Here is a 114,035-nt window from a genome sequence, read left to right on the forward strand (position 1 = left end):
GCCACGATCGCCGCCACGATCAGGGCGATCAACGCGGCCGGGACCTCGATCCTGCTCGTCGAGCAGAACGTCGCCACGGCCCTGTCGCTGGCCTCCCACGCGTACGTGCTGGAGGTCGGCGCGGTCGCGCTGGCCGGCCCCGCGGCCGAGCTGGCCGCCGGCGACGAGGTGCGCCGCCGCTACCTCGGCGTGGACGACGGGCCGCCGGTCCCGCGGGCCAGGGCCGGACTGTCGAGGTGGTCCGCGTGACCTCGACATACCAACCGGATGGTATGCCCGCCCTGGAGGTGCGCGACGTGACCGTCCGCTTCGCCGGCCTGACGGCGCTGGACAGCGTCGGCTTCACGGTCGCGCCCGGCACCGTGCACGCGCTCATCGGCCCCAACGGCGCGGGCAAGTCCACCTGCTTCAACGTGCTGTCCGGCGTCTGCCGGGCCGCCTCGGGCAGCGTCAGGTTCGGCGGGAGCGAGCTGACCGCGCTGCGCCCGCACCGGATCGCCGCGCTCGGCGTCGCCCGCACGTTCCAGAACATCGCGCTCTCCCCGCACCAGCCGGTGCGGGACAACCTGCTGCTGGGCCGCCACCGGCTCACCCGGGCCGGGTTCGTCGCCGCCGGGCTCGGCCTGCCGGGCGCGCGCCGCGAGCAGCGCGCCCACGCCGCCAGGGTCGCCGAGATCGCGGCCTTCGCCGGGCTCGCCGCGGTGCTGGACACGCCGGTCGGGCTGCTCCCGTACGGCGTGCAGAAGCGGGTCGAGCTGGCCAGGGCCCTGGCCATGGAACCGCGCCTGCTCCTGCTGGACGAGCCGGTCGCCGGGATGAACGGCGGCGAGCGGCTGGAGATGGCCGGGCTGATCAGGTCGGTACGGGAGAGCCTGGGCCTCTCCGTCCTGCTGGTCGAGCACGACATGGGCATGGTCATGCGGCTGGCCGACCGGGTGACCGTCCTGGACTTCGGCCGCCGCATCGCCGACGGGCCGCCCACCGAAGTGCAGAACGACCCGGCGGTCATCGGCGCGTACCTGGGCGTGGAGGAGAGCGAGTGATCACCTTTGTGGAGCTGCTCGTCAACGGGGTCTCGCTGGGGGCCGTCTACGCGTTGATCGCGCTGGGCTTCGTCGTCATCTTCAAGGCGAGCGAGGTGGTGAACTTCGCGCACGCCTCGCTGCTGCTGGCCGGCGGGTACGTGGTGGCGCGGCTGCACCCCCACCTCGGCTTCTGGCCCGCGCTGCTGGCCGGGGTCGTGGCGGCGGCGGTCATCGGGGCGCTGGTGGAGTTCCTGGTCATCCGCCGCTCGAAGGCCGGTTCGCACAGCGTGCTGGCCATCGTCACGATCGGCGTGGACATCGTGCTGACCACCGAGCTCACCCGGCGGATCGGCACCGAGGTGCTGGCCATGGGCGACCCGTGGGGCTCGCGGGTGCTGCGCCTCGGGCCGGTCACGGTCGCCGAGACCAGGGTCGTCGCGCTGGTCGTGGCCGGGGTGCTGATCGCGGCGTTCCTGCTGGCGTTCAAGCACACCGGGTGGGGGGTGGCGATGCGGGCCACCGCCGAAGACCCGGAGACGGCCGCGCTCATGGGCGTGCGGCTGGGCCGGGTCTCGGTCAGCGCGTGGGCCGTGGCCGGGGCGCTGGCCGCGGTGGCCGCGCTGTTCCTGTGCGTCTTCCCCACGCCCGGCCTGGACCGCGGCTCCTCGCTGGCCGCGCTGAAGGCCTTCCCCGCCGCGATACTCGGCGGTCTGGACTCCACCACGGGCGCGCTGGCCGGCGGCCTGATCGTCGGCGTCACCGAGGCACTGACCACCGGCTACCAGAACGACCTGGCCTTCCTCGGCCGCGGGATCGGCGACGTGGCGCCGTTCCTCGTCATGGTCGTCGTGCTGCTGCTGCGGCCCGCCGGGCTGTTCGGGACGCGGGAGCGGGCCCGTGTCTAGGGCCGTCGGGTCACTGGTGGCTCTGGCCGTATTCGCCGCCGTGCCCTTCTACCTGGAGGGGTTCTGGCTGCAGGCGGGCCTGTTCGCGATGGCGGCGGCGATCGGCGCGATCGGCGTCAACCTGCTGACCGGGGCGACCGGGCAGCTGTCCATGGGCCACGCGTTCTTCCTGGCCGTCGGCGCCTACGCCTACGTCTACCTGGCCGCCGAGCCCACCGCGTCGCTGGGCGGCCTGGACCTGCCGGCGCCGGTGGCCGCGGTGCTGGCGGTGGCGCTGGCCGGGGTCGCCGGCGGGCTGTTCAGCCCGATCGCGGGCCGGCTCAAGGGCGCCTACCTGGGCATCGCCACGCTGGCGCTGATCTTCGGCGGGCAGCATCTGCTGTTCAACGCCGGGCCGGTCACGGGCGGGTTCAACGGGCGTGCCGTGCCGGCGATGGAGATCTTCGGGTTCGCCTTCGCCGACGGGCCCGAGCTGGTCGTCATGGACGTGCCGTTCGGCGCGCTGGAGCGGCTGTGGTTCCTGGGCGGCCTGGCGCTGCTGGGAGCGGCGCTGTTCGCCCGCGGCGTGCTGCGCGGGCGGCCCGGCAGGGCGCTGAACACGATCCGCGACCACGAGATCGCGGCCGGGGTGATGGGCGTGCCCGTCACCCGCTACCGGGCCGGCGTCTTCGTGTTGTCGTCCATGTACGGCGGCCTGGCCGGCGTGCTGCTGGCCCTGGTCTTCCAGCGGACCGTGCCCGACTACTTCGGCATGCTGCTCTCCCTCGACTACCTCGCGATGATCGTCATCGGCGGCCTGGGCTCGGTGGGCGGCGCGGTGCTCGGCGCCGTCTTCGTCTCCCTGCTGCCGCAGCTGCTGACCCGTTACGGCGACGCCATCCCCCTGGTGTCGCCGTCCGGCTCCGGCGGCGGCCTGTCCCCCGCCGAGGCCGCCCGCATCCTGTACGGCGCCGCCGTCGTCGCCGTCGTCCTCTTCCTCCCGGGCGGCCTGCTCGGCCTGCCGCGCGCCCTGCGCGGCCGGTCACGGGGGCGCCGCCCGTCCGCTGCACCGTCACCGGAACCGTCCCCGAAGACCAGGAGCTCACATGTCCCGTAACCGCACGGCCGTCCTGGCCGCGCTGCTGGCGCTGGGGCTGGCGGCCACCGCCTGCGCCAGCGGCAAGGCCACCGGCGGCGGCCGGGCGACCGCCACCGCCGCCGGCGGCGACGGCGTCAAAACCGGCCCCGGCGTCACCGCCGACACGATCACGCTCAGCCTGCTCACCGACCTGACCGGCCCCTACGCCTCGCTGGGCAAGAGCCTCACCCAGGCGCAGCAGCTCTACTTCGAGCAGGTCAACCAGGGCGGCGGCGTCTGTGGGAGGAAGATCGAGACCATCGTCCGCGACCACGGTTACGACGCGCAGAAGGCGATGGCCGCCTACGCCGAGGTCGCGCCGAAGACGGCCGCGATCCCGCAGTTCATCGGCTCGCCGATGGTCACCGCGCTCAAGGACCGGATCACCGCGGACCAGATCCTCACCCTGCCCATGGCGTGGGCCACCGGCCTGCTCGGCAGCCAGGCCATCCAGGTCACCGGCACCACCTACGACGTGGACATGATCAACGCCGTCGACTTCCTGGTGAAGGAGAAGGGCGTCAAGGCCGGGGACCGGATCGGCCATCTGTACTTCGAGGGCGACTACGGCGAGAGCGCCCTCGCCGGGTCCAAGTACGCCGCCGGCGAGCTGGGGCTCACGCTGGTCGAGCAGAAGATCAAGGCGACCGACCAGGACATGACCGCGCAGGTGGCGGCGTTCAGGAAGGCGGGCGTGCGGGCCGTGCTGGTCTCGGTCGGCCCGCGGCAGGCGGCCTCGCTGGTCGGCGTGGCCGTGGCCGCCGGGATGGACGTGCCGTTCGTCGGCAGCAACTCGGCCTACAGCCCGCAGCTCCTGGCCACCCCGGCCGCGCCGGCGCTGCTGAAGGACTTCTTCTACGTGACCGCGGGCGCCCCGATCAGCGCGCCGCTGCCCGCCTACGCCAAGCTCATCGCCGACTACCGGGCCAAGTACGCCGGCCAGCCCCTGGACAGCGGCGTGGCGGCCGGGTGGACCGCGGCGGTCATCGTCGGCGACGCGCTGCGCAAGGCGTGCCAGGCCAAGGACCTCAGCCGGGCGGGCATCGTCGCGGCCCACCGGTCGCAGAAGTCGTGGGAGGCCGGGCTGGGCGGCACGCCGATGGACTTCAGCGTCTTCGACCGGCCCGCCTCGCGCGCCTCCTACGTCGTCAAGCCCGACAAGCAGGCGGTGGGCGGCGCCGTCGTCCTCAAGGAGGCGGCGGTGTCGGAGCTGGCCGCGAAGTACACCGTGCCGGCGGCCGGCTGACCGGCGGGGTCACCGCCCGGCGGGCTCCTCGGTGAGCCCCGCCGGTCGGGGGGCGGCCAGCATGCGGCGGTAGACCGCCTCGTAGGCCGCGGCCATCGCGCTCACGCCGAAATTCCGTTCGACGTGGGCGCGGCAGGCCCGCGGGTCGAGCCGCCCGGCCGCCTCGATCGCCGCGGGCAGCTCGGCCGCCTCCCGCCGGACGAACCCCGTCACGCCGTCCACCACGATCTCCGGCACCGCTCCCCGGCCGATGGCGACGACGGGCGTGCCGCAGGCCATGGCCTCGATCACCACCATGCCGAACGGCTCCTCCCACTGGATGGGGAAGACCATGCAGCGGGCGGCGGCCAGCAGCTCGCGCTTGCGCCCGGCGTCGGCCTCGCCGAGGTAGGTGACGCCAGGGCCGAGCCGCGGCCGTACGTGCTCGTCGAAGTAGACGTGCTCGCACGGCTCGGTGAGCTTGCCGGCCAGCACGATGCGGCGGCCCGCGGCGCGGGCGGCGTCGATGGCCAGGTGCGGGCCCTTGCTGTGGCTGAAGCGGCCCAGCCACAGCACCCAGTCCTCCTTGTGCTCCCGGAAGGGGAAGGAGGCGGTGTCGAGCGCGTTGTGCACGGTGGCGATCCAGTTGAGGTCGGGGGCGTCGGCGCGCTGGGCGTCGGAGACGGCGATCAGGTTGACGTGCTCGCCCAGCGCCCGGTACACCTCGCCCAGCTCGCCGCCGGCATCGCCGTGACAGGTGACCACGGTCGGGGTCGCCCGGCCGAGGGCGGTGAGCGGCCCGGCCAGCGAATGGTCGTGCACGATGTCGGCGGGCAGCCCTTCCAGCGCCCGCCAGGCCTGGGCGGCGTGCAGCACCTCGGGCAGCCCCTCGCCGATCCGCTCCGAGGGCGCCTCGGGGTAGGTGACCAGGAACTTGGCCGGGAGACCTGTGCTGCCCGCGCCGATCAGCGTCACCTCGTGGCCGCGGGCGGACAGGCCCGTGATCAGGTCGGCGAGCATCTGCTCGATCCCGCCGTAGGCCCGCGGCGGCACCTCCTCCCAGGGCGGAGCGACCATCACGATGCGCAGCGCGCCTTCCCAGTCGTCCTCGAACTCCGTCGTCATCCCAGCACCTCCCCCGTGTCGGTCCGGTCGTCACAACGCCGGCAGGCCGTGCGCCCTGCGGGCGGGGCCGGAGCGGCAGGCGCCGCTGATCGGGCAGCGCGGTTCGGTGACCAGCTCGACGCCGTCGGGCAGGCCGGACACCAGCGGCGTGCCGTCCTCGCCCCTGACGCGGATGCCGACCCTGGAGTCGCCCACCGGCATGCCCTTGATCGTCACCTCCCCGAACCCCTCGGGCAGCGCCGGGACCAGCCACAGCTTCCCGTACGGCACCCACGGGTCCAGCCGCAGCAGCGTGCGCAGGAGCTGGATGGGCGCGGCGGCGGCCCACGCCTGCGGCGAGCACGACGTCGGGTACGGCACCGGCCGCGCGTACTCGTCCTTGCCGAACCCGCAGAACAGCTCCGGCAGCCGCCCCCCGAAGGCGTGCGCGGCCTCCAGCAGCCCGACGGCGATGCGCTGGGCCTCCTCGACGTGGCCGTAGCGCATCAGCCCGGCGGCGATGATCGCGCTGTCGTGCGGCCACACCGAGCCGTTGTGGTAGCTCATCGGGTTGTAAGCCCCCATGGACGAGGCCAGCGTGCGCACCCCGAACCCGGTGAACATCTCCGGCGAGAGCAGGTGGCGGGCCACCTGCCGGGCCTTGTCCTCGTCGGCGATGCCGGCCCACAGGCAGTGGCCCATGTTGGAGCCGAGGCCGTCGATGGGCCGGCCGCGCCCGTCCAGGCCCATGGCGTAGTAGCCGGGGCCGGGCAGCCAGAACCGCTCGTTGAACGCCTCCCTGATCGCCCGCGCCCGCTGCACGTAGCGCCGCTCGGCGGCCTCGTCGCCCTGCTGGCAGGCGAAGTGGGCGCGGGCGAGGTAGGCGGCGTAGACGTAGCCCTGCACCTCGGCCAGGGCGATCGGCGGGCGGGCGATGGTGCCGTCGGCGAAGTTGACGCCGTCGAAGGAGTCCTTCCAGCCCTGGTTGACCAGGCCGCGGTCGGTCTTGCGCTGGTACCAGACGAAGCCGTCGCGGCTGGCGTACTCCTCGATCCAGGCCAGGGCGGCGTCGGCGTGCGGCAGCAGCTCCTCGACCGCCTCGCGGTGCACGCCCCAGCGGCGCACCTCGCCGAGCAGCATGACGAACAGCGGCGTGGCGTCCACCGAGCCGTAGTAGGCCCGGCCGCCGTACGGCGAGGAGCCGTCCTGGACGCCGAAGCGCAGCTCGTGCATGATCTTGCCGGGCTCCTCCTCCGACAGCGCGTCCACCTTGGCGCCCTGGAGCCGGGCCAGCCTGCGCAGGGTGCCGAGGGCGAGCGTCTGGTCCAGCGGCAGCGCCATCCAGGAGGTCAGCAGCGAGTCGCGGCCGAACAGCGTCATGAACCAGGGCGCGCCGGCGGCGATGGCGGGCGGCTCGTCGGGATGGTCGCGGTCGAACAGGCGCAGGCTGCCCAGGTCCTCGCGGGAGCGGGCCAGGGCCTCGACGAGAGCGGCGTTCGTGCTCTCCAGGACGGGGGTGCTGGCGGTCCACTCGGCCAGGCGGCGGGCCGGCTCGGCGTGGTGGGGGGGATGGGCGACCGGGAACCGGGCCGAGGACTCCTCGCCCTCGTGGACCGGCGTCACCAGCACGGTGACGTGCCATTCGCCGCGGGCGGGCACCACGACGTCGAAGGTGAGCAGGCCCGGCGCGGTGACGACCGGCGTGCCGGGCGGTTCGACGGCGATCCTGGCGCCGCGGGCGCGGCTGGGCGAGTAGACCTCGATGCCGCGCTCGCCGGGATTCATCTCGACGTCCTCGGCGGGCCAGCTGCGTTCGGACTTCACCTCGAACAGGTCGGCCAGGTCGGCGCCGGCCTGCACGCACACGACGCAGCCCGCGGCCTCCTCGGACATGTTGCGCAGCGTGAGGTCCTCGCGCAGCCCGCCGCCGACGTAGCGGTCGCGCACCACGAGCAGCGTGCTCTCCGCCCATCCGGGACGCGGCCGGGCCTTGCCGAGGAAGGTGGCGTGGTACGGCTCGCCCATGATGACCTGCAGCGGCTCGACGGGATGGTCGTCCACGCGCAGCATCCAGCGGGACAGCAGGCGGGTGTCGGCGTGGTAGACGCCCTGCGCGCCGCCGGGGACGATGTCGCCGCCGCACTGGCACACGCAGAACGAGCCGCCCTCCACGAGCGTGACCGTGTCGCCCAGCGCGCCGGGTTGTCCCTCGAAGGTCCATGCGTTCACCGACGAACCCCCAGTCCTTCCCCCGGTCCCGCGCCTCGCGGGGGCAGGTCCCCGCACGTCAGGAGTGCTATCCGGAGGAAGGAGGGGGAATCCCATGACTGCCTAGATTCTTAACCCTTCATCCCGATATTTCGGTATGTGGGAGGGTTTCGGCCGGAGAGGGCGTTTCCTCCCCGGCCGGGGGCCTCAGGCGGCGGCCTTGGCGGTGAGCGCCACGGTCGCCTGGCGGGTGACCCCGCTGACGGTGACCGCGACCGTCACCTGTCCCGCCCGCAGGGCGGTGATCGTGCCGGTGCCCGGGTCGAGCACCGCCACGTGCCAGGGCTTGGCCGTCTGGCGGGTGCCGACGTGCAGGTTGGGCGAGCCGGACCAGGTGACCGAGACCGGGTAGGCGGCCGGGACGGCCCGGTCGTCCTGCCGGATCGCCGCCGTGACCGGCGCGGGCGCGCCGACGGCGACGGTCGCGGGCGCGGTCAGCGTCAGCTCGTCCACGTGCGGCCGCACCTGCGTGCCGATCCAGTCGGGCGCGTCGGTGAACCAGTTGCGCCGCACGTGCTCGGCCTCGGCGGGCGTCACGGGGTCCACGCCCCACAGCGACCAGCCGGTGAAGCCGCCGTCCTCGGGGGCGGTGGCCGGGTTCTTGCCGGAGTTGCCGTTGATGAAGTACGGCACCGCGTCCACGCGCGAGGCGTTGAACGTGCCCACGTGCCCGCCGATGAAGGCCGCGCCCTTGCCGGTGTCGCGCTGGAAGGCGGCCAGCCAGCCCTCGACCAGCGCGGCCTCCTTCCGGTCGCCGAGCTGGCTGCCCTTGCCCGGCGTGGGGTCGCGCGGCGGCACGTGGAACAGCACGGCGACCGATCCGACGGAGGCGTCCTTGGCAGCCTTGTCGAGCTCGGAGCGGAGCATCGCGACCTGGTCGTAGCCGCCGCCGCGCAGGTTCAGGCGGGAGGTGTCCAGGGTGACGAAGCGGGTGCCCTTGTGGTCGAAGGTGCCGTAGGTGTCGCCGAAGACGGCCTTGAAGTTGTCGATCTTGCCGCCCATGACCTCATGGTTGCCGGGGATGTAGTGATATTTCAGCTCTCCGCCCAGCTCCTCGTCGAGGATCTTCTTCGCCAGCGCGAAGTCCTCCGGCGACGCCTCGTCCACCAGGTCGCCGTTGATCAGCAGGAAGTCGGGCTTGGCGGCCTTGATCTCCTTGAGCGTGCGGCGGGCGTTCCTGACGATGTCGCTGTCGGGGTTCCTGGCCACGAACTGGGCGTCCGACATGACCGCGAACCGCCAGGGCGCCTTGGCCACGTCCGCCTTGACCACCGGGTCGGCGACCTTGGGCACGGCCGGCGCGGTGATCGACGGCGGCACCTTGGCCACCAGGCCGTCGATCAGGATGTCGTTGGTGTACTTGGCGTCGGCCCTGGTCTCGGCCACGTAGAAGCGCCGGAGCTTGAGCGGGTAGTTGACCCCGGCGGGCACCGGGAACTCGACGTACTGCCAGCCGGTCCACGTCAGGTACGGCCCGCGCAGGATCTGCGACTGGCCGAGCGCGTCGTAGAACTCCAGGCTGGGCCACTCCCCCTTGCCGGTGGAGTTGATCCACAACCCGAACGCCTGCGGCTGCCCGTCCACCACGATCTGCTGCGGCGGGCTGGCGTAGGCGGCCCGGGTGGCGGTCGAGGTGGTGAAGTCGTAGGACAGCTTGAGCCCGCCGCCGCTCTGACCCGGCGCGGCCGACAGCGACCCGGTGGCGCGGGCGGCGGCGAAGGTCCACTTGGCGGCGTCCTCGAAGTCGGCGACCGGCTTGGACTCGAAGCCGACCGTCACCGGCACGGCCGTGGTGATCTTGCCGACCTTGGCGGTGATCAGCCCGGAGCCGGTGGCCTGCCGGGCCTTGACGGTGAAGTAGCCGTGCTCGGCCGGGGTGACCTCGAACAGGTTCCGGTCGTAGTCGAGCGTGAGGTCGTCCGGCTCGATGGGCGCGGAGTTGCCGTTGTGGTCGTAGCCGACGACGCCGAAGGCGGCGCTGCCGCCGGCGCCCGCGATGCCGAGCCGGTCGGCCGTCGCGCCGAGCCGCTGCAGCGGCTGGAGCACGGTCAGGTCGATCGTGCCCTTGGCGCCGCCGCGCGCGGCGGTGACCGTGGTCTGGCCGGGTACCAGGGCGTGGAACCGGCCGTTCCTGATCACGCCGTGCACGGCCGGGTTGGCCCGCCAGGACGGCGTGCCGGCCGCGGGGCCGTACGTCTCGTCGTAGCCGGCGGCGGTCAGCCGCCTGGTGAGGCCCGGGAAGACGCGGTCGGGACGGCCGCCCGCGACCGGGCCGACGCCGGGCGCCTTGGCCGGGTCGCTCGCCGTCTCCAGCCAGAAGCCCTTGAGCTTGCCGCTGCCCTCGGGCGCGTACAGCGCCAGGCCGTTGGGCACGTGGCGCTCGCCGCCGTCGGACGGGCTGTTCTCCACCTGGACCTGCGCCGAGCCGGGCTCGCGCGCCAGCAGGGTGGAGGAGCCGCCGCCGTCGAGGTTGAGCGCGTCGGCCGCGCCCAGGTCCACCATCATGGCGGCCAGCTCGTTGAGCGTGACGCCGCGGCTGTCGGCCTGGCGGCCGTCCACGGTCAGCAGGTACATCTTCCTGCCGTCGGCGGAGAAGCCCACGGCGGTGCGCGGGTGCGCGGCCGGGTCGCCGCTGTTCTGCACGACGCCGTCCTTGACCAGGACGTAGTTGCCGCCGACGGCCGCCTTGACGGCGGCGCCGTCCGACGCCTTGGGCTGGTACTTCACGTCCACGCGGTCGCCGGCCTTCAGGGCCGACAGCGCGGCGGCGCCGGCGTCCCGGCCGAGCAGGATCGTGGTGCCGGCGGGGATGGGCCCGGTGCCGGCGGCGTCGCGCACCTCGGTGACCACGCCGTCCACCAGCACGACCTCGGCGACCGTGGCGGCGCCCTCGACGGCGCGGGCCCGGCTGTAGGAGCCCCACAGCGGCGTGAACAGGCCGACGCCGCCGTTCTGCACCATCTGGTTGAACTGGGTGAGCGCGATCGGCGCGCCGCCGGAGGGCGTGGCGGTGCCCTCGAAGTACATCTTGAGCACCCGCCCGACGCCCTCGCCGGTGACGGCGACCGCGTTGTCGTGCCCGGCGGCCGGCGACTGGACCAGCGTGCCGTCCTGCACGCCGATGCCCTGGGCGGCGCCGGAGTTGTTGATGTCGAAGAAGTCGCCGTTGACCGCCGCCACGGCGCGGGAGCGACCGGCGGGGCCGGACAGCGGCTCGGTCTTGGTCACCTCGCCGGAGAAGACGTAGTCGGCCCTGGGCGCGCCCTTGCCGCCGCCGAGGTCGGCGGTCAGCGCGTCGGCGCGCAGCCAGCCCTGCGCGTCGTAGGTGTCGAACGAGGTCAGCGAGAGGCCCGGCGCGACCGGCCGGGTCCTCTTGGCCGTCTCCAGCCGGGGCTGCCCGGCGGTGGCCTGGCTGATCAGCGTGGAGGGCGGCGGGTAGGAGGACGCCTTCAGCGCGTCCTCGGCGGGCGGGGCGGGGTCGGCCTGCGCGGGCGCGCTCAGGGCCACCGGCCCTAACACGAGCGCGGCGGCGGCCAGGAAACGGAGGGTCTGCACGACCGAACTCAATCGCTCGTGGATATAAGTTTCAAGACTTCGGAGTGAACTAAAAGAAAATTTCAGATCTTGTGGCGTCCCGGGCCGCGCCGGACGATGGGACGCGTGGATCGACAGGCGCTCTACCGCGACCCGTACCCGCTCTACGCCCGTGCCCGCGCCGCCCCCGGGCTCACCTTCGTCGAGGAGCTGGACGCCTGGCTGGTGGCCCGGCACGACGACGTGCGCGAGGTGCTGTCCAGGCCGGACGACTTCTCCTCCCAGGGCGCCCTGCGGCCCGACGTGATCCCGAGCCCGCGGGCCTTCGCCGAGCTGGCCGGGGTGCCGGGCGGCGCGCCCGTGGTGCTGAGCACCGACGGCGAGGCGCACCGGCGCTACCGCAGGCCGCTCACCCGCGGCCTGTCGCCCGCCCGGGTGGCCGCCGCCCTGCCGTTCGTCACCGCCACTGCCGCCGGCCTGGTCACCGCGTTCGCCGAGGCGGGCGGGGGCGAGTGGATGTCCCGCTACGCCAGGCCGCTGCCCGCCGCCGTGATCGGCCACCTGCTGGGACTTCCCCCGGCCGACGTGCCCACCGCGATCAGGGGCGGCTCCCGGGCCGAGGACCTGCTGTTCACCCCGATGCCCGAGGACGAGCAGATCGCCGCCGCCCGCGACGTGGCCACGCTGCGGCGCCTGCTGGCCGCCCACGCCGCCCGTTCAGGCGGATCCGGCGACCTGACCGGCGAGGTGGTGCGCGGCCTGGCGCCCGGCCCCGGCGAGCCGACGGCCGTCCAGCGCGACGAGATCGCCTCCAACGTCGAGAACGTCATGCTCGCCGGGCATCTCACCACGACCGCGCTGCTCGGCTCGGTCGTGCACCGCCTGCTGCGCGACCGCCGCCAGTGGGAGCTGCTGTGTGCGAGCCCGGCCGAGCTGATCCCGGCCGCGATCGAGGAGGCCGCCCGGTACGAGGCGCCCGTCCAGGGCTTCCGCCGCCGCGTCACCAGGCCGCTCACGCTGGCCGGCACGCCCTTGGATGAGGGCTCGACGGTCTTCGTCTCCTTCGCCTCGGCCGGTCGCGACGAGGCGGTGCACGAGCGGCCCGACGTCTTCGACATCACCCGGCCGCGCGCCCGTCATCTGGCGTTCGGCCACGGCGTGCACGGCTGCCCCGGCGCGTACCTGGCCCGCGAGCAGCTCCGGGTGACGCTGGGGCTGCTGGTGGCCGAGCTGCCCGGCCTCCGGCTGGCCCGCGAGGACGTCGTGATGGCCGCCACGCTCATCCACCGCGCGCCCGAGGAACTCCATCTGACCTGGTGAGCCGGGCCAGGGTCTCCTCGTAGACCGGGTCGAGCCAGTAGTCGGAGTGCCAGCGCGCCTCGGGCAGCGGCTCGCCGGGCCCCGGCTGGAGCGGGTCCCAGCAGAACCGGTCGACGGTCTGCTCCCCCTCGCCCGCCGGACGCGGCCCGAACGGGTCGACCCGGCGGAAGACCGGCCCGCCGATGGGGTCGCTCAGCCGGTACAGGTTCGTCCAGCGGACGACGTCGCGCATCGCCGACAGGCCGGGGGTGCCGAAGTAGGCGGGGAAGAAGGCGGCGTACAGGCGGCGCAGCGGCGAGCCGTGGGTGAGCAGCCGGACGCGGGGCCGCAGCTCGGGCCGTACCTGGAGGACGAGCGCGGCGGTGAGCACGCTGCCCTGGCTGTGCCCGGACAGCACCACCTCGTCGCCGGCGGTCCTGGTCAGGGTCTTGACCCGGGCGAGCAGCTCGGGGATCACCCGCTCGGTGTAGCAGGGCGGCGCCAGCGGGTGGATGGCCCTGGGCCAGAAGGTCGAGACGTCCCACAGGATGCCGACCGTGCGGCGCAGCCGCGTGTCGCTGTAGGTGCGGCGGCCCAGCAGGACCAGACCCACGACGATCGCCGTCATGGCCCAGCTCCCGATCGAGGCCAGCAGCCCGGCCAGCCCGCCCACCGGGGCGAACAGGTGGAACCGGTAGATCACGGTCACCGCGCCGGAACCGGCCACGCCGATGCCGGTGAGCACGGCCAGCACGAGCCCGGCGCGGTCGGTGAGCGTGGCCAGCGCCCACTTGCCGGCCACGTCCCGGTCGTAGGCGCCGTAGTAGGGGGTCAGCTTCGGGGTGAGCGCGGCGGCGGCCGACCCGCGGGCCAGCCACAGCTCGGCCGCCACGGCGACGAAGCCGATCACCAGCAGCGGCACGAGCGCGGCCGTCCACCAGACCGGGTCGTCGAGGTAGAGCCTGCGGTCGACCGGACCGGGCTCGGCGACCGAGGCGGGCACGCCGAAGAACGTGGCGGTCCAGAACAGCAGGCCGAGGGCGAGCACGTTGGCGCTGCCGGCCGCCACCATCAGCGTGAACCAGGCCGCCATGCCGCACATCGCCCGCCGCTCGATCGGGTCGCCGGTCTCGGCCGGCCGGTCCATGCGGGCCAGGAGGAACGTCGCCACCAGGATGAACAGCCCGAGCCCGACCGTCAGCGCGAACTGGAACGCTCCAACGCCGATGCCGGGCAGCTGCCGCCCCGGCAGCGCGGGCGACATCCCGGCCAGGGCGGCGGCGATCGTGGCCACGAAAGCCAGCGGCCCGGCCACTCGCAGCGCCCGGCACGCGCGGGTGAGCCAGGGCGGGACCGCCTCGCCCGGCGCCAGCCGCCTGGCGATGCCGGGCAGCGCCGCCAGCACGGCGGCGGCGACCTGGACGGTGGCGTTGGCGGCCGTCAGCGCCAGCCCGCGCGGGTCGCCCACGAACGGCGCCGACACGGCCAGGCCGATCGACCCCAGCGCGAAGGCGACGTGCACGGCCCGCAACCGCCACACGGGCGCGCCACCGTGCCACAACCGCGGCCGGGCCAGCAACGGCCCGGGACGCGAGTCGCCGTCGGGCGGCAGACCGGTCTGCTCGTCGCGCTCCCAGGTGCGCCGCGCCAGCCACCACAGCAGCACGACCACCGCGAACGGCGCCAGCGCGGCGACGGCCAGCCGCCGCGACGGCTCGGCGCCCCACAACTCGCTCATCCAGTGGACCCAGCCGGGCGCGCTCTCGCGGGCGCAGGCCCGGCCGGCCGCGGTGCACTGCCAGCCGACGAGGTCGACGCTCGCCCGGGTGACCGCGCCCACGAGGGTGCCGGTGAGCAGCAGCGCGAACAGCCGCTGCGCCGCCTCGGCCACGTGCCGCAGGCGGGCGCCGGCCGGGGGCCTGGGAAGCATGAAGTAGGACAGGTTGGCCAGGGAGAAGGGCAGCAGGAGCAGCCAGAGGGCGATGGTCCTGCCGCCCGAGGTGAGGCCGCCCCAGGCGTAGGCCTCGCGGTGGCGGATGCCGGGCAGGTCGTCCTGCTCGCCGTCGGGCCGGCCGCCGGGCCACCAGCGGCGGTAGAAGCCGGTGGTGGCGTCACCGGCGATCTGGCGGGGGTGGGGATGGTTGAGGATGCTCGCCGGCGGGGTGCCGGAGACGCCGTGCACACGTAGTTCGGTCATGCCTCCGCAGGTGGGGTCCAGGAATCCGTCCATGAGCCCAGGATCACGCAAAGTCACTGATTACGCAAAGTAATGGCACGGTCACGCGAACGCGGGCGGGTTCTTCGGCCCTCTCCTGGCGGCTAGAGCCCGGTGGGGAAAGCCGCATTTCCGCACATCGGGGGCTAAGTGGGCGTACATCTGAAGCGAGGGCACCGAAGCGAGGCATCATGACGACGACGCTGCCGCAACAACATTCCTCGGGACCGGGCGACCAGATCCGCTCCGCGCGGATCAACGGCTGGTTCGCGGTGCTCGCGGCGGTGCTGGCGGCGGTGGTGACCTTCGCCGGCACGGTCGCCTACCAGGAGGCCGCCAAGGAACGCCAGGGCTGCGCCGCGACCCCGAGCCGCGAGAACTGCGACAAGAAGGACGCGAGCGTCACCGGCTGCGACAAGGACGCCGTCACCGTGCCGGGCGGCACCGCCGTGCGGACGGTCGCCGCCGGGCGGATGATCCTGGAGCTGCGCTGGAGCCGCACCTGCCAGACCCTGTGGGCACGCGTGCAGCCGCAGAACGACGTCTTCTATCTCCAGCCCTGGACGGAGCCCGACAGGAAGGACGCCACCCGTTTCTTCGCGGCAGGCGAGCGCACCCGGGGATGGCTGGAGTCGCCGATGGCCTTCAGCCCGGGCGGGAACGTCGCCGCCAAGGCGTGCTCCTTCGCCGGCCACGGCCGGGCGGACGTCGAATACGCCTGCACGGCCATGCTGATGCCCGACGGCACCGACGTCACCGAGAGCTAGGGCCGCCGCCCGGCGCGGCGTCCTCGCATGGGCCGCCGCCGGGCGGGCACCATGATCTACGTGACCGCGATCGGCGACGGCGAGGCGCGGGCCCACTGGATCGACAGGGAGACGGTCGTCTGGACGGTGGATCCGTCGCTGACGCACGCGCTGGCCTGCGCCCCGGCGGGCGGCATCGGCTGCCACGACGGCCGGCTGACCGGCCACGCCGTGACCGTCCCGCTCACGCCGGGCGCGCTGGACGACGTCCGGCGGCGGGCGTGGCCGCACCTGGCCGGCGGCACCGCGCTCAAGCTGCGCCCCGAGGACGCCGGGCGGGTGAAGGAGGCGCTGCGCGGTCAGGTGGTGGCCGTGGCCCACGACGGCTCCGGCGCGCTGGCCGCGGCGACCGGCGTGCAGATCCCGGGCGTGCTCGACGACGTCTACGCCGGGGCCGTGCGCGCCGGGCTCGGGCCGTCGGGACGGCTGCTGCCCCGGCTGGCCCTCTGGGCGCCCACCGCACGACGGGTGGAGCTGGCGCTCGGCGGCCGCCTGCACGCGATGCGGCTGGACGAGGAGACCGGCGTGTGGTCGATCCGCGGCCTGCCCACCTGGTACGGCAAGGACTACACCTACCGCGTCACCGTCTACTCCCCCGCCGCGGGCCGCGTCGTCACGAGGGAGGTCACCGACCCCTACAGCCTGGCCACCGCGCCCGACGGGGTCCGCAGCAGGCTGGTGAGCCTGGACGACCCCGCGCTCAAGCCGCCCGGCTGGGACCGCCTGGCCAAGCCCGCCCCGGTCCCGCTGGACCGGGCGGTCGTCTACGAGCTGCACGTACGCGACTTCTCCGCCTCCGACGCCACCGTGCCCGAGGAGCTGCGCGGCACGTACGCGGCCTTCGGCCACGACGGCGACGGCATGCGCGAGCTGCGCGCGCTGGCCGCGGACGGCCTCACCCACGTGCACCTGCTGCCGGTGTTCGACGTGGCCACGATCCCCGAGCGCCGGTCGGACCGGACCGAGCCCGGCTGCGACCTGGCCGCCCTGCCGCCCGACTCCGAACGGCAGCAGGAGATCGTGGCGCTCACCGCGGACCGCGACTCCTACAACTGGGGCTACGACCCGCTGCACTACACCGTCCCGGAGGGCTCGTACGCGACCGACCCGGACGAGCGGATCAGGGAGTTCCGCGCCATGGTCGCCGCGCTCAACGAGGCCGGGCTGCGCGTGGTCATGGACGTGGTCTACAACCACACCCACTCGGCGGACGTGCTGGACCCGATCGTGCCGGGCTATTACCACCGTCTGCTGGAGGACGGCTCCCTGGCCACCTCCACCTGCTGCGCCAACACCGCGCCCGAGCACGCCATGATGGGCCGGCTCGTGGTCGACTCGGTGCGCACCTGGGCCAGGCAGTACAAGGTGGACGGCTTCCGCTTCGACCTCATGGGCCACCACCCGAAGGCCAACATCCTGGCCGTGCGCGCCGCGCTCGACGCGCTCACCCCCGAGCGCGACGGCGTGGACGGCCGCTCGATCATCCTGTACGGCGAGGGCTGGAGCTTCGGCGAGGTGGCCGGCGACGCCAGGTTCGAGCAGGCCACGCAGGCCAACATGGCCGGCACCGGCATCGGCACGTTCGACGACCGGCTGCGGGACGCGGTGCGCGGCGGCGGCCCGTTCGACGCCGACCCGCGCGTGCAGGGGTACGGCTCCGGCCTGGCCGGCGCGCCCAACGGCGCGCCCGTCAACGGCTCGGAGGAGCAGCAGCGCGAGCGGCTGCGCCACTGCACCGAGCTGGTCATGCTGGGCCTGACCGGCGGCCTGCGCGACTACGTGCTGCCCTCGGGCCGCGCGGGCCGGGAGGTCGTGCACAACGGCGCCGCCGCCGGTTACGCCGCCCGGCCGGACGACGTCGTGTCGTACGTGGACGCGCACGACAACGAGACGCTGTTCGACGCGCTGGCCTACAAGCTGCCCGCGGGCACGCCGATGGCCGACCGGGTGCGCATGCAGGTGCTGTCGCTGGCCACGGTGCTGCTGGGGCAGGGGGCGGCGTTCGTGCACGCGGGCAGCGAGCGGCTGCGCTCGAAGTCGCTCGACCGCAACTCCTACGACTCCGGCGACTGGTTCAACCGGCTGCTGTGGGACTGCTCGGCGGGCAACGGGTTCGGCGCGGGCCTGCCGCCGCGGGCGGACAACGAGGCGGCCTGGCCGTACGCCCGGCCGCTGCTGGCGGACCCGGCGCTGCGTCCCGGCTGCGCGGCGATCGGGGCGGCGCGGGCGGCGTTCGGGGAGCTGCTGCGCATCAGGGCCTCGACGCCGGCGTTCGCGCTGGGCACGGCGGAGGAGGTGCGGCGGCGGCTGTCGTTCGCGGCCGGCGGCGAGGGCGTGATCGTGATGCGGGTGGACACCGCGGGGCTGGACCCGCGGTGGGACGCGGTGGTCGTGGTGCTCAACCCCACCCCGTCGCCCTGCACGCGGGCGCCGGGAGTGCCGCCGGGCCGGCGGGTGGCGCTGCACCCGGTGCAGGCGGCGTCGGCGGACGAGGTGGTCAGGCGGTCGTCCTACGACCCGGCGGCCGGCACGCTGACGGTTCCGGCCCGCACGGCCGCTGTTTTCGTCATAAATGCCGAAAATTCCTCATAAATTAAATTCTTTGGTGCCATAACCATGAATAGCGGTTGAGGAATGATCGCATCGCCTGAGGGAACCATTCCTGTGGAAGATGCCCGATCACTGGCTTTGACGCGCCCGACAGCGCAAACTGGCTGGACGGCGATCGCGTGGAGCATGGAGCACCCCGTGGACAATCACCTTGATCACATGCCGGTCCTGTCCCGCGGCAGGCATCGCAACCCGAAGCGCGGCGCCTGTTTCATGGAACTGGCGTCCTACCTGGCCGGCGAGCGGTGGAGCGACCACCCGGCCTGCACCCATCCGCTGCTGGCCGCACTCGCCCGCCTGGTCAACGACAACACCGGCGACGAGAGCCGCGCCCAACTGGTCGGGCTCGTGCCGTCCATCATCGGGCTGGCCGGCGACGACCTGCGGATCGACGCCCACATCGCGCTGCGCTGCGCGACCACGGCCCTGCCCGTCGCCGCCGCCGAGCGCCAGCTCGCGCTCGCGGTGTCGGTGCTGGCGGCCGAGGAGATGCTGGCCAGGCTCGACGGCGCGCCGTCCGGCCGGTTGAGCGAGCTGAGCCGCAGGGCGATGGAGCAGGTGCCGCACGCGGCCGAGCAGGCCAGGCGCTTCAGCCGGGCCGCCAAGATCACCGAGAAGGGCTTCCGCCGGTACGCGGCGCCCAACGCGGTGCAGCTCGCCGTGGTCGGCATCGTCCAGGCGTGCATCAAGGACCCCGACGCGCTGCTGCGCAGGCTGCTGGCGGACGCGATCGCCGACTGCGACGCGATCGTCAACGGCCCCAAGGCCGCCCGGTCCGCTCAGCCCGGTTCCGCTCACCCCGATCCCGCTGAGCCGGCTCCCGTCAGCCCGGCGCACGCCTGACCCCGTCCGCGTCCCTCCGGCTCCCGCGCGCCGCGGGTTCCGGGGGGACGTTCGCGTTCCCGTCCCCGAGCCTGTGGTCGCACGCGCACGCACAGTGACGCGGCGGGAAAACCGCAGATCAGGCTAGCCTCCCCTTCGTTGCGGATCATGCCGGAAGGGCCTAGATTCCGTGACGAACTGCCACTAAGGGGAGGATTGTCATGACGATCGAGCTTGCCCGGCCCTACTCTCCTGAGAAGCACCACAGCCACCGGGACGTCACCGGCGGCTGGTTGCGCCCGGCGGTGTTCGGGGCGATGGACGGGCTGGTCTCCAACGTGGCGCTCATCGCCGGCGTCGTGGGCGCCGCGGGCGCCGGGCGCGGCGCGGTGCTCGCCGGGTTCGCCGGCCTGGTCGCGGGGGCGTGCTCGATGGCGGCGGGCGAGTACACGTCGGTGCGGTCCCAGACCGAGCTGATGCGCGCCGAGATCGCCGTGGAGCGGCGCGAGCTGGCCCGCAACCCCGACGGCGAGCGGGCCGAGCTGGCCGCCCTGTACCGGTCGCGCGGCCTGGACGCCGACCTGGCCCGCCGGGTCGCCGAAGGGCTGTCGGCCGATCCTGAGCAGGCGTTGCGCGTGCACGTGCGCGAGGAGCTGGGCGTCGACCCCGACGACCTGCCCTCGCCCTACCTGGCGGCCGGCTCGTCGTTCCTCGCCTTCGCGGCGGGGGCGCTGGTGCCGCTGGCGCCGTTCCTGTTCGGGGCGTCGGGGTTGTTCCTGGCGCTGGCGCTGAGCATGGTGGCGCTGTTCGGGTTCGGCGCGGCGGTGGCCGTGATGACCGCGCGGCCGTGGTGGCTGGGCGGCCTGCGCCAGCTCGGGCTGGGCGCGGCCGCCGCCGCCGTCACCTTCGGCCTCGGCCACCTGCTCGGCGTCGCCGTCTCCTGACGCCGGCGCACCGCTCATGGCCGGACCGCCTCCTGACGCCGGCGCACCGCTCATGGCCGGGCCGTCTCCTGACGGGGCCGCGCACCGCTCGTGCCGGGCCGTCGAGGGGCCGCTCAGGGGCGGCTGGCGACGGCCAGGTTGACGCCGAGGCCGATGAGCGCGGCGCCGGTCAGCCCGTCCACGGCCTTGCGCACGCCGGGCCGGGCGAACACCCGGCGCAGCGTGCTCACCACGTTCGCCACCGTGAGGAACCAGACCATCGTGCCGGCCAGCGCGACCGCCGACAGCAGCAGCGTGTCGCCGAACGCGGCCCCCTCGCTCACGAAGTGCGGCACCAGGGCCACGAAGAACAGCGCGGCCTTGGGGTTGAGCACGTTGGTCAGCAGCCCTTCGGCGAAGGCCGCCCACGGGCCGCGGTCGGCGGGGGCGGGCAGGCCGAGGTCGAGCGGGCCGCCCTTGCGCAGGGCCGCGCGCAGCGCCTTGACCCCCAGGTAGAGCAGGTAGGCGGCGCCGACGACCTTGACCACGGTGAAGGCCGTGGCCGAGGCCGCCAGCAGCGCGGCCACGCCGGTGCCGGCGGCCATCACCCAGACGGCCACGCCCACGGCGATCCCGGCCGCCGCGGCCATGCCGTGCCACCGGCCGGACAGCGCCGAGCGGCGCACCACGACCGCGAAGTCGGGGCCGGGCGACATCGCCCCGACCATCACCAGGGCGCCGAACCCCACGGACTGCGTCAAAGAGGTCATCATGGCGTCCACCTTACGAGCACCCGGCCCTCGGGGATCAAGGTGGACCGCTCCCACGTCCAGCTCGGCACCGTGATCATCTCGGCCGGGTGGTCGAGCGGGACGGGCGTGTCCAGCAGGACGGAGTGCGACGTGAGCGGCAGCCCGCCTTCGGGGACGACGACGCTCGCCAGCGGGGTGCGCAGGCTGGGCCCGTCGGGCTCGTCCAGGTCGCTGGACACCCAGGTGGGCTCACCGGCGAAGAACGTGCACACCAGCGCCCCCGCCGGCGCCGCGCCGGAGTGGCGCAGGGCGCCGGCGGGCAGCCAGGCGTGCTCCCCCGGCAGGTACGCCACCCCCGACACCCGAAGCTCGCCCTCCAGCAGCACGAACTCCTCCCCCGCCAGGTAGTGGCCGCGGCCGGGACGGCTCCACCGGGGCGGGAAGCGGACCAGCGACGTGCCGCCGCCCAGCGGGGCGACCCGCACCGGCAGGTTGGAGCCGGGCAGCAGCGCCTCGTGGCCGGGCAGCCCCGCGTCGAGCAGATCGATGAGCACGTCAGATGATGTGCCCCGGTTACTTCCCGCGACGCCACTTCTTGAAGATGGTCCGGATCGTCAGCACCAGGGCGAGGCCGACGATCTGGCCGCCGAGCACGATCCGGTTGACGTCGACGGCCGGACGCCACTGCACGTCGCCGTCCTTGACGACGAACACCCCGGCGGGGGTGGCGCTGTAGCCGAAGCCGCCACCGCCGCCGCTGCCGATCTCCTCGCCCTTCTCGTCCCGGCCCTGCCCCTGACCGGCCCCGCCGCCCTGGGCGACCCGGGCGACGGGGATGACCAGGACGTCGCCGTGGTGGATCGGCTCACCGAAGACGCGCCTGACGGTGACGGCGTCCTTCGACTGCTCCAACAGCTCCTTGATGTCCATGGGCCCATCGTTCACCCGGATCGGCCGCTAGTCGAACGTGGTGGAGATCTCGTGCCAGCCGCCCGGCGGGATCCTCTCCGCCGGTTCCGGCCCCCAGGTGCCCTTCTGGTAAGGCAGCGGCTGGTCGGGCAGGTCGAGCAGCCTTCCCACGATCCGCCACGACTCCTCCACCAGGTCGAACCGGGCGAACCGCCGCGGATCGCCGCTGACGGCGTCGGTCAGGATGCGCTCGTAGGCGGCCTCCATCGGCCCGAGCACCTTGGTGAAGTCGACGCTCACCGGCACCGGGATCGTCCGCTGCCGGCCCGGCTCCTTGGCCAGCACGTCGAAGGTCACCCCGGCGTCGGGCTGCAGCCGGAACCTGATGAGGTTGGGCCCCGGCGGCACGTCGCCGCCGCGGAACATCGTCACCGGCGGCTTGCGCAGCTCGGCCACGATCTCCAGGTCGGTGGTGGGCAGCGCCTTGCCGGAACGGATGCACCAGGGCACGCCCGCCCACCGCCAGCTGTCGATGTAGAGCCGCATGGCGACGAACGTCTCGGTGGTGGAGCCGGGCCGGACGCCGGGGGTGTCGAGGTAGCCGTCGTACTGGCCGCGCACGACGTGGGCCGGGTCGACGGCCTGGACCGCGCGCAGCACCCGCCACTTCTCGTCGAGCTGGGCGCGGGCGTCCATGGACGGCGGCGGGTCCATGGCCAGGATGGCCAGCAGTTGCAGCAGGTGGTTCTGGACCACGTCGCGGACCGTGCCGTTGGCGTCGTAGAAGCCGCCGCGGTCGGCGACGTCGAAGTCCTCGGCCATGGTGATCTGCACGCTGCGCACGTAGTTCCGGTTCCACAGGGGTTCCAGCAGCATGTTGGCGAACCGGAACACCATGAGGTCCTCGACCGGCTCCTTGCCCAGGAAGTGGTCGACCCGCCGCAGGTGGTCCTCGTCGAAGTACTTCAGCAGCTCGTCGTTGAGCCTGCGCGCGGAGTCGAGGTCGTGCCCGAACGGCTTCTCCACCACGAGCCTGGCCTCGTGGTTGAGCCCGGCGCCGGCCAGCCCCTCGGCGACGACCGAGAACAGGGCGGGCGGCACCGCCAGGTAGTGGACGAGGAACCCCTTGCCCTCGACCTCCTGCCGCAACTTCGCGAACGTCCCGGGGTCGCGGTAGTCGCCCGCCACCAGCCGCAGGTTGCCGGCCAGCTTCTCGAACGCCGCGTCCTGGACGCCGCCGCACGCCTCGCGGGCGTGCTCGCGCAGCGCGTCGAGGTCCATGTCGGTCTTGGCGACGCCGATGATCGGCAGGTCGAGCCTGCCGTCGGCGGTCAGGTGGTAGAGCGCCGGGAGCAACATCTTGCGCGCGAGGTCGCCCGTGACGCCGAACAGGACCAGCGCGCCCGCCCGCCCCATCTCTAGGCCCGCCTTCCGCGCAGCTCGCGGTACCTGCGCACGAGTTGTTCGGTCGAGGAGTCGGGGAAGGTCTGCGGCGGCTCGTCTGAGGTGAGCGCGGGCGCCACGTCGAGCGCCATCTTCTTACCCAGCTCGACGCCCCACTGGTCGAAGGAGTCGACGCCCCAGATCGTGCCCTCGACGAACACGATGTGCTCGTAGAGCGCGACGAGCTGGCCCAGCGTGGACGGCGTGAGCTTGGTCGCCAGGATCGTCGAGGTGGGCCGGTTGCCCGGCATCACCTTGTGCGGCACGATCTCCGGCGGCGTGCCCTCGCCCGCGATCTCCTCGGCGGTCTTGCCGAAGGCCAGCGCGCTGGTCTGGGCCAGCAGGTTGGCGGTGAGCTGGTCGTGCATGCCCTCGCGGTCCTCGAACGGCTCGGCGAAGCCGATGAAGTCGGCCGGGACGAGCCGGGTGCCCTGGTGCAGGAGCTGGTAGAAGGCGTGCTGGCCGTTGGTGCCCGGCTCGCCCCAGAAGATCTCACCGGTCGGGACGGTCACCGGGCTGCCGTCGGCGCGCACCGACTTGCCGTTGGACTCCATGGTGAGCTGCTGGAGGTAGGCCGGGAAGCGGTGCAGCCGCTGGCTGTAGGGCAGCACGGCGCGGGTCTCGGCGCCGAAGAAGTCGGTGTACCAGATGCCGAGCAGGGCCATCAGGACCGGCATGTTGGCGTTGAAGGGCGCGGTGCGGAAGTGCTGGTCCATGCTGTGGAAGCCGGACAACATCTCACGGAACCGGTCCGGCCCGACGGCGATCATCAGCGACAGGCCGATGGCGCCGTCGAAGGAGTAGCGGCCGCCCACCCAGTCCCAGAAGCCGAACATGTTGTCGGTGTCGATGCCGAACTCGGCGACCTTCCCGGCGTTGGTGGAGACGGCCACGAAGTGCTTGGCGACCGCGTCCTCGCCGAGCGCCTCGACCAGCCAGGACCGGGCGACCCTGGCGTTGGTCAGCGTCTCCAGCGTGGTGAAGGTCTTGGAGGCGACCACGAACAGCGTGGTGGCCGGGTCGAGGTCGCGCAGGTTGCCCAGGATGTCGGCGGGGTCGATGTTGGAGACGAACCTGGCCTCGACGCCGGCGTCCACGTAGTCGCGCAGCGCCTCGTAGGCCATGGCCGGGCCGAGGTCGGAGCCGCCGATGCCGATGTTGACCACGGTCCTGATCGGCTGGCCGGTGGCGCCCTTCCACTCCTTGGACCTGACGCGGTCGGCGAAGGCGCTCATCTTGTCCAGCACCGCATGCACGTCGGCCACGACGTCCTGGCCGTCGACGACCAGCTTGGCGTTCTCCCGCATGCGCAGCGCGACGTGCAGGACGGCGCGGTCCTCGCTCACGTTGATGTGCTCGCCGCCGAACATCGCGGCGATGCGCTCGCGCAGGCCCACCCGCTCGGCCAGGGCCACCAGCAGGTCGATCGTCTCCTGGGTGGCGCGGTGCTTGGCGTAGTCGAGGTAGAGGTCCCCGGCGCTCACCGTCATCCGCCCGGCCCTGCCCGGGTCCTCCGCGAACAGCTCACGAAGCTGCTTTCCCGCCAGCTCCTCGTGATGCTTGCCCAGAGCCGCCCACTCCTGGCTCTGGCTGATGTCGCCGTTCACCGCTTCCTCCTCATACGTCGTCAAACCTGATCACATCGTCCCGCACTCGCGGGAGATCCGCTGAGCCGGGCTACCGTCAGGGAACCCCGTACCCCACGGGGAAGATTCCGCGCACGGCGCCGGGCACTCTTTGCTTTCAGTGGGACTCCCGGCCGGGCGCGTCGCCGGAGGAGCCCGTCAGGAAGTCGAGGTCGGCGCCGAGGTGTGCCTGGGTGACGTGGTCGACGTACAGGCGCTCCCAGCCGCGGGCCGGCCGGGCGTGGCCGGTCATGACCGGCTCCCTGGCGGCCAGCTCGGCCTCCGGGACGTCGACGTCGAGCCTCCTGGCGGCCACGTCCAGCACGATCGGGTCGCCGGTGCGCACCCGCGACAACGGGCCGCCGGCCGCCGCCTCGGGCGAGGCGTGCAGGACGACCGTGCCGTACGCGGTGCCGCTCATCCGGGCGTCGCTGACCCGCACCATGTCGCGCACGCCCCTGGCCAGCAGCTTGCGCGGCAGCGGCAGGTTGCCGACCTCCGGCATGCCCGGGTAGCCCCTGGGGCCGCAGCCGCGCAGCACCAGCACCGAGGTCTCGTCGACGTCGAGGCCGGGCGAGTCGAGCCGGGCCCTGGCGTCCTCGACGCCGTCGAAGACGATCGCCCTGCCGCGGTGGCGCAGCAGCTCCGGCGAGGCGGCCGCGGGCTTGATCACGGCGCCGTCGGGTGCGAGGTTGCCGCGCAGCACGGCGATGCCCGCGTCTGGCAGCAGCGGGTCGGAGCGCCGCCGGATCACGGTGTCGTCCCAGATCTCCGCGCCGGCCAGGTGCTCGGCCAGCGGCCTGCCGGTGACGGTGATCGCCGCGGGGTCGAGCAGGTCCTCGACCTCCCGCAGCAGGGCGGCCAGGCCGCCCGCCCGGAACAGGTCGTCCATCAGGTGACGGCCGGCGGGCTGGAGGTCGGCCAGCAGCGGCACGCCCGAGCCGGCCCGGTCGAAGTCGTCGAGGCTCAGCTCGACGCCGAGCCGCCCGGCGATGGCCAGCAGGTGCACGACCGCGTTGGTGGAGCCGCCGATCGCGGCCAGCGTCACGATGGCGTTGAGGAAGGAGGCCCTGGTCATGACGTGGCTGGGGCGGCGGCCCGCGCGTACCAGCTCGACGGCCAGCCGGCCGCTGTCGTGCGCGCGTTCCAGCAGGCGGCTGTCGGGGGCCGGAGTGCCGGCCGTGCCGGGCAGCGTCATGCCGAGCGCCTCGGCCATGCAGGCCATGGTGGAGGCGGTGCCCATCGTGTTGCAGTGGCCGCGGCTGCGGATCATGGACGACTCCGAGGCGAGGAACGCCTCGCGGGAGAGCGTGCCGGCCCGCACCTCCTCGCTGAGCCGCCACACGTCGGTGCCGCAGCCGAGCGGCACGCCGCGGAAGTGCCCGGTCAGCATGGGCCCGCCGGGCACGACGAGCGCCGGCAGGTCGACCGAGGCGGCGGCCATGAGCAGCGCCGGGACGGTCTTGTCGCAGCCGCCGAGCAGCACCACGCCGTCGATCGGGTTGGCCCGCAGCAGCTCCTCCGCGGCCATGGCGGCCAGGTTGCGCCAGAGCATGGCGGTCGGGCGCACGTTCGTCTCGCCCAGCGACAGGACGGGCAGGTCGAGCGGCACGCCGCCGGCCGCCCACACGCCGTCCATGACGCTGCGGGCGACCTCGTCGAGGTGGGAGTTGCAGGGCGCGAGGTCGGAGGCGCTGTTGGCGATCGCGATGTGCGGCCGCTCGCCCTCGAACGCCTCGCGCGGCAGGCCGCGGCGCATCCAGGCCCGGTGGATGTAGGAGTTCCTGTCGTCACCGGAGTACCAGCGGGAACTGCGCAGCGCCATGTGACGGCACATTATCGGCAGCCCGGGGATTCAGCACCGCCTGCGGAGGAATGGGCAGGGGCATGGACCACATAGACGCGTACTGGCGGGCGGCCAACTACCTGTCCGTCGGGCAGATCTACCTGCTGGACAACCCGCTGCTGACCGAGCCGCTGCGCCCCGAGCACATCAAGCCGCGCCTGCTCGGCCACTGGGGCACCACCCCGGGGCTCAACTTCTGCTTCGCCCACCTCAACCGGGTGATCTCCGAACGCGACCAGGACATGATCTACATCGCCGGTCCCGGCCACGGCGGGCCCGCCGCCGTCGCGCACGCCTGGCTTGAGGGCTCCTACACCGAGCGTTATCCGGACGTCTCGCAGGACGTCGAGGGCATGCGGCGGCTGTTCCGCCAGTTCTCCTTCCCCGGCGGCATCCCCAGCCACGTCGCGCCCGAGACGCCCGGCTCCATCCACGAGGGCGGCGAGCTGGGCTACTCCCTCGCCCACGCCTACGGCGCCGCGTTCGACAACCCCGGACTGGTGGTGGCCTGCGTCATCGGCGACGGCGAGGCCGAGACCGGCCCGCTGGCCGCGAGCTGGCATTCCAACAAGTTCCTCGACCCCCGGCGCGACGGCGTCGTGCTCCCCATCCTGCACCTGAACGGCTACAAGATCGCCAATCCCACCGTGCTGGCCCGCATCCCCGAGCAGGACCTGTTCAAGCTCATGGAGGGGTACGGCTACCGCCCCCACCTGGTCGGCCCCTCGCACGAGGAGATGGCCGCCACCCTCGACACCGTCTTCGACGAGCTGGCCGAGTACAAGGACGGCCAGGACCGGCGGCTGCCGATGATCGTCCTGCGCACGCCGAAGGGCTGGACCGGCCCGCGCGAGGTGGACGGCAAGCCGGTCGAGGGCACCTGGCGGGCCCACCAGGTGCCGCTGGCCGGGGTCCGGGAGAACCCGGCGCACCTGGCGATGCTGGAGGAGTGGATGCGCTCGTACCGGCCGCAGGAGCTGTTCGGCTCCGACGGCAGGCCGGTCGAGGAGGTGCTGGCGACGGTGCCGCGGGGGCCGCTGCGGATGAGCGCCAACCCGCACGCCAACGGCGGCGAGCTGCTGCAGCCGCTGCGGCTGCCGGACTTCCGCCGGCACGCCGTCGAGGTCAAGTCCCCGGCCGCGCAGCTGACCGAGCCGACGCGGGTGCTCGGCGGGTTCCTGCGCGACGTGATCGCCGGCAACCCGCGCAACTTCCGGCTGATGGGCCCCGACGAGACCGCCTCCAACCGGCTGCAGGACGTGTTCGAGGTCACCGACCGGGCGTGGGAGGCCGAGCTGCTGCCCACGGACGAGAACCTGGCCCCCGGCGGCCGGGTGATGGAGGTGCTGAGCGAGCACCTGTGCCAGGGCTGGCTGGAGGGCTACCTGCTGACCGGCCGGCACGGCCTGTTCAACTGCTACGAGGCGTTCATCCACATCATCGACGCCATGTTCAACCAGCACGCCAAGTGGCTGGAGTCGTCGCAGAAGATCTCGTGGCGGCGGCCGGTGGCGTCGCTGACGTACCTGCTGTCGTCGCACGTGTGGCGGCAGGACCACAACGGCTTCAGCCACCAGGACCCCGGCTTCCTGGACGTGGTCGTCAACAAGAAGGCGTCGGTGGTGCGGGTCTACCTGCCGCCGGACGCCAACACCCTGCTGTCGGTGGCCGACCACTGCCTGCGCTCGCGCGACTACGTCAACGTGATCGTGGCGGGCAAGCAGCCGGTGCTGGACCTGTTCACGATGGAGGAGGCGATCGCGCACAACACGCGCGGCCTGGGCATCCTGCCGTGGGCCTCCACCGACCAGGGCAGCGAGCCGGACGTGGTGCTGGCCTGCGCGGGCGACGTGCCGACCCAGGAGACGCTGGCCGCCGCGGCGCTGCTGCGCGAGCACCTGCCGGAGCTGAAGGTGCGCGTCGTCAACGTGGTGGACCTGATGCGGCTGCAGCCGCGGTCGGAGCATCCGCACGGCATGCCGGACGCCGAGTTCGACACGCTGTTCACCGTGGACCGGCCGATCATCTTCAACTTCCACGGCTACCCCTCGCTCATCCACCAGCTCGCCTACCGCCGCACCGGGCACGCCAACATGCACGTGCGCGGCTACAAGGAGGAGGGCACCACGACCACGCCGTTCGACATGGCCATGCTCAACGACATCGACCGCTACCACCTGGTCATCGACGTCATCGACCGGGTGCCGGGGCTCGGCTCCAAGGCCGCGCACCTGCGCCAGCGGATGAGCGACGCGCGGCTGCGGGCCCGCGCCCACACCAGGGAGCACGGCGAGGACCCGGCGGAGATCAGGTCGTGGACATGGCCGGCCGAATTCTCGTCCTGAACACCGGCTCCTCCTCCATCAAGTACGAGCTGGTGGACGTGCGCACCCGCGAGCGTCCGGCGCGCGGGCTGGTGGAGCGCATCGGCGAGGAGCGCGGGCGGCTGACGCACCACGCCGGCAGCGGGCCGCCGTACGTGCGGGAGGAGCGGTTCCCCGGGCACGCCGAGGGGCTGGCGGCGATGCTGGAGGCGTTCCAGCGGGCCGGGCCGGGGCTGGAGCCGGTCGCCGTCGGGCACCGGGTCGTGCACGGCGGCACCCGCTTCACCGGCCCGGCGCTCGTGGACGACGAGGTGATCGCCGCGATCGAGGAGCTGGCGCCCCTCGCGCCGCTGCACAACCCGGTGAACCTGGCGGGGATCCGGGTGGCGCGGGCGGCGTTCCCCGGGGTGCCGCAGGTGGCGGTGTTCGACACGGCGTTCCAGCTCACGCTGCCGCCGCAGGCGTACACGTACGCGGTGCCGCGGGCCTGGCGGGAGCTCGGCGTGCGGCGCTACGGCTTCCACGGCACCTCCTGCGCCTACGTCTCCCGCCGCGCCGCCGCCCTCCTCGGCCGCGACCTGGCCGGGCTCGACCTCGTCGTGCTGCACCTGGGCAACGGCGCCAGCGCGACGGCGATGTCCGGCGGGCGCAGCGTGGACACCTCCATGGGGCTGACCCCGCTGGAGGGGCTGGTGATGGGCACCCGTTCCGGCGACGTGGACCCCGCGATCGCCGGCTACCTGGCGCGGGTGCGCGGCATGGGCGGCGAGGAGGTGGAGCGCGCGCTCAGCCGCGAGGGCGGCCTGCGCGCCCTGGCCGGGACGCTCGACATGCGCGAGGTGCGGGCCCGCGGCGACGAGGAGGCCCGGCTGGCCCTGGAGGTCTACACCCGGCGCATCCGCAAGTACGTCGGCGCGTACTACGCCCTGCTCGGCCGCCTGGACGCGATCGTGTTCACCGGCGGCGTCGGCGAGCACGACGCGGCCACCCGCGCGGAGTCCCTGGCCGGGCTCGACCGGCTCGGCATCACCGTGGACCCCGCGCTGAACGCGGCCGGCCCGGCCGGGGAGCGGGCGGTCTCGCCGCCGGGCGCGGAGGTGGCGGTGCTGGTCGTGCCCACGGACGAGGAGTGGGAGATCGCCCGCCAGGCCGTGGAGGTGCTCCCCCGCCGGTGAGCGGCGGTCAGGCGTGCGGGACGGCCGGCACCCAGAAGTCCACGGTGGTCCCGGCCCCCGGCCGGTCGGTCAGGCTCCACCAGCCGCCCGCGATCTCGGCCCGTTCGCGCATCTCGATCAGCCCGAAGTGGCGCAGCGGCCCCTCGGCGCCCGGCGGCAGCCCGGTGCCGTCGTCGGCGACGCGGACGTGCACGCCGCGGTCGAGCGAGACCAGCGAGAGCCTGATCGAGGTGGCGCGGGCGTGCTTGCGCACGTTCGTGATCGCCTCCTGGCAGATCCGGAAGATGGTGACGGCGGCCTCGGGCGGCGGGTCGGCGTCGAGGCGGTGGTCGATCTCGAACGACAGCCCGGTGCCGGCCGTCACCTGCCGCAGGTAGCCGGCCAGGCCCTCGACCAGGCCCTCCTCGTCGAGAGCCGGTGGGCGCAGCTCGAAGGTCAGGTCGCGCAGGCGGGCGACGGCCGCCTCGACGGCCTCGCCGATGCCGCGCACCTCGGCGGCCTGCTCACCGCCGAGGCCGCTCTCCATCGCGCGCAGGCGCATGCCGACGGCGACCATGGACTGGATCGTGTCGTCGTGCACGTCGTAGGCGATGCGCCGGCGTTCGACCTCCTGGGCGCGGACCAGGTGGGCCAGCAGCATGCCGCGTTCGTCGAGGGCGCGGGCCACGTTGCGGCGCTCGGTCAGGTCGCGGGTGACCTTGCCGAACCCGCGCAGCTCGCCGCGCTCGTCGTGCAGGGCGGTGATGACCACGCTGGCCCAGAACCTGGTGCCGTCCTTGCGGACGCGCCAGCCCTCCTCCTCCCACCGGCCGTCGGCGACGGCGACCTCCAGCTCCATGGCGGGCTTGCCGGCCGCGACGTCCTCGGGCGGGTAGAAGACCGAGAAGTGGCGGCCGATGATCTCCTCGGCCCGGTAGCCCTTGATGCGCTCGGCGCCGGCGTTCCAGCTGACGATCCGGCCCTGGGCGTCGAGCATGAAGATGGCGTAGTCGACGACGTTCTGGACCAGCAGGCGGAAGCGCTCCTCGCTGTCGCGCATCGCCTGCTCGGCCAGGCGGCGCTCGGTCAGGTCGCCGGTGACCTTGCCGAACCCGCGCAGCAGGCCCCGCTCGTCGCGCAGGGCGGTGATGACCACGCGCGCCCAGAACCGGGCGCCGTCCTTGCGGACGCGCCAGCCCTCGTCGGCCACCCGGCCGGCCGCCGCCGCACGGCCCAGCAGTTGTTCCGGACGACCGGCCGCGACGGCCTCGGGCGGGTAGAAGACCGAGAAGTGGCGGCCGATGATCTCCTCGGCCCGGTAGCCCTTGATGCGCTCGGCGCCGGCGTTCCAGCTGGTCACATGGCCCGCGGGGTCGAGGAGACAGATCGAGTAGTCGACGACGCTGCGGACGAGCAGCTGGATGTCCTCTGACTGCCTGTCTTGACCGGGCATACTGCAGCTTCGCACGGCCCGGCGGAAGACCGAAACTCGATCATGCCCTGGAGCGCTCCTGGGCGAGCGCGACGACGTGGGGCGCCAGCTCGCACCACACCACCTTGCCGCCCTCTCCGTCGCCCTCGGCTCCGTCCCCCTCGGGGCGGGAGACGCCCCAGCCGGTGGACAGCAGCTCGACGACGCGCAGGCCCCAGCCGTTGTCCGGCCCGGGCTCGCGCGGCACGGGCAGGCGGGGGCCGCGGTCGCGCACCTCGATCCGCACGTGGGAGGGGGTGCAGCGGATGCGTAAGGCGGGCGGGCCGTCGCCGTGGACGAGCGCGTTGGTCACCAGCTCGGAGACCACGAGCAGGACGTCCTCGCGGCGTCCGCGATAGCCGCACTCGGCCAGCACCTCACGTGCTCTCTGACGGGCCGCGGTGATGCTGCCCATCTCTTCCGGGAGCTGGGTGTCCACCTGGTACGGCGCAGCGAAACTGCCCATCCTCCTACTGTCGGGCAGTACAGGACTGATCACGAGACGCAGCGGAACCACCTCTTCCGGTACGGATGAGGGACGCCGTCTGGTGCATCTGCGTCAGTCGAGCAGCCCTTCCCGGCGCGCGACGGCCACGGCCTCCAGCTTGGACCGGGCCCCGAGCTTTTCCAGGACGTGCTGGACGTGGTTGCGCGCGGTGTTGCGGGCCACGCCGAGCCGCGTGCCGATCTCATCCGTGCTCGCCCCTTCGGCCAGCAGCCGCAGCGTCTCGCGCTCGCGCGCGGTCAGCGCCGCACTCAGGCTGCGCACCCGGCCGGTCAGCCGGTCGAGCACGCCGGGCAGCAGGCCGGGCGCGAACACCACGCCGCCGGCGGCCACCTCGCGCACCGCCGACTCCAGCTCCTCCAGCCTGGACGACTTCACCAGCAGGCCCGCCCCGCCCGCCTCCACCACCCGCGCGGCGACGGAGGCGGTGGCCTCCCCGGTCAGCACCAGCACCCGGGCCGCGGGCGCGACCGCCGCGAACCGGCCGATCGCCTCGACGCCGTCGCCGTCGGGCAGCCGCCGGTCGAGCACCACGACGTCGGGCCGGCGGTGGGCGGCCTCGGCGAGGGCGGCGGCGACCGTGCCCGCCTGCGCCACCACCTCGATGCCCGGCGCCCGGCCGAGCGCCTGGCCGATGGCCTCGGCCACCATCGCGTGGTCCTCCACGAGCAGCAGCCGGATGGGGGAAGTGGTCGGCATCGCTTCGTCTCGCCCTCCCGCGGCAACATCCCCGGCATTTTCCCACCCGCGTCCCGCCCGCGCCGCCCGTTCCCGCGCGGGCCGTTCCCGCGCGGGCCGTTCCCGCGCGGGCCGGGCGGGGGACGCGGCGGGCAGCCGGCGGGCACCGGACGGCGTGCAACGGCGGGATACGAGGAGGTCAAGCGGGCGGAGACCGTTGGTAGTGTTGTCCAGAAATATGCGTATTTTTTGGGATGGGTGGGATAGGTGGAGGTAGAGCAGACAGCGTTGCCGGGGATCGGGCTTCGGCACGACTTCACCACCCGCGCCGGCCAGCGGGTAGGCATCGTCTCGCACCGCACCGGCCGTCGCGACCTGGTGATCTACGACAAGGACGACCCCGACCGCGCCTGTCAGACGGTCAAGCTGAACGACGAGGAGGCCGACGCCCTGGCCGAGCTCCTCGGCGCCCCCCGCATCGTGCAGCGGCTCAACCAGCTGCACCAGCAGGTCGAGGGCCTGGTCAGCGTCCAGCTCCCCATCCCGTCCGGCTCCCCCTACGCCGGGCGCACCATGGGCGAGGCCCGGGTCAGGACCCGTACCAGCGCCTCGATCGTCGCCGTGGTCCGCGGCGGCCAGGTGTTCGCCAGCCCCGGCCCCGACTTCGTCTTCCGCGAGGGCGACGTCGTGGTCGTGGTGGGCAGCGCGGACAGCACCGCGGAAGTCGCCGGCATCCTGGCTGACGGGTAACCGCGGGTGCACGAAACCGCAGTCATCTTTCTCGAGTTCGGTGCTGTTCTACTGGGTCTGGGGGTTCTGGGCGCGCTCGCGCTGCGCGGCGGCATCTCCCCCATCCCGCTCTACCTGATCGCCGGTCTGGCGTTCGGCACGGGCGGCGTGCTGCCGCTGGCGACCAGCGAGGAGTTCATCTCGGTCGGCGCGGAGCTGGGCGTCGTCCTGCTGCTGCTGACGCTCGGCCTGGAGTACAACGCCGACGAACTGGTCACCAGCCTCACGAGCAACGCGCGGGCCGGCATCGTCGACCTCGTGCTGAACGCCGCCCCCGGCGCGATCTGCGCCTTGCTGCTGGGCTGGGGGCCGGTCGCGGCGGTGGCCATGGCGGGCGTCACCTACGCCACCTCCTCCGGCATCACCGCCAAGGTGCTGTCCGATCTGGGCTGGATCGGTAACAGGGAGACGCCGACGGTGTTGTCCCTGCTGGTGTTCGAGGACCTGACCATGGCGGTCTACCTGCCGGTCCTCACCACGTTGCTGGCCGGCCTGAGCCTGGTCAGCGGGGCGATCTCGGTCGGCATCGCGCTCGGCACGGTGAGCGTCGTGCTCGTCGTGGCGCTGCGCTTCGGGCGCTTCATCGAGGCGTTCGTGTCGAGCCCCAACTCCGAGGTGCTGCTGCTGAAGGTGGTCGGGCTGGCGCTGCTGGTGGCCGGGCTGGCCCAGCAGCTGCAGGTCTCGGCGGCGGTCGGCGCGTTCCTGGTCGGGATCGCGCTGTCGGGGCAGCTCGCGCACGACGCGCAGGCGCTGCTCGCGCCGCTGCGCGACCTTTTCGCGGCGGTGTTCTTCGTCTTCTTCGGGTTCCAGACCGACCCGGCGAAGATCCTGCCGGTGGCGGGGCTGGCCGCGCTGCTGGCGCTGGTGAGCATGGTGACCAAGCTCCTGACGGGCGCGTACGCGGCCAGACGGGCGGGCATCGGCAAGGCCGGTCAGGCACGGGCGGGCATCGCCCTCATCCCGCGCGGCGAGTTCAACATCGTCATCGCGGGCCTGGCGGTGGGCGCCGGGGCCCATCCCGACCTCGGGGCCCTGGCGGCGGCGTACGTGCTGATCCTGGCGGCGTTCGGGCCGCTGGCGGCCAAGCTCGTCCAGCCGCTCATCACGGCCATCGCGAACAAGGCGTGATCCGCTAGTTTGTTCGCATGGCCGACCGTAAGCACGGGGTGCCCGCGCCCCCGATCGAGACGACGATCCACGCCGACGACTGGGACAGGACGGAGATCGCCGGTGAGACCTTCCACCGGGTCCTGTTCCAGGGCGTCGACCTGACCGAGCTGGTCGACCAGGGGGCCTCGTTCGAGGAGTGCACGTTCAGGAACGTGCGGCTCAACGTCTCCACCCACGAGGACGCGCGCTTCCTCAACTGCCTGTTCAGCCGGTGCTCCCTGTTCGACGCCACGTTCAGGGGGTGCAAGCTGACCGGCAGCATGTTCGACGGCTGCACCTTCGGGCTGCTGAAGGTCGACGGCGGCGACTGGTCCTACACCGGGCTGCCCGGCGCCGACCTGCGCGGCAGCGCCTTCCACGGCGTCCGGCTGCGCGAGGCCGACCTGACCGGGGCCCGGCTCGCCGGGGCCGAGCTGCGCCGGGCCGACCTGTCGGGGGCCTGGCTGCACGGCGCCGACCTCACCGGCTGCGACCTGCGCGGCAGCGACCTGAGCACGCTCGACCCGCACACGGTCACGCTCAAGAAGGCGGTCATCGACCCCTTCCAGGCCACGGTCATCGCCGAGGCGCTGGGCCTGGAGGTCCGCTCCTGAGGCCCCGGGTCATGGAGCTCCGTTCCTGAGGCTCTGGGCCTGGAGGTCCGCTCCTGAGGCGCCGGGCCTTGAGGTCCGCGCGTGAGGCGGGGTCGGCGATGATGGCGGTGTGCCGATCGCCGCTCTCAACGACGCCGAGCGGGCCGTGGCCGCCGCGCTCGCCCACGGCCGCGCCGTCGACCTGCGCACTGGCGACCCCGCCGGCGACGACCCCGCCGTGGCCGCGTCCTGGGACGCCGGCCGCACGGTCCGGGGCGAGGTGCTGGCCGGGCTGCTGCTCGGCGGGTTCGACGAGCCCGCCGACCAGCCGCGGCTGATCCTGGCTGGGGCGCGCATCACCGGCGCGCTCAACCTGGCGTTCGCCGAGCTCCCCTTCCCCGTCACCTTCCAGGGCTGCGCCTTCGACGCCGCCCCCGACCTCTACCACGCCCGCACCCGCTTCCTCAGCTTCAGCGGCTCGCTGCTGCCCGGCCTGACCGCCTCGAACGTCCAGGTCGAGGGCAATCTGTGGCTGGCGGGCAGCCACGTCACCGGCGAGCTGCGGCTGCCCGGCGGCCGGATCAGGCTGACCAGCGCCCAGGTCGGCAGCCGCCTGTGCCTCGACGGCGCCACCCTGGCCGCGCCCGGCGAGGTGGCGCTGAAGTGCTGGCGGCTGGAGGCCCGCGAGCTGGCGCTGCGCACGGCCGCGCCGGTCGATGGGGTGGTGGAGTTACGGTACGCGCGGATCGGCGTCCTGCGTGACGACCCCGCCGGGCGGCCGCGGGCGATGCGCATGGACGGGCTGTCGTACGAGGTGCTCGACCCCATGCTGCCGGCCGCGCGGCGGCTGCGCTGGCTGCGTGCCGACCCCGACGGCTACCTGCCGGGCGCCTACGAGCAGCTGGCCGCGATGTACCGGCGGCTCGGCGGCGACGCCGACGCCCGCGAGACGCTGCTGGCCGGCCAGCGTCAACGCCGCGCCACGCTCCCCTGGTACGCCCGTTTCTGGGGCCACCTCCAGGACGCCACCGTCGGCTACGGCTTCCGCCCCCTGCGCGCGGCGGCCTGGCTGGCCGCGCTGCTGGCCGCGGGCACGGTCGTGTTCGGGCTCGACGTGCCGCCGCCGCTGAAGCCGGGTGAGGCGCCGCCGTTCCACGCGCTGGTCTACACCCTCGACCTGCTGCTGCCGATCATCGACCTCGGGCAGGAGAAGGCCTACAACCCGCAGGGCGGCGCGCAGTGGCTGGCCTGGGGGCTCATCATGGCCGGCTGGGTGCTGGCCACGACGATCGCCGCCGGTCTGACCCGCTCGCTGCGCCGGACCTGAGGCGGGCGGCCCGGGGGCCCGTCAGCACAGTGCCATGGCCGTCTGCCACAGGCTGGGCAGGGCGGCCAGCACGTGGTCGCCGCGGCGGCGCCGGTCGGCGAACGTCTCGGCGCCGAGGTCGGCCAGCAGCTCCTGGAAGCCCGCCTCGTACCCGGCCGGCGCCCCTGCGGCGGCGCGTTTGTCCAGGCAGCGCGCGTACGTGGCGACCAGCCAGAACACCGCCTCCCGGTGCAGCCCGGCGGCGACGAGCTCGCGGCTGCCGTCGATGGCGACCGGACGCGCCTGCGGCGTGATGTCGGAGGTGAAGCGGTAGGAGGGCGCCTCCAGCCCGGCCGTCGCGTCGAAGACCGCCTCCAGGGCCGCCAGGTGCCGCTCCACCCGCTGCCGGGTCATCCGCGCGCAGCCCAGCAGTTCGAGCAGGTGCTCGTGCCAGTCGAGCCGGCCGTGCCCGGCCAGCAGCTCGCGCACGGCGGCGTACCGGCGGCGCACGGTCGGGTTGCGCAGCCCGGCGACCAGCAGGACGTGCGTGGTCACGCCGGTGCCGAACAGCCAGGACGCCACCTGCTCGGGGACGGGCGCGTTCTCGTCCATGGAGTTGATCCAGCCGCGCACCCGGTCCATCGCCTGCGTGCAGCGGGCGATGATCCAGGGCCGCTCGGCGAAGTCGCGGGCCACCAGGCGCTGGATCTTGCCGAGCCGCCCGGTCGGGTCGGCCAGCACGCTGGGCAGGTGGAAGCTGCCGGCCAGGTGGTAGTCGCTCAGCACCTCGTGGGTGGAGCCGATGCGGGCGATGCCGGAGACCTCCAGCAGGACGCCCTCGTAGCGGAACTTGCCGATCGCGGGCGGCGGGTCGGCGAGCACCATCACGTCCACGTCGGACGTGGGGCCCAGCTCCGTGCCCGGGGCCGCCCACAGCGCGGACCCGGTCAGGAACGCCCCCTCGAACCCGGGCAGGCGGGCGCCCTCGTCGAGCACCCACTGCCGCGCGAGCTCCCTGGCCCGCTCAACCAGCATCCACGTCCTCCTGGTCAGGGCCGCGGCGCGCGCCCCTGATCAGGAGGACCGCGCCCAGCACGACGAGCACCGCCAGCCCGCCCCAGATCCAGCCGGGGACGCCCGTCGCGGCGGGCCGTTCCTCGACGGGCGAGGGCGCCGCTGCCGGTTGAGAAATAGATCCTTTCATGACGAACGGGATTTCGCCCTCGATCGGATGTCCGTCCGAGGAGACGACACGCCAGGCGATCACGTACGAACCGGGCGCGGGCTGCCGGGGCACGTCGGCGACCACCTTGGGCCCGTCGACGCGGGGCTTGCCGACCTCGACGGCCTTGCCCGCCGCGTCGTGCAGCACGACGAAGGGGAACTGGACGTGGGCGTTGAACTCCAGCTCGATCCGCTCGATCGCGGACAACTGCGCGTTCTTTGCCGGTGAGCTGCTCTTGAGCGTGTCGTGGGCGAGCGCCGCGGTGGACGGCAGCAGCGCCAGGAGGGCCGCGCAGGCGAGCGCGGCCAGGCGGAAGGGCCAGGAGGGCTTCATGGGAACTCCGGATGCGGACGGCCGGACCGGCGCCGGGGCGCCGTCCGGGCACAGAAGGGCACAGAAGGGCACGGAAGAGCGAGGACGGGGACGCGTCCTGGACCGGACGCGGCACTTCAGCGGCGGCGCAGCCGCCGGGGTGGCCCTCGCCGGGTGACCGTGCGGCAGGCGGTCCTGCCCATCGGAGTGGGGACGTCGGCGTACGCCGGAGCGCGCCCGCCGGGGCGGCGCAGCTCGATCGGCACCTCGACCGGCCCGAGCGGCAGCGGGCCGAGGATCGGGGGCGGCGCGGCGGACAGGCGGATCATGAGCCACAGCGCGCGCTCGCCGCGGTGCAGCCACCACGCCGTCAGCGCGGCCACGGTGAGGTGGACCAGCGCCATGGCGGGCGCGGGGTGGCCGTGCGCGGCGGCGGTGCCCGTGGCGGGCGCGAGGTGTTCGAAGAGCTGGTGCAGCACGAGCTGGGTGAGCGTGGTGGCGGCCAGGATCGCCGCGGGGCCGCGCTCGCGGCCGTTGATCGTGAGCGCGGCGGCGAGGGCGGCCAGCACCCCGAGCGCGCCGCCCCAGAGCGGGACGGCCCCGCCACCGGCCAGCAGGTGCCCCGCCGCGGACACGAAGCCGCAGACCGTCGCGAACACGACGGCCCGCGACAGACGCAGCCAGACTGACGCGGCGGTCACAGCCGCCATCCTTACACAACCGCCACACTTAACAGGCGGCGCGTTCGGCGTGTCCGTGCCAGGGCAGCGGATTCGGATGGACTTCGCCCGAGGCGACGGGCCGGATCTGGAACTGGTGGTCCGGCAGGAGTTGACTGACGCGGGTTTCGACGTCGAACCGTCTCTGCCGCCGGTCGACGGGGGGCTCACCGTCTGGCTCGATCCGTCCCGCGGGGTGGTGGTCGTCTGGGGTCCGGCCGGCACGGACACCGCGGCCCGCCTGGTGAAGTACGCGACCATCCGCACCGCGGTGCTGCTCGCGCTGCGGATGGTCCTGGCCGCGGCCGGCCATGAGATCCGGGAGGATCAGGAGGGCCTGGAGCTGGTGGTCACGTCCTGAGGGGCGCGCAGCGGCGCCCCGACCTCGTGCAGGTGCCGCATGGCCTGAGCCCACGACTCGACGAGCCCGCACTCGGCGTACTCGACGCCGAGCTCGCGGCAGTACTCGCGGACGAGGGGCCGGGCGCGGCGCAGGTTGGCCGAGGGCATGCCGGGGAACAGGTGGTGCTCGATCTGGTAGTTGAGCCCGCCGAGCGCGACGTTCATCAGCCGGCCGCCGCGCACGTTCCTGGAGGTCAGCACCTGGCGGCGGAGGAAGTCCAGGGAGTTTTCGGCGGTGAGCACCGGCATGCCCTTGTGGTTGGGCGCGAACGTGCAGCCCAGGTACACGCCGTAGCAGGCCTGGTGCACGGCGAGGAAGGCGAGCGCCTTGCCGGGCGGCAGCACCGCGAACACCCCCGCCAGGTAGGCCAGGTTGTGCGCGACGAGCAGCAGCCCCTCGGTGCGTCCGCCCTTCACCCTGCGCAGGGCGCGGAAGCCGGCCACCTTCAGGTTCAGGCCCTCGAGGGTGAGCAGGGGGAAGAACAGGAACGCCTGCCACCTGCCGATGAAGCGGGGCAGGCCGCGGCTGGCCTCGGCCTGCCGCCGCGACCAGATGAGGATGTCGGGCGCGACGTCGGGGTCGTGATCCTCGTGGTTGGGGTTGGCGTGGTGGCGGGTGTGCTTGTCCATCCACCAGCCGTAGCTGAGCCCGACGGTCAGGTTGCCGACCACCAGCCCGGCGATCCTGCTGCGCCGCCGCGACCGGAACACCTGGCCGTGGGCCAGGTCGTGGGCCAGCAGCGTGACCTGGGCGAAGGCGACGGCCAGCAGCGCCGCGACGCCGAGCTGCCACCAGGAGTCGCCGACCGCGGCGAACAGCGTCCACCCTCCGGCGAACAGGGCGGCCACCAGGCCGATCCTGATCGCGTAGTAGGCGGGCCGCCGCTCCATCAGCCCCGCCTGGGCGATGCGGCGCGACAGGTGCGCGAAGTCGCTCCCCCGGGGCGCTGCGCGAGGGGTTTCCACCACGGTCAAGGTTCTCTCCGATGCTGGTGAGGCGGGCGTGATCACTCCTCAGCATCGCGGCGGCGGCCTCGCGGCGGACCCCCGCTGTCACCCGTCCTGATGGTGGTGCAGGCCCTACCATCGGCGGCCGCCGGCCGGGGGACGGGCGGGTCAGCGGTAGTAGCCCTCCAGCGGCGCGCTGGCCTCGGCGTACAGGGCCGGGCCCTCCTGCGGGACGTGCGGCCAGCCGGGGCCGGTTCTGAGGCCGGCCAGCTGCTCGTTCGACAGGGCGTACACCACACGGCCGAGGCCGGAGCGTTCGATGGCGCCGGCGCACATGCCGCACGGCTGGCAGCTGGTGTACATGGTGGTGGCCGCCGCGACCTCCGGGGTCAGCTCGCGGGCGGCCCAGCGGGCCAGCTTCAGCTCCGGGTGGGCGGAGATGTCGCGGTCGCCGAGGACCGTGTTGTGCTCCTCGGCCAGCACCTCGCCGCCGGGGCCGGCCAGCAGCGAGCCGAAGGGGGCCTCGCCGTTCGCGCGGGCGCGGGCGGCCAGCTCGATGGCGCGGCGCAGCAGGGTCTCGTCATCGGGGGTCATCGTCGTCCTCCTTGGACGGGTCGCGGGATTCGAGGTCCCAGTGGCCGGCCACGGCGGCGAGCGCGTGCCAGGCCGTCTGGGGGTGCAGCGTCTCGGCGGGGTCGCCGGCGAACGGGTCGAGCACGACGGTGTCGGCGCCCAGCTGGCGCAGCGCGTCGAGGTCGGCCAGGACCTGGTCGAGGGTGCCCTCCCCGGCGTGGCGGCCGGGGCCGGTGACCGGCTCGGCGGTCAGCCGCAGCAGGATGCGGGGCGCGAACGCGGGCACGGGGCGGCCGAGCTCGCCGGCGACGTCCGCCAGCCGCCCGGCGGCCTCGCGCAGCCAGGGCAGGGTGTTGCGCAGGGGGTGCCACGCCTGGCCGAGCCGTACGGCGCGGCGCAGCCCGGCCTCGCCGTTGCCGCCGACCCAGAACGGGATGGGCCCGGCGCGGTAGTCGTCGGCGGCGGACCAGGCGGCGCGCATGGCCAGCAGGTGGTCGTCGGTCAGCCGGCCGCGCCGCTCGAACGGCACCCCGAGCGCGTCGAACTCCTGCCGCGCCCAGCCGATGCCCACGCCGAGCACCAGCCGGCCGCCGCTGAACCGGTCGAGGTTGGCCGCCATCCGGGCCATCACCAGCGGATGCCGGTACGGCACGATGAGCACCGAGGTGCCGAGCCTGACCCGCGTGGTGATCCCGGCCAGCCAGGAGAGCGTGGTGAACGGCTCGTAGAAGGGCCCCGGGTACTGCGCGGCGACGTCGGGCGTGATCGCGACGTGGTCGGAGATCATCAGCAGGTCGTAGCCGAGGCCCTCGACGGTCTGCGCCCACCGCCGCAGTGTGGCCGGGTCGGTGCCGGGCCCGAAGTTCGGTACGTTCACGCCGATTCTCATGACACCGAAGGTTATCCAGGCCGTCCCGCCGGGCTGAAGGCCCCGCTCACGGTGTACGGCGGGAATCGCCGTGGATCTGCCGGTATATTCGCCGGATGGCCGAGGATCTCGACGACACCGACTGGGCGATCCTGGCGGAGCTGCAACGGGAGGGCCGCCTGCCGCTGACCGAGCTGGGCCGCCGGGTCAACCTCAGCGCCTCGGCGACGACCGAGCGGGTCAGGCGGCTGGAGGCGCTGGGCGTCATCGCCGGCTACCGGGCGGAGGTCGATCTGGGCAAGGTCGGGTTCGGCGTGCTGGCCGTGGTGCGCCTGAAGTATCCCGGCAGCCGGCACGAGCCGCTGCGCCGCCTGCTCGGCGAGCGCCCGGAGATCCTGGAATGCCTGCGCACCACCGGCGAGGACTGTTACACGCTGAAGGTGGCGGCCGGCTCGATGCCTCACCTCGAACGCGTCATCGACGAGCTGGCCCGGTTCGGCAGCACGACGACCAACATCGTCTACAGCCAGACCCTGCCCTACCGGGGCCCGGCGGCCCCGCCCGTACGTCTCTGAGGCGGGGCGCCGGGGGCCTTCCGGAGGGCGGCGGGGTCAGATCGGCTGCAGCGCGGGAGCGGTGCGGGGGGCCGCCTCGTCGCCGTAGATGTGCAGGTCGGCGCGGAAGGCCCGCAGGTACGCCCGCCGGTCGTGGAACGTGGCGGCCAGGGCGTCGCCGTAGTCGATGAGCTGCCGGTGCGCCTGCCGGCGCGGCTCGTAGCGGGCCTGGAGCAGCTTGTCGAGCAGCGGCAGGTCGCCGCCGGCCGCGGAGATGACGTCGGCCAGGATCTCGGCGTCGTACAGGGTGTAGCTCATGCCCATGCCGGTCATGGGGTGGCAGGCGAAGGCGGCCGAGCCGAGCAGCGCGGCGTTGCCCCGGTGGTAGGCCCCCACCCGCAGCGACGAGACCCTGATCGGCTGCCAGGCGGCCGCCTGCAGGGAGGCGAAGGCGTCGGTGCTGTCGGTGACGAAGCCCTTCAGCATGTCGGGCAGGCCGGCGGCGCCCCGGCCGAAGACCTCGTCGTCCTGCTCGGGGGGCAGGCCGACGAACACCCTGGCCTGGTCCCTGTCGAGCGGGTAGAGGTAGGCGAGCCAGCCGCCGGAGCTGAAGTAGAGCCGGTTGAGCCGGGCGACGCTGGCGCTCAGCGGCACGGTGGCCACCCGCATCAGCAGCCGGTCGTAGGGCATGGTGACCTGGTCGATGTCGAGCGCCCGGCGCACGGCCGACTTCGTGCCGTCGGCGCCCACGACCACGTCGGCGCGCAGCCGGCTGCCGTCGGACAGCGTCAGCAGCTCGACGCGGTCGCCGTCGCGCTCGACGTGCTCGATGGCGGCGTCGAAGCAGAACTCGACGCCCTCCATCGCGCAGCAGGCGTAGATGAGCTCGACCAGCTCGCGGTAGGGGCGGATGAGGAAGCCCCCGTCGGGGAAGCGGCACTCCCTGATCGGCTCGCCGTCGTGGTAGTAGCGGATGAGGTCGCGCCGCAGGCCGTGGCGCTCGACGAGCTCGGCCAGCCCGTGGCGGGCCAGCACCCGCAGGCCGGGGGGCTTGAGGAAGTCGGCGCCCGCGCTGGGGATCGAAGGTCCCTGCTCGATGACGACGACGCGCTGCCCGCGGCGGCGCAGCAGCAGTGCGAGGAAACAGCCGCCGAGCCCGGCGCCGACGATGGCCACGTCGCACGAGGTGGTTGCCATGACGAGAGCCCTTCTTGAGGTTGAACTAGACGTGCGTGGTTCCGTAGGTCTCCGAGCTCTCTGCCGCCCGGGGCCTCGGGATGTGATCCCTGGGGGTCGTGCGGGTCTCGACAGGCAGCAGCGCGTCGGCCTCCGCCGCGACGGTGGCGAGGGTCATGCGCAGCTCCAGCAGCAGCCGGCGCGGCACCTTGATCATGTCGTCGCCCGGGTCGGTCCGCAGCCGGGTGATCTTCGTGAGTGCGATGGCCCCGATGAACACCGAGATGGCCACGCACATGGCGAGCGCGCCGGCCAGCCCGGCCAGCGGGCCGGTCAGGATGAACGGGTGGTCGATGACGAGGGACACCACGGCGATGCCGACGGCCCCGCCGACCATGCGCGCCATGGTGGCCGCGCCGACGGCGGAGGCGTACTGGCTGGGGCGGGCGGCCAGGGTGGTGGCCACGGAGGTGCCGGGCGCCAGCGCGCCGACGCCCATGCCGACCACGACGCTGGCGATCAGGCCCCACACCGTCGGCCCGGACTGGGTCAGCACGAGCACGCACGCGCCGCCGCAGAGCAGGGAGCCGGCGTAGATCAGGCCGTACGCGCCGATGTGCTTGAGCAGCTTGCCGGCCAGGTAGCTGGTGACGACGACGGCCACCGAGGTGGGCGTCAGCCACATCGCCACCTCCAGCATGGGGTAGCCGAGGTGCAGCAGGTACAGCGGCTGCACGGTGAGCAGCCCGTAGGACAGGGCGCCGAAGAACCAGGTGGCCAGCCAGCCCCAGACGAACTTGCGCTGCCGCCACAACGCCAGGTCGATGGCGGGCAGGCGGTGGTGCCTGGCCTGGGCCAGCGCGCCGCCGAGCAGCGCCAGGGCCGCGACGGCCAGCCACACGACGTCCAGGCCCCAGGCCATGGCCTTGGAGATGGCCAGCACGATCACCGCGATCCCGGCGGCCAGCAGCCAGGCGCCGAGCACGTCCGGCACGCCCTTGGCCGCGGCACGCCTGCCGGACGGGAGCGCGGCGCAGGCGATCAGCAGCGCGACGCCGATGACGACGTCGGGCACGAACAGGGCGCGCCAGTCGACGGTGGCGGCCAGCCAGCCGCCGCCGGCCTGCATGAGCAGGCAGCCGAGCCCGGAGGCCGAGCTCCACAGCGCGATCGCGCCCCGGCGTTGCGACTCGGGCAGCTCGCCGAGCAGCAGCCCGAGGCTGGCCGGGATCATCGCCGCCGCGCCCGCGCCCTGCACCGCCCGCGCGGCCAGCACGAACGACCAGGACGACGCGGCGACGGTGGCGACCCCGCCGGCCACGAAGACCACCAGCCCGAACGCCAGCACCCGGCGGCGGCCGAACAGGTCGGCCCAGCGGCCGGCCGTGGCCAGCAGCGCCGCGATCGGGATGAAGGCGGCGCTGGTCAGCCAGACCAGGTCGCCCAGCGGCATGCCGGCGCCCGCGGGGGTGTAACGCAGCACGCCGACGGCCAGGGTGGTGGCCGTGGTGTCGGCCATCACGGTCAGCATCACGCCCGCGCCGACCAGCCGCAGCATCACGGCGTGACGGCGGGTCACGCCGGTTGCTCTGACGGCCACTGGTGTCTCACGCACTCGGTCCTCCTCGCAAGAAAGCCTCAGGTTCCCCGCCGGCCGGCACACTGCGGTGGGTGCGACCGGCGCGGGGTGGTTCGGGGGTCAGGCGCCGTAACGGCCGGGAGAGAGCAGGCCGTCCGGGTCGAGAGCGGTCTTGAGCCGGTGGAGCATGCCGAGGCTGGCGGTGCTGGTCTCGGACCAGACGTCGGCGGCGGCGTGGTCGATGTCGGAGCGGTAGATGGCGCAGCCGTGGCCGCGCAACAGGCAGCTCGCGTCGTTGCGCAGCTGGTGGGCGCGGTGGGCGGCGTCGGCGTCGGCCCGGTCGAAGAAGATCTGGATGACGGCGTTGGCCATGTGCGGGCTGACCAGGTTCCACTCCACCATCAGGGCGATGCCGTGGTTGTCGACGGCGGTCTGCAGGGCGTCGAGGATGCGCTCGGTCTTCCTGGCGTGCAGCGGCATCAGCGGCAGCAGCACGAGGAAGCCCATGCCGCCGGCGTCGATCTGGTCGCAGGAGGTGACGCCGAGCGCGTTGCGCACGCCCTGGCAGGTCGGGATGCCCTGGGCGGTGAGCGCCCTGGTGTAGAGCGGGTCGTCGGGGCCGACGGCGGCGGCGTCGAGCACGCGCAGCGTCTCGCCGCCCTCGACCTCGATGAGCGCCTTGCGCAGCATCTCCTCGGCCAGCTCGACGGTGGCGCCGGTGCCGAGCAGCGGCCCGAGCACGGTGAACCTGCCGGTGTCCACGCCGGCCGGCAGCAGCCAGCCGTCGTCGCGGTTGGGCGCGAGGGCCAGCTCGCGCAGCCGCATGAGCCCGCCCGCGGGGTTGCCGCGGCGCAGGAACCCGGCCATCGCGCCGACGGCGGCGCCGACCTGGTCGCGGCGGATGCGCGCGTGCACGAGCCCGATCGTCTCCGGGCGCGGCACCAGCGAGACGGCCATGGCGGTGACGACGCCCAGGTTGTGCTGGACGAACGCGGCGGTCAGGTCGGGCCCGGCGACCCGGCCGTGGTAGACGCCGGTGGGGTCGAGCCCGCCGGTGGTGATCACGCTGCCGTCGGCGAGCACGGCCTCGATGCCGGCCACGTCCTGGACCCGGGAGCGGAAGCAGCCGTCGCCGCGTTCGAGCGCGTTGCCGATGACCGAGGTGTCGGCGCAGGAGGCGGTGACGTTGAGCATCCACGGCGTGTCCCGCAGCGCCTCGGCGAGCTGGGCCTGGGTCACGCCGGGCTCGATGACGGCGTAGCCGGCCTCCAGGTCGAGGCCGCGGATGCGGTTCATCTGACTGAGGTCGACGACGACGTTGTCCTCGGTGACCGGCAGCGCGGAGCCCATGCCCCAGTTCCTGCCGGTGCTGACCGGGTACAGGCGGCTCTTGCTCACCATGGCCCGGCGGACGAGGGCGCGTACCTCGTCCAGGGTGTGCGGGGTCTCGGTGCCCGCCAGCGAACGCGGTCGGTGGGCGCCCACGTCACGCGGCCGCAGATCCACTCGCGATAGTCCCTGCATGGCTCTCCTCGGGGGATGCGATATCACGTCAGGCGGTGTGCTGGAGGAGGTCGTCGATGGAGCCGATGGCCTGGGTGGACATCTCCCTGATCTCACGCAGCCGCTGCTCGGTGAACGCCTCGTAGGGCGCGGGCGGGACGGCGGCGGGGGCGGGGGCGGGGAAGTCGAGTGAGCCGCGCGGCGCGGCCTGCATGGGCACGTCGTGCGGGCCGTAGGGGTGGCGGCGGGCGCGGGTGCGTTCGGTGTCGGACGACTCGTGCCGGACGAGCGCGGGCAGATGCGGTGGGGTTCGCATGACGGGAGCTCTCCTACAGGGTTCGTACGGGTTGTGCGTGCTGCCGTCCGGGGAGCGGCACGCGGGTCGTCACGTGCCCTCCTGGTGGCCGGAGCGGGGGATGACGGCCGTGGGGGTCGCCCTCGGCACGCCGTGGTTGATGACGCTGGCGGCGATCCGGCGCTCGGTCAGCCCCATGTGCGGACGGGGCGTCCCGGCCGGGCGTACGGCGGCGGCGCCGCGGATGATCGAGCTGGCGTGCACCCACCGGCGGGTCTCGGCCAGCACCTCGCGCTGCGCCCTGGGCAGGTCGCCGTGGGCGGCGTAGTGCTCGCACACGGACCACGCCAGGGCGCGGGCCATGATCAGGTGCTCTTCGCAGGCCGCGGCCACCTTCGACTCCAGCCCGACCACCTGGGCCAGGAGCAGTTGCAGGTGGGCCAGGCCGGAGCTGCGGTCGAACCCGTCGAGCTCGGCCAGCCGGGCCGGCCAGCGCAGCCGCCGCTCGACGGCGGCGCGGGTCGCGGCGGCGACGTCGGCCGCGGTGCGGCCGCGCGGGTCCTCGCCCTCCAGTTGCACGGCCCGCTGCGCGGTGTGCTCGAAGTCGGACAGGCGCTTCAGCCCGCTCTGCAGCAGCCTGATGCGGTTGTGCAGGCAGGCGGCGCTCCAGCCGAGCACCAGCAGCCGGTCGCTGTCGGCCTCGCAGTGCCAGCCGACGAGGCTGACCTCGCGGGCCATGCGGTGGTGGAGCACCCAGGCCTCGCGGGGGTCGACGTGGACGGGGGCGTCGATCCACACCTGCAGGCCGCCGGGAGGCAGCTCGCCGACGCCGACCTCGACCCCTTCGGGGGCCACCCTGGCGCAGATGCGCTGGACGACCTTCTGCTGCGCCGCCGTCTCCGGCGCCACCGGCGCCGGGTCCGCCGCCCAGACCGGCGGCACGCGCTCGGGGGCGACTCGCGCCCTGGGCTCGATGCTCATCTGAGGCCACCTCCAGACCCGAAGGTCCCTCCTGCGTAAATTGACACTTAATCCTGCAGCTCTGATCCTCGGGTCGCGGCCCGTCGCTGTCAACTGACACTTAACGAATACCTATCGGATCCACGGTTGGCAACCCTGGGACGCAGGTGAAACAAGGGGCCGGAGGGGGCAGAGACAAGGCATGGCCTCGCCCGTCGCGAGGCGGCCGCCCGCGAGCGGCCACGAGAGGAAGGAGTCCCCGGTGGCGATGCCCAGAGCCGCGCTGGCGGCGGTGTTCCTGGCCGCCGGGCTGCCCGCGGCCCATGGGGTCACGCACGCCGGCGAGACGTTCTGCCGTCTGCCGGAGTTCACCGGCAAGTCGGTTCCGGAGGGGCCTTACCTGATCGACACTGATGTCTCACCGCGGTGGATTTACCCGTACCCGACGCCGGCCGAGCGCGAGCCGTCGTCGGAGCAGCGGCTCGACTTCGCCGGGTTCCCGAGCGTGGCGGCGCTGGACACGGTGGGCCGCGACGGCGCTCCGGTCAGGAAGCTGCTGGTCACCTACGCCACCAACGTGGACAAGGTCGTCACCCTCTCCAGCGAGTCGGCGACCTCCGACGACGGCGGCGTCACGTTCGGCCCGAGCAACCCCACGCCGCTGCGGGAGGCGCCGATCGAGCTGCGCGACGGCCGGCTGCTGGCCCTGGAGTACTACCTGCGGCGCTCCGGGCCGGGCGCCGCCAAGCTGGGCGTGCTGTCCGCCGCCTCGGCCTCCGCCTCGGCCCGTGACGAGAGCTGGGTGCGCTGGGACGCCACGGTCTCCTCCCCCGACGCCGCCGCCTCCGGGGGGGCCGCGCACGGCCTGCCGATCCAGCTCGCCGACGGCACGATCCTGTTCACGGCCTACATCCGCCAGGGCGACACCGAGTCCTACCAGCCGGAGGTGTTCGCCAGCGACGACGGCGGCCGCACGTTCGCCAGGCGCGGCGTGATCGCGCCGCCCCAGGGCCCGTTCGTCTACAACGAGGCCGCCCTGGCCCAGACGCTCGACGGCTCCCTGCTGGCGGTGCTGCGCCGGGACGGCGAGCCGCCCTCCACGCTGCACCAGAGCCGCTCCTCCGACGGCGGCCGCACCTGGTCGCCGGTCCGGCCGCTGCGCATCGACGGCCAGGATTGCCTGGTGCGCGGCGTGGCGCCGCGGCTGCTGCTGATGCCGGACGGCGTGCTCGTGCTCAGCGCCGGGCGTCCGCACAACTGGCTGGCCATCGCCCCCGACGGGATCGGCGAGGAGTGGCGGCAGCAGACGGTGACGTACCGCAACAGCGACGGCGTGCGGGACGTGCACGGCTCCTCGGGTTACACCGCCGTGGCCGCGGTGGGCCCGCACCGGCTGATCCAGGTGTTCGACAACTGCAAGCTGCCCGGGGTGCGCCCCGACGGGCTGCTCAACGAGACGGCCTGCCCGGCCCACGGCAAGTTCGAGAACGGCGGCTGGTACGCGATCAAGCGCCGGCTGTTCACCGTCACGCCCCCCGGCCCCGACCTGCTCGACCTGGCCGCCCTGTACCGCCGCGGCGCGCTCAAGGTCGAGACCGACCTGCGGTGGACCCGCCCCGGCCGGCCGCGCACCGGCCCGGCGGCCGCCTTCGACGGCAGCACCGACTACTGGTCCAGCGCCGTCGCCGCCGGCCCCGGCCGGTACGTCCTGCACCTCGACCGCCCGTACGCGATCAACCGGATCGGCCTCAGCCTGCGCCCCGGGTACCCGGCCGGCGCCCGCGTGTACGTCTCCGCCGACGGCCGCTCCTGGGGCGAGCCCGTCGTCACGGTCGAGGACCGGACCGACTACGCCATGCGCTACCACACCGTGGCCCGCACCGGCGCGCACGTCATGATCGTCACCGAGCCGGCGGACGACTGCGACGCCGAGATCGGCGACTCCTGCAGCATGCTCAACGAACTCGAACTCTACGGACGCTGAACCCGGCCGGAAAATGCGCATTATCCGGCGGGCCGAAATGGCGGGAGTTCACGGAAAGTGACGCCGGAACCGGCGGACTTCTCGTGACCGGAGTTTTCCCGGCCGGGCAGAAAGGCGCGGCTCGGTTACTGTGACTTCCGTTCCGCTCTGCCCGCCTTCCGGCCTGCCGCGGTGACGAATGGCCGGACCGATGTTCCGGAGAGCCGATAAATTGCCGCCCCATTCCCCCGGCGCCGAGGCGTCGCCGTGCGCCTGATCCCCTCCCGCCCCTTCGACAACGCCGTCGTGTGCGGCGTGACGGGCACCGTCGCGCTGCTGTGCGCCGCCGAGGCGGCCGGCCGCCTCGGGCTCGTCTCCCAGCTGGAGCTGCCGCTCGCCTCGACGGTCCTGGCCACCGCCGCCGGGCTCGCCGCCGACCGCGCGTTCCTGGCCGACGTGCTGGCCACCTGCGGCGCGTGGGCGCTCGGGCTGCTGACCGCCGTGGCGGTGGCCGTGCCCGCCGGGCTGCTGCTGGGCAGCCTGCCGCCGGTCGAGCGGGCCCTGCGTCCCGTGCTGGAGTTCCTGCGGCCCATCCCCTCGGTGGCGCTCATCCCGCTGGCCGCGTTCGTCTTCACCGGCCGGCTGGAGACCGAGGTCGCGATGATCGTGTACGCCGCCACCTGGCCCGTCCTGCTCAACACCATGTACGGGCTGCGCGAGGTCGACCCGCTGGCCAAGGAGACGATGCGGGCCTTCGGCTTCGGCCCGCGGGCCGTCCTGTGGCGGGTCAGCCTGCCGAGCGCGGCCCCCTTCGTGGCGACCGGCGTGCGGGTGGCCGCGGCGATCGCCCTGATCCTGGCCGTCAGCACCGAGCTGCTGGCCGGCGCCGGCGGCATCGGCCACTTCATCATCGTGGCCGAGAGCAGCCCGGACGGCCTGCGGCTGACCATCGCCGCCACCCTGTGGGCCGGCGCGCTCGGCCTGCTCACCAACGCGCTGCTCGCCCACGCCTTCCGCCGGCTGCTGCGCTGGCACACGACGCTGACGGGAGCGGCACGATGATCAGGTCCGTGGCCCGGCTGTGGGCCGTGCCCGTCGTCGTGGCCCTCTGGGAGCTGGCCACCAGGGCGGCGGGCAACCCCTACTTCCCGCCGCCGTCCACGATCGCGCTGCGCCTGCGCGAGCTGTGGATCAGCCGGACGGCCCTGGACGACCTCTCCCACAGCCTGGGCCGGCTGCTGACCGGCTGGGTGCTGGCCGGCGTCGCGGGCGTGGCGGCCGGGGTCGCCATGGGCCGTTCGCCGCTGCTGTCCAGGTTCGTGGACCCGGCGGTGCAGTTCTGCCGGGCGCTGCCGCCGCCCGCGCTGCTGCCGGTGTTCCTGGCGCTGTTCTCGACCGGCACGCTCATGCAGGTCGCGGCCATCGCGTGCGGCATCGTCTGGCCGGTGCTGGTCAACGCCGCCGACGGCGCCCGCAACGTGGACCGGCTCCACCTCGACACCGCGCGGGTCTTCAGGCTGTCGGCCGGGCAGTGCCTGCTGCGGGTCGTGCTGCCCGCAGCGGCCCCGAAGATCCTGGCCGGGCTGCGGCTCAGCCTGTCGCTCGCGCTCATCCTCATGGTGATCGCCGAGTTCTTCGCCACCGACGGCGTCGGTTTCCGGTTGCGCGCCGCGCAGCGTTCCTTCGACCTGCCGGGCATGTGGGCGGCCGTCACCGTGCTCGGCGTTCTGGGTTATCTGCTCAATCAGGTTTTCCTGGTTCTGGAACGCCGGTTGGTGGCGCATTATGGCGCGACCGAATGAAGCCGCCCGGGAATGCGGAAGATTGCCGGACGGCTGTTCCTTTTCCCCGGCACGCTTTTGTTCGCGAACTCGACTCTCTGGGAGCGTTTTCATGCGTCTGTTACTCGCGGCGGTCGCCCTCGCCCTGGCGATGACCGGATGCGGCGGGTCGGATCCCCGGCCGTCGCCCGGCGGGCCGGAGAAGGCCGTGCTGAACCTCGGCATGCTGGCCCTTCCCGAGGTCGCGCCCGTGCAGATCGCCATCGACAAGGGGTTCTTCGCGGCGGAGGGGCTGACCGTCAAGCCCGTCGTGATCCAGGGCGGGGCCGCCGCGATGCCCGACCTGATCAGCGGCAAGCTCGACGTCCTGCACAGCAACTATGTCTCGGCGATCCTGGCCGCCGCGCGCGGCGTGGGCCGGTTGAAGGTCGTCGGCGACGCCTACGCGGCCAAGCCCGGCAACTTCGTCCTCATGACGCGCAAGGACTCGCCCGTCACAAGGCTGGCCGACCTCAAGGGCAGGAAGGTCGGCGTCAACACCCTCGGCAACGTCGCCACCCTGGCCGTGAGCGCGCTGCTCAAGCCCGCCGGCGTGGCGCCCGCCGACATCACCTTCGTCGAACGGCCCTTCCCGCAGATGGCCGGCGCCCTGGCCAACGGCGACGTGGACGCCGCCGTGCTGCCCGAGCCGTTCTGGCAGACCGCGGCCGCCACCAGCGGGGCGCGCAGCCTGTCGGACCTGTTCACCGGCGCGACCGCCGACTTCCCGATGGCCGGCTACCTGACCACCGAGGGCTTCGCCGCCGACAATCCGCGCACGGTGGCCGCCTTCCAGCGCGGCCTGCGCAAGGCGGTGGACCTGGCGATCGCCGACCCGGCCCAGGCCAAGGCCGCGCTGCTCAAGTACACGAAGATCGACAAGGCGACGGCCGACCTGATGACGCTGGGCGGCTACTCCACCACCGTCGAGAAGGCCCGGTTGCAGCGGGTGGCCGACGTCATGCTGGAGTTCAAGGGCAACGGGTACCTGGAGGCGCCGTTCGACGTCTCGGCCCTGCTCCTTCCCGGCGGCTCCTCATGACGGGCCTCGCGGGACGGCGTCCGCGGCGGGTGGTCATCGCCGGGGCGGGCATCGCCGGGCTCACCGCCGCCCTCAGCCTGCACGCGGCCGGCATCACGGACGTGACCGTGCACGAGGCCGTCAAGGAGATCCGGCCGCTCGGCGTGGGCATCAACCTGCTGCCGCACGCCGTGCGCGAGCTCATCGAGCTCGGCCTGGGCGACCGGCTGGCCCGCGTCGGCGTCGAGACTGCCGACCTGACCTTCGTCACCCGGCGCGGGCAGCGCATCTGGACCGAGCCGCGCGGCCGGGCCGCGGGCCACGCCTGGCCCCAGTACTCGATCCACCGCGGCCGGCTGCAACTCCTGCTCCTCGACGCCGTACGCGAGCGGCTCGGCCCGGACGCCGTGGTGACCGGCTCCCCCGTCACCGGCCTCGACCACGACGCCGACCTGCTCGTCGGCGCCGACGGCATCCGCTCCGGCGTCCGGGCCGCGCTGTTCCCCGGCGAGGGCGAGCCGTTGTGGGGCGGTCACGTGTTGTGGCGCGGCACGTCGCGCGCCCGGCCGTTCCTGACCGGCCGATCCATGATCATGGCAGGCGACGGCACCCAGAAGATCGTCATCTACCCGATCGCGCCGCCGGACCCGGACGGCACGCAGCTCGTCAACTGGGCCATCCAGCACCGGGCCCCCGAGACCGTCCCGAGGGGCGACTGGAACCGGGAGGTGGAGATCGGCAAGTTCCTGCACCACGTGGCCGACGTGCGCTCCGACGCCCTCGACATCCCCGGTCTCATCGCCTCGGCCGACAAGGCGTACGAGTACCCGCTGGTGGACCGCGACCCGTTGCCGTACTGGTCGTCGGGCACGGTGACGCTGATGGGCGACGCCGCGCACCCGATGTACCCGACCGGGTCCAACGGCGGCACGCAGGCCGTCATCGACGCCCGCGTGCTGGCCCACGCGCTGGCCACCGGCCAGGGCCTTGAGTTCTACGAGAGCCGGCGGCGGCCGGTCACGAACCGGATCGTGCTGGCCAACCGCGAGGACGGGCCCGAGGTCGTCCTGAGGCTGGTGCACGAACGCGCCCCCGACGGGTTCGCCGACATCGAGGAGGTCATCCCCAGGGACACGCTGGAGAAGATCGCGCTGCACTACAAGCAGCTCGCGGGCTTCGAGCCGGCCACCCTGAACGCCCGCCCCAGCTGGTCGGTCCCCCCGGACACCGGCCAGGGGCCTGTTTCCCCGAACGCCGGCCAGGAGTCGGTTCCCCTGAACGCCGGTCAACCCGAGAGCTCGCGCTGACCGCGGGACGGGTTCTGGAGGTGGATGTGGTGAGGCGGGGGCGCGTGGGCGCCCCCGCGCGGGACCGGGCGTGGCCTCCTACCGCTTGGGCGGGAGGTCGTCGCCGCGGTTGCGGGTGTGCTCGCGCGCCTCGCTGTCCTCGTCGACCTCCAGGTGTTCTCTCCTGACCTGGCCCTCGACGGTCTCCTCACGCTCGACGCGCTCCTTGTGCACGCGGATGTGCTCGACCGGCCTGGTCTCCTTGCCGATCACCGGCCGCTCCTCGTGCAGGGTGATCTGCTGCTCGTCCTCGCCGATCTCGTACGTGCCGGGCTCGCCGTCCCTGATGGGCTCGCGCTCGATCACGACCTCCTCGTGCGCGAGCGGCACCCGTTCCTGGACGTTCTCGGTCTCGACGTACTTGCGCAGCCGGACGTGCCCGCTCTCGCGGCTCTCCTTGCCGATGTGGAGCTGCTCCTCCGACGCGGTCATGTCCATGTCGCGGTCGCCCACGTCCCGGCCGCGCATCGGGCCCGGCCGACCCGTCGCGCCGGTCTGGCCGGTCGGCGGCTGGCCGGTCATGCCCGGACGCATGCCGCGTTCCCCGGCCGCCCGGGGCTCTCCGGTGGCCCGCTCGGCCTGCCGCTCCCCCGCGGCGGGCGAGCGCTGGGACGGGATGGTGGACGGCTGCATGCCGTAGTACCGGTAGAGCTCGGCCTCCTCCTCCAGCGACAGGCGGCCGTCCACGTCGATGTTGGGCGCGCCCTTGATCATCTCCTTGTCGAAGGGGACCCTGATCTCGTCCCCGGAACGGCGGGCGTTGGCCAGCGGCACGAAGGTCTGCTTCATGCCGAAGAACCCCGTGCGCACGGTCACCCACTCCGGCTCGCCGGTGCGGTCACTGAGGTAGACCTGGCCCACCTTGCCGATCGACTGTCCGTCCGACCCGATCACATGGCACTCGAGCAGGCTCCGGATCTCTGTTTGCATAGCCACGACGATCCCCCCGATTGTTCGTCCTGGTTCAAAAAGGACAAATACCCCAGAGAGTCGCATTTGCACACATGGGTCGGCCAGTCTTTGCCATGGACAGGCCTACGGCGGAGGCACGCCGCGGCCCTCCCGGGAGCCCGCGTAGGCGGCCCGCCGCAGCCTGGCCGTCCATCCGGCCGGACGCAGGCAGGGGGCGCTGTTGAGCACGGGGTCGAAGGTCAGGTCCTCGCCGGGCAGCGCGGTGTGCAGGCGCAGGCGGGCCAGGTAGCGACCGCCCGCCCACAGGTGGAACAGCAGCGGGCCGCGGGCCAGCGCGCCGGACAGCAGCGCGGGATCGGCGGGCACGCGCTCCCCCTCCGGCCGGGCGACCAGCCGGTACAGGCCGGTTCCGTACACGTACGCCGTGAGGCTGGAGTACGGCCCCGACGTGAAGGTGCGGCGCGGCACCGGCACAGGACCCGCGCCGGTGGACAGCAGCAGGTCCACCCCGTTCGGCAGGCGCACGGCCAGCCCCAGCACGTCGGGCAGCCGGCCCGGCAGGGACAGCCCCTTGGACAGCCGGGCCCGCACCTCGTGCTCACCCGGCTCCCCCAGCGGCGCCGCCTCGACCGTCAGCGTGCCCGCCAGGAGCAGCCCGCGCCGGTGCAGCGCGCGGCCGTGCCGGAGCCCGGCCAGCACGCGCGCCGCGACGCGGGCGAAAGAGTCGAGCGCGGGCGGAGCGCCCGCGCCGTCGGGCATCGCCGACGCCCCCGTCAGTAGTCTTCCTGCGCCTTCTTCAGCGCCTTGAGGTGCTCCTGCAGCGTCGGGGACGCGGACTTGGCCAGCGCCACCACCGCCGGCGAGGAGCCCTTGGAGATCTCCTCCTTGGTGGCCTCGATCGCCGTCTTGTGGGCCTTGACCATGCCGACGACGAACTCCTTGTCGAACTCCTTGCCCTTGGCGTCCTGCAGGCGCTTGGCCAGGGCGGCCTGGGCGGAGTTCGGCGCGGCGGGCAGCTGGATGGCGAGCTGGCTCGCGGTCTCGGTCACCTTCTTGTCGAACTGGGTGTGGTCGTCGACGAGCATCCGGCCGATCGACTTGACCTGGTCGGTGGCGCCCTTCTTCTCGGCCAGGCGGCCCGCCTCGATCTCGGCCAGGTTCCCCTGGTGGATGGCCGCCATCCAGGTCCTGTCCTGCTCGGACGGCTGAGCGTCGGTCCGCGGCGCCAGCCCCGCGGTGTTGGTGGTGGCGCTTTCGCCGCACCCGGACAGGGCGACGACGGCCGCGGCGGCCAGCAGCATGGTCAGACGAGTACGCATGAGGTTTCCTATGACATGGTGACACTTCTCCGACACAGAGAGTAACCACGCGCTCACGACTTCCCCCTCAGGCGCGCCGCGTCGCACCCCTGGACCGGAGTCGCGGGCCGCCGCCGGGAGCCGTCATCATGTTGACGGACGTGCCGCGGCCGACCCGGCCGCCGAGAAGTGCGAGGAGAAGGATGACGCCACCGGCCCGATCACCGGAGCAGCGCAAGCGGGACACGCTCGACCGGCTCGAACACGACGTCGACGTCTGGGTGGCCACGGCGGGCGACGGCGGCCCGTACATGACGCCGCTGTCGTTCCTGTGGGACGGGCACCGGCTCCTGCTCTCCACCGCCGACGCCACACCCACGGCCCGCAACCTGCTCGACGGCGGCACCGTGCGCCTCGGCCTGGGCCTGACCAGGGACGTCGTCCTCGTCCACGGCACCGTGACCGCGCAGCCGGCCGCCACGATCCCCGGCGACGTCGGCGACGCGTTCGCGGTGAAGACCGGGTTCGACCCGCGGGTGTCGCGTGGCCCGTACACGTACTTCTGGGTCACGCCGGTGCTGGTGCAGGCGTGGCGCGAGGTCAACGAGCTCGCCGGGCGCGACCTCATGCTCGACGGGAAGTGGGGCGTCTAACCGAGCCCCAGCACCAGCGTGGTGTGCCGCTTCACGATGACGAACTCCCGTCCCCGGCCCCGGACGGCCCGGCCCCCGGCCACGGGCCCGTCGAAGGCGAGGCTTTCCGGGGCGGGGCTGTCCGGGGCGGGGTTGCGGTAGGCGGTGAGGCGTAGGTCGGTGGTGCGGGGGCGGCCCGCGGCGGCCCATGCCGTGACGTGCGCCGCCAGCTCCTCGGCCAGCGCCGTGCCGCCCGGCCCGTACCCTTCGGCCACCAGTTCGGCGCGCCCAGGACCACCCGCCGCGGCCGCCGGATCGGCGGCGCCGGGGTTCCGCCCGGACGGGCCGGGGGCGTGGGAGGCGCTGGAGGCGAGTACGGCGATGGCGGAGCCGTCGGTGAGGCCGAAGGTGCCGCCGTAGCCGCCGTGCCGGTTGCCGCCGAGCATGCACCAGCGCGGCTCGTGCAGCGCCAGCCACAACGCCACGTCAGCGCCCGCCTCCGCGAGCGGATCCCGTCCCGCTGGCGTGCCCGCCTCCGCGAGCGGGTCCCGTCCCGCTGGCGGGCTTGTCGTCGTGAGCGGGTCCCGTCCTGCCGTCGGGTCCGCCGTCGTGGGCGGTTGCGGGAGTGGGTCGGGCAAGGTGACGGCGACGTTCGTCGGGGCGGTTTCCAGGGCGGTCACGAGGTCTCCCAGCTCGCGCGCCACCGGGAGCGCCAGCCACAGGTCGGGGTCGCGGCGCAGCACGACCACCGACTCCGGCCCGGCGGACGGCCCCCGCAGGCGCATGAACCCGCAGGGCGCCACCGTACGTCCGGCCCAATGGCCGCCCGTACGTTCCAGCGCCACCGAGACCTGCACCCCGCCCAGGTCGAGCGGCACCACCAGCCGCCCGCCCGGCGCGAGCTGGTCGAGCCAGGCGGGAGCCAGGTCCCACACGCCGACGGTGGCGATCACCCGGTCGAACGGCGCCGCCCCGGCGAACCCCTCGACCCCGTCCGCGCACACCACCTCGACCTGCGTGAACCCGGCGACCGCCAGGTTGCGCCGGGCGTCCCGCACGACGCCGGCGTCGAGGTCGAGGCTCACCACCCGCCCCTCGGGCCCGGCCAGGCGCGCCAGCAGCGCCGCGTTGTAGCCGGTGCCCGCGCCGATCTCCAGCACCCGATGGCCGGGCTCGACACCGAGCTGCCCGAGCATGGTCGCCATGACGGACGGCTGCGACGACGAGCTGACCGGCAGCCCGTGCTCGTCCCGCCGGGTGACGATCGGCACGTCGCGGTAGGCGGTGCGGGGGTCGACGCCGGGCAGGAACAGGTGGCGCGGCACCGCGAGCAGCACGTCCGCCACGTCGTCGGCGATCTCCTGGCGCTCGCGCAGGCCCGCGACCATGGCCTGCCTCAGCCGGACGGCGTCCATGCCGCGATTGTCCACCGGCCGGGGATTCGCGGTAAAGAAAACGCCAAGGAGGGTTGGGCTCCGGGATGAGGGGAATGGCAGGCAACTTCTGTACGTCGACCGTTTGGAGGAGCCGTAGTGCTCACCCTGACAGCCAACGCAGCCCAGGCGATCCGCGACCTGACCGCGTCCGCGCCGGAACCCGCCCAGGGCGGGATCCGCATCTCGTCCCAGGGCGAGGGCGCGAACTCGCTCACCCTCTCCCTGGCCACGGCCCCTGAGCCGGCCGACGAGGTGGTGGAGACCGAGGGTGCGCGGGTCTACCTCGATCCCGTGGCCGCGACCGTGCTGGACGACAAGTCCCTCGACGCCGGGGCCGACGCGCAGGGGAGCGTGTCGTTCATGGTGACCCCGCAGGCGGTGTGACGGGCAGCCGCCGTACCGGTGATCACGCCGGTACGGCGGCCCCGCACCCGGGTCAGCCGGCCAGGAGCTTGTGCAGGTAGCGGACCTGCTCCTCGGCCTGGTAGCCGGACCCGCCCTCGTGCCCGTTCCAGGGCCAGACGGTGATCTCCTTCGGCCCCTGCCAGTGGTTGTAGGCGGCGAAGACCGTGGAGGGCGGGCAGACGTAGTCCATGAGCGCGACCGAGTACAGCGCGGGCACCCGGCCGCGGGCGGCGAAGTTGACGCCGTCGAAGTACGACAGCGTGCGGAACACCTGGTCGGCGCCTTCCCGGCGGGAGGCCAGGAAGCGCACCAGCTCCTGGTACGGATCCCGGTCGGTGATCTCCACAGCCCGCCGGAAGTGCGTCAGGAACGGCACGTCCACCAGCGCGGCCCGCACCGACGGGCGCAGGGCGGCCGTGGCCTGCGCGATCGCGCCGCCCTGGCTGCCGCCGGAGACCACGATGCGCCCGGCGTCCACCGCCGGATGGGCCGCGGCCACGTCGACCGCCCTGGCCGCGTCGGTGAACACGCGCCGGTAGTAGTAGTCCTCGGGGTCGAGGATGCCGCGCGTCATCATGCCCGGCGCCTGGACATTGGCGCTGCCGTGCGGGTCGCCGGTCGTGCCGGGGCTGGTGGGGCTCGCGCCGCCGTGTCCCCGGGTCTCCATCACGAACACCGCGTAGCCGGCCGCGGGCCACAGCAGGTGGTCCTTCGGGAACCCGCGCCCGCCGCCGTAACCGATGTAGTGCATCACGCACGGCACCGGCTCCCGCACGCCGCGCGGCAGGATGAACCAGCCGCCGATCCGGTGACCGCCCCACCCGGCGAACGACACGTCGTAGACGTCGACGCCGCTCAGCGGCAGGTCGTAGGGCACGAACTCGGCGGCCGGGTCGAACGCCTCGGCCTCGGCCAGCGTACGGGACCAGAAGTCGTCGAAGTCGGCGGGTTCGTCGCGGTCGGGGAGGTAGGCGCGCAACTGCTCGATCGGGAGGTCGAACAAGGACACGGGGGACTCCAAGCTGTAGGCAACCCTGATATTTCACCTCATCAGCCCAGGTAAGCGCTATCCTCCGCCGGCGGAAGCTGAAAGGCCGCGTACGGGGTAGGGGAGGTCGCGTGATCGAATACGTGATCGAGGTTCCCTCCTCCCATCTCTACCCCGGCCTGGTGCTGGAGGCCCCCGCGGACGCCGAGGACTTCCTCGTGCTGTTCACCGACGACTCCGAGTCGCGCGCCCAGCTCCTCGGCGACGCCTCGGGACGTCCGGTGCTCAGGGTCGGCGGATACATGACCACGAACGGCACCGTCATCGACGAGCGGGTGTGGACCGTGCGGGAGACGCTGCGCACCGGCGACCGGGTGCGCATCCGCCTGGGCCGCTCGCTCCCCTCCCCCGTCGGGGGCTAACGTCCCCTTTGTGAGGTCTTTCGCCGGGATGGTGGCGGGCGCCGCGGTGCTCGCGCTGTCGCCCGTCGCCGGGCTGGCCGCGCTGGCCGGGACGGCGATGGTGGGCGCGCGGCCCGCGATGTTCGCGGTGACCGGCCTGGCGGTGTTCGCCGCGGTGTTCTACCTCGGGCTGCTGCTGTGCGTGCCCCGGCCGCGGGCGACCTGGGGGCGGTGGTCACGGGCCGCGCTGATCCTGGCCGTGGAGGTGGCGGTGGTCTGGCGGGTCGCGGACGCGACGCTGACCCCGCCGCCGGCGCCGGCCGCGGCCCTGTCGCCGGTGGCCGGGCAGCGCGAGTGGCGGCTGCCGACGGGGTCGCGGCTGGCGTACGCACGGGTCGCGCCGAAGCGGGTCACCCGCCCGGAGCCGGTGGTCTTCCTGTCCGGCGCGGCCGGCCTGGCGGACCTGGCCGCCGATCCGGCGTTCTACCGGCGGCTGGCCGCCGACGGCCACGAGGTGTACGTCTACGACCGGGTGGGCTCCGGACGTTCGGCGCGGCTGGCGGACCCGGCCGCGTACGGGGTGGGGCGCGACGTGGCGGACCTGGAGCAGGTGCGGCAGGCGATCGGCGCCCGACGCCTGAACCTGGTCGCGCGCGGCGAGGGCGCCCGGCTCGCGGCGGCCTACCTGTCCGCCCATCCGGACGCGGTGTCCAGGGCGGTGCTCGCCTCCCCCGCCGGCCTCGACCGGGCCCGCGCCGCGACGCTGCTGGACGACGGCCCGCCCAGCCCCAGGATGCTGGCGGTCCACACGCTGCTGCGGGTCGAACCGGCGGCGGCGCACGCGTTCGCCGGCGACGCCGAGCTCGACGCCCGCGCAGAGGCCTCCGCCGTCTGCCCGCAGGACCGGCCCGCCGAGCAGCCGCCCCTGCCCCGGTCGGACGGCTCGGGCGGGTACGCGCGCCTGGTGGACCGGCCGTCACCGCCCGGGATGCGGGACGGGCTGGCCCGGGTGACGGCTCCCGTCCTGGTGGTCAAGGGGCCGTGCGACGGGGAGAGCTGGTCGGCGGCCACCGACGTCCGGCGGGCGATCCCCGGCGCCGGGCTCGCCTACGCCGAGGGGCGGGGGGCGTACCTGGCGACGCTGCGGGCGTTCCTGGCGGGCCGGGCGGTGCCGGCGTACGAGGGCGTCACGCCCCCGCCCGGCTACCGGGGCCCGTGGTGACCTCGGCTCAGCGGTCGTGGGCCCGGGGCTCCGGGCGGGCGGGGCGGGCGCAGGAGCCGGCCGTGGCCGCCGTCACCTTCCAGCCGGCGTCCGGGAACGGCGACATGAAGTGGGTCAGCAGGTCCACCGCGTAGTCGGGGGCCTGCCCGCCCGGGTCGAGGAAGGACACCATCTGCGGGCCGTCCGAGCCGCGCAGGGTGATCGAGCCGCCCCTGCCGCCGGAGGCGAAGCCGGGTTTGGCGTCCACGGTGAGGCAGGCGAGCCCGATCCCCGCGGCGGCGATCTCCTGGCGGGCGCCGATGCGGCGCATGCGCTGGTCGTAGCGGCGCAGGGCGAGCGAGGTGGCCCGGGTGAGCCGCAGGGAGCCGGTGAAGGCGTCCGGACCGATCCTCCTGCTCAGCCTGACCCGCAGGGAGACGTCCGGCCGCAGGTCCACGCCCTTGGCGGCCAGGCGGAGGCGGTCGTAGGCGCCCTCGAAGCCGGGCGCGAGGAACCCGGCCGCGGCCGGCGCCTTGAGCCCGAACGGGATGCGCCCCGGCCGTACCCGCAACCAGGACACCCGCCGGACCGCCAGCGACACCTCCCGCACCGCGCTCGCGCCGAGCGCGAAGTCCCCGCCGACCTGGTAGGTGAGGAACCCCGAGGTGTACGGGACCTCCTTGGACACGGCGATCGGCTGCCGCTGGACCGGGCCCACGCGCAACCCGGCGCCCACGGCGATGCGGGCCGTCGGCCCGGGTTTCGAGACCAGGTCGAGCGACTGGTCGGGATTGAGGCGGATCGTCGTGTCAGCGGCCAGGTCCTCGACCGCGAGCGAGACGCCGCCGAGCCGCCCGGACGGGTCCACCAGACGGCCGTCCACGGCCAGCCGGCCGTCCAGGGTGCTCGTGCCGCCCCGGTAGGTGAGGGCGGGGACGCTGAGCCCGGCGGCGGAGGCGTCGGCGTCCAGGCCGAGCACCGCCGGGACGTCGCTCAGCCGCAGCCCGCCGCTGCCCCGGCCGGGCAGGGTGACCTCGGCGGTCAGGCGGTCGACCGGCGCGGAGTTCCGTACCCGGATCCGGGTCCTGGCCCCGTACGTGCCCCGCACGTCCACGGCGGCCGGCACCGGGCCGAGGGCGACGTGGCCGCGCAGCCCGCCCGCCTCGGCCCGCACGTCGAGCGCGCCGAGCGTGGCCGGCGGCTCGACGCGGTAGGCGACGTGCCCGGCGTCCAGCGGGCCCAGGGACAACCGGGTGATCCTCGGCGGCAGCCGGGTCAGCGTGGCCCGCGCCCTGATCGGGACCGGCGCGAGCACGCTGCTGTCCAGGTGGAGGGCGAGGGTCCGGCGCCTGGGCGCGAACCCGGAGAAGGCGAACGTGCCGCCCGCCGGGTCGATCGTCACCTCGCCGGGCAGGCCGGTGACGTCGAGGTAGCCCTGCAGGCCGTAGCAGCCGCGTCCCGCCGTGCAGAATGCGCCCGGCCCGCAGCCCCCGGCCGGGCAGCCGCCGTCCACCAGCGACAGGCCGCCCTCGACGGCGGGCGCGGGACGCATGCGGGCCAGCGCGGCGGTCCTGCCGAGCCAGGCGCGGGCGGTCACGCCGAGCCGGGAGCCGGAGTAGGTGAGCCTGCCCTCGGGCGTGGCGGCGACGGTCAGGTCGCCCGGCACCGGCCCCACCCTGCCGAGGACGCCGAAGCGCACGTCCCCCAGGACGATGTCGGCGTCCATGGCAAGGCGCTGCCGGGCGGCGCGGAACCGGGCCAGGAACCCCTGGCCGGACGGGCTGAGCTCGACCCGCGACAGGCCCTTGACCAGCACGCTCGCGTCCAGGTCGCCGCCGGCCCGGTCGTAGTGGGCGGCCAGGTGCGGGCCGTACGGGGACGTGGCGCCGTCGTGGTTGGCGACGGCCAGGGCCGCCGCCCCCACCGGGCCGGACAGCCCGTGGAAACGGTAGACGCCGCCCTTCCAGGCGGCCTCGAAGCGGGCCGGGACGCCGGTCACGTCGGCGGCGGCCCTGAGCACCCGGCCGTCCGTCCTGATCCTGGCCAGCGCCGACACCCCGGTGGCGTCGCCGTTCCTGACCAGGGTGACGTGGCCGCCGGCGGGGCTGGAGATCGCGCCGCCGCCGCGTTGCAGGACCGCGGCGATGCGGCCGATCGGCGAGCTGGCCGTCTGCGTGACGCGGTGCGCGGCCGGGTCGGCGTCCAACCGGATTCGGGCCGGCAGACCGCTCAGCTCGGCGCGCAGCACCGTCCTGGACGCGGCGCGGTCGTAGTGGAGCACCTTGGCCGAGCCCGCCCGTGCGGGCCCGGACGACTCGACGGTCAGGGTCTGCCTGCCGCCGGACGACAGGTGTGCGGCGGTGAAGGAGCGGGGCACCTCGCGCAGCTCGGCGCTGGCCGCCGTGGCCAGGCGGCCGTCGCGGTAGAGGTGGTCGTGCAGTTCGGCGCGGGCGATCGGGGCGCGGGCGGTGAAGCGCATCCGTCCGCCGGACAGGCGCACGTGGGCGCGGGTGGGCATGCGGTCCAGTACGGCCTGCGTGTAGCGGCCCGGGGAGACGGCGACCGTGTCCAGCCTGGCCGGACGGGAGGCGGTGACGTTCAGTTCGACCGCCGGGGAGGTGGTGGCGTCCGGTTCGGCGGGCTTCGAGGTGGTGGCGGCCGGCTTGGAGGGCTTGGTGGTGGCGGACGGGGTTGGTGGGTTGAGGGTGGCCTCGGCGGTGAGCCGTTCGGTGGCGGGGGTCTGGCGCAGGCTCACCGCCGCGCGTCCGGTCAGCCCCGCCAGGGTGACGGCGGACGGTCCCGGGTCCTCGCGGGTGACGTTCGCCCTCACCGTCCGGCCGTCCGGGTCCATGGTGAACGTCCCTCGGTCGAGCACCGACAGCGAGGCGCCGCCGCGCAGGCCGTCGAACCCGACGGTCACCTTGCCGTCGTACTCGGCCCAGACCAGCGCCCTGACCCTCTTGCCGGACAGGCTCCTGACGGCGAACCCGAGCCCGATGCCCCCGTTCACGGGGTTCGCGGCGGGCACCAGATCGGCCGCCAGGTCCGGGAGGCCGTCGCCGGTGACGTCCACGGCGACCGGCACGGCGACGGGCCGGCGCGCCGAACACGCCACCGCCCGTTCCACCCCCACCACACACAACCGATACGTCATCCCTTGCCTCCTCGGCAGAGCCCCACCGGCCGCGCGGCCTCCCTGGGGGCGGATTGCGCGGCCTCCCTGGGGGCGGAGCGGGGGGCGGGTGGCCAGGCGCAGGGCGTCCAGGGCTCTGGTGACGGACGGGGGCGGGCGCAGGAGGGTCAGCGGGGCGGCGCCGGTCGTGTCGGGCAGGAGGGCGGCGGGGTCGGGGGCCCGCCGGCCGAGCCCCTGCCGTTCCTGCCGCCGAGCGGCCTGGGCAGCGACGGCGTCGGCGAGACCCGTCCCGGCGGGCGTGGTGATCTCCAGCCGTTCCGGCCCCACCGGCCCCTTCCCCATGGGCCGTACGGCGGGCGACGGCCCCGACGGGACCCGCACCACGGCAGGCGGCGGCTCCGGAACCGCGGGCACCTCCCGCGCCATCACCCGACCACCCGTCGACGCCTGGACGACGCGCGCAGCCGAGGCATGACCGGAGGCTGCGGCGGGCGGGCCGGCCAGTGCGGTGGCCGCGATGGACGTCGAAGCGAGCACGCGCAGAAGGGCGTGCGGCATGAAGCGTTCCCCCGAACCCGTCTAACTCATCCCATCGGAAACAATGGTCACGAGATGACCATATTTCCCCACTCATCGTCAAATGTGGCGCAACATGGAACTCCAGTTTCCGCCGACGCCCCCGGCTATTACGCCGTCCGGCGCGCCCCCGTCCGGCTCACCGCCGTGACCACGGTGGCCGCCACGGCCAGCACCAGCAGGACGCCCACCGCCAGCCGGTAACCGTCCTGCAGCACACCCGCCACGGCGGACAGCCGGGCGGGGTCGGCGGCGTACACCAGGTGCCGCTCGGCGGCCGGCACGGACGCGGCGACGATGGCCAGCGACATGGCGGTGCTGATCACGGTCGAGACGTTGACCAGCATGAGCCGTACACCGTTGACCACACCGAGCCGGTCCTGCGGCGCGTCCATCATGATCGCGGTGGTGTTGGCGGTGATGAACAGCCCGCTGCCCGCGCCCACGAGCCCGAGCGCCGTCCCGAGCCAGACGTAGGGCACGGACGGGTCCAGCGCGGCCAGCATGACCGCCATGCCCGCCGCGCTCACCGCCGAGCCGGCCACCGCCACCGTGCGCGGGTGGAAGCGTCCGGTCAACCCCCCGGCGACCAGCGAGGTCAGGGCCGAGGCGGCCGAGACGGGCAGCACGGCGAGCCCGGCCTGCGCAGGCTCGAACTGCCGGGTGGACTGCAGGAACAGCGAGATGACCAGCACGATCGAGAACTGCCCGAGCGAGTTGAGCACGGCGGCCAGGTTCGCCAGCGCGAAGCCGCGGTCGCCGAACAGCCGCAGGTCGAGCAGCGGCGTCCGGCTGCGCCACTGGACCAGCGCGAACACCGGGGCCGCCGCCGCGAACGCCACCCCGCCCGCCACCACCCACGGGCTCAGCCAGCCGAGCGAGCTGCCCTGCGACAGAGCCAGCAGCAGGCCGCTCAGCCAGGTGAACAACAGGACGATCCCCGGCACGTCCAGCCGCTCGCGCGGGCCTCTCGGCACCGGGCGGAGAGTGACCGCGCCCCAGACGATGGCCGCGACCCCGACGGGCACGTTGAACCAGAAGATCCACCGCCAGCCCGCCGCGCCGGCCAGGAACCCGCCGAACGACGGCCCCACGAGCCCCGCCACGGAGATGATGGCCATGTAGACGGCCATGCCACGGCCCAGCCGGGCCGGCGGGAAGGCGCCGGCCAGGATGGCCGAGCTGTTGGCAAGGATCATGGCCGAGCCGCACGCCTGGGCGACCCGGGCCGCCAGCAGCACCTCGATCGAGGGCGCGAACCCGGCCGCCAGGCTCGCGACGGTGAACACCACGAACCCCAGCAAGTACGTGCCGCGCCTGCCGAACAGGTCGGCCACCCGCCCGAACACCACCAGCCCGACCGAGCTGACCAGCATGTAGGCGAGCAGCACCCAACTGGCCAGGAAGGCGCCGACGTGGAAGTGCGCGACGACGGCGGGCAGGGCGACGTTGAGCGAGCTGGAGTTGAGCCCGGTCAGGAACATGCCGAGGCTGGTGACCGAGACGGCCCGCCAGGCGTACCGCAACTGCGCGGCTTCGTCCTCCGTCGCCGCCCCGGCGGCGGGCACCACTGCGACGGCCTCGGACTCAGTCACACCGGACCGACTGAACGTTCATGCGCCCACTCTTTCTAGAATCCCCCTCTAGGAAAGAGTCCGCCCGACCGATTGTCAAGATCCAGGCCGAGAAACGTACGGCCACAGGCGAAAGCGCGGGTGGGGGTGCGGGCGCGAGGCGCAGGTAGGCGCGACGGCGAGCAGCCGCCCCACCGGCCCCCCACTCAGCCCGCACCCTCTGCCGGTTCTGGCGGCCGTTCCCGCAGCCGTTCGCCGGTCCGTTCGCAGGTCCGTTCGCACATCCGTGCGTCGGCATGCGAGGGCGGAAGGGCCGGAAGCGGAGGGGGCGGGGTCGGAGGGGGCGGGGTCGGAGGGGGCGGGGTCGGCGCCTCCGGTGGGGAAGGGTCAGCCTAGGGTGCGGAGGGCCTGTTCGACGGTGTCACCGGTGCCGACGGCCACTTCGCCGCCGTCGCCGTCACGTGCGACGGCGATCACGCCGGACCCGGTCGGATGACGGCTCAGGGTGACCGTGCAGCCGTCGCGCAGCAGCGCCTCCACGTCGGCCGCCCGCTGCGGCGCCGCCCACTCGGCGGAGCCGGGGCCGAGCAGGCGGGTGGCCGCGATCAGCGCGGCGACCGGCGTCCGGTGCCGGGCAAGGAGGACGGGGCTGTCGTCGTACGGCTCCGAGACCTGCCGGACGAGCTCCCCCAGCTTGGCCTTGGCCGTGGACAACGACACCACGGGCAAACCGGTCAGCATTCCGGGGACCTTGGACAGCGGCACCAGCGCGGCCCACTCCCAGCGCTCCCGCGTGATCAGCGTGATCTGCCCCTCACCCGCCGCGCCCACCAGTGCCCCCCAGCGGGACCGCGCCTCCTCGACCCCGATGGGCACGCCCAGCCTGTCCTCCATCTCGCTGTAATTGATCATGAGGGAAACCGTAAGGCACCTTACGATATTCGCGCAAGGATGCTCGCCCGCCGCCGCGCGGCGTCCGGCGCGCTCACCTCCCGCGACGCACCCTCCGGACGAGGTCCTCGGCGGCCGGCCGCCACCGCGGGTACTCGAAGGCGAAACCCGCCTCCAGCAACCGCCCCGGGACGACCCGGCGGCTCTTGAGCAGCAGCTCGGTGTCGGACCGCAGCGCGTACGCGCCGAGCTCGGCCATCCACCGCGTCGCGGGCAGGCCCACCGGCACGCCCCGGACGGACCGCAGCGTCCGCATGAACGCGGCCTGCGGCAGCGGCTCGGGCGCGGCCAGGTTGACCGGTCCGCTCAGGTCGTCCCGCCCGGCCAGGAACTCGACCGCGCGGACGAGGTCGCGGTCGTGGATCCAGGACACGTACTGGGCGCCGCCCGCCAGCGGCCCCCCGAGGCCGAGCCGGGTCATGCGCAGCAGCACGTCGAAGACGCCGCCGCGGTCGGGGCTCATCACCATGGCGGTGCGCAGGGCGACCTTGCGCGTGTGCGGGGTCTCGGCCCGCTCCTGCTCCCGCTCCCATGCCTTGGCGATCTCGACGCTGTAGCGCCAGTAACCCGGGACGCCGGGCTCCTCGCCGCCGATCAGGCCGGTCGCCTCGTCGTTGGGGGCGTCGAAGCGGTGTGCGTAGACGGTGGCGGTGCTCATCTGCAGCCAGACCCGGGGCGGACGTGCGGCGGCGGCGATCGCCCGTCCGACGGCTTGGGTGGAGCGCACCCGCGAGTCCATCATGGCCCGCAGGTTGGCGGGGGTGTAACGGCAGTTCACGCTCCGCCCGGCCAGGTTGACCACGAGGTCGCTGCCGTCGATCTCGCGCGCCCACGCGCCCAGGGTCTCGCCGTCCCAGGCGACCTCGCCCTTCCGGGACGGCCTGCGGGTCAGCACCACGACCTCGTGGCCGGCGGAGGTCAGTGCCCGGCGGAGAATCTCGCCGACCTGCCCGGTTCCTCCGGGAATCACGGTCTTCACTCTGCCGACCCTACTCCTGTCTTTTGAACGCGTTCAGGGCGGGCCCCGAGCGCCGCCGGGTCCTGCACTCGTAGCGGCGGAGGGCGGCCGATGGCAGCGGAGGGCGGCCGATGGCGGCGGAGGGCGGAGGAGCAGGAAGGAGCGGAGGGGCCTGGTCGAGGCTTGGCGAGCGGGCGGGAGTTCGTCGGCGCGGCGGATCAGGGCGTGAGGGCGTCCAGGGTGCGCGTGTCCTCGTCGGTCAGGGTGAGGTCGGCGGCGGCCAGGTTCTCCTCAAGGTGGGCGGCCGAGCCGGTGCCGGGCGTGGGCAGGAGGACCGGGGAGCGATGCAGCAGCCACGCCAGCGCCACCTGCCCGCACGTCGCGCCGTGCCGGGCGGCCACCCGTTCGATCACCGTCCCCGTACCGGCCCCCGCGGCGAGGGAGCCGTTCCCGAGGGGGAACCACGGCAGGAACGCGATGCCCAGTCCCTCGCACCGCGCCAGCACCGGCTCCGACTCCCGGTCCAGCACGTTGAACCGGTTCTGCACCGACGCCGGCCGCAGGACGGTCAGCGCCTCGTCGAGCTGCTCCAGGGTGACGGTGTCGAGTCCGATGTGCCGGATCTTGCCCTCTTCGCGCAGTTCGGCCAGCGTGCCGAACTGGTCGGCGAGCGGCACAGCCGGGTCGATGCGGTGGAGCTGGTACAGGTCGACGGTGTCGGTGCGCAGACGGCGCAGGCTCGCCTCGCACATGGCGCGCAGATCCTCGGGGCGTCCGGCGGCGTGCCACCTGTCCGGCCCGGTGCGGATCACGCCGCCCTTGGTGGCCAGCACGAGGTCGCCGGGGTACGGATGGAGGGCCTGGGCGATCAGCTCCTCGGCGATGTCCGGGCCGTAGTTGTCGGCGGTGTCGATGAGCGTGACGCCGCGGTCGACGGCCAGGCGCAGCAGCGCGACCGCGTCGCCGGGCGTCAGGCGCGGGCCCCAGTAGCCGGGGCCGGTGAGCTGGGCGGTGCCGTAGCCGAGGCGTCGTACTCGCAGCTCACCGGCGATCTCGAACGTCCTGCCCACCACCGCGCCCGCCCTTTCCCCCGATGAAAGGGCCCATCGTACGGCCGCCGCACCGGCCCTGTGCTCAGAGATGCCGGGGGCCTGTGTTCTCAGAGCGTGGCCACCACCGCGTAGCGCTCGTCGGTGATCTCCTTGCCCCACAGGGCCGGGTCGGGCAGGGGATGCACCCGGAGGTCGCCGACCAGGGGGCGGAGGGCCGTGGTCAGGTTGTCGGCGGTGACGCCGCCCATCCACGGGAAGTGCTCACCCGGCACGTAGTCGGACTGCTCGCCGGAGGTCTGCCAGCGGCCCTCCACCAGCACCAGCCGGCCGCCGGGGCGCAGCAGCGACACCCAGCGGGCCAGCGCCGCCGCCGGATCGGGGATGGTCCACAGCAGGTGGCGGGCCAGCACGACGTCGAAGCGGCGGTCGCCGACGGGCGGGTCGGCCGCGTCTCCCGTCAGCACCGTGGCGCCGGTGGCGGCCAGCTTGGCCCGGGCGCGTTCGACCATGCGCGGAGCCAGGTCGACGGCGGTCAGGCGATGGCCCTGGACGGTCAGCAGCAACGACAACGAGCCCGTGCCGCAGCCCAGGTCGAGCACGTCGAGCGGCCCGGCGGGCACCCATTCGGCCAGTCGTGCCGCCCAGGCGGCCCTGACCTCGGGGTCGCGGAGCCCGTGGTCGGCCTCGTCGTCGAAGGAGTCGGCTGCGGCGTCCCAGAAGCCGGCGATGGTCGTCATGGGTCGCATCCTGGCAGGCGCCGCCGACAGTTTCGGGCCTGCTGCCGTACGCCTCCACACGCCGGGATCCCGGGCGGCCGGCTCGGGGCGGCTGGCCCGGGCGGCCCGGCGCGGGGCGGGCGGTCGGGAGCGGGAGAACCTGGTGTACTGGTCTGACCAGTCGCTAGTGTTTCTCAGCATGACGGGATATGACGCGCTGTTCCGCCTCGACGGGCGGCGGGCCGTGGTGATCGGGGCCGGCAGCGGGATCGGCAGGGAGTCGGCGTTCGCCCTGGCCGCGCATGGGGCGTCCGTGGTGTGCGCGGACCGGGACCTGGCCGCCGCGCAGGAGACCGCCGCCGGATGCGGGGGCACGGCCCGGCTGCTCGACGTGCTGGACGCCGACGCCGTCCGGGCGGCCGCCGCGGAGGAGCCGGCCGACGTGCTGGTGTTCACGGCGGCGACGAACGTGCGCAAGCGGCTGCTCGACTACTCCGGCGAGGAGTTCGACCGGGTGGTGGGGCTGAACCTGCGGGCCTCGTTCGACGTGGTGCGGGCGTTCGGCGCCGGGATGGTGCGGCGCGGGCGCGGGTCGATCATCGGGTTCGCGTCGATCCGGGCGTCGGTGACCGAGCCGGGGCAGGGCGTCTACGCGGCCACGAAGGCGGGGCTGGTGCAGTTGCTGCGGACGGCGGCGGCCGAGTTCGGCCCGCACGGCGTGCGCGTCAACGCGGTCGCGCCCGGCGTGGTCGAGACCCCGCTGACCAGGCAGATCAAGGACAACCCCGACTGGTACGCCGCGTACGCCGCCAAGAGCGCCCTCGGCCGGTGGGCCACCGCGCCCGAGATGGCGGGCGCGGTGGTCTACCTGGCCGGCGACGCGGCGAGCTTCGTGACGGGCTCGGTGTTGTACGTGGACGGCGGCTGGACCGCCGTGGACGGCCGTTTCGATCCGCCCAATTGACACGAATACTCCCGACCGGATGGGGCAGCGGGCACGGGTCCCATTGAAGGGAGGGACCCATGAGAACAGCACGGAGCCACTTAGCACCCGCGGGAATCGCGGCCGTGCTGGCGTTGACCGTGTCCGCCACGGCACCCGCCGCGGCCCAGGCCGCCACCACCGTCCGGCCGGTGGCCGCGCCCGGCGCCGCAGCCGCCCCGTCCGTCCAGGCGTTCCACGCCTCGGCTCGGGACCGGGCGTACCTGCGGCAGGCGCACCGCGGCAATCTCGCCGAGATCGCGGCCGGGAAGGCCGCGCTCCGCAGGTCGCACGACAAGGACGTGCGGGAGATCGCCTGGCGGCTGATCCGTGACCATCGTGAGCTCGACGCCCGGCTGCGCGAGGTCGCGCACCGGCTGCGCGTCAGCCTTCCTGACGCGCCGAGCGCCGCCCAGCGCGACGGCCTGGACGCGGTGCTCGCCCGCCGTTCCGGTCACCGGTTCGACCGGGCGTGGCTGCGCCTGGAGGCCGGGGCGCACGAGCAGACGCTCACGCTGATCAGGCGCGAGCTGCGGGACGGTCACTCCGGCTGGGTGCGGGACCTGGCGCGCGACGGCGCCCCCGCGGTCCGGCACCACCTGCGCGAGATCCGCGCGGAAATCGAGCGGCACACCCGCTGATCGGGCGTGCACCATCCCACCCCGTGACCGGGACGCGAACCGGCTGACCGGGACGCGAACCGTGCGACTGGAGAAGCCGAACCGACTGACCAGGACGCGAACCGTGCGACTGGAGAAGCCGAACCGGCTGACCGGGAGGTGAACGGTCCGATCGGGACGGCGGTCGTCGCGGTCACGGGCGTGATCTCCGGGCGGGGGCGCCCCCGCCCCCGCCCGGGTCAGGTCGCGGGGCTCAGCCGCACCTGCACCGGCCGTCCGTGCACGGTCTCGAACTCCAGGACCGTGCGCGGCCCGGTGATCCTGGCCCGGCACGGCTGGCCGGCGTCCGCCCGCCACCGCCCGTCCAGGGTCACCCTCATGCGGTGCGGGTGGCTCGGGGCGGCCAGCCAGGGCCGCGACCACGGACTGTAGTGGCCGACGTAGCGGCCCTTGTCGTACTGGTCGTGGTCGATCCCGCCGTACAGGCGCAGGTCCGGATCGCATACCGCGATCACCAGCGTCTCCCCCTCCGTACGGACGAGCAGCATCGAAGGCGTGTCGACCTCGCGGACCAGACCTTCCAGACTGGTGCGCTCGAACACCGCGTACCCGGTGATGCCGGTGTCGCGATCCCGCACGACGTGGGCCGCCGTGTCGGCGCGCAGCACCCGGTAGGGGGCGCTCGCCGCGTCCCCCATCGCGGCGGCGAAGCCGGCCATGCGCTCGGCCGTGGTGTTCACCACCATCGCGTACTCGTACGTCCCGTTGCGAGGTGCGGTGCCGTGCCTGATCCAGGCTGTGGCGAAGTCTCCGCTGGTGGGCTCTTCCGTGGCGTTGTTGCGGGAGGTCTGGGCCGAGCGGGTCAGGGCCACTCTCTGCCCGGACGCCAGGTAGTAGCCGATGCCCTTGTCGTCGAGCAGCCAGCGCGGGCCGCCGTCGAGCGCCTGGTGGGGGAAGGCCGTGACCGCGGCGCCGTCCACCACAGTGGGCGCGTTCCTGGCCGGCAGCCGGGTCTGGAAGAGGGTGGTCTCCGTCTCGTCCGCGGTGTCGTCGTTGGTGATGCCGGTGCCCAGGGCCACGACGCGGTCGTCGAACAGGAACACCGACTTGCGGGCCCGGTGGGTGCCGTCGTACTTGGGGTGTCCGTGCAGGTCCATGGCGAACAGGGCGTTGCGTCCGTCGATGGTGCAGGCTCCGGCGAAACGGGAGTCGGTGAGGAGCATCTCCTCGATCGCCCCGGTCAGGTCGCCCTTGAGCTGGTCGAGCGGTTTGTGGATGACCGTGGTGCCGGGACGGCGGCTCCAGTCCCAGCCGGGCTGGGCGTAGCCGCTGTCCTGGTTGGTGACGGGGTCGCCGCGGTGCAGGACCTGGATCTGGCCGTAGGTGTTGTAGCGGCCGTACCAGTTGGCGCCGACGTAGATCTCGGTGCTCCACAGGTAGCGGTTGTGCCCGCGTACGGTGATCTGCCATTCGTCGCGGCGGTGCACGGCGAGCGCCGCGTAGTTGAGCGCCCAGGCGCCGGTAGGGGCCGGTTCCGGGGTGATGCCGCGCGCGGCGAGCCGGGCCGCGAGCTCCTTCTGCCGCGGCGTCGGGCTGCCGGGCAGCAGGCGCAGGAAGGCGGCGGCGATCTCGTCGTCGATCGGGGCCAGCCACTCGAACGGGACGATCGACAGCGCGGTGGCGCCGCTGGGGTTGCGGCCGCTGATCGAGATCGGCCAGTGGTTCTTGTTGGCGTAGACGCGCTGTGTGAGCAGCGCCTTGCGCAGCCAGCCGAACGCCTCGGGCGAGATCGCGAACGAGCCGCCGTGCAGGACGTATACGAGCGGCGCGAGCCCGGCGAAGCCGTCGCGGACGTAGTCGGGGAAGAAGCCGACGTGGTGGAAGGCGGTGCCGTCCACCTTGATGCCGTCCTGGATGCCGTCGGTGGGCAGCAGGGTGGCGTTCAGCCAGTCGCGCAGCGCCCGCAGGTACGCCACCTGCTGCGCCTCGCCGTCGCGCAGCAGCACGGCCGCCAGCATGCCGCGGACGGTGGTGTTGTACAGGTCCATCATGCTGCCCCGGGCCATCCGGAAGCCGAAACCGCGGAAGATCCGGCCCAGTCCGCTCAGCCATTCCAGGTCCGCTCGTACCCGCTCCAACTCCCCCGCCTCGCGCAGGGCCTCCCGCATGAGGTAGACGGAGTCGTACAGGCCGCGGACGTCGTAGCCGAGGTGGTGGATCGTGCCCTGGCAGCTGCCCTTCGTCCAGCCCTGTTCCCGCAGGTGGGCGACCATGCGCAGGTAGAGGGCGGCCAGCGCCGGGCGTTCGGCGGGGGCGGCCTGGTGGGCCTGGGCGATCGTCTTCATCAGGTCGGTGCAGGCGCGCAGCGTGACCGGGTTCACGAACGCCTTGAACTCGGCGGCGATCGCGGCCGGGTAGATCTGCGACTGGTAGGCGTGCGTGGGGCGGCCCTCCAGGGCGGCGACCTGGGCCGTCAGCCCCGGCACGCCCGGCTTGACCTGGGCGGTCAGGTACTCGTCGTGGTAGCGGGCGTGCAGGGCGCGCAGCGAGGCCAGCTCGGCGGCGGACGGCGGCGACAGGTCGGGCTCGACGGTGGCCAGCAGCCGGTCGAAGCGGTGGAGGGCCTGCCAGTGCTGGTTGTCGTACTCATCGCCCTCGGGGGCGATGTCGGGGAGCTGGTGGTCGCGGCAGGGGGCGTCGGGACGCAGCGGCACGTTGAGCATGAGCTGGTCCAGGTGCAGGGTCCCGGCCCTGCGCGGGGCGACGATCCGCAGGGTGTCCATGTCGGGGTGGGGCCTGCCGTGCATGTCGTAGGCGTACCGCACCCACGCCGTACGCCACCCGCTGAACCCGAGCCGGAACTGGAACCACAGGTCGGTGCGCTCGCCCCGCCCGAACTCGAACCGCAGCACGTCGTCCACCGGCTCGGCGTTGTGCACCCACACGCAGAACGCGTCCACCAGCCCCTGCCACGCCTGGTCGTCGCCGAGCCGGTAGGCGTCAGGCGCCCACCGCAGCGGGGCCCGCACGCTGATCACGTCGCGGGCCGCGTGCTCCCAGCGCAGCGACCGCGTCCCGCACACGGCGACCCGGTCGCTGATCGACAACGTGGAGCCGGGCCCGGCGGCGAAGTGCGGCGGGACCGCGCTCTCCAGCAGGAACACCGGCGGGTCCATCGCCATGGCCCGCTGCTCCAGCCCCTCCGTGGCCGATCCCTCCGTGGCCGATCCCTCCATGGCCGGTCCGGACGCCGCCAGGGCCGCCGTCCCCGGGACGCCGCCCGCGAGGAAAGCGCTTGCCGCACCCGCCTTGAACACCGTTCTGCGCGTGATCTCCACCATGCGCGCCATCCAACGCGACCGTTGCGGCAAGGTAAAGACATCTGGTCAAACCGTTACCCTCATCGGAGGGAGCAGAGGCTCACATCGCCGCCGCCGGCGCTGCCGCCGTAGTCCGAAGGGTCCGCGCCGTCGGTGTAGCGGTCCCAGTCCGTCCTGCTCAAGGTCTGCGAGCCGTGGGCGCACAGGTCCCGCTCGGGGCCGGTGGCCACCTGCCGCAGGTCGTGCAGGTCCCAGAGAGAGAAGGTGGTGCTCTCGGGGGCGGCCAGCAGGGCGCTGCGGGCGCCGTCGCTCAACGCCACCCCCCGCACCTCCGACGGGTACCCGCGCAGCCCGGCCAGCCGGACCGGCCGGGAAGGCACGGACAGGTCCCAGAGCGATCCGTTGCCGTTGGAGCCCGCCAGGAGAGCGGTCCCGCCGTCCGGCGTGAGGGCCACGTCGAGCATGTCCGCCGGAGGCATCCCGATGACGGCGGTCAGGGCCGGACGGGCCGGGTCGCCGAGCGTCCAGACCTCCGCCTGGCTCCGCCAGTCGGCCCCCGGGTCGCGCCGCGCGACGACGAGGACGCGTCCGTCGCCGCTCAGGGCGGCGGCCGTGCCGGTGTAGATCGCCGGGGTCAGCTCGGCGGCCTTCACCGGGTGCGCCGGATCCGCCAGGTTCCAGATCGTCACCGGGCCGTCCTCGGACGTGGTGACCGCCGTCCTGCCGTCGCCGCTGAGGTCGAGGTCCTCCGTCCGGGAGTCGTGGACGGCCGTGACCGAGCGCCGGACCGGGTGGTCGCGTACGGTCAGGTCCCACACCAGCAGGTTCCCAGCGAAGTCGGCGACCGCGGCGACCCGGCCGTCCCGGCTCACGGCCACCGCCTGGACGTCGTCGAGCGACCCCTTCCCCGCCACGCCCCGCAACGTCGCCCGCCGGGCCGGGTGGGCGGGGTCGGTGAGGTCCCACACGGTCGTGGCGCCGTCGTCGACGGCGGTCAGAGCGGTGCGGCCGTCGTGGGAGAGCGCCAGCGCCGCCATCGCGCCCTCGGGGCCGTCCAGCACGACCGCTCTCCCGGAGCCGAGCCGCCAGACCTCGGCCTTCCCGTCCCCGGCGACCAGGCCGACGCGCCCGTCGCCGCTCAGCTCGGCGTGCCGGGCGCCGCCGAAGTCGCGGAGCCAGAGGTCCTCCCTGCGCCCCAGCAGGAGGGTGTCGGTCAGCCCCGCGCGGGTCCGGTCGTCGGTGTGCAGGCCCACAGCGGCCAGGCCGAGGTCGCGAGCCTTGGCCGGATCGTCCCCGCGAAGCTCGGCGGCGTGCAGCGCGAGCCGGTGGGCCAGCGCGACGCGCTCCCGGTCCCGCGCCTGCCCGTGCTCGCGCCACCAGGCCGTGCCCGCGCACGCCAGGGCGACGGCCAGGAGGGCGGCGAGCACCGCGAGGGCCCTGCTGCCGCGCGCCCGCGGGACAACCACCGGCTCGTCCGCTCGTTCAGCCAAGGCAGGCGCCCCCTCGCAGTCTGGCGCCACCCTACAGCGGCCGTCAGGGGCGGATGATCGCCATTCTGGTCACCGTCATTTCCTCCATGGCGAAGCGCGGGCCCTCGCGACCGCTGCCCGAGTCCTTGACGCCGCCGTACGGCATGTTGTCGGCGCGGAAGCCGGGCACCTCGTTCACCACCACGCCGCCGGTCTGGATACGTTCGATCGCGGCGAAGGCGGTGGCCAGCGAGCGGGTGTAGACGGCGGCGTGCAGGCCGTACCGGGAGCGGTTGACGGCCTCGAAGGCCGTGTCGAGGTCCGGCACCCCACGGACGCACACCACCGGGCCGAAGATCTCCTCGTCCCACGCGGCGGCGCCGTCGGGCACGCCGGACAGCACGGTCGGCGCGATCGCCCGTCCCTCGCGCACGCCACCGGCGACCACCTCGGCGCCCGAGTCGCCGATCCACGCGAGGACGCGGTCGGTGGCGGCGGGGTCGATCAGCGGGGCCACGCGGGTCCCGGGCAGGCGCGGGTCGCCGACGGCAACGTCCTTGACGCGGGCGGCCAGCAGCGCCAGGAACTCCTCCCGTACGGGCTCCTCCACCAGCACCCGCTGCACGGCGATGCACGCCTGCCCGGAGGCGTAGTAACCGCCGCGCACGACGGCGTCGGCGGCGGCCGCCAGGTCGGCGTCGGCGGCGACCACGAGGGCGGCGTTCGAGCCGAGTTCGAGCAGCACCTTGGTGGGGGCGGCGGCGCGGGCGATGGCGTGCCCGGCGGCGGCCGAGCCGGTGAAGGACACCGCGCCGATCCGCCGGTCCTCGACCAGCGTGCGGCCGACCTCGACGTCCCCGGTGACGAGCTGGACGCCGGCGGGCGGCAGGCCGCCCTCGCGCAGCAGGTGCACCAGCCGGAGCGTGGCCAGGGGCGTCGCCGGGGCGGGCTTGACGATCACCGGGCAGCCGGCCGCGACCGCCGGGGCGATCTTGTGAGCGGCCAGGAGCAGCGGGTAGTTGTAGCCGGTGATCCCGACGACGACGCCGATCGGCCGCCGCGTCCAGAACCCGATCAGCCCCTCCCCCGACGGCAGCAGGTCCAGCGGGACGGTCTCGCCGTGCAGCCGGGCGACCTCCTCGGCGGCCGTGGCGAGGGTGAGCAGCGTCCTGGCCACCTCCACCCGGCAGTCGACCAGCGGCTTGCCGGTCTCCAGGACCAGCAGGCGCTCGAACTCCTCGCGGCGGGCGGCGAGCGCGTCGTGCGCGGCCATGAGCGCCGCGCGGCGGGCGTGCGAGGGCAGCGCGGCCATGGCGGGCGCGAGGGCCAGCGCCGCCTCCAGGGCGCGGGCGGCGTGGGCGGGGGTGCCCAGCGGGGCGCGGGCCACCACCGAGCCGTCGTAGGGGAAGATCACCTCGGTGGTGTCCTCGGTGGCGGCCCATCCGTCTCCGATGGGCAGGCCGTCCGGCCAGGTCATCTGTCTCCCCCTAGGACGCTCGGGAACACGTCGAGGTACGCGGGCGCGCCCTCGCGGCCGGTGGCGGCGAGCATGGCGTGGGCCACCGCCCGGCTGAACACGTCGGCTGCGGCGGCCAGGACGTCCTGGAGCCCGTCGGGGCCGGGGGCCGGGCGGGCGCAGGCGGCCAGGCCGAAGACGGTGTCGCCGTCGACCATGGTGTGGGCCGGCCGGATGGCTCTGGCCAGGCCGTCGTGGGCCACCCCGGCCAGCTTGCCGCACTGGGCCTTGGTGAGGGTGAGGTCGGTGGCCACCACGCCGATGGTGGTGTTGAAGGAGGTGACCTTGTCCGGCTGCCACGCCCCGGCCTCGGCGGGGTCCGGGCGGCGCAGGTGGCCGAACTCGCCCGGCAGGCCGTAGCGGACGCCGGCGAGGGTGGCGCCCGCGGGGTCGAGCACGGATCCGGCGGCGTTGACGACGGCCAGGGCGGCCACGGTGACGCCGCCGGGCAGGACGGCGCTGGCCGTCCCGACGCCGCCGGCCAGGCCGCCCGCCATCGCCCCGGCCCCGGCCCCGATGGACCCGCTGGCCGTGGGGGGTGCGGTGGTGTGCTGGGCCGCGGTGACGTACCGGCCCGCGCCGCCGTGCCGGGAGGCGCTGCCGCCGCGGCGGGGCGGGGGCGCGGGGAAGGGCGGTTCGTGCGCCGGAGCGCGGGCGGCGGCGTAGGCGGCGGCGCCGAGGGCGGCGTCAGGGGTGGCGCGGAAGTCGCCGCCGCGCCCGAGGTCGTAGATGACGGCCGCCGGGACGATGGGCACCACGCCACCCGCCACCGGGAAGCCGACGCCCGCGTCGGCCAGCCCGTCCATCACCCCGCACGCCGCGCTCAGCCCGTACGCGCTGCCGCCCGACAACACGACGGCGTGCACGCGCTCGACGAGGTTGCGCGGATCCAGCAACTCGGTCTCGCGGGTGCCGGGAGCGGCGCCGCGCACGTCGACGCCGGCCACCACGCCCTCCGGCGGCGCCAGCACCACGGTCGTGCCCGTGCGGTAGCCGCCGCCCACGCGGTGCGCGTGCCCGACGCGCAGCCCGGCGACGTCCACCAGCGAGTTCGTCGGCCCGGGACGCATCCCGGGGGCGGGTTCGGCGAGCATCAGAAGTCCCGGTGCAGGAAGCGCCGCGCCGCCTCGGCGAACACCCGGGTGCACCGGACGATCTCGGCGACCTCGACGTACTCGTCCGCCTGGTGGGCGATCCACTTGCCGCCGGGGCCGTACACCACGGAGGGGACGCCGCCCCAGTGGGTGAGCACGGTCCCGTCCGTCGAGCCCGGCACGCCGCCGTAGACGGGCTCCTCGCCCGTCACCGTACGGTGGGCCGCCGCCAGCGCGGCCACCACCGGGTCGGTCACCGGGACGTCCACCGGCGGCCGGTCCACCAGGACCGACACCGACGCCTCGATCCCGTCCTCGGCCGCGGCGAGGGCGGCCACCCGGTCGGCCACGACCTTGTGCTCCAGCCCGGGGATCGTGCGCACGTCCACGAAGACGGACGCGGTGGCGGGGATGACGTTGACCTGCTCCTCGCTGCCGGCCCGGACCACGGTCGGGGTGACGTACACCTCGCCGAGGTGTTCGTGGGCCGGATGCCGTTCCTGGAGCTCCCGCTGGAGGGAGCGCAGGGCGACCAGCAGCGTGCCGACCCCCTGGACGGGGTTGCGGCCGTGCTGCGGCATCGCGCCGTGGGCCATCTTGCCGGTCAGGTCGACGCGCAGCCGCAGCGCGCCCTTGGCCACCGCGCAGATCTCCCCGGCCTCGGGCTCGGCGACGATCGCGCCGTCCACGCCGTCGGCCAGCCCGGAGGCGACGAAGTGGTGGGCGCCGATCATCAGGCCCTCCTCGTCGGCCAGCGCGCACACCTTGATCCGGCCGGGGAACGGGCCGGCGAGCTGGAGCGCGCGGGTGGCGTAGAGGGTGGCGGCCAGGCCGGACTTCATGTCGGCGCTGCCCCGGCCCCACAACCGCCCGTCGCGGATCTCGCCGCCGAACGGGTCGACGGTCCAGGTGGACAGGTCGCCCTCGGTCACGACGTCGGTGTGGCCCTCGAACATCAGCGTCGGCCCGTCGCCGCCGCCGCCCTCGACCACCGCGACGACGTTGGGCCGCCCGGCGGCGGCCTCGCTCACGACCGGCTCCCAGCCCCACTCGCGCATCCTGGCCTCGACCAGCTCTGCGGCGGGCCGCTCGGTGCGCCCGCGCGCGGGGTCGTTGGTGCTGGGGATGCGCACCAGGGCCTGCGTGAACTCCACGACTCCCCGCTCGTCGACCTCGATCACAACAATCCCTCCAGGGTCGGTACGGCCTGCAGCAGGTCACGCGTGTACGGGTGGCGCGGCGCGGCCCAGACGTCGTCCACCGGGCCGGTCTCGACGATCTCACCGCCGCTCATGACGGCCACCGTCTCGCACACGTGCCGGACCACCGACAGGTCGTGCGAGACGAACACGAGCGTGAGGCCCAGCTCGTCCACCAGGTCGGCGAGCAGGTTGAGGATCTGGCCGCGGACGGACACGTCGAGGGCGCTGACGGGCTCGTCGGCGACCAGCACCTTCGGCCGGGGCGCGAGCGCGCGGGCGATGGCGATGCGCTGCCGCTGACCGCCGGAGAACTGGTGGGGGTAGCGGTCGGCGGCCGAGGCGGGCAGGCCGACCTCCTCCAGCAGCTCGGGCACCCGCCCGCCGACCGGCAGGCCGAGCGCGACCAGCGGCTCGGCCACCAGGTCGCGCACGCGCATGCGCGGGTCGAGCGAGCTCATCGGGTCCTGGAAGACGATCTGCAGGTTCTCCCGCAGGAAGCGCAGCCGCCGCTCCGGCAGGCCGGTGATCTCCCGCCCGTCGAAGACGACGGACCCGGCGGTGGGCCGGTCGAGACCGCACAGCAGGCGCAGCAGCGTCGACTTGCCGGAGCCGGACTCGCCGACGATGCCGAACCGCTCGCCCCGGCGGACGGTCAGCGACACCTCCCGCAGGGCGTGGACGGGGGCGCCCGGCCTGGTGAGCGAGGTGCGCGGGCGGTGGTAGACGCGGCTGAGCCGGCGCGCCTCGATCAGCACGTCGCCCGCGGGCTCAAGCCGCGGCTCGTTCTGCGGCTCGTTCTGCGGCTCATGCTGTGGCTCATTCTGTGGGGTGCCAGCATGCGTGGGCATGGCCGTCTCCTGTCAGCGCCGGCGGGGTCTCGCACCGCGGGGTGGCGTGCGGGCAGCGGTTGCGGAACACGCAGCCCTCGGGGAAGGCGCCCGCGGGCGGCACGCTGCCCTTGATCGTCGGAAGCCTGGTGCCGCGCGGCGTGAGCCGGGAGGCGGCCAGCAGGCCCTCGGTGTAGCGGTGGCGGGGGTGGGTGAAGACCTCGCGGATGGGCCCGGTCTCGACGACGCGGCCGCCGTACATGACGATCACCCGCTCGCAGACGGAGGCCACCACCGCCAGGTCGTGGGTGATGAACAGCAGCGCGGGGGCGACCTCGGCGATCAGCTCCAGCATCTGTTTCTGCACGGTGACGTCGAGCGCGGTGGTCGGCTCGTCGCAGACGAGCAGCCCCGGCTCGTTGGCCAGGGCGATGGCGAGCATGACGCGCTGCCGCTGGCCGCCGGAGAGCTGGTGGGGGTAGGCACGGGCGATCTGCCCGGGTTCGGGCAGCCGGACGCGCTCCAGCAGGGCGAGCGCGCGCCGCCCGGCCTCGGCGCGGGCGACGCCGTGCAGGGTCATGGCCTCGGCGACCTGCGCGCCGACGCGCATGAGCGGGTTGAGCGCGGTCATCGGCTCCTGGAAGACCATCGACAGCTCGCGCCCGCGCAGGTCCTTCAGCCGCTTCTCGGGCACGCCGACCAGGTCGCGCTCCCCGAGCCTGGCCGTGCCGGCGGCGGTGACGCCCTCGGGCAGCAGCCCCATGAGCGACAGCGCGGTCAGCGACTTGCCGGACCCGGACTCGCCGATCAGCCCGACCCGCTCGCCGGGCCCGATCGAGAACGACACGTCGTGCACGAGCCCCACCTCGCCGGCCCGTACGGAAAGCCCCTCAACCGTCAGCACGGACCCTCCTGAGCTTCGGATCGAGGTGGTCGCGCAGCCCGTCGCCGAGCAGGTTGAACCCGAGGACGGCGAGCGCGATCGCCAGGCCCGGCCACAGCGCCAGGCGCGGGGTGGAGAAGAGCAGCTCCTGCGACTCCTGCAACATCCGCCCCCAGGACGGGGTCGGCGGCCGGGTGCCGAACCCGAGGAACGACAGCGCCGCCTCGGCCAGGATCGCGATGGCGAACGACACCGACGCCTGCACGATCAGCACGGACCCGATGTTCGGCAGCACGTGCCGCACGGCGATCGCGCCCCGGCGGCGGCCCGCGGCCCGCGCGGCCAGGACGTAGTCGGTCACCATGACCTGGAGCGTCGCGGCGCGGGCCACCCGCGCGAACGCGGGCACGGTGGCCACCCCGATCGCGATCATCGCGGTGAGCGTGCCGGCGCCGTAGACCGCGCCCAGCATGACGGCCAGCAGCAGCGCGGGGAAGGCGAACACCAGGTCGTTGACCCGCATGATCAGCTCCGACAACCAGCCGCGCGGCGTCATCCCGGCGACCACGCCGAGCGGCACGCCGAGGACGGCGGCGATCCCGACGGCCACCACGCCGACGTAGAGGGTGGTGCGCGCGCCGACCATGAGCTGGCTGAGGGTGTCGCGGCCGAACTTGTCGGCGCCCAGCAGGTAGCCGCCGCCGGGGTCGCGCAGCTTGCGGGCGGCGTCGACGAGGGTCGGGTCGTGCGGCGTCCAGACGAACGAGACCAGCGCGGCCAGCGTCACCAGCCCGACCAGCGCGCCGCCGATCAGCAGCGCGGCGTTCGCGCGGCCCCTCATCGCAGCCTCGGGTCGAGCAGTCGGTAGGCGACGTCCACCACGAAGTTGATCAGCAGGACGGCGGCCACCAGCACCATCACCACACCCTGGACGAGCAGCAGGTCGCGCCCGGCGACGCCGTTCAGCAGCAGGTCGCCGAGCCCGGGCAGGACGAAGACGCGCTCGACGACGACCGCGCCGACCAGCAGGGTGGCCAGTTGCAGGCCGAGCACGGTGACCACGGGGATCGAGGCGTTGCGCAGGCCGTGCCGCCACAGGGCGCCGGTGCTGCCGCGGCCCTTGGCGCGGGCGGTGCGCAGGTAGTCCTCGCGCATGACGTCGAGGACGGCGCTGCGCACGTAACGGGTGAGCACGGCGCCCTGGACGAGCCCGAGCGACAACCACGGCAGCAGCAGCGAGCGCAGCCACTCCTGCGGGCTGTCGGCGATCGGGACGTACCCGCCGGAGGGCAGCGCCTGCGCCTTCACCGCGAACACGAACACCAGCAGGATGCCGGCGAGGAAGGCGGGGACGGCGATGCCGAGCTGGCTGGCCGCGCTGATCGCCGCGCCGAGCGGGTTGCGGTGATGGACGGCGGCGAACGTGCCGAGCGGCACCGCGACGGCCAGCGCCAGCACCATGCCGCCCAGCACCAGCACGGCCGTCACGCCGAGCCGCTCGCCGATCTGCGGGCCGATGGGCGAGCTGGTGACGTAGGAGACGCCGAAGTCGCCGTGGGCCAGCCCGCCGGCCCAGTCGAGGAACTGCACGGCCGGCGGGCGGTCGGTGCCGAACTGCCGGCGCAGCGCGGCGACCGCGTCGGGGGTGGCGTTGACGCCGAGCGCGATCTCGGCCGGGTCGCCGGGCAGCAGCGCCATGAAGGCGAACACCGCGACGGCGGCGACGGCGGCGCTCACGATCAGCACCGCCAGCCGTTTGAGCAGGTAGAGCGTCACTGCTTGGCGAGACCGGTGAAGTCGAAGGACTCCGCGATGGCGTTCTTCGGCAGCCCGGTGACGCCCTTCTTCGCCACGATCAGGTTGGGGAACAGGAAGAGCCAGTCGGCGGCGGCGTCGTCGGAGAGCAGCTTGGCGGCCTTCTTCAGGTCGTCGGTCTGCTGCTGCTCGGTGCCGGCGTCGGCGGAGGCGAGGAGTTTGCCGAACTCGGGATTGTCGTAGTGGAAGTAATACGATTTATCGGCAAAAATCCCCATGTCCCGGGGCTCGACGTGGTTGATGATGGAGAGGTCGTAGTCGCCCTGCTTGAACACCACGTCCAGCCAGCGGGCCGGGAACTCCAGCGGCTCGATGTCGGCCGTGATGCCCACCTGGGCCAGCTGCGACTTCACGACCTGCGCGCTGGCCACCGCGTACGGCAGGTTGGGGATGCGCATCTTGACGGTCAGCGTCTTGCCGCCCAGCAGTTCCTTGGCCTTGGCCGGGTCGTGGGGGTAGTCGCCGGTGCGGTCCTCGTACCAGGGGTCGGTGGGCGGCACCATCGAGCCGATGAGCTGGCCGCGCCCGGCCCACGCGGTGTCCAGCAGCGCCTTGTGGTCGATCGCGTACCGGACGGCCTGGCGGGCCTTGACGTCGTCGAACGGCGGCCGGGCGTTGTTCATCGACAGCACGACCTCGCCGTTGGTGGTGCCCTCGACCGTCTGGAACCGGTTCGGATCGGCGAACTGCTGCAGCGACTCGGGGGCCTGCACGGCGGAGATGACGTCGATGCCGCCGGTCAGCAGCGCGTTGTTCATCGCCGTGGCGTCCTTGAAGTACTTCAGCGTGATCGCCGACAGCGCCGGCTTGGCGCCCCAGTAGGAGGGGTTGGCGGCGAGCTGGATCGACTCGCCGCGCTTCCACGCCCCCAGCGTGTACGGCCCGGTGCCGACGGGCTTGTTGGCCAGGTCGGCCACGCCGGTGCGGCTGAACATGGCGCCGAGGCGGGTGGCCATGGCGTAGAGGAAGCCGTTGCTCGGCCGCTTGAGGGTGACGACGGCGGTGGCGTCGTCGGTCTTGGCCACCTTGTCGATGACGTCGAGCTGGGCCTTGATCTTGAGCTTCCAGTCGCTCCTGACCCGGTCGAGCGAGAACACCACGTCGTCGGCCGTGAACGGCGCCCCGCTGCTGAACGTGACGCCCTTGCGCAGGGTGAAGGTGTAGGTCTTCCGGTCGTCGGAGACCGACCACTTCTCGGCCAGCAGCGGCTTGATCGAACCGTCCTGGTCGAGCTTGACCAGGCCCTCGTAGACGTTGACCAGCAACGCCTGCGGGATGGCCGCGCCCTCGGTGGCGGTGAAGTCGAGGTTGGCCGGCTCGGCCACGAACCCGACGGACAGGGACCGGGCCTTGGGGGTGCCTCCGGTGCCGGAACCGCCCGAGCCGGAACCGCCGCCACAGGCGGCTGTGACCAGCAGGAGACCGCCCACGGCGATCCAGATTCCGATTCGCCTCATGTCTTACAGCCTCCTGGCTAGTGCACTGGTCTGACCAGTAGGCTACGCACATTGCCAGTCCGTGACGGCTCGGGTCAAGGGGGCTTCCCATGGGTGCACGGTTCGAGCCGGTGCGGGCCGTACGCGCTTACGAGCGGGTCGTGGAACAGGTCGAGGAGGCCATCGAGAGCGGGGCTCTCGGCCCGGGGGCGCGGCTGCCGAGCGAGCGTGAGCTGATGGTGCAGTTCTCGGTCGGGCGCTCCACGGTGCGGGAGGCGCTGCGCGTGCTGCAGGCGCGCGGCCTGGTGCGGTCCCGGCCGGGCGATCCCAACGGCGCGGAGGTGCTGCCGTTCTCCCCCGCCGCCTTACACAAGTCGATGACCACGCTGGCGCGGGTGGCCGAGCTGTCGCTGGCCGAGCTGGTGCAGTTCAGGATGGTGCTCGACTCCTCGGCCGTGCTGCTGGCCGCGCGGCTGCGCACCGAGGAGCAGCTCGCCGAGATGGAGGCGGCCATCGCGGGCATGCGCGCCGCCGCCGCCTCAGCCGCCGCCTCCGACCACGACGCCGCCGACCACGACGCCTTCAGCGCGGCCGACGTGGCCTTCCACGACGTCATCGTGGCGGCCAGCGGCAACACGCTGATCCAGGTCTGCACCGACGTGGTCCGCTCGGTCGTGCTGGGGCTGATCGCCGGGAAGATCGCCGACGCGCCCGACCGCGAGTCGCTGATGCGGCGCAGCATCCGGCACCACGAGGAGGTGCTGGCCGCCGTGCGGGCCGGCGACGGGGCCTCGGCCGCGCGCCTGCTGCGCCGGTCCATGTACGACTACTACGCCGTCCACCTGCCCGACGCCGAGCGGCCCGCCCTGCGCGCCCTCCTGGAGTGACGCCCGCCACAGGGGTGTTATGTTGCACGCGTGTCACGCGAGGACGGGGACGGGGTGGCGGAGGCGTTCCTGCGCGCGCCGCGCCGCTACACCAGCCACCAGGTGGCCCACATGGCCGGGGTCCCGGTCTACCGGGCGCGCCGGTTGTGGCGGGCGCTGGGGTTCGCCAACGTGGCCGACGACGCGGTCGAGTTCACCGACTCCGACGTCGAGGCGCTGCGCACCATGCTCTCGATGGTCAGCTCCGGCGCCTACGACGAGGAGCACATGCTGCTGATGGCCCGCTCGATCGGGCGGGCGACGGCCCGGCTCGCCGAGTCGCAGGCCGAGCTGGGCGCCGAGGCGCTCGACCAGGCGGGCGTGCCGCTGGCCGAACGCCCGCGGGCCTGGCGGCGGCGGGCCGAGCGGGTGGTGCCCGACCTGGCCCGGCTGCTGGTCTACGCCTGGCAGCGGCAGCTCGCCGCCGCCGCCGGCCGGCTGGCCGACCAGGACATGAGCGCCGTGCGCATGGCGGTGGGGTTCGCCGATCTGGTGGCCTTCACCCGGCTCAGCCGGCAGATCACGGCGACCGAGCTGGCCCGGCTGGTCGACAGGTTCGAGGGTCGCTCGGCCGACGTCGTGACGTCCTCGGGCGGGCGGGTGGTCAAGACGCTCGGCGACTCGGTGCTGTTCGTGGCCGACAAGTCGCACGTGGCGGCCGAGATCGCGCTGCGCCTGGTGGAGACCCATCGCGGCCGCGACATGCCCGAGCTGCGGGTGGGCCTGGCCGCCGGGCCGGTGATCTGGCGCATGGGCGACGTGTTCGGCACCACCGTCAACCTGGCCAGCCGGCTCACCGCGCTCTCCCTGCCGGGAACGATCCTGGCCGACCCCGAGATGGCCGAGGAGCTGGAGGGCGACCGGGCGTTCCTGCTGCGCGCGGTCGACCGGCTGTCGGTGCGCGGGCTCGGCGAGCTGGCGCCCTTCACGATCATGCGCGCGGGGGCCGGTGGACAGGACATGCTGGACACATGATCGTACGAGCGGTGGTCGAGGGCAGGCCGGTGGACGCCGACGCGCGCTTCGCGCTGGAGGCCCGCTACGGGCACTTCACCGCCATGCAGGTCAGAGACCGGCGCACCCGCGGCCTGGCCCTGCACCTGGAGCGGCTGGCGGCGGCCAACCTGGAGCTGTTCGGCGCCCGGCTCGACCCGGCGGCGGTGCTCGGCTCGATCAGGGCGGTGCTCGGCGACGACCTGCGCGACGCGGGCGTGCGGGTCTACGTCGTCGAGCACGACGGCCGCCCGCGCGTCGTGGCCACCGCCGCCCCGCCCACCGAGGTCTCCGCCCGCCCGCAGCGTGTCACGGCGGTCGTCTACCAGCGTTACCTGCCGCACATCAAGAAGGCGGCCGGGTTCGCCCAGGCGCACCTGCGGCGGACCGTCGCGCCCCTGGGCTTCGACGAGGCGCTGCTGACCACCGCCGACGGCCTGATCAGCGAGGGCGCGATCACGAACGTCGGCTGCTGGTCCGGCGGCCGCCTGGTGTGGCCGGACGCGCCGATGCTGCGCGGCACCGCCATGGGCCTGCTGGAGGGCATCGACGTGCCCCAGGAGCGCCGTCCGCTGCGGGTCGCCGACCTGCCGGGCTTCGACCTGGTGTTCCTGTGCAACTCCCACGGCGTGGTGCCGGTCGGCGAGGTCGACGGCGTCCCGCTGCGCCAGGACGGCCCGACGCTGGACCGGCTGCTCTCCTGCTACGACGCCGTCCCGTGGGACCCGCTGGATTGATCCCGGGGCGTGTGGTGTTGCACGCAGGCGTGACCCTGTACTCGATTCTCGACCGTTCGCTCCTGCGCCGGGGCTCCGACGCGGCCACCGCGCTGCGGGACACCGTCGCGTTCGCCCGGCAGGCCGAGGAGCTGGGCTACCACCGGTTCTGGGTGGCCGAGCACCACAGCGTGCCCGGCGTGGCGGGGGCGGCGCCGACCGTGCTGGCCGCGGCCGTCGCGGCGGCGACCGGGCGGATCCGGGTGGGCACCGGCGGCGTGATGCTGCCCAACCACCGGCCGCTGGTGGTGGCCGAGCAGTTCGGGGTGCTGGAGTCGCTCCATCCCGGGCGGATCGACATGGGGCTCGGGCGGTCGGTGGGGTTCACCGGCGGCGTCCGGCGGGCGCTCGGGCAGGGCAAGGAGGCCGCGGACGGGTTCGGCGACCAGGTCGGCGAGTTGCTGGGGTACTTCACCGGGGGGCAGCGGGCGTATCCGGGCGTGCACGCCGTGCCGGCCGAGGGGCTGCGCCCGCAGGTGTTCGTGCTGGCCATGGGGGCGGGGGCGGAGCTCGCGGCGGAGCTCGGGCTGCCCATGGTGATCGGGGCCGGGCCGCGGGCGGTGGAGGCGGCGGCGCGCTACCGGGCGGGGTTCCGGCCCTCGGAGTGGGCGGCGCGGCCGTACGTGATGGCGGCGGTCAGCGTCGCGGTCGGGGCGACGCGCGAGGAGGCGGCGCAGCTCCAGCTGCCCGAGGCGTGGTCCACGGCGCGCTCGCGCACCAGCGGCGCGTTCCCGCCGCTGGTGCCGGCCGAGGAGATCGCCCGGCTGGAGCTGACCGGGCGGGAGCGGGCGCTGCTGGCCGAGGCGCTGAAGGGCCAGATCCACGGCACCGCGCCGGAGGTGGCGGTCGCGCTGGGCTCACTGGTGGAGGCCACCGGCGCCGACGAGGTGCTGGTCACGATGAACACCTACGACCTGGAACGGCGGCTGGAGTCCTATCGGCGGCTGGCCGTTCTGGTTTGATCGCCAATTCCACCGCATTTTGTTGGCAAATGCCCCCATTGCGCGCGCTAATTCGGTTCCGGTAATTACCGGATGTCACCCCTGTTCCATCCGGGCAACACCCATACCTAGGGGGTTCAATGGCGCGCACCCGAATCATCGGAATCGCTGCCGCACTTCTCTTACTGCCCACGCTGACCGCGATACCCGCGTCGGCCGAGTCCCCGCAGGCGGCCGCCACGGCTGCGCCGCCGAGCGACGTCAAGGAGCTCACCCGCAAGGACTTCACCCTCGACGGCAAGCCCGTCAAGGTCCCCGCGAAATACGAGGCCCGCAAGGCCACGGCCAAGGCCGCCGCCGAGACGCCGCCGGTCGGCACCGTACGGCAGTGGCTGGCCACGGACGACTACAACGGCCGCCTGTACCGCAAGGACTACACGCTGCGCGGCGTCGGCGACAAGATCGAGGTCTGGGTCGCCAACGACCTGGCCTTCCCGGCCGGCGACTGCCGGATGCAGGTGCCCGGGACGACGGAGATCACCGACGCCCAGGTCACGAACCTGGTGCAGCAGTTCGACACGAACATGTTCCCGAAGGAGACCGCGACCTTCAGCACGCCGCCGGACCGGGACGGCACGAACGCCGTGCTCGGCCCCGACGCCAACGGCAACGGCGGCGTCTACACCGGCGCCGGCGACCGCACGGTGACGCTGATCGACAACGTCCGGGACGACAACTACTACACCTTCCCGGCCGCGACCACGTACATCGCGGGCTTCTTCTCCTCCCAGTACAACGAGCTGCTCGACCGCAACGTGATGACGATCGACGCGTTCGACTGGCTGCACAGGACCGGCGCGAACCCGCCGGACAACCCGACCTCCGACGTGTGCACCTCGCGCTCGGCCCGGCCCTTCCAGTACGAGGGCGTCTTCGCCCACGAGTGGCAGCACCTGCTGCACTACTACACCGACCCGCTGGAGACCACCTGGATGAACGAGGGCCTGTCGGACTTCGCCATCTCGGTGACGGGTTACGGCAACCCCAAGGCGACGGTGTTCGAGAAGGGTTTCGACAACCACATCAACTGCTTCCAGGGCTTCGGCATCGTCCAGACGCCGTACAACCCGAACCCGCGCAACTGCGGCGGCCCGCAGAACTCGCTCAACCTGTGGGGCGACGGCGGCAACCCGGACGCGGTGCTGGCCGACTACGGCAACGCCTACTCGTTCATGCTGTTCCTGTACGACCGGTACGGCGCGGACTTCCTGTCCAAGCTGCACCGTGACGGCTCCCTGCAGGGCCTGGCCAGCGTGAAGGCGGCGCTCGGCAGCACGGACCTGTACCAGGTGCTGCACGACTACCAGACGATGGTGCTGGTGGACAAGGTCGTCGGCAGCCGCGGCGTGGTGCTGGGCGTGCCGAAGAAGCGGGTGACGACCGCGAGCCTGAACTCCACGGTCAACCTCGCCAACCCGGCCGCGTACAACACCCCGGGGGCGGCTCCGAACGGCGCCGACTACGTGCAGATCCGCAAGCCGGGCGGCGCGGCGCCGACCTCGCTGTCCTTCCAGGGCGCCAAGACGCTGCCGCCGATCCCGCTGGCCTGGACCGTCGTCTCCGACGACCCCGACCGCGCGGGCAACCCGGTGCTGTGGTCGGGCAACGCCAGCAACCTCAACGTCGCCGCGGTGACCAAGGTGACGGTCCCGGCCGCCGACCCGACGCTGCGCTTCCTCGCCAAGTACGGCGCGGAGTCCGGCTTCGACTACGGCTACGTGATCGTCTCCACGGACGGCGGCAAGACCTACACCGCGATCCCCGGTGACAAGACGGTGGCCGGCCCGCTCGGCCCGGCCGTCAACGGCACCACCACCGGCTTCCAGCCGCACAGCTACAGCCTGTCCGCCTACGCGGGCAAGGAGATCCTCGTCGGCTTCCAGTACGTCAGCGACGGCGGGGTCAACGAGGGCGGCTGGAAGATCGACGACGTCACGGTGGGCGCGACGGCGGTGAGCGACGGCGCCAGCCTGGAGCCGTTCGACTCCCCGACCGAGATCTCCCCGACGCCGGTCAGCAACTGGAACGTGCGTCTGGTCGGCCTGGACGAGAAGCACTCGGTGGTGCTGCAGGCCCAGTTCGACGGCAAGGGCTCGATCAGCCTCAACCGGCTGCAGCTCGCGCCGTTCGCGGTCTTCCCGTCAGTGGTCGCGATCGTGGCCTATGACGAGCCGACCGAGCAGGTGCAGCAGTACGCGCCGTACACGCTGAAGGTCAACGGCGTCACCCAGCCGGGGTGAGCCCGAGGAGGCGTCCGCCGGGGGTCGGCGGGCGCCTCCTTCGTCGGGTACGATCGCCGAACATCATTCGGCATGGGGGTGCCCAGCATGACCACGCGCCAGCACACGATCGGCGACCTCCTGCGGCGCTCGGCCGCCAGGTTCCCCGCCAAGACCGCCGTGATCTACGGCAACGTCCGGCAGAGCTACGCCGATCTCGACCTGGAGGTCAACCGCACGGCCAACGCGCTGGCGGCGCGCGGCGTGGCCAAGGGCGACCGGTTCGCCCTGTTCAGCCATAACAACCACGCGTTCGTGGTGGCCTACTTCGCGCTGGCCCGGCTGGGCGCGATCTCCGTGCCGATCAACTTCATGCTCGGGCCGCGCGAGGTGGCCTACATCCTGGAGCACTCCGGCGCGACCGGGATGCTGGCGGAGGAGGCGCTGCTGCCGGTGGCCGAGGCCGCGGCCGGGCCCGCGGTGCGGGTGCGCGGCGTGATCGGCGCGGCCGAGGGCTGGGAGTCCTTCTCCACCTGGCGCGGCGACGACGCCGAGCCGCAGGTGGAGATCGCCGCCGACGACCCGATCCAGCTCATGTACACCAGCGGCACCGAGTCCCGGCCCAAGGGCGCCACGCTGTCCAGCGGCAGCCTGCTGGCCCAGTACGTGAGCTGCGTCGTCGACGGCGAGATGAGCTCCGACGACGTCGAGGTGCACGCGCTGCCCCTCTACCACTGCGCCCAGCTCCACTGCTTCCTGACGCCCGGCATCTACCTGGGCGCCACGAACCTGATCCTGCCGGGCGCCGACCCGGCCTCGATCCTGGCCACCATCGAGGGCGAGCGCGCGACCAAGCTGTTCTGCCCGCCCACGGTCTGGATCGCCCTGCTGCGCCACCCCGACTTCGACCGCCGTGACCTGTCCTCGCTGCGCAAGGGCTACTACGGCGCCTCGATCATGCCGGTCGAGGTGCTGAAGGAGATCTCGGCCCGGCTGCCGGACGTGCGCCTGTTCAACTTCTACGGCCAGACGGAGATGGCGCCGCTGGCCACCATCCTGCGTCCCGAGGAGCAGCTGACCCGGCTGGGCTCGGCCGGGCGGCCCGCGCTCAACGTCGAGACCAGGATCGTCGACGACGAGGACCGGCCGGTCGCGCCGGGCGTGGTCGGCGAGATCGTCCACCGCAGCCCGCACGCCATGCTCGGCTACTGGAACGACCCGGACAAGACCGCCGAGGCGTTCCGCGGCGGCTGGTTCCACAGCGGCGACCTCGGCGTCATGGACGCCGACGGCTACCTGTCGGTGGTCGACCGGAAGAAGGACATGATCAAGTCCGGCGGCGAGAACGTGGCGAGCCGCGAGGTGGAGGAGGTCATCTACCAGCATCCGGCGGTCGCCGAGGCGGCCGTGTTCGGCGTCCCGGACGAGCGGTGGATCGAGGCCGTGACGGCCGCCGTGGTGCTGCGCGAGGGCGCGGGGCTGACCGCCGCCGAGCTCAACGCGTTCCTGCGCGAGCGGCTGGCCGCCTTCAAGACGCCCAAGAACGTGGTGTTCGTGGACGCGCTGCCGAAGAACGCCTCGGGCAAGGTGCTCAAGCGCGAGCTGCGCGACGCCTTCTGAGCCCCCGGGGTCCGGTCACTTGCCGAGCAGGTCGGCGGCCAGTTGCCGGAGCACCGCGCGCTGGATCGTGCCCGTCGCCGTCCTCGGCAGCTCGTCCAGCACCAGCACCTCGTGCGGGCACCGGTCGGCAGCCAGGCCCGCGCGGCAGAACGCGATCAGCTCGCCCGCGTCGATCGGGCGGCCCGGCCTGGGCACCACGCAGGCGACCGGCCGGTCCGGCCCGTCGGCGCCGGTGTGGGCGACCACCGCGCACTCGGCGACCGAGGGGTGCTCCAGCAGCCGGGCCTCGGCCTCCAGGGGGGACACCCAGGCCTCGCCCGTCCTGATGAGGTCGGCGGAGCGGCCCAGGAAACGGTAGGAGCCGTCGGCGTCGCGGGCGCAGGTGTCGCCGGTGCGCAGCCACTCGCCCTGGAACGCCTGGCGGGTGGCGGCGGTGCGGCACCAGTAGCCGGTGGCGATCGAGTCGCCGCGCACGTACAGGTGGCCGGGCTCGCCGTCGGGGACGGGCGCGCCCGAGTCGTCCAGGAGGCGCACCTCGTAGCCGGGCACGACGGCGCCCGAGCCGGCGGGGCGGGCCCGGCCCGGACGGCCGGAGAGGAAGACGTGCAGCGACTCGGCCGAGCCCAGGCCGTCGATGAGGTCCACGCCGAAGCGGCCGGTGAAGCGGCGGTGGAGCTCGGCGGGCAGCGCCTCGCCCGCGGCGACGGCCAGGCGGACGGAGGCGAAGGCGTCCTTCGGGGCCTCGGCGGCCAGCAGCGCGGCGTAGAACGACGGGCTGGCGAAGAACAGGGTGGGGCGCTCGGCCAGAAGGCGTTCGGCCACGCCGGCCGGGGTGGGCGCGGCGGGGTCGAGGATCGTGGTCGCGCCGGCGGCCAGCGGCAGGATCAGGGAGTTGCCGAGCCCGTAGGCGGAGGACAGCCGGGCCGCCGACAGGCACCTGTCCTCGGGGCGCACGCCGAGCACCTGCCGCCCGAACCCCTCATAGACGTCGCGCAGCGCGCCGTGGCGGTGCATGGCCGCCTTGGGCGCGCCGGTGGTGCCGGCGGTGTAGAGCCACAGCGCGGGCGAGTCGGGCCAGGTGTCGTACGAGCCGGTCGCGCCCCGGCCGGCCTCCAGCACGTCCGACCACAGGCAGACCGGCACGCCCGGCTCGACCGCCGCCGCCGGGCCCCCTCCGGTCGCGGTGGCGATGCGCGCGACGTGGCCGGGGGCCTGGCTCGCGTCGGTGAGCACGAGCGCCACGACCTCGGGCGCCGACAGCAGCGCCTCCTGCACGGCCGGCTCGAACTCGGGCGCGGAGACGACGACCCGCGCCCTGGAGTCGCGGATCAGCGCGCCCAGCTCGGCCCCGTCGTACAGGGCCGGCACGGGGACGGCGACCGCGCCCATCCGCAGCACGGCCAGGATCGTGATCAGCGTCTCGGGCCGGTCGGGCAGGACGAGCAGCACGCGCTCCTCCGGCCGCACGCCCATCACCCGCAGCCCGCCGGCCAGCTCGGCGACGTGCGTGGCGAGCTGGGCGTAGGTCATGGCGCCCAGCGGCCCGGTGACGGCGACGCGGTCGCCGTGCCCGGCCTCGACCAGGCGGTCGGTGAGATGGACGCCGGCGTTGAACGACTCGGCAGGCATGGTCGTCCCCATCCGCAGAAGGGCGTGTGCAGCTGAATCCTCCATAGAGAATCGATGAGCCGTCAACTACTTCTGCGAGGACGGGTGTCGGCAGGGCCGCAACCCCGGGCCGACGTCGGCCGCGCCGGAGCGCACGTGGTCCAGGAAGGCGCGCACGGCGGGCGTGAGCCGGGCCCCGGCGGGCCAGCACGCGCCGATCGTCCGGAACACCGGGGGCGACAGCGGGATCTGCACGACGCCCTCGGCGGGCGTCAGCCGGGGCAGCACGGCCACGCCGAGCCCGGCCGCCACCAGGCCGCGCACGGTCTCCGACTCCTGCCCCTCGAAGGCGATCCTGGGCGTGAACCCGGCCGCCGCGCACAGGTCGTCGGTGATCTGGCGGACGCCGTAGCCGTGTTCGAGCGTCACCAGTTCCTCCCCGGCCAGCTCGGCGGGCCGCACCCGGGCGCGTCCGGCGAACCGGTGACCGGGCGGCACGGACAGCACCAGCTCCTGGTCGGCGAGCGGGTGCCCGGCCAGGCCCGGGTCGCCGTCGGGCAGGGGCGCGACGAACACCAGGTCGATCTCGCCCTCGGCGAGCGCGCGCAGCATGTCCTGACGCGAGCCCTGCGCCAGGCTGAACCGCACGCCCGGGTGGTGCTCGCGGAAGCCCCGGATGAGCGAGGGGACGAGTGTGCGGCCCAGCAGGTGCAGGAACCCGAGCACGATCCGGCCGCTGCCGGGGTCGATCTCCTCGCGCACCTCGCGGGCGGCCGACTCCATGGTGGCCAGCGCCCGGCCGGAGGCGGCGGCCAGGACGCGCCCGGCCCTGGTCAGGCGGATGCCCCGCCCGTACGGGACGACGAGCGGCGCGCCGACCAGGTCGGCCAGCGCGGCCAGGCGGCGGCTGGCGGTGGGCTGCGGCATGCCGAGCAGCTCGGCCGCCCGCGTGACGTGCCCGGTCTCCCCCACGGCGGCCAGCAGGGCGAGCGTGGGAGCCAGCCCGGCGGCCAGCCGCTCGTCCACGAGCTCGTATTCATCCACCACAGCATGAATTATCGTCTATTTCCGCATTGGACGTATTTATTAGCCTTGCTTAGCGTTTCCAGGCGTGGCGGTCATCGAAGCTCAACGAGTCGGCACCCGGCGGGCCGGTCCGGCCGTGGCGGCGGCCGGCGTCTCCTCCTTCGCCCTGCTGTACGCGCCGCAGCCCGTCCTGCCGCAGCTGGCCGCCGACTTCCGGCTCGACCCCGGCGGCGCGTCGCTGGCCGTCGGCGTGGCCACGGCGGCGCTGGCGGTGGCGGTGCTGCCGCTGGCCGCGCTGGCGGAGGTCGTCGGGCGGCGGCGGATGATCGTGTGGTCCGTGCTGGCCTCGGCGCTGATCGGGCTGGCGCTGCCGCTGGCGCCGACGTTCCCCGTGCTGGTGGCGATGCGGGCGGCGCAGGGGGTGGCGGTCGCCGGGTTCGCCGGGGTCGGGGCGGCCTACCTGGCCGATCTGGTGGGGGCGACGAGGCTGGCCGGGGCGGTGGGCGTGATGATCGCCGGGAACTCGGTGGGCGGGATGCTGGGCCGGCTGGGCGCCGGGTTCGCCGCCGGGCCGTGGGGGTGGCGGGGCGCGCTGCTGGTGGTGGCCGGCGGGTCGCTGCTCTGCTCGGCGTACGCGGCCCGCACGCTGCCCGCCCCGGAGCCCGCCCCGCTGCCCGCCCCGCTGCCCGCCCCGCCGCCCGCCCCGGAGCCCGCCGGACGCGCCCCACGGGCCGGGGGCGGCGGCCGGATCGGGACGGCGCTGCTGGCGCCGTACACGGTGGGGGCGCTGGGCGTCGGCGCGTTCGTCGCCCTCTACAACGCCGCCTCCTTCCGGCTGTCCGCGCCCCCGCTGTCGCTCTCCCCCGCCGCGGCCTCCCTGGTCTTCCTCTCCTACGCACTCGGCACCGCCTCCTCGGCCGCCGCCGGCCGGCTGGCCGACCGCCTGGGACGCCGGGCGGCCCTGGTCGCCGCCCTGGCCGTGACGGCCGCCGGCTCGGCGCTGACCGCGCTCGGCCCCCTGGCCGCGGTCGTGACCGGGTTCGCCGTGCTGACCGCCGGGTTCTTCGCCGCGCACGCCGTGGCCAACGCGTGGGTCGCCGCGCAGGCCCCGCCGGCCGCCCGCGGGCGCGCCGCCGGGATCTACACCCTGTGCTACTACCTCGGCAGCGGCGCCGGCGGCACGGCCGGCAGCGCCGTCTACGGCCACGCCGGATGGACCTGGCTGATCGTCCTCACCTCCGCCTGGCTGCTGCTGGCGATCGTGGCCGTGCTCGCCGCGGGCCGGCGAGCACGGGCTGTTGCCAGGCGACCCCTGCAGGAGTACGCCTGACATCACAGGGGTGGGCTACTCCCGGGAGGGGAAGACGATGGCCGACCAGTTCATCGTGTTGCGCGATCTGAGCAGGACCCGCATGGCCGCGCCGTTCGAGCGGGCCGCCGCCGTGGCCGAGCCGCCGAGCGAGCCGCACGTCGAGGTCACCGGACTCGGCAAGCGCGAGGTGGCCGACCTCGCGCGGGACCCGTCGGTGGCCGCGGTCGCCCGGCCGATGCCGACCACCGTCCCGGGCGCGCCCGAGGACGTCGACGCCCCGCCGCCGGAGGCGGAGGCGGGCGCGCAGGTCACGTGGGGGGTGCGGGCGCTGGGCGCCGACGCCTCCAGCCGTACGGGGGCGGGGACGGTGGTCGCCGTCCTCGACACCGGCATCGACGCCACGCACCCGGCCTTCACCGGGATGACGCTGGTGGAGGAGGACTTCACCGGGTCCGGCCGGGGCGACAAGGTCGGCCACGGCACCCACTGCGCCGGCACCGTCTTCGGCCGCCCGGTCGACGGCATGCGCATCGGCGTCGCGCCCGGCGTGGAACGGGCGCTGATCGGCAAGGTGCTCGGCGACGACGGCAAGGGCTCGACCGCCGAGACGGTCAAGGGCCTGCTCTGGGCGCTGGGGAACGACGCCGACGTCATCACCATGTCGCTCGGCATCGACTTCCCGGCCGCCATGCGGCAGCTGGAGGAGCGCGGGCTGCCGCAGTTCCTGGCCACGTCGATCGCGCTGGAGTCGTACCGGGCCACGTTGCGGCTCTACGACTCGCTGATGCGGATGATCGCGGCCAGGGCGGCGTTCGGGGCCGGCACGATCGTCGTCGCGGCCACGGGGAACGCCAGCCACCGGGAGCTGCGGCCGGACTTCGAGGTCGGGCCGGAGCTGCCGTCGGCCGCCGAGGGCATGATGGCCGTGGGCGCGGTGCAGCGGCTGCCGTCCGGGCGGCTGGGGGTCGCGCGCTTCTCCAACACCTTCCCGCAGGTGTGCGCGCCGGGCGTGGACGTGGTCTCGGCCCGTACCGGTGGCGGGCTGACCAGCAAGAGCGGCACCAGCATGGCCGCGCCGCACGTGGCCGGGGCGGCGGCGCTGTGGTGGCAGGAGCTGCGGGCGAGCAGCGACCGCGCGCGGGCCGCTGCGGTCACCGGCCGGTTGCTGCTGACCGCCGCGACGGACGTGTTCGTCCCGGACGCCGACACCGCGGACCTGGGGGCGGGGCTGGTCCAGGCCCCCCGCTGAGCCGGCACGGCCGGTCTCCCCGGCCGCGGTGGTGAGACCATCAGGGGCCTTCGGGGTCCACCGTGTCGGCGTCGGCCCAGAACGGCGCGGCCAGCTCGCGCAGCCGGGCCGCGCCGACCCGGTCGAGCAGGGCGAGCGCGCCCGCGTTGTCGGCGAGCTGGGCCGTGCTCGTGACGCCGAACAGCACGCTGGCCACCGCCGGATGGGTCAGGCAGAACGCCACGCACACCTGCGCGGGCGTCGCGTCCAGCCCGGCCGCCACCTCGGCCAGCCCGGCGGCGGCCGTCGCGGCCCGCGCGCGCACGCCGCCGGGGTCGGGGAAGACCGGCCGGGCGGGCCTGTCCTTCCCCGCCAGCAGCCCGCCTTCGAGCACGTCGCTGGCCTGCAGCGAGACGCCGGCGTCGAACACCTCGGAGAACGGCACCCCTTCCGGGATCGAGCGGCGGCACGGGTTGTACTTGAGCTGGGCCAGTTGCGGCCCCGGCGAGCCGAGGTCGCGGGCGTGGTTGCGGATGGTCAGGATCGAGGTGGCCGACCAGTTGTTGACGCCCCAGCAGCCGAGCAGCCCCTCGGCCTCCAGCGCGGCCAGCTCGCGGGCCAGGCGGCGCAGGTCGAGGTCGTCCCGGTGCACGTCGCCGACCACGGCCAGGTCGGCGTGGTCGGTGCCGGCCCGCAGCAGCGCGCGTTCGAGCTGGTCGCGCAGCGGACGCCCGGGATGGTCGTCGAGCCAGAGCTTGACCGAGAGCAGGTAGTCCTCGCGGGCCAGGCCGGCGGCCCTGACCATGGCCGAGAAGAGCACGTCGGTGAAGACCGGCCGCTGCCCGGGCAGGCCGTAGACGCCCACGTCGAACAGGTTGACGCCGATCTCCACGGCGTGCCGCAGCAGCTCGACGGCCGCGCCGAAGTCCATCCGATCGTAGGTGTGCCAGGACCCCAGCGACAACACCGACGCCTCGGGGCCGTGCGCGCCGATCTGGCGCTGGGGGACCTTGACCGTCATACGTTGGCCTCCGAGTCCCAGACCTGGTGGCGGCTGCGCCACCACAACAACGCCACCATCACCAGGAACGGCAGCACCCCGCGGTACTGCTGCACCGCCTCCAGCGAGGCCGTCACCCCTTCCAGGCAGCCCAGCAGCAGCCCACCGGCCAGCGTCAGCCACAGGCTGCTGAACGCCCCCACCATGGCCACCGCCAGCGCGGTCGTGACCAGGTTGCCCAGCGTGGAGAAGTCGCCGCCGAGCCGCGGCGCGACCAGGACGATGACCAGCGTGCTGACCGCGCCGATCGCCACCCAGACGGCCAGCGCGAGCCGGGGCGCGGGGATGCCGACGACCTGCGCGGTGGCCGGTCGTTCCGACAGCGCCTGGAGCCGCAACCCCACCCGGGTGCGCCCGAGCAGCAGGCCCACGCCGACCGTGATGAGCACCGCGAACGACAACGACACCAGCACCGCCTGCGGCACGACCACCTCGCCCACGGTGAAGGCGGGCGCGTCGAACGGCTGCGGGAAGCGCCGCGCGCCGCTGGTGTTGTTGCCGAACAGCCGCAGCCCGACCGACATCAGCGCGACGAACACCGCCACGGTGACGGCCGCCTTCGTGCGCAGGTCGTGCTCGCCGAACCAGCGCACCAGGCCGAGGCCGAGCAGCGCCGAGACCAGGCCGCCGGCCAGCGCCCCGAGCGGGAGCGCGAGCCAGACGTCCAGGCCGGCGTCGGTGAGGGTGACCATGACGAAGGCGCCCATCGCGCCCACGGCCGCCATCGCGAAGTTCACCACCGCGACGAGCCGGTAGGTCAGGACGACGCAGAGCCCGAGCAGCGCGTACACGCCGCCGCTGGTCAGGCCCGCGACCACGGAGTCGAGCATCAGCCGTTCCGCTTCGGGACGATGAAGCCCTCGGGCAGCACCGTCCACTTGCCGTTCTCGGCCTTGACGAAGCGGCTGCCCTCGATGGGGTTGTGCGTCTGGCCGGGGCCGAACACCCAGGGCGTGCCGACCATGGGGTAGGTGATGGGCTGCATCGACTTGAACGCCTTGGTCACCGACTCCCGGGTGATGTCCCCCTTGATCGTCTTGAGGACCTGGACGAACACGTCGGCCGCCATCACCCCGCCCTGGCTGAACGCGGTCTTCTGGATCTTGTTGTCGTTGACGATCTTCGCCCACCGCTCGTTGCCCGGCAGCGTCTCGTCGGTGTACGGCTGCCACTCGGTGCCCGCCTGGGCCTTCATGCCGGCCGGGATGAGGGCGGCGTTGGCGTCGGTGTAGGCGTTGGCCATGAGGATGAAGTCGACGTCCTGCATGCCCTGGGTCTTGGCCTGGGCGAACCAGGGCCCGACCTGGGCGTTGTAGACGACCGCCTGGCAGCCGCCACTCTTGAGCTTGACCAGGTACGGCGTCGGGTCTCCCTGTCCCACCGAGGTGTCCTTGACGGTCAGCGTCTTGCCGGTGATGTCGCTCCACTCCTTGATGGCCGCGTCGATGCCGCCGCCGCTGCCGGGCAGCACGGTGAAGGCCAGGCACACCTTGTCGTGCTTGAGCGTCTCGGAGGCGTAGTAGAGCATCGCGGTCAGCAGCTTGAACGGGCCGGGGTTGACCGGCGCGATGTTCGGGCTGGTGAAGCAGGCCGGGTCCACGCCCACGGCCGGGATCGAGACGATCTGGGCCTTGCTGTAGGTGGCGCGGTTGAGCCCGCAGTCCACGGCGCTGGAGGAGCCGACGAACGCCACGACCTCCTCGGAGTCGATCAGCTCGCGCGCCGCCTCCGTGGAGCGCTGCGGGTTCATCGCGTCGTCCTTGCTGATCAGCTCGATCTTGCGGCCGTTGATCCCGCCGGCCTTGTTGACCTCCTCGAAGACGGCCTTGACCGCCTGCGGCACCTCAGGGGTCTGGAACAGGCCGGTGACGCCGTTGACGGCCCCGACCTTGATGGGCCCGTCGGTGCCCGAGCCGCCGGAGCAGGCCGTCAGAGCGGTCAACAGGCCGAGGACGGGCAGGGCCACGAGTACGCGTTTCACGATGTCTCCTCCAAGACGGTGCCGAGGTAGGCGGCCCTGACGGCCGGTGCGTCCAACACGTCGAGCGTCGGCCCCGAGGCGATCACGTGCCCGAAGTCCAGCACCGTGACCTGGCCGCAGGCGGCTCGTACGAGATCCATGTCGTGCTCCACCAGCAGGATCGACACGCCGAAGCGGGCCGGGACCTGGGCCAGGCGGCGGCCGAGCCGCAGCGACTCGGCGGCGGACTGGCCGGCGGCCGGCTCGTCGAGCAGCGCGACCTTCGGCCTGGCGGCGATCACGGCGGCGACGTCGAGCAGCCTTCTGGTGCCCGCGTCGAGGATCGAGACCGGCACCTCGCCGGGCGGGCAGCCGAAGAAGCGCAACACCTCCTCCGTCTCCTGCCTGGGCAGGCGCCGCCCGGCGACGATCGCCAGGTACTCCTCCTGCGTCAGCTCCGGGGCGATGGCGGTGGTCTGGAACGTGCGGCGCAGCCCGCGCCGGGCCCTGACGCTCGGGCTGAGCCGGTCGAGTGGCTGCCCGGCGAGCACGACGGAACCCTCGTAGCGGGCGGCGAAGCCGGTGACCGCGGAGATCAGCGTGGACTTGCCGGCGCCGTTCGGGCCGATCAGGCCGGAGACGCCGAGGGCGGGCACGGTCAGGTCCACCCCGTCCAGGGCGACGACCTGGCCGAACCGCACGCTCAGCCCGCGGATCTCCAGCACGTTGCCCTCGCCCGCCGCCGGGGGAAGCGGGGCGGGCTCCGCGGCGGGCGCGGCGGACGCGGCCTCCAGCAGGGGGCGGGCGGCCCGTTCGCGCCGGCGGGCGCGGGTGAAGTCGGTCTGGCTGACCCCGCTGCGCAGGGCGAAGATCGCCATGACGCCGAACAGGATGCCGCCGAGGTCCTGCGGCAGGCGCAGCTTCTCCAGGACCGTGGCCATGACCGCGCCGAAGATGCCGCCCAGGACGGCGCCCTCGGTGTTGTGCGGCCCGATGAGCACGGCGGCCGCGAACAGCGCCAGCGACTGCATCATCGCGAAGTTTCCGGAGACGACGAGGCCGAGCTGTCCCGCCATCAGCCCGCCCCCGATGCCGGCGATGAACGCGCTGATGGCGAAGGCCGTGAGCTTGCTGCGGGCCACGGAGATGCCGTGCGCCGCCGCCGCCCGCTCGGAGTGCCGCAGCTCCAGCCACGACCGCCCGATCCTGGTCCGGTTGACCAGCGCCAGGCCGATCGCGATCAGCACGAACACGGCCATGGCCAGCACGAAGTACGCCGCGTCGGAGGAGAAGGGCTCCGGCCGGACGAGCGTCTTCAGCTCGGTCGTGCCGGGGAACTGGTTGGCGTTCAGCACGATGTCGGTGGAGACGGCGAAGCCGAGCGTGACGACGGCCAGGTTGACGCCCCGGATGCGCAGCGCGGGCAGCCCGATCGCGACGCCCACCGGCACGGCCGCCAGGCCGCCGAGCACCAGCCACAGCAGGAAGCCGCCGGGCGCGTCGGCCAGGTTCAGCCGCAGCACCACCCAGGCCCCGATCGCCGCGAACGACATCTGGCACAACGACATGACCCCGGCCCGCCCGACGATCACGCCGTAGCTCTGCATGAGCACGCCGCTGACCACGGCCGCGACCGCCAGGTAGATCCAGTACGGCGGCAGCACCCAGGGCAGCACCGCGCACGCCGCGACGGCCAGCCCCAGCCCGGGACCCCAGGTCTTCAGCAGCGCGTTCATCAGCTCCCGCCTTCCGTGCCGGCCGCCCGGGCGAGGCCGTCGTCGGTGACGGCGCCGAAGTAGAACTCGTGCAGCCGGTCCTGCGCCCCGCGCAGTTCCTCGCACGGGCCTTCGAAGACCACCCGGCCCTTGCGCAGCACGTACGCGCGGGCGCCGATCTCCAGCGCCAGGTTGGCGAACTGCTCGACGAGCAGCACCCCGATGCCCCGCTCGGCCAGCTCCCGCACCGAGCCCATCAGGCGGCGGACCACGACCGGCGCGAGCCCGAGCGACATCTCGTCGATGAGGACGACCTTGGGCCCGGCGATCAGCGCCCGGCCGATGACGAGCATCTGCTGCTCGCCGCCGGACAGGTTGGCGGCCGGCAGGGTGCGCCTGCGGTCCAGCTCGGGGAAGATGTCGTAGACCATGGCCGGGTCGCCGTCGCCGGAGACCAGCAGGTTCTGCTCCAGCGTGAGCGTGCGGAACACGGTGCGGGCCTGCTCGGCGTACCCGAGTCCGGCCTGGGCGCGGCGGTAGGTGGGCAGGCCGGTCAGCGGCGTGCCGGCGAGGGCGACCGTGCCGGCGGCGGGGGCCAGGCCCGCGATGCCGTCGAGCAGGGTGGTCTTGCCGGCGCCGTTCGCGCCGAGCAGCACGGTGACCGTGCCGGGCGCGACGCCGAGGCTGACCTCGTGCACGACGGGCACCTCTCCCCTGGAGACGCTGAGGCCCCGTACGTCGAGGACGTCGTCCGCGGGAGCGCCCATCAGCGGCTCCGGCGGCGGTCGTCGGCCGCGGCGGCCGGCGGCGCGTGCGCCGGTCCGCGAGGGGCCCGATCGATGATGCGCCGTGCCTCGAAAGGTAGAGGCATCGTCACCTCCCGGCACGAAATCGTATCTGATTCCATGTACGTTATGCGGATGGAAATGAGAGTGTCCAGAGCGGAGCGGATATGAAATCTGCGGCTGACAACAGGTCGGCGGATCTGGTCATGACCGGCGGCGTCGTCCACACGATGAACGCGGCCGGCCATCTCGCGTCCGGCATCGCGATCAAGGACGGACGCATCGTCAGGGTCGGCACTCCACTGCAGGTCCAGGCCATGGTGGGCCCGGGGACGCGGGTCGTGCGCCTGCGCGGCAGATCGGTGTTGCCCGGCATCAACGACAGCCACCTGCACGGCGCGTGGCTCGGCCTGCGCTGGCCCGACCTCCTGCTGGACCGGCTGACCGGCACGGCCGACCTCGTCCCCGACTCCCGGCTGGGCAAGCAGGAGGAGCGGCGGGCGGCGATCCTGCGCGCCGGCGACCTGCTGGCCTCCCTGGGCATCACCAGCTACACCGAGCCCGGCCTCGGCCCGTGCGAGCACGACGGCGGCGGGCGCTTCGGCGTCGAGGTCCTGCGCGAGTACGCCGGGATGGCCGCGCGGGGCGAGCTCAAGGCGCGGGTGAGCGCGCTGCTGCTGTTCGCCGAGGTGGACGGGCGCAGCTCACTGCCCGACCTGGTCGCCGGGCTGCGCGACCTGACGCCGCCCGCCGAGGTGCCGGGCTGGTTCAAGGTGACCGGGGTGAAGATCTTCGCCGACGGCATCCCGCCGATGCGCACGGCCTGGAGCGACGAGCCGTACGAGGACGGCACGCACGGCGCCCCGCTGGTCGAGGGCGGCTCGGAGGACGAACGCGAGACCGCCCTGACGACCATGATCGAGACCGCCGCCGCGGCCGGGCACCAGGTCGCGGTGCACGCCACCGGCAGCCGCGCGACCAGGACGGTCACCCGCGCCCTGGCCGGAGCCCCCGGGCGACGCCACTACCTCGTCCACGGCGACGTCCTGCATCCGGACACCCTCAAGACGATGGCCGCGGCCGGCATCGGCCTGACCACCCAGCCGGGCATCGCCGCCGCCGCCTCCCCCATGCTGCGCGACGCCCTGGGCCAGGCCGCGCTCGGGCACGCCTGGCCGGTGCGGGACGCGCTGGCCGCCGGCGTACGGCTCAGCCTCAGCTCCGACGCCCCCATGCTCACCCCCGACTGGCGGCACGGCGTGGCCGCGGCCGCCACCCGGTGGGCCGTCGAGGGCGCGCGCGACCAGCGGCTCGCCCTGGACCAGGCGCTGCGCGCCTACACCAGCACCCCGGCCTGGCAGGAGGGCGCGGAGTCGTGGAAGGGCTCGCTGGAGCCGGGCAAGGTCGCCGACCTGTGCGTGCTCGACGACAGCCTGCTGGACGCGCACCCGGCCGACCTGCCCGAGGTGCCGGTCGCGATGACGATGGTGGACGGCAGGATCGTCTACGAACGCTGACGGGGGCCGCTCGCGGGGGCGCGTCGGGGGGCACTCTTGGGGTTTACAGCTCCACGTGGTGGTCGGGGTCGCCGCCGAGGCGGCTGCCGCCGCCGCCCAGGGCCGAGATGCGCGCCATTTCCTCGGGCGACAGCTCGAAGTCGAAGACCTCCAGGTTGTGGCGCATCCGCCCGGGGTCGGCCGACTTGGGGATCGGCACCGCGCCGAGCTGCACGTGCCAGCGGAGCACGACCTGCGCGGGGGTGCGGTCGTGCGCGGCGGCGATCTCGGTGACGGCCGGGTCGTCGAGCAGCTTGCCGCCGGCGCCGAGCGGGCTCCACGACTCGGTCGCCACGCCGTGCCCGGTGAGCCAGGCGAGCAGGCCGGGCTGGGGGAAGCCGGGGTGCAGCTCGACCTGGTTGACCGCGGGCCACACGCCGCTCGCGTCGACCACCCGCTCGATCTGCTCAGGGGTGAAGTTGGAGACGCCGATCGAGCGGGCCAGCCCCTCCTCCCGCAGCCGGACGAACGCCTTCCAGGTGTCGACGAACAGCCCGTGGCCGGGCAGCGGCCAGTGGATGAGGTAGAGGTCGACGTAGTCGAGGCCGAGGCGGGACCGGCTCTCCTCGAACCCGCGCAGCGCCAGGTCGTAGCCGTGCTGGGCGCCGCGCAGCTTCGTGGTGACGAACAGCTCCTCGCGCGGCACGTCCGACTCGGCGACCGCCGCGCCCACGCCGCGCTCGTTGCCGTAGCTGGCGGCGGTGTCGATCAGCCGGTAGCCGAGCGAGAGGGCGTGGCCGACGGCCTGGCGGGCCTGGCGGTCGTCCATCGGCCAGGTGCCGAGGCCCAGGCGCGGCATGGCGCGGCCGTCGGAGAGCACGAGGGTCGGCGCGGTCGTCATGGCGGTCCTCTTCGTGGTGCGGACAGGTGACGTACCTACCCGCCGCCGCGATGATCAACCTGCGCGGCGGACCGCGCGCCACATCGCGGCGCGGGCGGCGTACGATCCGAGTCGTGATCACCGCTCCCCGCCTGCTCGCCGTCAGCGACCTGCACGTGCACCATCCCGACAACCGCGCGTTCGTCGAGGAGCTGCGCCCCGGGTCGGACGGCGACTGGCTGCTCGTCGCGGGCGACGTCGGCGAGCTGACGACGGACATCGGCTGGGCGTTGCGGCTGCTGGCCGACCGGTTCGCGAGGGTGGTCTGGGCGCCCGGCAACCACGAGCTGTGGACGCCGGCCCGCGACCCGGTGCGGCTGCGCGGCGAGGAGCGCTACCGGTACCTGGTGGAGCTCTGCCGCGATCTCGGCGTGCTCACGCCGGAGGACCCGTACCCGGTGTGGGAGGGGGCGCGCGGCCCGGTCACGGTGGCGCCGCTGTTCGTCCTGTACGACTACACCTGGCGTCCGGAGGGCGCGACGACCAAGGAGGAGGCCCTGCGCACGGCCTACGACGCGGGGATCGTCTGCACCGACGAGGTCATGCTCCACCCCGACCCCCACCCCGGCAGGGACGCCTGGTGCGCGGCCCGGGTCGAGTACACCGAGGCGCGGCTGGCCGCCCGGCCCGCGGGGCTGCCGACCGTGCTGGTCAACCACTATCCGCTGGTCCGCGAGCCGACGCGGGTGCTCACCCATCCGGAGTTCGCGCAGTGGTGCGGCACCGAGCGCACCGCCCGCTGGCACCGCGAATACGACGCCGCCGCCGTCGTGTACGGCCACCTGCACATCCCGCGCCTGACCCACCACGACGGCGTGCCGTTCATCGAGGTCTCGCTCGGCTACCCGCGCGAGTGGCGGCCGCGGCCGAACCCGCCGGCGCTGCCCCGCGTGATCGACGTGTGAGCGCCGGCCCGGGTCAGCCCTCCAGGTAGCGCAGGATCGCCAGCACCCGCCTGCTGTAGCCGGTGTCGCGCGGCAGGTCGAGCTTGTCCATGATGGCGTTGACGTGCTTCTCCACGGTGGACGCCGAGACGTGCAGGCGCTCGGCGATGGCCGCGTTGACCAGCCCCTGGGCCAGGTGCGCCAGCACCTCCGACTCGCGCGGGCTGAGCCGGCTCAGCGGGTCGGCGCGGCTGGTGCGGGCCAGCAGCCGCCGCACCACCTCGGGGTCGAAGGCGGTGCCGCCGGCGCGTACGCGCTCGAGCGAGTCGAGGAAGTCGGCCACCTCCGAGACCCGGTCCTTCAGCAGGTAGCCGAGCCCTTCGGCGGGCCCGGCCAGCAGGGTGGCGGCGTAGTGGGGCTCGACGTACTGGGACAGGACGAGCACGCCCACCTCGGGCCGGCGCGCGCGGATCTCCAGGGCCGCCCGCAGCCCCTCGTCCTTGTGGCCGGGCGGCATGCGCACGTCGATCACCGCCACGTCGGGCCGATGGTCGGCGACGGCGGCCAGCAGCGCGGGCGCGTCGCCCACGGCCGCGACGACCTCATGCCCGGCCTCGGCGAGCAGCCGGGTCAGGCCCTCGCGCAGCAGCACGGAGTCGTCGGCCAGGATCAGCCGCACGGCGGCTCCTTGGGCAGCGTGGCGACGATCTTCGTGGGCCCGCCGGGCGGGCTGTCCACGGTGAACGCGCCGTCGAGCGCCAGGACCCGGCGGGCCAGCCCGGACAGGCCGCCACCCGCGGGATCGGCGCCGCCCCCGCCGTCGTCGGAGATCGCCACGCTCACCGTCCGTTCGTCGTCGGCCACGACGACCAGGATGTCATGGGCACGGGCGTGCTTGACCGCGTTGGTGATCGCCTCCCTGGTCACGAAGTACAGGGCGGTCTCGATCTCCGTGGCGGGCCGGGCCGACAGCCCGTAGTGGACGGTGACCGGCACCGCGGCGCGTTCGGCGACCCCGGCCAGCGCGGCCTCGATGCCCAGCTCGTCCAGGGCGGTGGGGTAGATGCGCCAGGCGACGCTGCGCAGCTCGTCCAGGAGGCGGCGGGACTCGGCGTAGGCCTGGTCGACCAGCTCGGCGGTCCGTTCGTGGTCGTGGCCGTGCCGGGCCCGGCCGAGCAGCATGGCCAGGGCCACGCCGCGCTGCTGGACGCCGTCGTGCAGGTCGCGTTCGATCCGGCGGCGCTCGTCGTCCACGGCCCGGACGATGCCCGAGCGGGTGGCGGTCAGCTCGGCGATGCGGCGGCGCATGAGCTCCCGGCCGCCGGGGCCGAGGAAGTGGGCGGCCAGGCGGCGTTCGAGCACGCCGGCGGCCAGGGCGAGCAGCGCGGTCACCGTCAGCAGGGCCACGCCGCCGGTCAGGCCCAGCATGCCGCCGGTGGTGACGATCCGGACGCCCGGCAGCTCGACGGGGACGGGGTCCGAGCCGCCCACGATCAGGTCCCACGCCCCGCCGCCCAGCAGCAGGCCGCCGACGAACAGGGCGACGGCGCAGCCGTACCCGCCGAGCACGCCCAGGGCGGCGCGGGCGGCGAGGTAGGCGTAGCCGCCGTCGCGGGTGGGGGCGGGGTGGCCGAACCACCGGGTCAGCCGGGCGCGTTCGAGCGCCATGAGCCGCGCCGCGCCGCGCCGGGCCAGGGGACGCGCGGCCGGGACCAGGATGGCGGGCCAGGCCAGGCAGAGGAAGGCCAGCTCGACCGCGCCGAGCGCCATGCCCGCCAGCACCCCGGCCAGCGACTTGACCGCCCGGCTGCCGGTGTTCTCCTGGTTGCCCGGCATGGGCTCGAATGCCTTGACCGCCCGGCTGCCGGTGTTCTCCTGGTTGCCTGGCATGGGCCCGAAGTTGTCCGACACGGGCCCGAAGTCTAGGCGTCGCGGCGGCGCAGCACGGCGTAGCCCGCCGCCAGCGCCGCCGCCGCCCAGCCCAGCAGCCAGGCCAGGCCCTCCCCCGCCGAGTACGGGACGGGCCCGCCGGTCAGGTTGTCCTCGCTGCCCATGAACGCCAGCCCGGCGAACGTCGGCATGCGCAGCGAGAAGTCCAGCGCCGCCTGGCTCCCGGTCATCAGCAGCACCAGCGGCAGGCCCAGGAGCAGCATGAACACCACGGTCAGCGTGCCCGCCGCGCTGCGCATCGCGGCCCCGGCGCCCAGCGTGGTCACCGCCACCAGGGCGAAGAACGCGCCTGCGCCCGCCACGTCCCGCACGGCCTCCCCGAACGGCAGCACGACCAGCCCGCCGAACACGTCGGCCTGCAGCACCACGTAGACCGCCGCCGTCGCCACCGCCCCCGACAGCACCCCGGCGGCGAACATCACCGGCGCCACCACCAGCGCCTTGGCAGCCAGCACGAGCCCGCGCACCGGCGTGGCCTGCAGCGTGACCCTGATGCCGCCCGAGGAGTACTCCGACGTGATCGCCAGCATGGCCAGGGCGACCAGCGCGAACTGCACGAACGACGTGGCCGACACCACCGACTCGCTCGCCGTCACCCGCGCGCCGGGCGCCCCCTCGCGGACCGCGTCGGTGGCCGCGGCGGCTGCCAGGGCCACGGCGGTCAGCACCATGAGCGCCGCCGCGCCGGCCAGGCACCACCACGTGGACCGGACCGACCACAACTTGCCCCACTCGGCCCGTGTCGCCTGCCACAACGCCGCCGTCACGCGCCCGCCTCCGTCGTCCCGTATGTCGTCCCGTACTCCACGCTGCTCTCCGTCAGCTCCTGATAGGCCTGCTCCAGGGACGCCTCCCGGGTGCGCAGGCCGTGCAGCCTGATCCCGGCCTCGTAGGCCAGGTCGCCCACCCGCTCGACGGGCGCGCCGGTGGCGACGACCTCGTTCTCGGCGACGCGCTCGGCGGCGATCCCGGCGGCGCGCAGGCGTCCGGCCAGCTCCCCGGCGTGCGGGGTGCGGGCCAGCACGGCCGTCAGCGAGCTGCGCCCGATGACCTCGGCCAGAGGCGCGTCGGCGATCAGCCGGCCCTTGCCGATCACCACCAGATGGTCGGCGGTGAGCTGCATCTCGCTCATCAGATGGCTGGAGACGAACACCGTGCGGCCCTCGGCGGCCAGCGACCGCATGAGCCGGCGCACCCACCGCACGCCGTCGGGGTCGAGCCCGTTGACGGGCTCGTCGAACAGCAGCACCGCCGGGTCGCCGAGCAGCGCGGCGGCGATGCCGAGCCGCTGGCTCATGCCGAGCGAGAGCGCCCCGGCCCGGCGGTTCGCCGCCCCGGCCATGCCGACGCTCTCCAGCACCTCGTCCACCCGCCGCACGGGGATGCCGTTGCTGCGGGCCAGCGCGGTCAGGTGCGCCCGCCCGCTGCGCCCGGGGTGCAGCGCCCGCGCGTCGAGCAGCGCGCCGACCGTCCGCAGCGGGTTCCTGATCCGGTGGTACGGCACGCCGCCGACGAGCGCCGTGCCCGCCGAGGGCCGGTCGAGCCCGAGGACGAGCCGCATCGTGGTGGACTTCCCGGCGCCGTTGGGCCCGAGGAAACCGGTCACCGCGCCGGGTCTCAGCTCCAGCGACAGGTCGTCCACCGCCGTCCGGTCGCCGTACCGCTTGGTCAAACCCTTCAGACTGATCACGAGGGTCAACGCTAGGCAGCAGGAGGGCGGGCCACCATGGGGCCCGGCCGCCGACCTCGATGGCGGAAAACCGGAACAGACCAGGTCGCGGCGCCGTCCGGCCGGGGCGGCCGCGCCCAAACAAGACGGTGCCGTTGCCCCGCGTTGACGTGCGGCTCACTACGGTTGCCGAGCATGACCGAAGACAAGAGCCGGAACCGGCGGCGGATCAGCATCGACGAAGCGGGCCTGGACAAGCGCAGGTCCGCGATCCAGGCGCTCATGGAGCTGCCGCCGCCGGCGGTGCCGGAGCAGGCGGCCGCCTACGCAGAGGCGACCGTCTTCACCGAGGAGACCGTCTTCGCCGAGGCGGCTGCGAGCGCTCCGCGCGCCCCCCGGCCGGACTTCGGCTGACCCCGCCCCTCGCGGGTGGCCCGGCCGGGGCGGGGCCGGGCGGGTGGCACAGCCGGAGCGAGGTCCCGGGCCGCGTGGGCGGCCCGGGGACGGCCCGGGGCGGTCAGTCGGTGCCGAGTTCCATGGCGGCGCGGTCGAGCAGTTCGTCGTCCTCGGAGACCTCGCCGCGCGAGGCGATGGCCTCCGCGCCGCCCTGCGGCATCGCGCCGATGAGGCCGGTCGAGGCCGCCTGCGCGGCGCCGATGAGCGCCGGGTGGGTGGTGCCGACCATGCCGAGCGTGGCGTACTGCTCCAGCTTGGCGCGCGAGTCGGCGATGTCCAGGTTGCGCATGGTGAGCTGGCCGATGCGGTCGACCGGGCCGAACGCGGAGTCCTCGGTGCGCTCCATCGACAGCTTGTCGGGGTGGTAGCTGAAGGCCGGGCCGGTGGTGTCGAGGATCGAGTAGTCCTCGCCGCGGCGCAGCCTCAGGGTGACCTCGCCGGTGACCGCCGTGCCGACCCAGCGCTGCAGCGACTCGCGCAGCATGAGCGCCTGCGGGTCGAGCCAGCGGCCCTCGTACATGAGCCGGCCGAGCCGCCGGCCCTCGTTGTGGTACGTGGCCAGGGTGTCCTCGTTGTGGATGGCGTTGACCAGGCGCTCGTAGGCGGCGTGCAGCAGCGCCATGCCGGGGGCCTCGTAGATGCCGCGGCTCTTGGCCTCGATGATGCGGTTCTCGATCTGGTCGGACATGCCCAGGCCGTGCCGGCCGCCGATCGCGTTGGCCTCCATGACCAGGTCGACCGGGGAGCCGAACTCCTTGCCGTTGATCGTGACCGGGCGGCCCTGGTCGAAGCCGATGGTGACGTCCTCGGGGAGGATCTCGACCTCGGGGTCCCAGAAGCGCACGCCCATGATCGGCTCGACGGTCTCGATGCCGGTGTCGAGGTGTTCGAGGGTCTTGGCCTCGTGGGTGGCGCCCCAGATATTGGCGTCGGTCGAGTACGCCTTCTCGGTGCTGTCGCGGTAGGGCAGCCCGTGCGCGAGCAGCCACTCCGACATCTCCTTGCGCCCGCCGAGCTCGGAGACGAAGTCGGCGTCGAGCCACGGCTTGTAGATGCGCAGGTGGGGGTTGGCCAGCAGGCCGTAGCGGTAGAACCGCTCGATGTCGTTGCCCTTGAACGTGGAGCCGTCGCCCCAGATCTGCACCTCGTCCTCGAGCATGGCCCGCACCAGCAGGGTCCCGGTGACGGCGCGGCCGAGCGGCGTGGTGTTGAAGTAGGCCCGGCCGCCCGAGCGGATGTGGAACGCGCCGCAGGTGAGCGCGGCCAGGCCCTCCTCGACCAACGCGGCGCGGCAGTCGACCAGGCGCGCGAGCTCGGCCCCGTAGGCCAGCGCGCGGCTGGGCACCGAGGCGATGTCGGGCTCGTCGTACTGGCCGATGTCGGCGGTGTAGGTGCACGGGACGGCGCCCTTGTCGCGCATCCACGCGACGGCCACCGAGGTGTCGAGACCGCCGGAGAAGGCGATGCCGACCCGCTCGCCGGTGGGCAGGGAGGTGAGAACCTTGGACATAGAAGAAGATTATGCATTGCAACGCATGTTCATGCAAAGCCAGCCCCTCATCCGGGTGCGGGACCGGGATTTCCGGCGCGGGGTGGACAACCGGGTGGGGACGTGATCTGACGGAGGAAGGACCGCCGACGATCACGAACAGGAGCACCGGGACATGAGCGACAAGCCGCGACTGCACTCAGCCGGCCCCACCCACCTGGACCGCGCCCGCGACCTGCGCCCGCTGATCGAGAGCGAGGCGGCCGAGGCCGAGGCGCTGGGCCGGCTGACCGACCCCGTCGTGGCCGCCCTGCACGAGGCCGGGCTGTTCGGCATCTGGCTGCCCGCCCCGCTGGGCGGCTCGGAGTTGTCGCCGTCGGAGCTGCTCGCCCTCTTCGAGGAGCTGACCTACGCCGACGCCTCGACCGGCTGGGTGGTCATGGCCACCACGCTGGAGAACGGCACGGCGGGCGCCTACCTGGGCGACGACGCCGTCGAGCACATCTTCGGCGGCCCACGCACGCCGCTGTTCGCGGGCCAGGGCACCCGGCCGGGCACCGCCGTGCGCGAGGACGGCGGCTTCCGGCTGACCGGCCGCTGGGGCTTCGCCTCGGCCATGCCGCACGCCCAGTACGTGCACAGCCTGGGCGTCGTGGAGGACACCGGCGAGGAGCGCATCTTCATCACCCCCGCCGAGGACGCCGAGCTGCTCGGCAACTGGGACGTCCTGGGCCTGCGCGCCACCGGCAGCCTCGACTACGCCATCGACGGCGTCTTCGTGCCGGAGTCGCGCACGCATCCGTTCGCCCAGCGGGAGCCCCTGCGCGGCGGCGCGATCTACCGGCTGGGCCTGCTGGACCAGGCGCTGATCGCCCACTCCGCCTGGGCGCTCGGCCTCGGCCGCCGCCTGCTGGACGAGCTGGGCCGGCACGTCGCGGCCCGCGCCGGACGTCCGGGTCAGCTCGCCGTCAGCGACGCCTTCCACACCGGTTTCGCCCGCGCCGAGGCGGCCCTGCGGGCGGCGCGCGCCCTGGTCCGCGAGACGTGGGACGACGTCGAACGCACCCTGGACGCGGGCGGCACGCTGTCCACCCGCCAGGAGACGATGGTGCGGCTCGCGCTCAACCACGCCACCTCGACGCTCACCGAGATCGCCGGGTTCGCCTACGCCTCGGGCGGCACGACGGCGCTGCGCGACGGCCTGCTCCAGCGCCTGTTCCGGGACGCGCACGCGGGCGCCCAGCACATCACCTCGGGCCCGCAGGCGCTGCGGGAGTGCGGCCGCGAGCTGGCCGGGCTGGCCCAGGGCGAGGAGTGGACGCTCTTCACCCTGGAGCCCTGACCCGCGACACCGCCAGAGCCCCCCGCAGGACGGCGGCGCTGCCGGGAGGTCAGTGTTGCCGGGAGACCTGGGCGGTGTGCAGGGCGGCGGCGGTGGCGATCTTGTGGTTGCGGGCCGCCTGCTCGATCACCTCGGCCTCGGCGTCGCCCTCGATCAGGCTCAGCAGGTGGTCGTGCTCCTCCACCGACCTGCGCGCCCGCCCCGGCACGTACGTGAAGCTGGAGCGGCGCATGTGGTCGAGCCGCGCCCACTCCGACTCCAGCAGGGCGTTGAGGTGCTCGTCGGGGCAGTGGCGGTAGAGGGAGAAGTGGAACTCGCGGTTGAGCGCGGTGAAGGAGGTGGGGTCGAACTCCTCCAGCGCCTCCTTCATCCGCTCGTTGATCTCCCGCGACTCCTGGATCTTGGCCGCGTCCATGTGCGGCGCGCAGATGGCCGTGGCGTAGCCCTCCAGCCGGGCCAGCACGTTGAGGGTGTGCTCGACCTGCACCGAGTCGAAGACGGCGACCCGGGCGCCGATGTTGC

100 protein-coding genes (2 of these 100 only partly in view) are annotated in these 114,035 nt (G+C 73.8%); 41 read left to right on the plus strand and 59 right to left on the minus strand.

Annotation, left to right across the window (positions count from 1 at the left end; all coding sequences use genetic code 11):
- The 5 genes in view from AB0J76_RS23800 to AB0J76_RS23820 are tightly spaced (at most 23 nt apart) and all read left to right on the plus strand, a layout consistent with a single transcriptional unit that may run on beyond the window.
- A protein-coding gene (locus AB0J76_RS23800; protein WP_352330131.1) for an ABC transporter ATP-binding protein crosses the window boundary here: on the plus strand, positions 1-249 show its end. The gene continues 528 nt to the left of window position 1, outside the view; only the last 249 of its 777 coding nucleotides appear in the window; its start codon lies beyond the left edge, outside the window; its stop codon occupies positions 247-249.
- Positions 250-272: 23 nt separating this feature from the next.
- Positions 273-1,043 carry an ABC transporter ATP-binding protein gene (locus AB0J76_RS23805; RefSeq protein ID WP_352330129.1) on the plus strand — a complete coding sequence of 257 codons (771 nt, stop codon included), beginning with the start codon at positions 273-275 and terminating at the stop codon, positions 1,041-1,043.
- On the plus strand, positions 1,040-1,930 hold the full coding sequence (locus AB0J76_RS23810) for a branched-chain amino acid ABC transporter permease (protein ID WP_352330127.1): 891 nt from the start codon (positions 1,040-1,042) through the stop codon (positions 1,928-1,930). Before AB0J76_RS23805 ends, AB0J76_RS23810 begins: the two co-directional genes overlap by 4 nt.
- A complete protein-coding gene (locus tag AB0J76_RS23815) occupies positions 1,923-3,026 on the plus strand; it encodes a branched-chain amino acid ABC transporter permease (RefSeq protein WP_364390473.1) in 1,104 nt (367 codons plus the stop codon). The genes AB0J76_RS23810 and AB0J76_RS23815 overlap by 8 nt, the downstream gene beginning before the upstream one ends.
- Positions 3,016-4,293 (plus strand): ABC transporter substrate-binding protein, encoded by a 1,278-nt coding sequence (locus tag AB0J76_RS23820; RefSeq protein WP_364390475.1) that lies wholly within the window; start codon positions 3,016-3,018, stop codon positions 4,291-4,293. The genes AB0J76_RS23815 and AB0J76_RS23820 overlap by 11 nt, the downstream gene beginning before the upstream one ends.
- Positions 4,294-4,302: 9 nt before the next feature.
- Here AB0J76_RS23820 and AB0J76_RS23825 read toward each other — a convergent pair whose 3' ends face one another.
- The 3 genes from AB0J76_RS23825 to AB0J76_RS23835 form a co-directional block, all read right to left on the minus strand.
- Positions 4,303-5,397 carry a glycosyltransferase family 4 protein gene (locus tag AB0J76_RS23825; RefSeq protein ID WP_364390477.1) on the minus strand — a complete coding sequence of 365 codons (1,095 nt, stop codon included), beginning with the start codon at positions 5,395-5,397 and terminating at the stop codon, positions 4,303-4,305.
- 30 nt (positions 5,398-5,427) lie between these two features.
- On the minus strand, positions 5,428-7,605 hold the full coding sequence (locus AB0J76_RS23830; RefSeq protein ID WP_352330017.1) for a glycogen debranching N-terminal domain-containing protein: 2,178 nt from the start codon (positions 7,603-7,605) through the stop codon (positions 5,428-5,430).
- A gap of 186 nt (positions 7,606-7,791) precedes the next feature.
- A complete protein-coding gene (locus AB0J76_RS23835) occupies positions 7,792-11,199 on the minus strand; it encodes a phosphodiester glycosidase family protein (RefSeq protein ID WP_364390479.1) in 3,408 nt (1,135 codons plus the stop codon).
- Between the two features lie 105 nt (positions 11,200-11,304).
- Here AB0J76_RS23835 and AB0J76_RS23840 point away from each other — a divergent pair, with 105 nt between their 5' ends.
- The gene (locus tag AB0J76_RS23840; protein ID WP_352330224.1) at positions 11,305-12,498 is read left to right on the plus strand and encodes a cytochrome P450; all 1,194 of its coding nucleotides are present in this window, start codon (positions 11,305-11,307) and stop codon (positions 12,496-12,498) included.
- Here the strand turns inward: AB0J76_RS23840 and AB0J76_RS23845 are convergent.
- Positions 12,458-14,707, minus strand: coding sequence for a hypothetical protein (locus AB0J76_RS23845; protein ID WP_352330223.1), 2,250 nt, complete (start codon positions 14,705-14,707; stop codon positions 12,458-12,460). The two genes, AB0J76_RS23840 and AB0J76_RS23845, sit on opposite strands and share 41 nt — an antisense overlap.
- Positions 14,708-14,883: 176 nt before the next feature.
- Here AB0J76_RS23845 and AB0J76_RS23850 point away from each other — a divergent pair, with 176 nt between their 5' ends.
- The 4 genes from AB0J76_RS23850 (at position 14,884) to AB0J76_RS23865 (ending at position 19,874) form a co-directional block, all read left to right on the plus strand.
- Complete coding sequence (locus AB0J76_RS23850; RefSeq protein ID WP_352330221.1) at positions 14,884-15,459, plus strand: DUF2690 domain-containing protein; 576 nt, start codon at positions 14,884-14,886, stop codon at positions 15,457-15,459.
- A gap of 60 nt (positions 15,460-15,519) precedes the next feature.
- Complete coding sequence (gene pulA, locus AB0J76_RS23855) at positions 15,520-18,090, plus strand: pullulanase-type alpha-1,6-glucosidase (RefSeq protein ID WP_364390480.1); 2,571 nt, start codon at positions 15,520-15,522, stop codon at positions 18,088-18,090.
- A gap of 156 nt (positions 18,091-18,246) precedes the next feature.
- Positions 18,247-18,951 (plus strand): hypothetical protein, encoded by a 705-nt coding sequence (locus tag AB0J76_RS23860; RefSeq protein ID WP_352330432.1) that lies wholly within the window; start codon positions 18,247-18,249, stop codon positions 18,949-18,951.
- A gap of 200 nt (positions 18,952-19,151) precedes the next feature.
- Positions 19,152-19,874, plus strand: a complete 723-nt coding sequence (locus AB0J76_RS23865) for a VIT1/CCC1 transporter family protein (protein WP_364390481.1) — start codon at positions 19,152-19,154, stop codon at positions 19,872-19,874.
- A gap of 113 nt (positions 19,875-19,987) precedes the next feature.
- On the opposite strand, the gene AB0J76_RS23870 is transcribed toward AB0J76_RS23865, so the two are convergent.
- The 6 genes from AB0J76_RS23870 to AB0J76_RS23895 all read right to left on the minus strand — a co-directional run bounded on the left by AB0J76_RS23870 (position 19,988) and on the right by AB0J76_RS23895 (position 26,407).
- Positions 19,988-20,626 carry a LysE family translocator gene (locus AB0J76_RS23870; protein ID WP_352331000.1) on the minus strand — a complete coding sequence of 213 codons (639 nt, stop codon included), beginning with the start codon at positions 20,624-20,626 and terminating at the stop codon, positions 19,988-19,990.
- The gene (locus tag AB0J76_RS23875) at positions 20,623-21,159 is read right to left on the minus strand and encodes a hypothetical protein (protein WP_352331001.1); all 537 of its coding nucleotides are present in this window, start codon (positions 21,157-21,159) and stop codon (positions 20,623-20,625) included. The genes AB0J76_RS23870 and AB0J76_RS23875 overlap by 4 nt, the downstream gene beginning before the upstream one ends.
- 19 nt (positions 21,160-21,178) lie before the next feature.
- Complete coding sequence (locus tag AB0J76_RS23880; RefSeq protein ID WP_352331003.1) at positions 21,179-21,535, minus strand: spore germination protein GerW family protein; 357 nt, start codon at positions 21,533-21,535, stop codon at positions 21,179-21,181.
- A gap of 27 nt (positions 21,536-21,562) precedes the next feature.
- A complete protein-coding gene (gene zwf, locus AB0J76_RS23885) occupies positions 21,563-22,930 on the minus strand; it encodes a glucose-6-phosphate dehydrogenase (protein WP_364390482.1) in 1,368 nt (455 codons plus the stop codon).
- A gap of 2 nt (positions 22,931-22,932) precedes the next feature.
- Positions 22,933-24,564 carry a glucose-6-phosphate isomerase gene (gene pgi / locus AB0J76_RS23890; RefSeq protein WP_352330060.1) on the minus strand — a complete coding sequence of 544 codons (1,632 nt, stop codon included), beginning with the start codon at positions 24,562-24,564 and terminating at the stop codon, positions 22,933-22,935.
- A 136-nt stretch (positions 24,565-24,700) separates the two neighbouring features.
- On the minus strand, positions 24,701-26,407 hold the full coding sequence (locus AB0J76_RS23895; RefSeq protein ID WP_352330058.1) for an IlvD/Edd family dehydratase: 1,707 nt from the start codon (positions 26,405-26,407) through the stop codon (positions 24,701-24,703).
- A gap of 62 nt (positions 26,408-26,469) precedes the next feature.
- Between AB0J76_RS23895 and AB0J76_RS23900 the strand changes: the two genes are divergently transcribed.
- Together AB0J76_RS23900 and AB0J76_RS23905 are read left to right on the plus strand one after the other, a co-directional pair.
- The gene (locus AB0J76_RS23900; protein WP_364390485.1) at positions 26,470-28,773 is read left to right on the plus strand and encodes a phosphoketolase family protein; all 2,304 of its coding nucleotides are present in this window, start codon (positions 26,470-26,472) and stop codon (positions 28,771-28,773) included.
- Positions 28,749-29,927, plus strand: coding sequence for an acetate kinase (locus AB0J76_RS23905; protein WP_352329080.1), 1,179 nt, complete (start codon positions 28,749-28,751; stop codon positions 29,925-29,927). Before AB0J76_RS23900 ends, AB0J76_RS23905 begins: the two co-directional genes overlap by 25 nt.
- A gap of 7 nt (positions 29,928-29,934) precedes the next feature.
- Here the strand turns inward: AB0J76_RS23905 and AB0J76_RS23910 are convergent, their stop codons facing one another.
- The 3 genes from AB0J76_RS23910 to AB0J76_RS23920 form a co-directional block, all read right to left on the minus strand.
- Positions 29,935-31,359 (minus strand): PAS domain S-box protein, encoded by a 1,425-nt coding sequence (locus AB0J76_RS23910; protein ID WP_364390487.1) that lies wholly within the window; start codon positions 31,357-31,359, stop codon positions 29,935-29,937.
- Positions 31,360-31,399: 40 nt separating this feature from the next.
- Positions 31,400-31,843, minus strand: coding sequence for an ATP-binding protein (locus AB0J76_RS23915; RefSeq protein ID WP_352329076.1), 444 nt, complete (start codon positions 31,841-31,843; stop codon positions 31,400-31,402).
- Positions 31,844-31,936: 93 nt separating this feature from the next.
- Positions 31,937-32,581 (minus strand): response regulator transcription factor, encoded by a 645-nt coding sequence (locus tag AB0J76_RS23920; protein ID WP_352329074.1) that lies wholly within the window; start codon positions 32,579-32,581, stop codon positions 31,937-31,939.
- A gap of 246 nt (positions 32,582-32,827) precedes the next feature.
- Here AB0J76_RS23920 and AB0J76_RS23925 point away from each other — a divergent pair, with 246 nt between their 5' ends.
- The 4 genes from AB0J76_RS23925 (at position 32,828) to AB0J76_RS23940 (ending at position 36,418) form a co-directional block, all read left to right on the plus strand.
- Positions 32,828-33,310: a cation:proton antiporter regulatory subunit gene (locus AB0J76_RS23925; protein ID WP_352329073.1), complete on the plus strand. Its 483-nt coding sequence runs from the start codon at positions 32,828-32,830 to the stop codon at positions 33,308-33,310.
- 6 nt (positions 33,311-33,316) lie between these two features.
- Positions 33,317-34,477 carry a cation:proton antiporter gene (locus tag AB0J76_RS23930; RefSeq protein WP_352329071.1) on the plus strand — a complete coding sequence of 387 codons (1,161 nt, stop codon included), beginning with the start codon at positions 33,317-33,319 and terminating at the stop codon, positions 34,475-34,477.
- 17 nt (positions 34,478-34,494) lie between these two features.
- The gene (locus AB0J76_RS23935) at positions 34,495-35,112 is read left to right on the plus strand and encodes a pentapeptide repeat-containing protein (protein ID WP_352329069.1); all 618 of its coding nucleotides are present in this window, start codon (positions 34,495-34,497) and stop codon (positions 35,110-35,112) included.
- A 109-nt stretch (positions 35,113-35,221) separates the two neighbouring features.
- Positions 35,222-36,418, plus strand: a complete 1,197-nt coding sequence (locus tag AB0J76_RS23940; RefSeq protein ID WP_364390490.1) for a hypothetical protein — start codon at positions 35,222-35,224, stop codon at positions 36,416-36,418.
- A gap of 21 nt (positions 36,419-36,439) precedes the next feature.
- Here AB0J76_RS23940 and AB0J76_RS23945 read toward each other — a convergent pair whose 3' ends face one another.
- The 3 genes from AB0J76_RS23945 to AB0J76_RS23955 all read right to left on the minus strand — a co-directional run bounded on the left by AB0J76_RS23945 (position 36,440) and on the right by AB0J76_RS23955 (position 38,635).
- Positions 36,440-37,432 carry a hypothetical protein gene (locus AB0J76_RS23945; protein WP_352331070.1) on the minus strand — a complete coding sequence of 331 codons (993 nt, stop codon included), beginning with the start codon at positions 37,430-37,432 and terminating at the stop codon, positions 36,440-36,442.
- On the minus strand, positions 37,422-37,955 hold the full coding sequence (locus AB0J76_RS23950; protein ID WP_352331068.1) for a copper resistance CopC family protein: 534 nt from the start codon (positions 37,953-37,955) through the stop codon (positions 37,422-37,424). The genes AB0J76_RS23945 and AB0J76_RS23950 overlap by 11 nt, the downstream gene beginning before the upstream one ends.
- 116 nt (positions 37,956-38,071) lie before the next feature.
- The gene (locus AB0J76_RS23955) at positions 38,072-38,635 is read right to left on the minus strand and encodes a hypothetical protein (RefSeq protein ID WP_352328242.1); all 564 of its coding nucleotides are present in this window, start codon (positions 38,633-38,635) and stop codon (positions 38,072-38,074) included.
- Positions 38,636-38,711: 76 nt separating this feature from the next.
- On the opposite strand from AB0J76_RS23955, the gene AB0J76_RS23960 reads away from it, so the two are divergent.
- Positions 38,712-39,014, plus strand: coding sequence for a hypothetical protein (locus AB0J76_RS23960; protein WP_352328241.1), 303 nt, complete (start codon positions 38,712-38,714; stop codon positions 39,012-39,014).
- On the opposite strand, the gene AB0J76_RS23965 is transcribed toward AB0J76_RS23960, so the two are convergent.
- The 3 genes from AB0J76_RS23965 to AB0J76_RS23975 form a co-directional block, all read right to left on the minus strand.
- Positions 38,981-39,946, minus strand: a complete 966-nt coding sequence (locus AB0J76_RS23965; RefSeq protein ID WP_352328243.1) for an acyl-CoA desaturase — start codon at positions 39,944-39,946, stop codon at positions 38,981-38,983. The genes AB0J76_RS23960 and AB0J76_RS23965 overlap by 34 nt on opposite strands.
- 225 nt (positions 39,947-40,171) lie before the next feature.
- Positions 40,172-40,597: a nucleoside deaminase gene (locus AB0J76_RS23970; protein ID WP_352328240.1), complete on the minus strand. Its 426-nt coding sequence runs from the start codon at positions 40,595-40,597 to the stop codon at positions 40,172-40,174.
- Positions 40,584-41,465 (minus strand): LLM class flavin-dependent oxidoreductase, encoded by an 882-nt coding sequence (locus AB0J76_RS23975; RefSeq protein ID WP_352328239.1) that lies wholly within the window; start codon positions 41,463-41,465, stop codon positions 40,584-40,586. Before AB0J76_RS23975 ends, AB0J76_RS23970 begins: the two co-directional genes overlap by 14 nt.
- Positions 41,466-41,560: 95 nt before the next feature.
- Here AB0J76_RS23975 and AB0J76_RS23980 point away from each other — a divergent pair, with 95 nt between their 5' ends.
- Entirely contained in the window at positions 41,561-42,019 is a 459-nt protein-coding gene (locus AB0J76_RS23980; protein WP_352328238.1) for an Lrp/AsnC family transcriptional regulator, read from the plus strand.
- A 36-nt stretch (positions 42,020-42,055) separates the two neighbouring features.
- Here AB0J76_RS23980 and AB0J76_RS23985 read toward each other — a convergent pair whose 3' ends face one another.
- The 5 genes from AB0J76_RS23985 to AB0J76_RS24005 all read right to left on the minus strand — a co-directional run bounded on the left by AB0J76_RS23985 (position 42,056) and on the right by AB0J76_RS24005 (position 47,532).
- Positions 42,056-43,195 carry an FAD-dependent oxidoreductase gene (locus tag AB0J76_RS23985; RefSeq protein WP_352328237.1) on the minus strand — a complete coding sequence of 380 codons (1,140 nt, stop codon included), beginning with the start codon at positions 43,193-43,195 and terminating at the stop codon, positions 42,056-42,058.
- A gap of 25 nt (positions 43,196-43,220) precedes the next feature.
- Positions 43,221-44,789, minus strand: a complete 1,569-nt coding sequence (locus tag AB0J76_RS23990) for an MFS transporter (RefSeq protein WP_352328236.1) — start codon at positions 44,787-44,789, stop codon at positions 43,221-43,223.
- An 84-nt stretch (positions 44,790-44,873) separates the two neighbouring features.
- Positions 44,874-46,259: an FAD-binding oxidoreductase gene (locus AB0J76_RS23995; protein ID WP_352328235.1), complete on the minus strand. Its 1,386-nt coding sequence runs from the start codon at positions 46,257-46,259 to the stop codon at positions 44,874-44,876.
- Between the two features lie 46 nt (positions 46,260-46,305).
- Complete coding sequence (locus AB0J76_RS24000) at positions 46,306-46,572, minus strand: hypothetical protein (RefSeq protein WP_352328234.1); 267 nt, start codon at positions 46,570-46,572, stop codon at positions 46,306-46,308.
- A 69-nt stretch (positions 46,573-46,641) separates the two neighbouring features.
- Entirely contained in the window at positions 46,642-47,532 is an 891-nt protein-coding gene (locus AB0J76_RS24005) for a hypothetical protein (protein ID WP_364390495.1), read from the minus strand.
- Between the two features lie 247 nt (positions 47,533-47,779).
- On the opposite strand from AB0J76_RS24005, the gene AB0J76_RS24010 reads away from it, so the two are divergent.
- The 5 genes from AB0J76_RS24010 (at position 47,780) to AB0J76_RS24030 (ending at position 53,622) form a co-directional block, all read left to right on the plus strand.
- A complete protein-coding gene (locus AB0J76_RS24010) occupies positions 47,780-49,495 on the plus strand; it encodes an exo-alpha-sialidase (RefSeq protein ID WP_352329431.1) in 1,716 nt (571 codons plus the stop codon).
- 246 nt (positions 49,496-49,741) lie between these two features.
- Positions 49,742-50,536 (plus strand): ABC transporter permease subunit, encoded by a 795-nt coding sequence (locus AB0J76_RS24015; protein WP_352329427.1) that lies wholly within the window; start codon positions 49,742-49,744, stop codon positions 50,534-50,536.
- Positions 50,533-51,276: an ABC transporter permease gene (locus AB0J76_RS24020; RefSeq protein WP_352329425.1), complete on the plus strand. Its 744-nt coding sequence runs from the start codon at positions 50,533-50,535 to the stop codon at positions 51,274-51,276. Before AB0J76_RS24015 ends, AB0J76_RS24020 begins: the two co-directional genes overlap by 4 nt.
- 91 nt (positions 51,277-51,367) lie before the next feature.
- Complete coding sequence (locus AB0J76_RS24025; protein WP_352329423.1) at positions 51,368-52,336, plus strand: ABC transporter substrate-binding protein; 969 nt, start codon at positions 51,368-51,370, stop codon at positions 52,334-52,336.
- Positions 52,333-53,622: a flavin-dependent oxidoreductase gene (locus AB0J76_RS24030; protein ID WP_352329421.1), complete on the plus strand. Its 1,290-nt coding sequence runs from the start codon at positions 52,333-52,335 to the stop codon at positions 53,620-53,622. The genes AB0J76_RS24025 and AB0J76_RS24030 overlap by 4 nt, the downstream gene beginning before the upstream one ends.
- A 78-nt stretch (positions 53,623-53,700) precedes the next feature.
- Here AB0J76_RS24030 and AB0J76_RS24035 read toward each other — a convergent pair whose 3' ends face one another.
- The 3 genes from AB0J76_RS24035 to AB0J76_RS24045 all read right to left on the minus strand — a co-directional run bounded on the left by AB0J76_RS24035 (position 53,701) and on the right by AB0J76_RS24045 (position 55,892).
- A complete protein-coding gene (locus AB0J76_RS24035; RefSeq protein ID WP_364390499.1) occupies positions 53,701-54,591 on the minus strand; it encodes a PRC and DUF2382 domain-containing protein in 891 nt (296 codons plus the stop codon).
- 105 nt (positions 54,592-54,696) lie between these two features.
- Positions 54,697-55,332, minus strand: coding sequence for a hypothetical protein (locus tag AB0J76_RS24040; RefSeq protein WP_352327983.1), 636 nt, complete (start codon positions 55,330-55,332; stop codon positions 54,697-54,699).
- 14 nt (positions 55,333-55,346) lie between these two features.
- Positions 55,347-55,892 carry a DUF4142 domain-containing protein gene (locus tag AB0J76_RS24045; RefSeq protein WP_352327982.1) on the minus strand — a complete coding sequence of 182 codons (546 nt, stop codon included), beginning with the start codon at positions 55,890-55,892 and terminating at the stop codon, positions 55,347-55,349.
- 182 nt (positions 55,893-56,074) lie between these two features.
- On the opposite strand from AB0J76_RS24045, the gene AB0J76_RS24050 reads away from it, so the two are divergent.
- A complete protein-coding gene (locus AB0J76_RS24050; RefSeq protein ID WP_352327981.1) occupies positions 56,075-56,524 on the plus strand; it encodes a pyridoxamine 5'-phosphate oxidase family protein in 450 nt (149 codons plus the stop codon).
- Here AB0J76_RS24050 and AB0J76_RS24055 read toward each other — a convergent pair.
- The gene (locus AB0J76_RS24055; RefSeq protein WP_352327980.1) at positions 56,521-57,918 is read right to left on the minus strand and encodes a methyltransferase domain-containing protein; all 1,398 of its coding nucleotides are present in this window, start codon (positions 57,916-57,918) and stop codon (positions 56,521-56,523) included. The two genes, AB0J76_RS24050 and AB0J76_RS24055, sit on opposite strands and share 4 nt — an antisense overlap.
- 117 nt (positions 57,919-58,035) lie before the next feature.
- Between AB0J76_RS24055 and AB0J76_RS24060 the strand changes: the two genes are divergently transcribed.
- The gene (locus tag AB0J76_RS24060) at positions 58,036-58,323 is read left to right on the plus strand and encodes an iron-sulfur cluster biosynthesis family protein (RefSeq protein ID WP_352327979.1); all 288 of its coding nucleotides are present in this window, start codon (positions 58,036-58,038) and stop codon (positions 58,321-58,323) included.
- 52 nt (positions 58,324-58,375) lie between these two features.
- Here AB0J76_RS24060 and AB0J76_RS24065 read toward each other — a convergent pair whose 3' ends face one another.
- Positions 58,376-59,353, minus strand: a complete 978-nt coding sequence (locus AB0J76_RS24065) for an alpha/beta fold hydrolase (RefSeq protein ID WP_352327978.1) — start codon at positions 59,351-59,353, stop codon at positions 58,376-58,378.
- Positions 59,354-59,463: 110 nt separating this feature from the next.
- Between AB0J76_RS24065 and AB0J76_RS24070 the strand changes: the two genes are divergently transcribed.
- Entirely contained in the window at positions 59,464-59,754 is a 291-nt protein-coding gene (locus AB0J76_RS24070) for a hypothetical protein (RefSeq protein ID WP_352327977.1), read from the plus strand.
- Positions 59,755-59,764: 10 nt separating this feature from the next.
- Positions 59,765-60,955 carry an alpha/beta hydrolase gene (locus AB0J76_RS24075; RefSeq protein ID WP_352327976.1) on the plus strand — a complete coding sequence of 397 codons (1,191 nt, stop codon included), beginning with the start codon at positions 59,765-59,767 and terminating at the stop codon, positions 60,953-60,955.
- Between the two features lie 7 nt (positions 60,956-60,962).
- On the opposite strand, the gene AB0J76_RS24080 is transcribed toward AB0J76_RS24075, so the two are convergent.
- The 6 genes from AB0J76_RS24080 to AB0J76_RS24105 all read right to left on the minus strand — a co-directional run bounded on the left by AB0J76_RS24080 (position 60,963) and on the right by AB0J76_RS24105 (position 69,915).
- A complete protein-coding gene (locus tag AB0J76_RS24080; RefSeq protein WP_364390503.1) occupies positions 60,963-64,625 on the minus strand; it encodes a hypothetical protein in 3,663 nt (1,220 codons plus the stop codon).
- A 128-nt stretch (positions 64,626-64,753) separates the two neighbouring features.
- Complete coding sequence (locus AB0J76_RS24085; protein ID WP_352329329.1) at positions 64,754-66,238, minus strand: DHA2 family efflux MFS transporter permease subunit; 1,485 nt, start codon at positions 66,236-66,238, stop codon at positions 64,754-64,756.
- Between the two features lie 366 nt (positions 66,239-66,604).
- The gene (locus AB0J76_RS24090) at positions 66,605-67,129 is read right to left on the minus strand and encodes a type II toxin-antitoxin system prevent-host-death family antitoxin (protein WP_352329330.1); all 525 of its coding nucleotides are present in this window, start codon (positions 67,127-67,129) and stop codon (positions 66,605-66,607) included.
- Between the two features lie 73 nt (positions 67,130-67,202).
- Positions 67,203-68,147: a TIGR01777 family oxidoreductase gene (locus tag AB0J76_RS24095; protein ID WP_352329332.1), complete on the minus strand. Its 945-nt coding sequence runs from the start codon at positions 68,145-68,147 to the stop codon at positions 67,203-67,205.
- 197 nt (positions 68,148-68,344) lie between these two features.
- Positions 68,345-69,196: an aldo/keto reductase gene (locus AB0J76_RS24100; RefSeq protein ID WP_352329338.1), complete on the minus strand. Its 852-nt coding sequence runs from the start codon at positions 69,194-69,196 to the stop codon at positions 68,345-68,347.
- 89 nt (positions 69,197-69,285) lie between these two features.
- Positions 69,286-69,915 carry a class I SAM-dependent methyltransferase gene (locus AB0J76_RS24105; protein WP_352329334.1) on the minus strand — a complete coding sequence of 210 codons (630 nt, stop codon included), beginning with the start codon at positions 69,913-69,915 and terminating at the stop codon, positions 69,286-69,288.
- Positions 69,916-70,093: 178 nt separating this feature from the next.
- On the opposite strand from AB0J76_RS24105, the gene AB0J76_RS24110 reads away from it, so the two are divergent.
- The gene (locus AB0J76_RS24110; protein ID WP_352329336.1) at positions 70,094-70,858 is read left to right on the plus strand and encodes an SDR family NAD(P)-dependent oxidoreductase; all 765 of its coding nucleotides are present in this window, start codon (positions 70,094-70,096) and stop codon (positions 70,856-70,858) included.
- A 104-nt stretch (positions 70,859-70,962) separates the two neighbouring features.
- Positions 70,963-71,517, plus strand: a complete 555-nt coding sequence (locus AB0J76_RS24115; RefSeq protein WP_364390506.1) for a DUF4142 domain-containing protein — start codon at positions 70,963-70,965, stop codon at positions 71,515-71,517.
- Between the two features lie 218 nt (positions 71,518-71,735).
- On the opposite strand, the gene AB0J76_RS24120 is transcribed toward AB0J76_RS24115, so the two are convergent.
- Genes AB0J76_RS24120 through AB0J76_RS24165 form a run of 10 tightly spaced genes read right to left on the minus strand, consistent with a single transcriptional unit; the run spans position 71,736 to position 85,079 of the window.
- Complete coding sequence (locus AB0J76_RS24120; protein ID WP_352328286.1) at positions 71,736-74,837, minus strand: chondroitinase family polysaccharide lyase; 3,102 nt, start codon at positions 74,835-74,837, stop codon at positions 71,736-71,738.
- A gap of 59 nt (positions 74,838-74,896) precedes the next feature.
- The gene (locus AB0J76_RS24125) at positions 74,897-76,306 is read right to left on the minus strand and encodes a WD40 repeat domain-containing protein (RefSeq protein WP_364390508.1); all 1,410 of its coding nucleotides are present in this window, start codon (positions 76,304-76,306) and stop codon (positions 74,897-74,899) included.
- A gap of 43 nt (positions 76,307-76,349) precedes the next feature.
- On the minus strand, positions 76,350-77,762 hold the full coding sequence (locus tag AB0J76_RS24130) for an aldehyde dehydrogenase family protein (protein ID WP_352328288.1): 1,413 nt from the start codon (positions 77,760-77,762) through the stop codon (positions 76,350-76,352).
- Positions 77,759-78,895: a P1 family peptidase gene (locus AB0J76_RS24135; RefSeq protein WP_352328289.1), complete on the minus strand. Its 1,137-nt coding sequence runs from the start codon at positions 78,893-78,895 to the stop codon at positions 77,759-77,761. Before AB0J76_RS24135 ends, AB0J76_RS24130 begins: the two co-directional genes overlap by 4 nt.
- Positions 78,895-80,076 carry a M20 family metallopeptidase gene (locus tag AB0J76_RS24140; protein ID WP_352328290.1) on the minus strand — a complete coding sequence of 394 codons (1,182 nt, stop codon included), beginning with the start codon at positions 80,074-80,076 and terminating at the stop codon, positions 78,895-78,897. Before AB0J76_RS24140 ends, AB0J76_RS24135 begins: the two co-directional genes overlap by 1 nt.
- A complete protein-coding gene (locus tag AB0J76_RS24145) occupies positions 80,073-80,945 on the minus strand; it encodes an ATP-binding cassette domain-containing protein (RefSeq protein WP_364390510.1) in 873 nt (290 codons plus the stop codon). Before AB0J76_RS24145 ends, AB0J76_RS24140 begins: the two co-directional genes overlap by 4 nt.
- Positions 80,914-81,828, minus strand: coding sequence for an ABC transporter ATP-binding protein (locus AB0J76_RS24150; protein ID WP_352328784.1), 915 nt, complete (start codon positions 81,826-81,828; stop codon positions 80,914-80,916). The genes AB0J76_RS24145 and AB0J76_RS24150 overlap by 32 nt, the downstream gene beginning before the upstream one ends.
- A complete protein-coding gene (locus tag AB0J76_RS24155) occupies positions 81,815-82,648 on the minus strand; it encodes an ABC transporter permease (protein WP_352328785.1) in 834 nt (277 codons plus the stop codon). The genes AB0J76_RS24150 and AB0J76_RS24155 overlap by 14 nt, the downstream gene beginning before the upstream one ends.
- Positions 82,645-83,583 (minus strand): ABC transporter permease, encoded by a 939-nt coding sequence (locus AB0J76_RS24160; RefSeq protein ID WP_352328786.1) that lies wholly within the window; start codon positions 83,581-83,583, stop codon positions 82,645-82,647. The genes AB0J76_RS24155 and AB0J76_RS24160 overlap by 4 nt, the downstream gene beginning before the upstream one ends.
- Positions 83,580-85,079 (minus strand): ABC transporter substrate-binding protein, encoded by a 1,500-nt coding sequence (locus AB0J76_RS24165; protein ID WP_352328788.1) that lies wholly within the window; start codon positions 85,077-85,079, stop codon positions 83,580-83,582. The genes AB0J76_RS24160 and AB0J76_RS24165 overlap by 4 nt, the downstream gene beginning before the upstream one ends.
- A gap of 89 nt (positions 85,080-85,168) precedes the next feature.
- On the opposite strand from AB0J76_RS24165, the gene AB0J76_RS24170 reads away from it, so the two are divergent.
- The 6 genes from AB0J76_RS24170 (at position 85,169) to AB0J76_RS24195 (ending at position 92,593) form a co-directional block, all read left to right on the plus strand.
- Positions 85,169-85,945: an FCD domain-containing protein gene (locus AB0J76_RS24170; RefSeq protein ID WP_352328789.1), complete on the plus strand. Its 777-nt coding sequence runs from the start codon at positions 85,169-85,171 to the stop codon at positions 85,943-85,945.
- 30 nt (positions 85,946-85,975) lie between these two features.
- Positions 85,976-86,959 carry an adenylate/guanylate cyclase domain-containing protein gene (locus AB0J76_RS24175; protein WP_352328791.1) on the plus strand — a complete coding sequence of 328 codons (984 nt, stop codon included), beginning with the start codon at positions 85,976-85,978 and terminating at the stop codon, positions 86,957-86,959.
- On the plus strand, positions 86,956-87,714 hold the full coding sequence (locus AB0J76_RS24180; RefSeq protein WP_352328792.1) for an aminotransferase class IV: 759 nt from the start codon (positions 86,956-86,958) through the stop codon (positions 87,712-87,714). Before AB0J76_RS24175 ends, AB0J76_RS24180 begins: the two co-directional genes overlap by 4 nt.
- An 11-nt stretch (positions 87,715-87,725) precedes the next feature.
- Positions 87,726-88,715, plus strand: coding sequence for an LLM class flavin-dependent oxidoreductase (locus AB0J76_RS24185; RefSeq protein ID WP_364390514.1), 990 nt, complete (start codon positions 87,726-87,728; stop codon positions 88,713-88,715).
- Between the two features lie 119 nt (positions 88,716-88,834).
- Complete coding sequence (locus tag AB0J76_RS24190) at positions 88,835-90,994, plus strand: choice-of-anchor J domain-containing protein (RefSeq protein ID WP_352330580.1); 2,160 nt, start codon at positions 88,835-88,837, stop codon at positions 90,992-90,994.
- Positions 90,995-91,081: 87 nt separating this feature from the next.
- Positions 91,082-92,593, plus strand: a complete 1,512-nt coding sequence (locus AB0J76_RS24195) for an acyl-CoA synthetase (protein WP_364390516.1) — start codon at positions 91,082-91,084, stop codon at positions 92,591-92,593.
- A 15-nt stretch (positions 92,594-92,608) separates the two neighbouring features.
- On the opposite strand, the gene AB0J76_RS24200 is transcribed toward AB0J76_RS24195, so the two are convergent.
- Both AB0J76_RS24200 and AB0J76_RS24205 read right to left on the minus strand, forming a co-directional pair.
- Complete coding sequence (locus AB0J76_RS24200) at positions 92,609-94,222, minus strand: benzoate-CoA ligase family protein (protein WP_352330532.1); 1,614 nt, start codon at positions 94,220-94,222, stop codon at positions 92,609-92,611.
- 66 nt (positions 94,223-94,288) lie between these two features.
- Entirely contained in the window at positions 94,289-95,248 is a 960-nt protein-coding gene (locus AB0J76_RS24205) for a LysR substrate-binding domain-containing protein (RefSeq protein ID WP_352330530.1), read from the minus strand.
- 64 nt (positions 95,249-95,312) lie between these two features.
- Between AB0J76_RS24205 and AB0J76_RS24210 the strand changes: the two genes are divergently transcribed.
- Together AB0J76_RS24210 and AB0J76_RS24215 are read left to right on the plus strand one after the other, a co-directional pair.
- Positions 95,313-96,557, plus strand: a complete 1,245-nt coding sequence (locus AB0J76_RS24210) for an MFS transporter (RefSeq protein WP_364390518.1) — start codon at positions 95,313-95,315, stop codon at positions 96,555-96,557.
- A gap of 37 nt (positions 96,558-96,594) precedes the next feature.
- Entirely contained in the window at positions 96,595-97,788 is a 1,194-nt protein-coding gene (locus AB0J76_RS24215) for a S8 family serine peptidase (protein WP_364390520.1), read from the plus strand.
- 40 nt (positions 97,789-97,828) lie between these two features.
- Here the strand turns inward: AB0J76_RS24215 and AB0J76_RS24220 are convergent, their stop codons facing one another.
- From AB0J76_RS24220 to AB0J76_RS24240, 5 genes are read right to left on the minus strand one after another with little or no spacing between them, the layout of a single operon-like run.
- Positions 97,829-98,788 carry an aldo/keto reductase gene (locus AB0J76_RS24220; RefSeq protein ID WP_352327508.1) on the minus strand — a complete coding sequence of 320 codons (960 nt, stop codon included), beginning with the start codon at positions 98,786-98,788 and terminating at the stop codon, positions 97,829-97,831.
- On the minus strand, positions 98,785-99,657 hold the full coding sequence (locus AB0J76_RS24225; RefSeq protein WP_352327509.1) for a branched-chain amino acid ABC transporter permease: 873 nt from the start codon (positions 99,655-99,657) through the stop codon (positions 98,785-98,787). The genes AB0J76_RS24220 and AB0J76_RS24225 overlap by 4 nt, the downstream gene beginning before the upstream one ends.
- Positions 99,657-100,808: an ABC transporter substrate-binding protein gene (locus tag AB0J76_RS24230; RefSeq protein WP_352327510.1), complete on the minus strand. Its 1,152-nt coding sequence runs from the start codon at positions 100,806-100,808 to the stop codon at positions 99,657-99,659. Before AB0J76_RS24230 ends, AB0J76_RS24225 begins: the two co-directional genes overlap by 1 nt.
- Complete coding sequence (locus tag AB0J76_RS24235; protein ID WP_352327511.1) at positions 100,805-102,523, minus strand: ATP-binding cassette domain-containing protein; 1,719 nt, start codon at positions 102,521-102,523, stop codon at positions 100,805-100,807. The genes AB0J76_RS24230 and AB0J76_RS24235 overlap by 4 nt, the downstream gene beginning before the upstream one ends.
- Complete coding sequence (locus AB0J76_RS24240) at positions 102,523-103,269, minus strand: ABC transporter ATP-binding protein (RefSeq protein ID WP_352327512.1); 747 nt, start codon at positions 103,267-103,269, stop codon at positions 102,523-102,525. The genes AB0J76_RS24235 and AB0J76_RS24240 overlap by 1 nt, the downstream gene beginning before the upstream one ends.
- Positions 103,270-103,454: 185 nt before the next feature.
- Here AB0J76_RS24240 and AB0J76_RS24245 point away from each other — a divergent pair, with 185 nt between their 5' ends.
- Positions 103,455-104,804, plus strand: coding sequence for an amidohydrolase family protein (locus tag AB0J76_RS24245; RefSeq protein WP_352327513.1), 1,350 nt, complete (start codon positions 103,455-103,457; stop codon positions 104,802-104,804).
- A gap of 43 nt (positions 104,805-104,847) precedes the next feature.
- On the opposite strand, the gene AB0J76_RS24250 is transcribed toward AB0J76_RS24245, so the two are convergent.
- Positions 104,848-105,684 (minus strand): aldo/keto reductase, encoded by an 837-nt coding sequence (locus tag AB0J76_RS24250; RefSeq protein ID WP_352327514.1) that lies wholly within the window; start codon positions 105,682-105,684, stop codon positions 104,848-104,850.
- A 116-nt stretch (positions 105,685-105,800) separates the two neighbouring features.
- Between AB0J76_RS24250 and AB0J76_RS24255 the strand changes: the two genes are divergently transcribed.
- A complete protein-coding gene (locus tag AB0J76_RS24255; protein ID WP_352327517.1) occupies positions 105,801-106,628 on the plus strand; it encodes a metallophosphoesterase in 828 nt (275 codons plus the stop codon).
- A 13-nt stretch (positions 106,629-106,641) separates the two neighbouring features.
- On the opposite strand, the gene AB0J76_RS24260 is transcribed toward AB0J76_RS24255, so the two are convergent.
- Genes AB0J76_RS24260 through AB0J76_RS24275 form a run of 4 tightly spaced genes read right to left on the minus strand, consistent with a single transcriptional unit; the run spans position 106,642 to position 110,247 of the window.
- Positions 106,642-107,286: a response regulator transcription factor gene (locus AB0J76_RS24260; protein ID WP_352327515.1), complete on the minus strand. Its 645-nt coding sequence runs from the start codon at positions 107,284-107,286 to the stop codon at positions 106,642-106,644.
- Positions 107,277-108,518 carry a histidine kinase gene (locus AB0J76_RS24265; RefSeq protein WP_352327516.1) on the minus strand — a complete coding sequence of 414 codons (1,242 nt, stop codon included), beginning with the start codon at positions 108,516-108,518 and terminating at the stop codon, positions 107,277-107,279. The genes AB0J76_RS24260 and AB0J76_RS24265 overlap by 10 nt, the downstream gene beginning before the upstream one ends.
- Before the next feature lie 11 nt (positions 108,519-108,529).
- A complete protein-coding gene (locus tag AB0J76_RS24270; protein ID WP_364390525.1) occupies positions 108,530-109,324 on the minus strand; it encodes an ABC transporter permease in 795 nt (264 codons plus the stop codon).
- A complete protein-coding gene (locus AB0J76_RS24275) occupies positions 109,321-110,247 on the minus strand; it encodes an ATP-binding cassette domain-containing protein (protein WP_352331169.1) in 927 nt (308 codons plus the stop codon). The genes AB0J76_RS24270 and AB0J76_RS24275 overlap by 4 nt, the downstream gene beginning before the upstream one ends.
- Before the next feature lie 174 nt (positions 110,248-110,421).
- On the opposite strand from AB0J76_RS24275, the gene AB0J76_RS24280 reads away from it, so the two are divergent.
- Positions 110,422-110,640 (plus strand): hypothetical protein, encoded by a 219-nt coding sequence (locus AB0J76_RS24280; RefSeq protein WP_352331170.1) that lies wholly within the window; start codon positions 110,422-110,424, stop codon positions 110,638-110,640.
- Positions 110,641-110,743: 103 nt separating this feature from the next.
- Here AB0J76_RS24280 and argG read toward each other — a convergent pair whose 3' ends face one another.
- The gene (gene argG, locus AB0J76_RS24285) at positions 110,744-112,192 is read right to left on the minus strand and encodes an argininosuccinate synthase (RefSeq protein WP_364390527.1); all 1,449 of its coding nucleotides are present in this window, start codon (positions 112,190-112,192) and stop codon (positions 110,744-110,746) included.
- A gap of 154 nt (positions 112,193-112,346) precedes the next feature.
- On the opposite strand from argG, the gene AB0J76_RS24290 reads away from it, so the two are divergent.
- Positions 112,347-113,513 carry an acyl-CoA dehydrogenase family protein gene (locus tag AB0J76_RS24290; protein ID WP_352331056.1) on the plus strand — a complete coding sequence of 389 codons (1,167 nt, stop codon included), beginning with the start codon at positions 112,347-112,349 and terminating at the stop codon, positions 113,511-113,513.
- A gap of 49 nt (positions 113,514-113,562) precedes the next feature.
- Here the strand turns inward: AB0J76_RS24290 and AB0J76_RS24295 are convergent, their stop codons facing one another.
- Positions 113,563-114,035, minus strand: the 3' portion of a protein-coding gene (locus AB0J76_RS24295; protein WP_364390575.1) for a GntR family transcriptional regulator. It continues 220 nt past the right edge of the window; the window shows 473 of its 693 coding nt (coding positions 221-693); the start codon falls outside the window, past its right edge; it ends in the stop codon at positions 113,563-113,565.

The organism is Nonomuraea sp. NPDC049624, from assembly GCF_040675255.1.
Taxonomy (GTDB): domain Bacteria; phylum Actinomycetota; class Actinomycetes; order Streptosporangiales; family Streptosporangiaceae; genus Nonomuraea.

Bases quoted from the DNA above. Each gene is read 5' to 3' on its own strand.
- AB0J76_RS24195 (WP_364390516.1), top strand. From the start codon at position 91,082: ATGACCACGCGCCAGCACACGATCGGCGACCTCCTGCGGCGCTCGGCC.
- AB0J76_RS23985 (WP_352328237.1), bottom strand. From the start codon at position 43,195: ATGGCAACCACCTCGTGCGACGTGGCCATCGTCGGCGCCGGGCTCGGC.
- AB0J76_RS24090 (WP_352329330.1), bottom strand. From the start codon at position 67,129: ATGATCAATTACAGCGAGATGGAGGACAGGCTGGGCGTGCCCATCGGG.
- AB0J76_RS23965 (WP_352328243.1), bottom strand. From the start codon at position 39,946: ATGGAGCGGCGGCCCGCCTACTACGCGATCAGGATCGGCCTGGTGGCC.
- AB0J76_RS24145 (WP_364390510.1), bottom strand. From the start codon at position 80,945: ATGCCCACGCATGCTGGCACCCCACAGAATGAGCCACAGCATGAGCCG.
- zwf (WP_364390482.1), bottom strand. From the start codon at position 22,930: ATGGGGCGGGCGGGCGCGCTGGTCCTGTTCGGCGTCACGGGCGACCTC.
- AB0J76_RS23970 (WP_352328240.1), bottom strand. From the start codon at position 40,597: ATGACCCCCGATGACGAGACCCTGCTGCGCCGCGCCATCGAGCTGGCC.
- AB0J76_RS23905 (WP_352329080.1), top strand. From the start codon at position 28,749: ATGGCCGGCCGAATTCTCGTCCTGAACACCGGCTCCTCCTCCATCAAG.
- AB0J76_RS24035 (WP_364390499.1), bottom strand. From the start codon at position 54,591: ATGCAAACAGAGATCCGGAGCCTGCTCGAGTGCCATGTGATCGGGTCG.
- AB0J76_RS23825 (WP_364390477.1), bottom strand. From the start codon at position 5,397: ATGACGACGGAGTTCGAGGACGACTGGGAAGGCGCGCTGCGCATCGTG.
- AB0J76_RS23945 (WP_352331070.1), bottom strand. From the start codon at position 37,432: ATGCTGGTTGAGCGGGCCAGGGAGCTCGCGCGGCAGTGGGTGCTCGAC.
- AB0J76_RS24235 (WP_352327511.1), bottom strand. From the start codon at position 102,523: ATGAACGCGCTGCTGAAGACCTGGGGTCCCGGGCTGGGGCTGGCCGTC.
- AB0J76_RS23850 (WP_352330221.1), top strand. From the start codon at position 14,884: ATGACGACGACGCTGCCGCAACAACATTCCTCGGGACCGGGCGACCAG.
- AB0J76_RS24025 (WP_352329423.1), top strand. From the start codon at position 51,368: ATGCGTCTGTTACTCGCGGCGGTCGCCCTCGCCCTGGCGATGACCGGA.
- AB0J76_RS24240 (WP_352327512.1), bottom strand. From the start codon at position 103,269: ATGGGCGCTCCCGCGGACGACGTCCTCGACGTACGGGGCCTCAGCGTC.
- AB0J76_RS24215 (WP_364390520.1), top strand. From the start codon at position 96,595: ATGGCCGACCAGTTCATCGTGTTGCGCGATCTGAGCAGGACCCGCATG.
- AB0J76_RS23865 (WP_364390481.1), top strand. From the start codon at position 19,152: ATGACGATCGAGCTTGCCCGGCCCTACTCTCCTGAGAAGCACCACAGC.
- AB0J76_RS23820 (WP_364390475.1), top strand. From the start codon at position 3,016: ATGTCCCGTAACCGCACGGCCGTCCTGGCCGCGCTGCTGGCGCTGGGG.
- argG (WP_364390527.1), bottom strand. From the start codon at position 112,192: ATGTCCAAGGTTCTCACCTCCCTGCCCACCGGCGAGCGGGTCGGCATC.
- AB0J76_RS24055 (WP_352327980.1), bottom strand. From the start codon at position 57,918: ATGGACGCCGTCCGGCTGAGGCAGGCCATGGTCGCGGGCCTGCGCGAG.
- AB0J76_RS23900 (WP_364390485.1), top strand. From the start codon at position 26,470: ATGGACCACATAGACGCGTACTGGCGGGCGGCCAACTACCTGTCCGTC.
- AB0J76_RS23910 (WP_364390487.1), bottom strand. From the start codon at position 31,359: ATGCCCGGTCAAGACAGGCAGTCAGAGGACATCCAGCTGCTCGTCCGC.
- AB0J76_RS24105 (WP_352329334.1), bottom strand. From the start codon at position 69,915: ATGACGACCATCGCCGGCTTCTGGGACGCCGCAGCCGACTCCTTCGAC.
- AB0J76_RS24180 (WP_352328792.1), top strand. From the start codon at position 86,956: ATGATCGTACGAGCGGTGGTCGAGGGCAGGCCGGTGGACGCCGACGCG.
- AB0J76_RS23935 (WP_352329069.1), top strand. From the start codon at position 34,495: ATGGCCGACCGTAAGCACGGGGTGCCCGCGCCCCCGATCGAGACGACG.
- AB0J76_RS23870 (WP_352331000.1), bottom strand. From the start codon at position 20,626: ATGATGACCTCTTTGACGCAGTCCGTGGGGTTCGGCGCCCTGGTGATG.
- AB0J76_RS24030 (WP_352329421.1), top strand. From the start codon at position 52,333: ATGACGGGCCTCGCGGGACGGCGTCCGCGGCGGGTGGTCATCGCCGGG.
- AB0J76_RS24120 (WP_352328286.1), bottom strand. From the start codon at position 74,837: ATGGTGGAGATCACGCGCAGAACGGTGTTCAAGGCGGGTGCGGCAAGC.
- AB0J76_RS23960 (WP_352328241.1), top strand. From the start codon at position 38,712: ATGGACTTCGCCCGAGGCGACGGGCCGGATCTGGAACTGGTGGTCCGG.
- AB0J76_RS24245 (WP_352327513.1), top strand. From the start codon at position 103,455: ATGAAATCTGCGGCTGACAACAGGTCGGCGGATCTGGTCATGACCGGC.
- AB0J76_RS24220 (WP_352327508.1), bottom strand. From the start codon at position 98,788: ATGACGGTCAAGGTCCCCCAGCGCCAGATCGGCGCGCACGGCCCCGAG.
- AB0J76_RS23975 (WP_352328239.1), bottom strand. From the start codon at position 41,465: ATGAGAATCGGCGTGAACGTACCGAACTTCGGGCCCGGCACCGACCCG.
- AB0J76_RS24290 (WP_352331056.1), top strand. From the start codon at position 112,347: ATGAGCGACAAGCCGCGACTGCACTCAGCCGGCCCCACCCACCTGGAC.
- AB0J76_RS23915 (WP_352329076.1), bottom strand. From the start codon at position 31,843: ATGGGCAGTTTCGCTGCGCCGTACCAGGTGGACACCCAGCTCCCGGAA.
- AB0J76_RS24040 (WP_352327983.1), bottom strand. From the start codon at position 55,332: ATGCCCGACGGCGCGGGCGCTCCGCCCGCGCTCGACTCTTTCGCCCGC.
- AB0J76_RS23880 (WP_352331003.1), bottom strand. From the start codon at position 21,535: ATGGACATCAAGGAGCTGTTGGAGCAGTCGAAGGACGCCGTCACCGTC.
- AB0J76_RS24130 (WP_352328288.1), bottom strand. From the start codon at position 77,762: ATGACCTGGCCGGACGGCCTGCCCATCGGAGACGGATGGGCCGCCACC.
- AB0J76_RS24135 (WP_352328289.1), bottom strand. From the start codon at position 78,895: ATGCTCGCCGAACCCGCCCCCGGGATGCGTCCCGGGCCGACGAACTCG.
- AB0J76_RS24170 (WP_352328789.1), top strand. From the start codon at position 85,169: ATGGGTGCACGGTTCGAGCCGGTGCGGGCCGTACGCGCTTACGAGCGG.
- AB0J76_RS24010 (WP_352329431.1), top strand. From the start codon at position 47,780: ATGCCCAGAGCCGCGCTGGCGGCGGTGTTCCTGGCCGCCGGGCTGCCC.
- AB0J76_RS24165 (WP_352328788.1), bottom strand. From the start codon at position 85,079: ATGAGGCGAATCGGAATCTGGATCGCCGTGGGCGGTCTCCTGCTGGTC.
- AB0J76_RS24000 (WP_352328234.1), bottom strand. From the start codon at position 46,572: ATGCGAACCCCACCGCATCTGCCCGCGCTCGTCCGGCACGAGTCGTCC.
- AB0J76_RS23805 (WP_352330129.1), top strand. From the start codon at position 273: ATGCCCGCCCTGGAGGTGCGCGACGTGACCGTCCGCTTCGCCGGCCTG.
- AB0J76_RS24080 (WP_364390503.1), bottom strand. From the start codon at position 64,625: ATGCCGCACGCCCTTCTGCGCGTGCTCGCTTCGACGTCCATCGCGGCC.
- AB0J76_RS23980 (WP_352328238.1), top strand. From the start codon at position 41,561: ATGGCCGAGGATCTCGACGACACCGACTGGGCGATCCTGGCGGAGCTG.
- AB0J76_RS24050 (WP_352327981.1), top strand. From the start codon at position 56,075: ATGACGCCACCGGCCCGATCACCGGAGCAGCGCAAGCGGGACACGCTC.
- AB0J76_RS24280 (WP_352331170.1), top strand. From the start codon at position 110,422: ATGACCGAAGACAAGAGCCGGAACCGGCGGCGGATCAGCATCGACGAA.
- AB0J76_RS24200 (WP_352330532.1), bottom strand. From the start codon at position 94,222: ATGCCTGCCGAGTCGTTCAACGCCGGCGTCCATCTCACCGACCGCCTG.
- AB0J76_RS24110 (WP_352329336.1), top strand. From the start codon at position 70,094: ATGACGGGATATGACGCGCTGTTCCGCCTCGACGGGCGGCGGGCCGTG.
- AB0J76_RS24250 (WP_352327514.1), bottom strand. From the start codon at position 105,684: ATGACGACCGCGCCGACCCTCGTGCTCTCCGACGGCCGCGCCATGCCG.
- AB0J76_RS24155 (WP_352328785.1), bottom strand. From the start codon at position 82,648: ATGAGGGGCCGCGCGAACGCCGCGCTGCTGATCGGCGGCGCGCTGGTC.
- AB0J76_RS24005 (WP_364390495.1), bottom strand. From the start codon at position 47,532: ATGAGCATCGAGCCCAGGGCGCGAGTCGCCCCCGAGCGCGTGCCGCCG.
- AB0J76_RS23950 (WP_352331068.1), bottom strand. From the start codon at position 37,955: ATGAAGCCCTCCTGGCCCTTCCGCCTGGCCGCGCTCGCCTGCGCGGCC.
- AB0J76_RS24190 (WP_352330580.1), top strand. From the start codon at position 88,835: ATGGCGCGCACCCGAATCATCGGAATCGCTGCCGCACTTCTCTTACTG.
- AB0J76_RS23845 (WP_352330223.1), bottom strand. From the start codon at position 14,707: ATGGACGGATTCCTGGACCCCACCTGCGGAGGCATGACCGAACTACGT.
- AB0J76_RS24225 (WP_352327509.1), bottom strand. From the start codon at position 99,657: ATGCTCGACTCCGTGGTCGCGGGCCTGACCAGCGGCGGCGTGTACGCG.
- AB0J76_RS24045 (WP_352327982.1), bottom strand. From the start codon at position 55,892: ATGCGTACTCGTCTGACCATGCTGCTGGCCGCCGCGGCCGTCGTCGCC.
- AB0J76_RS24020 (WP_352329425.1), top strand. From the start codon at position 50,533: ATGATCAGGTCCGTGGCCCGGCTGTGGGCCGTGCCCGTCGTCGTGGCC.
- AB0J76_RS23920 (WP_352329074.1), bottom strand. From the start codon at position 32,581: ATGCCGACCACTTCCCCCATCCGGCTGCTGCTCGTGGAGGACCACGCG.
- AB0J76_RS23895 (WP_352330058.1), bottom strand. From the start codon at position 26,407: ATGGCGCTGCGCAGTTCCCGCTGGTACTCCGGTGACGACAGGAACTCC.